Genomic DNA, 112,279 nt, shown 5'->3' with positions numbered 1-112,279 from the left:
GCTGGGCGAACAGGACCGGGCGGGCGTCGTCCAGCATCAGGGGATCGCTGGCCGTCTCCGCCAGGACGGCCAGCCGGGCGGCCGTGCCCGGTGTCATCCGTACCGCGTACGCGTCGGCCACCGCGCGCAGGGCGGCGAGGACGTCGCTGGTGGAACTGCCCATGCCCAGGCCCACCGGTACGTCGCCGGTGAGCCGCAGTTCCCCGCCGCACGGCGGAAGACCCGCCGTGCGCGCGCACTCCCTGACGGCGAGCACCGCCGCCCGCGTGGCCTTGGACCGGCCGGCGGGAGAGACGGTGACGGCATCCGGGGCCGTACCTGGCCGCGGGACGAATGCGGCGCGGCTGCCGGGACCGGCCATCGGGAGGGTCACGAGACCGGGCCGCGGGACGCCGCCGTCGAGGAAGACGCCCTGCAGGACCTCGCCGTGGTGACAAGGAGCGAACCCGGTGCCGGCACGGAGGGCGCCGGCACCGGGCGCGGCGCGGCGGAAGGCGGAGATCACGCGCCGCCCACCCCTCGGTAGCGGTACAGAACCGTCTCCTCGGCGCTGAACTGGGAGAAGGGGAAGGGTTCCGCGGACAGGGCGGCCACGCCCGAGCCGAGGAACGCCCGGGCGACGGCGCTGCCGGACTGGGCGTAGACGATCAGGGGGATGTCCCGGGCCCGGCAGCGCTCCAGGATGGTGTCGAACGACCCGTTGCCCAGGGTCATTCCGGTGGCCACGACGGCCTGCGCCCGGGAGAGCACCTCGTGCATGTCGTCGGTGACGGGATCGCCCCACTGGGTGGACCTGAGGTTGAGGTCACAGGGGAGGGGTTCGCCCCCGCGGTCGCGTATCGCCGCCACCAGCGGGTTGACGACGCCGATGAGCGCGACCTTCGCGCCCTGCTCGATGTCCAGGAGACCGGCGATGGCCGCGTCGCGTGCAGCGGCCCGCAGTTCGGGTGTGCCGCTCGGGAGGACGACCGGCTCGGCCTCCCCCTCGCGGGCGGCGAGCCGGTGCGGGCGGAGCCGGGAGAGATAGGCGTCGAGCGCGGCCATGCGCAGCGGGCGGGGTGCCTCGCGCAGCAGGACGTCGAGCGGGCTGCCGGAGGCGTCGCGGCAGATCGCGGGGTCGACCTCGCCGGCCTCGAAGGCGCAGCCGCCGAAGGAGTCGCCGAGGCGGACCAGGACGTACTGGTTGAGGTACGTGGTGTCGCCGCCGGCCAGACGGGTGCCGTGGTGCATCCAGAAGACGCTGGTCGCGACCAGTTCGTGGGGTGCCGGGCCGCCGAGCTCGCCGGCCAGGGCGGCGGTGACGAGTCCGTCGACGGAGGTGAGGACGGGAGCGGCGGGCCAGGAGGGCAGGGGAGGGATGGGGGAGTCGGGATGCTGGGGGTGCACGTGATGGTCCTTTCAGTGGGTGGGTGGCCGGGTTACGGCGCGGGCGCGCCGAGGGGGCCGCGGTAGGCGATCTGGGCGTGGCCCAGGGAGTCGGTGGACAGTTCCGCGTCGACGCCGAAGACCGCGGCGAGCCGCCCGGCGGTCAGGACGGCGGCCGGCGGGCCGGCGGCGACGAGCCGGCCGTGGTGGAGCAACAGCAGCCGGTCGCAGTAGCGGGCGGCGAGCGACAGGTCGTGCAGCGCGACGAGCACCGTCTGTCCGGTGCCTGACAGCAGTTCCATGAGCTCCAGTTGGTGCTTGACGTCCAGGTGGTTGCAGGGCTCGTCGAGCAGGAGCCCGTACGCCTGTTGAGCGAGCGCCCGGGCGATGTGGACGCGCTGGCGCTCGCCGCCCGAGAGCGTCTTCCACGGGCGGCCGGCGAGCGCCGTGAGCCCGACGCGTTCCAGGGCGGCGGCCACGACCGCCCGGTCCGTGGAGCCGGGCCCCCGCCAGCGGTCCCGGAACGCGGTGCGCCCGAGCCCCACGACATCGGCGACCCGCAGGTCGCTGTCGGCGCCCGAGTGCTGCTCGACGAAGGCGAGGCGGCGGGCGATCCGGCGCGGACTCCAGCCGGCGACGGGCACGCCGTCAAAGCGGACCGTGCCCGCGTCGGGGACCCGCAGCCCGGCCAGACAGCGCAGCAGCGAGGACTTGCCCGAGCCGTTCGGCCCGATGAGCCCGACCGTCTCGCCGGGAGCGACGTCCACGCTCACCCCGCGGACGACCGGTACCCCCGCCACCGACCAGCTCAGCGACTCGGCGGTGATCCTCACAGCTCACCCCTCCGGTGCAGGACCAGGAGGAACAGCGGCACGCCGAGCAGGGCGGTGATCACACCCACCGGTACCTCGCGGGGAGCGAAGGCGATCCGCGCCAGCGCGTCGGTCCACACCAGGAACACCGCTCCCGCGAGCGCCGCGTGGGGGAGCAGTACCCGGTGCAGCGGGCCGACGACGAACCGCACCCCGTGCGGGACGATCAGCCCGACGAAGCCGATGGCCCCGACCGTGGCGACCGCCACCGCCGTCAGCGCCGCCGTGACCACCAGGGCGAGGGTCCGCGCCTGCCGGACGCCGATGCCGAGCGAGGCGGCCGTGTCCGTACCGAAGGCGAGCCCGTCGAGGGCGTTGGCGTACGTCCAGGCGAGGACCAGGCCCACCGGGGTGACGAGGGCGCACACCGCGACGCTGCCCCAGCGGGCCGGTGCCATCGAGCCGAGGAGCCAGTGCGTGACGGCCCGTGTGGTGTCCGCGTCCGCCGACGCCATCAGGACGAGGGAGGTCAGTGCGGTGAACAGCTGGCCGACGATCACACCGGTCAGGACGATGCGTGTCGAGTCGAGGCCGCCGCGCCGCAGGAGCAGCATCAGCAGCCCGAAGGAGATCAGGGCACCCGCGAGCGCTCCGCCGGTGACCCCGAGGGAGTTCGCCCCCACGCCCAGGACCACGACGAGGACGGCCCCGGCCGACGCCCCCGAGGACACGCCGAGCAGGTACGGGTCGGCCAGCGCGTTGCGGGTGACCGCCTGGAGCACCGTGCCGCACACGGCCAGCGCGGCACCGACGAGGGCGGCCATCAGCACGCGGGGCAGCCGCAGGTCCCAGACCAGGGAGTCGATCAGCGGGGGCAGCGGCTCGACGGGGAGGCCGAGCCGGGAGCCCAGTACCCGGGCGAGTTCACTCCAGCTCACGTCGGCGGTGCCGACGCCTACGGCCGCCGCCACGGAGACCGCGAGCACGACGGCACCGAGCACGGAGCCGACCGCCCGGACGGATGCGCCGGTGCGGAGCGGGCCCGGTCCGGTGGACGGCACACCGGTGGCGCCGGCCCTCGGCTCCCGGCCGCGAGCAGCGGGCAGCAGGAGGTCGGGGCCTTCGAGGACGGCCGGTTCAGCGGGCATGGCCGAGGCCCTTCATGCCCTCGGAGAGCAGCCCGAGAGCGTGAACCGAGCGCACCGAGGGGTCCAGTTCGATGCCGGGCACTTCGAGGATCCTGTCGCCCGCGACGGCGGCCAGCCGGGAGATCACGGGATGCCGGGTCATGGCGGCGCGCTTCTCCGCGGCGCTGTCGCCGGGGCGGCCGCGTTCGGAGAGGTCGCCGACGACGATGAAGTCCGGGTCGCGCCGGGCGACTTCCTCCCAGCTCACCTCGGGCCAGTCCTCGTCGATGTCGTCGAAGGCGTTCCGCGCGCCGACGATCCGGCTCATCTCGCTGGGCAGGCCCGTGCCGCCCGCCACGTACGGCATGCCGTTGAACACGGAGTAGAGGTAGACGACGGTCGGCTGCCTGGCACCTCGGGGGACCTTCGCGGCATCCGCCCCTGCCTTGGCGACGGCGGACCGCTGGCGGGTGGCGAGGGCGTGGGCCCGCTCCTCGACGCCGAAGATCCTGCCGAGGTTCTCGTAGTCGGAGAAGAGCAGTTCGAACGGTGTGGTGCCCGCCGGGTTCTCCCGCGGGCAGTCCACCGCGCTCACGAAGGTGGGGACCTTGAGCGCGGCGAGTTCTCCGCGGGTTCCGGCCCGGTCCGCGGTGAACAGGTCGGCGGACGCGGCGACGACGAAGTCCGGCGCGGCAGCACGCAGTTGCTCGCCAGTGGCGATCTTCGGCGCGATGACCGGGACCTCGGCGTACGCGGCGGCGTAGGCGGCGGGGATCTTCGTCTTGAGGTTGGCGGTACCCGCCATCCGCCCGTGCAGCCCGAGTTCGAGCAGCGTCTCGGTCGAGGTCTGGTCCAGGGCGACGGCCCGCTCCGGGGGACGGGTGAACACGGTGGGGCGGCCGCAGTTGGTGACCGAGACGGGCGTGCCGGACGTGGTGTGCGCCTGGTTGCGGTGGTCGGCCGCCGCGGAGCAGCCGGCGGTGGCGAGGGCGAGGGTCAGAGCGATGCCGAGGCGGGCGGGACGGCGCATGGGTCCTCCGGTCGGGAAGAGGGCGTGGGCAGGGATGTGCACATGGCGGGAGTGCCGCGTTCGAAGGGTACTGTAATGGAAATCATTTCCATTAACGCGGCCGGGGCCCCCTCTCGCCCGGTCGACAGTCCCCGAGGAGACCTCGCACCCGTGACCACCACACCCGCCTCCGCGACGTCCAAGTCAGTCGCCCCACCTAAGCGTTCGGCCCTGCGCGACCCCGCGTTCCTGCGCCTGTGGGCCGGCACCACGGCCTCCGGACTCGCGACCTGGGCCCTGCCCTTCGTCCTGGGACTGGCCGTCCTCCACCGCGACCTCGACGCCGCCGGACTCGGACTGGTCCTCGCCGCCCGCACGGCCGGATTCCTTCTCGCCGTCGCCGTCGGCGGCGTGCTCGCCGACCGGCACTCACGCCGCGCCGTCGTCCTCTGGTCCGGCCTTGCCGCGGCCGTCGCCGCCCCCGCCCTCGCCGCCGGCCTCGGCCGCTCCCTCACCCTGATGACCCTGGCGGCCGCGCTCGCCGGTGCCGGACAGGGCGCCTGCCGACCCGCGTTCCAGGCCCTCACCGCCGAAACCGTCGCACCCGCACACCGCCGGCAGGCCAACGCCGCGATGACGATGGCCGTACGGTCCGCCACCCTTGCCGGCCCCGCCCTGACCGCCCTGCTCGCCGCCTTCCTCGACGTCCCGGCGCTGCTGCTCGGGATCGGCCTGCTGTGGCTGGTCGCCGCACTCGCGCCGGCCCGGGGCACCGTCGTAACGGATCACCCGGCGGAGCCGCCGGCCCCGCGCCACGGATTCCGCGCCGAGTTCCTCGACGGCATACGCGAGGCGCGACGCCACCCCTGGTTCCTCGCCGGGCTGGCCGCCCTCGTGGCCGTGATCGCCCTCGGCTACTCCGCCACCAGCGTCGCCCTGCCCCTGGTCAGCCGGGACCGCTACGGCACGGAGTGGGTGCTGGCCGCGTCCATGACCGCCTACACCGTGGGCGCCCTCGGCGGAGCGCTGCTCATCGCGCGCCTGCGCCCCCGCTCACAGGGGTGGGCGGCCCTCGCCGCTCTCGGCGCGTACGGCGTCGCCCCGCTGAGCCTGGTCTTCCCCGTGCATCCGGTGGTCGTCGTCGCCGCGTACGCCGTCGCCGGCGTCGGGATCGAGCTGTTCAACGTCCCCTGGTTCACCGCCACCCAGCGCGAGGTCGCCCCCGACAAGCTGGCCCGCGTCTCCTCGCTCGACTTCCTCGTCTCCTACGGCCTCGCGCCGATCGGCCTCGCACTGATCGCCCCCGCCATCGCGCACTTCGGTGTCACAGCCGTCCTCGCCGCCTGCGCCGCCGCCTGCTTCCTGGTACCGGCGGCGGCGGCCCTCGTCCCCACGACGCGGCACTTCTCCCGCACCGGGGCGGCGACAGCGGACTGACCGAGGGCCGACGGCGCCGGCGGGGCGGCGACAGCGGACCCATCGCAGGGATCGCCGGCGTCGGTGGGGCGGTGACAGCGGACCCATCGCAGGGATCGCCGGCGTCGGTGGGGCGGTGACTGGGACCGGACCGCTCGGCGGACGGCGCCGGCACGGTCGCGGCCCGTACCGACCACCATCGTCCGCCGCTCCACCGAAGCGCACGGGCGCCCGTGACACGGGCGCCGGTCGCGCCCTATCGTCGTCAGCCGCCCGCACCTCCCGCGCCGCCCGATCCGGAAGGCCGCCATGCCGATTCGCCCCGCCGCCGCCCACGACACGGACCTCCTCCGGCAGGTCCTGCTGGAGGCGTACAACTGGGACGGCGACCGGAGGTTCACCGCCGAGCAGCTCGCCGCCGACCCGCACGCCACGCGATATCTCGAGGGCTGGCCCCAGGACGGCGACTTCGGGGTCGTCGCGGAGACCGGGGCCGGTGAGCCGGTCGGCGCGGCCTGGGCGCGGTGCCTGCCCGAGGACCGGCCCGGCTACGGCTACGTGGCGCCGGGCGTGCCCGAACTGACCCTCGGCGTGCTGCCGGGACACCGCGGCCGTGGGCACGGCCGGGCGCTGATGCGGGCGCTGATCCAGGCGGCTTCCGGCCGGCCGGTCCCGGTGCCCCGACTCAGCCTGAGCGTCGAGGACGGCAACCCCGCCGTGCGGCTCTACACCTCGCTGGGCTTCGTCCCGGTCGGCCGGAACGGAGGCTCGGACACGATGGTGCTGGATGTGCCGAGCCGGATGTCCTGAGCGGCGGGGTCGTCACGGGAGCCGGCCGTAGCGGTGGGGAAGGTCCCCGCACGCCGGTGCGGGGACCCTCTCGATCCGCGTGATTCTAGGCGCGCGGCGGGCAGGGATCGCAGCAGGCCGGTGCCGGTTCGACGCACAAGCTCACCGAGTCGGCGTTGTCGGACGGGTCCGGGTCCTTCTCCACGGCGGTGACGGATGCTGTGTTCGTGACCCGGCCGGTCCTGGTCGCCTTCGCCCGCAGGGTGAGCGCCGCGCGGGCGCCTACGGCGAGTTCGCCGACGGTCCACCGTCCGGTCCCGGCGTCGTAGGCGCCCTGGGAGGCGTCGGCGGCGAGGAACCCGAGGCCGTCCGGGAGCCGGTCGGCGACGGTGACCCCGGTCGCCGGGCTGGGACCGGCGTTGTGGACGGTCACGCGATAGGTGACCGTCTGCCCGACGCTCACGGTGGTGGCGTCGGCCGCCTTCACCACCTCCAGGTCCGCGGCCGGCCGGACCTCGGTGACGGCCTCGTCGGACGTGGCCGTCAGCGACTCCGGGGTGGGACCGAGCCGGTTCTCGTAGGCGGCGGTCGCCGTGTTGGTGACGCGCGTCCCCGCCGTCTCCAGCCCGAGGACGACCCGGTACTCGACGGTCGTACCACCCGGCAGGGCAGCGGTGTTGGCCAGGCTGCCGCCCTGTGTGGCGGAGGCGTCGGTGCCCAGCCGGAAGACGACCGCGCGGGCGGCGGCGTCGTAGGAGGCCTGGTCGTCCCCGGCCCCGTCGGTCTTCACACCGCTGTTCGGACCGCCGATCACCCGCAGGGAACCGGGCACGTACGTGGTTCCGGCGGGCAGCACGTCGGTGAGGGTGAGTCGCTCGGCGGCGCCACCGCCCTCGTTCGTCGCGGTGATCCGGTACGTGACGACGTCACCGACGTCCAACGGGCCCGCCGGGACGGCGGTCTTGGTGAGGACCACGAGCGGTGCGGTGCCGAAGAAGATCCCGTCGAGGAAGTTGCCGATCCCGCGGTTGCCCCCGGCGGCCGAGACCGAGCGGAAGGCGAAGCGCGTGACGGTCTGCCCGGCCGGGACGGTGTAGGTGCCGGTGTAGTAGCCCCACGCCGTGTTGCCGTCGGTGAAGGTGCGCTGCTCGACCACGCTGCCCGGGGCGCCGATGTCGAGCGCCATGGTGTCCTGTCCCTGCCGGCCGCGGTGGTAGAGGCGCCAGTACAGCTTGGTGCCCGGGGTGGTCGGCAGGTCCTGGTAGAGGGTCGAGACCTGGTTGGCGTTGAGCTCGGCGAACTGCTCGCCCTCCGCCGACGGCACGCCGTTGAATCCGGAGTGCCATAACTCGATCATGTGGTCGGTCGCGGTGGTGAGCCAGCCCGGGACGCTGCGCGGGGCCTGCGTCTGGGAGGCGTCCGGCAGGAACGCCATGTCGGTGACGGAGGGCTGCTCGAAGCTGCCGTTGACGAGGGCGACCCGCAACGGGGCATGGGGAGGTGTGCTCATGCTGACGTCTCCGGTCTGTCGGTGGTGTACCAGGGCCCCGCGCCCGCGCCGCCCAGGCCGGGGGCGGTACGGGAGGTCGTCGGGACCACGATCGCTCCGTAGCTCACCGCCCGCCCCGGGGTCACGTACAGGCGCGCCGAAGGGGTCCCGGCCACCGCGGACGTGGAGGTTTGCGCGCGCCGACACCCTGGGTCACAGCGCTGCCGTCCGCTCCCGCGCCCCCCGGCGCGCCGCTTCCCTCACTCCCGGCACAGCACCCCCTCGCACACCGCCCGTGCTGACCGGATGCCACCGCGGGTTGACGAGCCTGCGCCACCTGGAGGGGTGAAATGCGATGTGTGAGGTTGACGTTCGTGCGTTCGAGGAGGACTGCCCGGAAGACGAGTGGACCGCCAGGACCACTCGCCGCCGGTTCACGCCGTGCCGTGGGGTGCCGCCGCACCGCCGGTTCACGCCGTGCCGCCGTGCCGCCGGTTCACGGCGTGCTGCCGGTTCCCGCCGTGCCGACGGTTCCCGCACGGACGTTCACTCCGTGTCGCGCAGCCGGATCAGGTACTGCGCGGTCAGCGACACGGCACGGTCCTCGTCGTGCGACAGCTCCTCCAGCGCGCGTGACGCGGTCGGCCCCGGGATGCCGGCCAGCGCCTGGGTGAGTCGTCCGCGTGCGGGTGCACCCGCGGACGGGTGGGCGAGGTGGTCGACGAGGCCGGTGGCGATCCGATCCGCGGTCGTGGCGTCGTTCGCCAGCGCGCTCAACGCGTCGGCCGCGTCGGTGTCGTTGGCTCCTTCCACGATCATGTCGACGAGTGTGGGGATCGCGTCGGCGCCGCCGCGTGTCCCGAGTGCCAGAGCCGCGTACCGGCGGACGGCGGTGTCGGAGTGGGCGAGGGCGTCCCGGAGCTGACGGGTCGCCTGATCGCCGGGCAGTTCGGCGAGGGCCTGGACGGCGCGCTTCCGCACCGTGGCCTGCGGCGAGCCGAGGGCCTGCGCCAGGAGCGCCGGCCCGCTGTCGGAGCCGGACCGTGCCAAGGCCCATCGAAGCGCTCCGGCGACGATCGGGTCGGCCTCGCCGAGCGCGGCGTCGACCAGGGCCTCGACCGGGACCGGCAGCGCGTCGGCCGAGGTCAGTGCGGCGCGTTGACGGGTGTCGGCGTTCGCGGAGGCCAGCGCGTGCAGGAGCGCGACGATCTTGAGGACGTCCTGCCAGTCGGTGGGCTCCGCGGCGTCGATCCGGTTCAGCCGGTCGAGCAGTTCGGTCTCCGCGGCGATACGGTCGCGCGTCCGGCCGACCAGGTCCCTGACCAGCGTCGCCGGCGTGAAGCCGGGGTCGTCGAGCGCGAGCCCGATCTCGCGCAGCGACAGGCCCAGCGACCGCAGGCTCTCGATGTGGAAGATCCGGCGGATGTCCTCCCCGGCGTACTCCCGGTAGCCCGAGCCCGTCCGCCCCGACGGGCGGACCAGGCCGAGCTTCTCGTAATGCCTGAGCATGCGGGCACTGACCCCGGACCGTCGCGCCACCTCACCGATCAACACGCCTTATTGTCCCGCCTGACCGGCGGGGCCGAGAGCCACGACGCGCTTCGCCTCCTCGATCGCGAACCCGAAGCCGGTGTCCGGGTCGCGGAGCAGCCGCTCCGTGGCGATTGCGTGCGCCCGTACGAGAGGCTCGGCTCCGGCCGTCGCGGCGCGCACGGCCGGGACCATCACCTCGCCCAGTGCGACCAGCGCACGGCTGAGACTCAACTGCGTCTCCCGGTCTCCGCGTCCGAGCTGCGTCGCGAGCACCACGGCCAGCGCGGACTCCGCATCCTCCGGTACCAGCAGGACCGCGGCCCGCCAGGCGCTGCGCGCCACCTCGTCGTCGGCGTCGGTCAGCAGCGCCCGGGTGATCGCCGGCCAGGCCTGCCGGTCACCGATCTTGGACAGGGTGTGCAGCGCCTGACTGCGCGCCTGCGCGTGCGGCGAGCGGACGGCCTGCAGCAGCCGGGGGAGCGTGCGGGACACCGGGTGGCGCGTGAGGGCCCAGGTCAGCATGTCGCGGACGAAGAACTCTGGCTCGACCGCGCATCGCTCGACGAGCTTGTCGACGAAGCGCGGGTCCGGTGTGCTGCCGACCGTCAGCGCGGCCCGCAGCCGCACGGACGAGCGGCTGTCCTCCAGCGCCTGAAGGGCCCGCGCCGCGGCGGCTTCCTGTGTCGTGATCGTCATGGGACCACCTCCTTGGCATGCAGTGAAGGGCTTGTCACCGTGTCAAGGTCAAGCCGCACTGGCCGCGCTGGCTGCACCGGACGCTCCGGCTGCACCGGACGCACTGGCTGCACTGGCCGCGCTGGTTGCACTGGCCGCGCTGGCCGCACCGGTTGCACCGGCTGCACTGGCTGCACTGGCTGCACCGGCCGCACCGACCGCACCGCCCGCACCGACCGGACGGCGCCGCGGCGGTGCAGCGCCCGCCCCCGCGACCCGCCGCCTCGACGTTCGGGCCGGAGACGGCCGAACGGCGTCACCACCAGGGGTGATGACGCCGTTCGCACGGGGTAGGTCAGGGTCTACGTCACTTGCCGTACCACGCGTGGTGGACGGTCAGCGTCGACGTGTTGCCCTGCTTGTCGGTGACCTTGGCGGAGAGGGAGATCGCCGCGTCCTTCGCCGGGTTCTTCACGGCGATCCGGCCGCTCAGGACCGGCACCGGCTGCCAGGTCTTCCCGTCGTCGTAGCTCACGGACACGGTGAGCGACTTGAGGTTCTGCCCGGCCGCCGAGCCCTGCACGGTCACCGGGACCAGCGCCGGGGCGAGCGCCGGGGCCCGGGAGGCCAGGTCGACGGGGGCCGCGAAGCGGACCGTGGACACCGGCAGCGCCGTCGTGGCCGAGACCTGCCGCGAACGGAACGTGAAGCCGGCGTCGATCCGGGTGGAGGCCGCGGCGAGGCTCGCCGGGCGCTCCACGGAGGTCGTCAGCCGGTACTCCGCGTCCTCCGCGCCGACCGGGAAGGGCTTCGCGCCGGTCAGCGGGTCGTCGGTCGCGCCGATCCTGACTCCGTCGCGGTAGAGCGTCGTGGTGGCGGAGCCGTACGGGGTGAGACCCGCGTGACCCTTGCCATCGGCGAACAGGGGCAGGGAGCCTATGATCTGCTGCTCGCCCGTCGCCGGGTCGGGAGCCGTGCGGAAGACACCCATGTTCTCGTCCAGGAGGGGGCCGACGACACCCGTGTTAAAGGTCTCCTGGTACGTCCGGCCGGCCTCGTAGCGCTTCGGCCGGATCATCTCGTAGCTGCCCTCGAAGGCCGGGTAGCCCCACTCGTCGGGCGGCCCCGCCTGCGTGAACTTGGTGACCCAGGAGACGCCGTCGGAGGTGGAGACGTAGAAGGTGCGCGTGCCCGGCGCCGTCTGCGGCGCGGAGAACCCGTTGCCCTCGGGCGCGCCCGGCAGGTGCGCGAACGGCGAGGCGAGAGCGGTCTTCCCGGGGGCGGAGGCGCCGAGACCGACCTTCAGCGTGGCCAGTTCGCCGGCCTTCACGTGCTTGGTGTAGCCGGTCGCGACCGTGCTCGCCGGGCCGCCGTAGGCGACCGAGTACTGGCTGGTGGCGTCCTTGAGGAAGTGCGCGTCCCAGGTCTGCAGGAGGGTGCCGTCGGTGACGGCCGGACCCAGGTGGGCGGTGCGGAAGCCGGTGAAGCCCCGGAGGACCCAGCCGTTGCCGACGCGGCCGATGTCGGTCGCGCGCTCGTAGTACGTGCCGGCGTAGTCCGCCCGGTCGATGCCCGGCACGGTGAGGTCCACCGGCCTGGTGGTGCGGGCGTCGGCGGTGAGCGTCATGTCGCCGGTGACGTCCAGCTTGGGCTGCGCGATCCAGTCGGTGCCCTTGGTGTAGTCCGACGGGTCCTCGTAGACGGCCGTGTTGAACGTGTAGGAGCCCTTGGGCACACGGATCGTGTGGCTGCCCGGCTCGTTGTCGATGCGGTTCCCGAAGCCCGCGGCGGGACCGGAGACGCCGACCAGCGTGCTGGAGAAGTTCTGGGCGTCGGCGCCGTCGCGGCCGACGGTACGGAGCGTGACGTCGTACGACTCCGCCTCCCGTACGGCCACCGCGGCCGTGCGCACCGACTGGCCCGCGGCGGTGGCGGTGACGTAGCCCGAGTAGGTGCCGTCGGCGGTACCGGTCCTGGTGTCGGCGACGAGATCGACCTCGGCCGTGCCGCCGGCCGGCACGGTGAGCTTCGACGCGCCGAGCGAGAAGAAGCCGGCCGGGGCGGCCCCGCCCTCCGGGTCCAGGGTGGACACCGACAGGTCGAGGGTGACGTCGCCGGTCCCGAGGTTGCGGTAGGCGATCTTCTTGGTGAGCGGCCGGTCGTCGTCGTGCGGCCACTGCGCCGTGCCGAAGTTCAGCGAGACGGGTTCGGCGACGACGCTCTGGGACAGCGCCCGGTCGACCTGGACGCGGCCCGCACCCTGCTGGAACGCGGTCAGGTTCGCGCCGCCCTGGGCGGACGCGACCAGCGCACCCTTGAGTTCGGCGGACGTCCAGTCGGGGTGCCGCTGCTTCAGGATCGCGGCGGCGCCCGCTACGTGCGGGGTCGCCATCGAGGTGCCGTCGATCTGCAGGTACCCCGGAGCGGGATGCGGTGTCCCGGGGGCGGTGTCGATGGCGCTGCCGGGTGCGGCCGCCGCGGCGATGGCGACGCCGGGGGCGGTCACGTCGGGCTTGACGGCGCCGTCGCCGACCCGCGGGCCGGTGCTGGAGAAGGGAGCCAGCCGGTCGTCCCTGTCGACGGCCCCCACGGTCAGCGCCGCGTCCGCGCTGCCCGGGGAGCCCACCGTCGACGCACCGGCCTCGCCCTCGTTGCCGGCCGCGACGGCGAAGAGGATCCCCTTCTCGGCGGAGAGCCGGTCGATCGTTGCCTCCAGCGGGTCGACGCCCGGGCTGTCGCTGTGGCCCAGGCTGAGGTTGACGACGTCCGCGCCCTCTGCGGCGGCCCACTCCATGCCCGCGATGACGGCGGAGTCGTCCCCGTAGCCCTCGTCGTCGAGGACCTTCCCGCTGATCAACTCGGCCCCGGGGGCGACGCCCTTGAAACGGCCGCCGGACCTGGCCCCCGTGCCGGCGGCGATCGACGCGACGTGGGTGCCGTGCCCGACGCGGTCCACGGCGTCGGCCGAGGGCGAGAAGTTCTTCTCGCCGACGACCTGGGTCCTGAGGTCCTCGTGGGTTTTGTCGACGCCCGTGTCGAGGACGGCGATCCTGACGCCCTTGCCGTCGTATCCGGACTCCCACGCCCGGTCCGCGCCGATCTGCTTCACGCTGCGGTCCAGGCTCGCGCGGCTCACTCCGTCCAGCCACACCTTCCCGATGCCGGCGGCGGCGGCGCGGGCGCCGGTGCGCTGCCGGTCGGTCAGCGCCTCCCACAGCCGTGCCACGTCGTCCGGGGAGGTGCGGATGGCGTCGGCGTCGATCGTCGGGAACGTGCGCCGCAGGTCGGTGTCGCCGGCCGTACGCACCTCGGTCCGTGCGGCGGTGGCACCCCCTTCGTACTGCACGATCAGCTTGAGCCCGTCGCGGTGGCTCTTGCGCAGCCGCGGATCGGTGAGGACGCCGAGGTCGAACAGGCGCTGGTCCAGCCTGCCCGTGGCGATCAGGCGCTGCGCGTCACTCGGGACCACCAGGGTGTGGTCGCCGGTGCGCTGCACCTGTACGGGTATGTGCTCGCGGCCCGGGGCGGACTCGAAGCCCACCATCCGGCCCTGGGCGTTCACCACGACGCGGTCACCGGTGACGAGCGGGATCCGCTCGTCACCGCCGAGGCGTGGGATGTCCGGTCCGGCCGTCGCGTGCGCGGCGATCGCCGTCGCGGGGCCGGTCATGCCTGCCATCAGGGCCACGGATGTGGCCGCTGCGATACCGAGGACGCGTGCTCTCTGCACGTGTGCGCGCAAGTCTCCCCCAGGAGCTTGGGATGAGGTCGAGTGAGTGGTTCCAGCCGTGGGGCGTCATGGCGCCCGCCGCTGGTCAGCGCAGTATGTGAGGCGAGTTGGGGGCGATCAACGCCGCTGGGGGAGTGCGGGGTCGAGACGCGGGGTTTCCGGCCAACGTGAAGGCCGCGTGTGCGATCGGATCACGACGGGGGTGTGACCGACGTGTGACAGCCGCGCGATCCTTGCGCGACAGCGGTGCACGGCGGCGGCTTCCGATCCCGTTCCGGGGCAGGTCGCGCTGCCTTGTCGGGGGCCCGGGCCCGCTCGGCCGGAAGGCACGCCTCCCAATGGCCGGTTCCGCTCCGGAGATGAACCGCTCCCCGTTCGCGTGCGCGTGATCGAACAAGAGAGCCGGGCCCAGGCGCTGTCGGCGGGATCGCGCGGGTGGTCCGGTCGGCACCGCGCGTCCGCGGGCGCCCATGTCGGCAGCCCTGAGGTATCGAACTCGCATGCGAATGCGGCTATGATCAACCGCAGCAAGGCCGTAGCGCAGAGGTCGTCGCGCCCACGCATCGAGCTGGAGGACGTCGGTTCGAATCCGACCGGTCTTGCGTCTACTTGACGTCGACGATGTCCCTGACCTCCCGACGACGTGAAAGCCGAAGCGGAACGCCGGTCCCCGGCGACAGACCGGTGGAGTGGTGATGACGCAGCCGACAACGCCCGTACGCTGCCCGGCGATCGAGCACCCCGATCTGCCCCTGGCCGACCCCGCGCGGCTCGCCCCGCTGCTCGACCGGCTCGCGGACGAACGGGCCGTCACCGGCGACGAGACCTTCCCCCTCGGCACCCTGCGCGCCGACGGCCGCGTCGACCTGTGCAAGCAGGGCCTCGGCCCCGGCGGCGCCGCCCGTCTCGCCCCCGCCGCCCTCGCCTCCCCGCACGCCACCCATCTGCTGCTCGGTACCAACTCCCTCGGTGACGAGGGCCTGCGCCCCCTCGCCGAGGCGCTCACCGCCACGCGCCACGCCGGTACCGGCCACCCGGTGCACACCCTCTACCTCGGCTGCAACCGGATCGGCCCGGCCGGCGTCACCACCCTCGCCGAGGCGCTCGCCGACGACGTCACCGTCCGCGCCCTCTGGCTCAAGCGGAACCCCGTCGGCGAGGCCGGCGCCCGTTCTCTCGCCGGCCTGCTGCGTCGCAACACCACCCTGCGCACCCTCGACCTGGTCAACTCCGGCATCGGAGCCGAGGGCGTACGGGCCGTCCTCGACGCGCTCCTGGACCGCGAAGCCCCGCTCGAGCGCCTCTTCCTCGGCGGCAACGGCCTGACCGCCGCCGACGCTCCGCTGCTCGCCGCACTCGTCCGCGACGCCGGAGTCCGAGAGCTGTACGTCCCGGCCAACCACCTCGGCGACACCGGCGTCACGGTCCTGGCCGCCGCCACCGACGCCGCCCGCCCCGTCCGGCTCGGCCTCGGCGGCAACGGCATCGGCCCGTCCGGCGCCGCGGCCCTCGCGGACGCGCTCGACGGCATCGACACCCTCGACCTCGGCCGCACCATGTCGGAACGCAGCCTCGGCGCCCCCGGCAACACCACCGGGGACACCGGCGCCCACGCCCTCGCCGCGGCCCTGCCCGGCAGCCCGCTGCGCCGTCTCGAACTGCGCCACACCGGCATCACCGGCCGCGGCGCGAAGACGCTGCTCGCCTCCCTGGACGCCGGACACCACCTCGAATACGTGGGCCTCGGCCCCGGCCTGCCCCGCCGGGTCAAGCGCTCGTTCACCGAGCGGCTCCGCCCGGCCCGCCCCACCCACCCCGACCTCCGCGCGATCGGCAGCCTCTACCGATGAGCCGGCCCACCACACCGCCCGCGGCCCTCTCGCCCGCCGACGCCGCCGCCTGGACCCGTATCCGTCGCTTCGCCGTGCCCGGCTGGATGATCGAGCGCGCCGCCGAGGCCCGGCTCGCGGGCGACTGGCGCGCGGCCTGCGCCGCGGCCGCAGTCGACGTCCCGGACGACCTCGACCCCGAACGCGTCGCCGACCGGTACGGCCCCGAGGTCGCCGCCCGACTGGCCGACGACCTACGTCACTTCGCCCCCGACCTGCTGCGCTGGCACCTGCCGCGTACCCTCGGCGGCCACACCACCCTCGCGCCCTGTCGACGCACCGTCCTCGCGGTCTACGGCGCCGCCGGACCCGTCCTGTCCGTCACCAACCTGCCGATGCTGGAAGGGCCCCAGCGGCTGCGCCTGCACCTCGCCCCCGCCCGCCCCGCGGGCGCGAGCGACAGCCTCCACGGCGTGGCGTACGCCACCGAGGACTGGACCTGCGCCCGCCGCTTCTGGGACGCCCGCCGCACCGCCGAACTGCGCCTCAGCGCCGGCCCCGCCGCCACCGGCCGACTGCCCTTCCTGCGCCCGGACGGCACCCCGCTCACCCCGGACGAACTGCCCGACACGGACCCGGGGTCCGCCGACCCGGCCGCCCACGCCGAATGGATCGCCGTGCTGCAGGCCCGCGGCGCGCACGTCGAGGCCTACGCCGCCGCCGGACTCGACCTCGACCTCACACCCCCGCCCCCGCCGCAGAACCGCTACGCCTTCCGAGAGCTCGACGTCGCCGAACTCGTCACGCAGGGCACCGTCGACCTCACCCGCCTCGCCCCCGAGCTCCACCTCCTGGCGGACGCGGGACGCGGAACGAGCTTCCGCCTACCCCTGCACTGGCGCCGCCACCTGCGAGTCACCCTCGACCTCGCGAAGGCAGACGAGCCGGTCGTACGGGTCGCGGCCCGCGACCGCGGACAGGACGAGGGCGTCCCCCTCCTGCCGTCGTACGCCTGGCAGCCCCTCCCCGACGTCGCCCTGCTGCGCGCGGGACGGATCAGGCCCGAGCGGCTCCATCCGCTGGTGGCCGCAGCGCTGTTCCCCGGCACGGTCGACGCCACCGGGCCGGCCGGCCCGCGGGCGGCCGCGCCGGTACGCGTCCGCTGCGGCGGCGCCTGGCACGAGGTCGTCTCCAGGAACGGCGTCCTGGACGTCCCCCACACGCAGCAGGAGCAGCAGCGCGAACAGGCCCTGCGCGCCTTCGGCGGCACCATCTCCGGCTGCTTCGCCACCCAGCTCGCGTGGACGACGGGTGAGGGCCGGCTGCCCCGGGACCTGCAGGCCCAGCGGCGCGAGCTGTTCACGTACGTCCAGCACGGCGACACGCCCGCCGTCACCGCGCTCCTCGACGCGGGCTGGGACCCGCACGTCCGCGACCGCAAGGGGCGCAGCCTGCTGCACCTCCTGCACCTGCTCGACCACCGGGAGCTGCTGCCCCGGCTGCTCGCTTCCGGACTGGACGTGGAGGCGCAGGACAAGGCGCACCACACCCCCCTGCAGCTGGCCGTCGCCCACGGCGGGTCACCCGAGCTGGTGCGGGACCTCCTCGACGCCGGCGCCCGCATCGACGTCATCGACGAGATGGAGCTCTCCCTCGCGCAGGTGATCCGCCGCTACCAGCGGACCGACCTCGCCTTCCTGCTCCACCGCGTCCAGAAGGAGCACCCGGGGATCGGCTCCGAGTGGTACGACGAGTACCTGGAGGAGCGGAACGAACCCGACGGGGACGAGGATCCGGGCTGGGACGACGTGCCCGAGCCGGACCCGCTCGACGGACCCCGTTCCTCCGGCGCAGCCGACCCGCTCGGCGAGAGCGACCCCTTCGACCCGGCCCGGCCCGCCACGCCGGCCGACGACGCCACCGCGGCCCAGGACGAGGACACCCCCGCATGACGAACGCCTCCACCGCGCCAGGCGCCGGCAGTCTCCCCGCGCCCCTCGCGGCCGCCGACGCGCTCAACGCCCGCCTCCGCGCCACCAGGACCGAAGCCTCCGGCAACCCGCAACTGGAGGCCCTCGCACTGGCCGTGACGGCGAACCAGCCCGTCCTGCTCTGGGGCGAGCCCGGCATCGGCAAGTCCGCCGGAATGCTCCAGCTCGCCGACGCCCTGGGCGTCGAGCTGGAGACCGTGGTCGCCAGCGTCCACGAACCCTCCGACTTCGCCGGCCTGCCGATCGTCGGCGACGACCCGGCCGCCACCGGCGTGCCGATGGCCCCGCCGGACTGGGCCGTCCGGCTCGCCCGTACCGGCCACGGCCTGCTGTTCTTCGACGAGCTGTCCTCGGCCCCGCCCGCCGTGCAGGCCGCCCTGCTGCGCGTCGTGCTCGAACGCCGCGTCGGCAGCCTCACCCTCCCCGAGTCGGTCCGGATCGTCGCCGCCGCCAACCCGCCCTCCAGCGCCGCCGACGGCTGGCACCTGAGCCCGCCGCTCGCCAACCGCTTCGTCCACCTCGACTGGACCCACGACCCGCGCACCGTCGCCCGTGGCATGGCCGGCACCTGGCCCGAGACCGCCCTCCCGACGGTCGACCCCGCCCGCGTCTCCTCCGCCGTCGCCCGCGCCCGCGGCGTCGTCTCCGGCTTCCTGACCGCCCGCCCCGGCCTCGTCCACCACCTGCCGAAGGAGGCCGAGGGCCGCGGGCGCGCCTGGCCCTCGCCACGCTCCTGGGAGGCCGCGCTGCGGCTCCTCGCCACGGGTTACGCCTCCGGCGCCAGGCAGCAGGCGACGGCGGCCGCCGTCATCGGCGCCGTGGGCGAGGCCGCCGGCATCGAGCTCCTGTCGTACCTGGAGAACCTCGACCTGCCCGACCCCGACCGGGTGCTCGCCGACCCGTCGGCCTTCGCCCTGCCCGAACGCGGCGACCGCCAGCTGGCGTTCCTCATCGCCGTCGTCGCCGCCGTGCAGAGCGAGCCCACCCGCCCGCGCTGGGAGGCCGGCTGGGAGGTCCTCGCCAAGGCCGTCGACGCCGGAGTCCCCGACGTCGCCGCCCGCGCCGCCCGGGACCTCGCCGTCATGCGCGAGCCCGACTGGCCCATCCCGTCCGGCATCGACGCCTTCCTGGAACTCCTCCAGCTCGCCGGCGCCCTGCCCGGCGCACGCTGACCGGGCCCGGCGCCGTGACCGCCACCCACCCGACCCCCGGAGGCGGACCCGCACAGGAGCTGGACCGGGCCAAGCTGCTCGCCGCGCGCTACAAGGCGGCCGAGGCACGCCCGTACCTCGCCTCCGCCCTCTACGCCCTGACGGTCGTGCCCTCCCACCAGGTACGCACCATGGCCGTCGACCGCCACTGGCGCTGCTACGTCGCACCCGACTTCGTCGCGGCCACCGGGATCGAGGAACTGGCCGGCGTGTGGATCCACGAGGCGGCCCACCTCCTGCGCGACCACCACGGCCGGGCCGAGCACCTGCCCGCCGCCGACCAACGCGACCGGGTGCGGATCAACATCGCCCAGGACTGCGAGATCAACGACGACCTGCTCGCCGACGGACTGCGCCTGCCCGAAGGGCGCATGGTGCCGGGCCTGTTCGGGCTGTCCGACGGCGCACTCTTCGAGGAGTACCTGCCCGGTATCCCGGCCACCCCGTCGCACGCGCTCGACTGCGGATCGGGCGCCCACGGCGTCCCGGCCCCGTGGGACCTCGGCCAGGCCGGCCCCGACACCACCGGCGGCGTCAGTCCCGTCGAAGCCGAGGCCCTGCGCCGCCGGACCGCCGAGGCCATCCGCTCCCACCAGCGTTCCCGCGGCTCGATCCCCGGCGGCTGGCGCCGCTGGGCCGAACAGACCCTCGAACCCGTCGTCGACTGGCGCAAGGCCCTCACCGGCGCCGTCCGGGAGGCGGCCGCCTGGGCCGGCGGCGCCGTCGACTACACCTACCGACGCCCCTCGCGCCGTACCCCCGCCCTCGGCGGCCGGGTCGTGCTGCCCAGCCTGCGCCGGCCGTTGCCGCGAGTGGCCGTCGTCGTCGACACCTCCGGCTCGATGGGCGACGACGACCTCGCCGCGGCCCTCGCCGAGATCTCCGGAGTGCTGCGCGAGGTCGGCATCGGCGGTAACCGGGTCGCCGTCCTCGCCTGCGACGCCGACGTCCAGGCCGTCGCCCGGGTCACCGCCGTCGACCAGGTCGAACTCGCCGGTGGCGGCGGCACGGACATGACCGTCGGCATCCGGGCCGCGCTCGCCGCGCCCGAACCCCCGCAGATCGTCGTCGTCCTCACCGACGGCCACACGCCCTGGCCCCCCGAACCCGTGACCTGCCGCCTGATCGTCGCCCTGATCGGAGCGGACGCGCCACAGCCCCCGCCCTGGGCGGAGACCGTGCGGATCACACCGACCTGACCACCGCACGGTCCGTACCCGACGAGCCGGAGGCGGCGCGCTCGGGGATCTCCTGCGGCGTACCGTCGACAAGGACCGGTGACCAGCAGGGGCGTTCCGCACGCGATACACCGGGCACGCGGTCGCACCGCCGACGCTCCCCCCACAACAGGTAGCCTCGGGGGAGAACGGCAGATCAACGGCACCTCCGCACGAACAGGTTCTTCCCGTGGCCCTGACCCGACGCGCCTCGCTCGCCGCACTGTCCACCGTCGCACTCGCCCCGTTGCTCGGCTGCACCACGGAGACCGCCGACACCGCGGCCAAGCCCTCCGCCGCACCGACGGACGACGTCTTCGCCCGGCTGGAGCGGAAGTTCGACGCCCGGCTCGGCGTCTACGCACTCGACACCGGCGACGGGAGCGTCCTCGCGCACCGCGCGGACGAGCGCTTCGCGTACGCCTCCACCTACAAGGCGCTTGCCGCGGGGGCCGTGCTGAAGACGAGCGCTCCGGCGGCACTCGAACGGGTCGTCCACTACACCCGGGACGACCTCGTCACCCACGCCCCGATCACCGAACAGCACGTGGACACCGGCATGACGTTGCGCGCGCTGTGCGACGCGGCGGTGCGCTACAGCGACAACACCGCCGGCAACCTGCTGTTCCGCGCCCTCGGCGGCCCCAAGGGCTTCCAGGCCGCCCTCGCCGGCCTGGGCGACCGCACCACCCGGGCAGACCGCTACGAAACCGCTCTCAATGAAGCCACCCCCGGTGACCCGCGCGACACGAGCACGCCCCGCGCCCTCGCCACCGACCTGCGCGCGTACGCACTCGGCGACGCCCTCGACCCCGAAGGGAAGGCGCTGCTCGTCGACTGGCTCCGGCGCAACACCACCGGCGACGACGTCATCCGCGCCGGCGTGCCCGCCGGCTGGCAGGTCGGCGACAAGACCGGCACCGCCGACTACGGCACCCGCAACGACATCGGCGTCCTGTGGCACCCCGATCGCGCCCCGATCGTCCTCGCCGTACTCTCCAGCCGCGCCGCCCGGGACGCCGAACACGACGACCGCCTCCTCGCGCAGGCCACCGAAGCCGTCGTCACCGCCCTGACGCGGCGGAGCGAGCGGCACGAGCCGTAGGCCCCGTCGAGGCCCGCCGCCGCTCAGGTGCGCGACGGCCCCGTCGCCGCCGCAAGGGCCCCTGTTAGTCTGATTGTCATGATCACGAGGGGGTCGAGGAAGCGGGAGTCCGGTACGGACTCCGGTCCGCAGAGGGCTCTGATCGGCGCCAGCTTCGTCAGCAGGGTCGGCAACGGCCTCTTCAACACCGCCGCCGTCCTCTACTTCACGCTCGTGGTGCACCTGCCCGCCGCGCAGGTGGGAGCGGGCCTGACGATCGCCGGACTCGTCGGCCTGGCGGCCGGCGTACCGGCGGGGAACCTGGCCGACCGGTACGGGCCGCGCGGGGTCTGGCTGACGAGCCTCGCCCTGCAGACCGTCACCATGGCGGCCTTCGTCCTCATCGACGGCTGGCTCGCGTTCACGGTCGTCGCCACCCTGGACCGGCTGGCCGCCGCCGCCGGCGGCGCCGCGGGCGGCGCCCTCGTCGCGAGAGTGGGCGGTGAACGCCCCGCCGCCTTCCGGGCCAGACTCCGCACCTTCGTGAATCTCGGCGTCGTCGTGGGCACCCTGGGCGCGGCCTTCGCCATCCAGATCGACACCCGCCCCGCCTATACCGCGTTGATCCTCGCCAACGCGGCCAGCTTCGCCTGCGCCGGACTGATCGCGCTCCTGGGCGTCCCGGACTACCGCCCGCTGCCCCAGCCCGAGGAGCACCGCCAGTGGTCCGTCCTGGCGGACCGGCCGTACGTGTCCTTCGTCGCGCTCTACAGCGCCATGGGACTGCAGTACCAGACCGTCTCCCTCCTGCTGCCGATCTGGCTCACCGCCCACACCGACGCACCGCACTGGACCGTGGCGGCGGTCTACGCGATCAACAGCGGCGTCTGCGTGCTGCTCCAGAGCCGGCTCGGCTCCAGGGTGGAAACCCCGCGGCAGGGCGGCCGCGCCTTCCGTCTCGCCGGGCTCCTGTTCCTCGTCAGCTGCCCGCTGATGGCGCTGACGGCCGACGTTCCCCCATGGGTCGCCCCGGCGCTCGCCGTCCTCGCCGTGTGCATCCACAGCGTCGGGGAGGTCTGGGAGTCGTCGGGTGGCTACGCGCTCGGCTTCGGTCTCGCCCCCGATCACGCCCAGGGGCAGTATCAGGGCCTCTTCGGCATCGGCTTCGACGCCGGTCAGGCCCTCGCCCCCCTGATCCTGACCGGGGCGGTCCTCGCGCTCGGACACACGGGATGGCTCCTCCTCGGCCTGCTCTTCGCGGGCCTGGGCGCGGCGGGACCTCCGGTCGCCGCGTGGGCCGAGCGCACCCGCCCCACGCAACCCGGTACGGAAGCCGCCTCGTCACGCGGGCAGGGCGGATCCCCACTGCTGGAGGCCGAGCGCTAGGGGATGCCCGGGCCGCCGCGCTACTCCGACAGCGACCAAGGGGCGGCCAGCAGTTCGGCGACGCTGCGTCGGTCACGGCCCTCCGGTCGCTGCTCGGCCGCCCTTCCCAGGGCGATCATGGAGACGATCGCCCAGCCCGGGGCCGGGCCCAGTTCCTTGGTGAGGCCCTCCAGGTCGAAGGCCCGGAACTGGTGGGCGGCCAGCCCCATCGCCTGCGCCTGTACGGTCATGTGGGCGATGGCCTGGCCCAGGTCGTAGTCCGCGAACTCGGAGTAGAGCAGCTCCGTGTCGCCGACATGGCGGCGCGCCAGCGTGACGACGAGCAGACCCGCGTCCGTCGCCCAGCGGGCCGAGCTGGGCGCGAGGTGAGGCAGCACCCGCTCGTGCTCCGGCTCGCCGGGCCGGCCCGTGAAGAAGCCCCAGGGCTGGGAGTTGCCGGCGGACGGCGCCCACCGCGCCGCCTCCAGCAGCAGGCGCAGGGAGCGGTCGTCCACGGCGGCCGACGGGTCGAACCGGTAGGGGCTGAACCGTCCCGCGAGCAGGGGGTGGATGCCGTCGGCCGGCTCGGGATCACGTCGCATGTCCCGCTGCAACCGCCCGTCGCACAGGCGTATTCCGTCCGCGGCGGCGGTCGACCGGCCGACTGTCCCGGTCCCAGCGCGGCTTGACCCGCGGCGTGGCCGTCGGCCGGCCGGCCGGCCGGGCGACGGGACCGCCGCCCGCCGCCCGCCGCCGCCCGACGCCTGCGGGCGGGTCAGGCCAGCATGCCCTCGATGAGGTCGGCGGCCCGCCGGGTGCCGCCCTCGGCCCGTGCCCCGGCGCGCAGCGCGGCCGAACGGCGGGCGACCTCCGGGTCGTTGACCAGGTCGGTCAGGGCCGTCCGCAGGCTCCGGGCGGTGGCTTCAGCCGTGTCGATACGGCGCGCCACGCCCAGCTCCACGAGCCGGTCGGCGTTCATGAACTGCTCGGCGCCCTGCGGTACGGCGATCATCGGCACGCCCGCCAGGAGCCCCTCGCCGCAGCCGCCCATACCGGCATGGGTGACGAAGGCGTCCGCCCGCTCCAGGATCGCCCGCTGCGGGACCCAGGAGTGCACCTCGACGTTGCGCGGGATGTCGCCGAGTTCGCGCGGATCGGTGTGCTTGCCGATCTGGAGCACGACGTGCCACCCGGGCAGGTCGCCGAAGGCCGCCAGGCACTGGCGGTAGAACTCCGGTTGACGGGTGTACGCCGAACCCAGGGACACCAGCAGCACCCTTTCCGCGTCCGCAGGGCGGGCCCAGGCGTCGGCGTCCGCCGCCGCGTCGAAGCAGGGTCCGACGAAGGTCACCGTGTCGCCGTCCACCCGGTCGGCGTGCGGCTGCATCGCCCGGGTGATCAGGGCCAGGGCCCGCGACGGCGGCCCGGAGAAGGCGTCCACGTCGGTGGTGGTCGCGCCGCAGTCGGCGAGCCAGCGCGAGAACTTCGACCGGTAGGCGTCTGCGCCCGGCAGCTGCCGCAGCTGGGCCGCGACCTCCTGCTCGTAGCCGTCCCAGCCCACGAACGTCGGGGACAGCTGCATCAGGGGCCGCCCCTGCGCCTCGGCGAGAGCGCGTGCGGCGTAGGCGCCGATGTCGTACAGGTACAGGTCCGCGGGGTCGTGCTCGTAGGCGGCGCGCAGTCGAGGCAGCGCCTGGACGGCATCGTCGAGGAAGAGGCTCATTGCCGCGATGGGGTCGTCGGGCCAGTTGTTGTCGGCCACCGGCAGCACCGAGTCGCACGGGACCAGCTCGGCGCCGGTGGCCGTGATCAGATCGGCGACCGCAGGGTCGTTGGCGTAGGTCACCCGGTGGCCGCGAGCCACCAGCTCGCGGATGATCTCAAGGCTGGGCAGGACGTGGCCGACGGCGGGGATGCCGACCATCGCGATATGGGCACGGCGACGGGACATGGACGATCACTCACTTCAGGTCTGTGGCGGAAGGGACACGACAGGCCCGTGCGCCGGTGATCCGAGGGCCTCGGATGCGGGCGCACGGGGCATGCGGGAGGCGGGGCGGGGGCGCCGCCCGACCCGTGTCAGCCGTAGATCTGAAGAAACGAGTGCATGCCGGCGACCCTAGCGGCCCTCGGGCCTGACGGCATCTCGATTTCCACCGGCCGCACCGCCCTCGCTCCGCCCTCGCCCCGCCCGCGTGGCGCGCGGCGGGGTGGGGGCGGAGGCCCGCCGCGGGTTCACCGGGCGAGCGGGGTGGTGCCGGTCGCCGCGAGGGACAGTTCCCAGAGCCGTGCGGCGGCGTCGGGGGAGATGGCGTAGGAGCGGACGCCGCCGTCGTCCATGCTCCGCTCGGGGCCGGAGACGCGTGCGACGTCGCAGTCCTCCAGGTAGAGCCCGCCGAGGCCGTCGAGGAGGGGCGACGTGGCTGCCCACAGCCCGGTGGCGGCGCCCCGGGCGGGGGTCTTGAAGCCGGAGCCGATCACGTTGCCGTGCTCGTCCACCCACCCGCGGTCCAGCTGCTCCCGGAGGCTCATCTCCCGCTGGAGACCGGTGATGATCTTGCCGGGATGGAGGGCGAACGAGCGGACGCCGTCGCCGCGTCCGAGGGCGTCGAGATGGACGGCGAACAAGGCGTTGGCGGTCTTGGCCTGACCGTAGGCCAGCCACTTGTCGTAGCCGGTACGGAAGTGCGGGTCGTGCCAGCGGATGTCGGTCAGGACGTGTCCTGCGGAGCTGTTGACCACGACACGCGCGCCGTCCGCCGCGGCCAGGAGCGGGTAGAGCTCGCCGGTGAGTGCGAAGTGCCCGAAGTGGTTGGCGGCGAACTGGCCTTCCCAGCCCGGCCCCACGCGTCGCTCCGGGGTGGCCATGATGCCCGCGACGGCCATCAGCAGGTCGAGCCGTCCGAGCCGGTCGCGGATCCGTGCGGCGGCGGCGCGCACGCTGTCGAGGTCGGCCAGGTCCATGGCGATGACCTCGCAGCCCTTCACATCCTGGAGGACGGTGCGGGCGGTGTCGGGACGGCGTGCCGGAACGACGACGTGGGCCCCGGCGGCGGCCAGGGCCCGGGTGGTCTCCAGCCCGAGTCCCGAGTAACCCCCCGTCACCACGGCGGTGGTGCCGGAGAGGTCCAGGCCGTCCATGACCTCCTCGGCGGAGGTGGCGGCGGAGAAGGGCGAGCCGATCGGCTTCTGGTCGGTCGTGGTCATGCCGCTGACGCTACGATCTAGAGCAAGGTCTAGATCAAGTCCTAGACTCGGGGGCATGACGACGGCCGAGACCCCTGCGGAGCCCCTGAGCATCGGCGAGGTGGCGGAGCGGACCGGACTCAGCGTGCACGCCCTGCGCTTCTACGAGCGCGAGGGCCTTCTGGTCGGACCGGTCCACCGCACGGCGGGCGGCCGACGCCGGTACACCCCCTCCGACGTGGACTGGCTGCTGATCTGCGTCAGACTCCGGGAATCCGGCATGCCCCTCTCCGACCTCAAGCGGTTCGCCGAACTGGTGCGGCAGGGTCCCGGCAACGAGGAGGAACGCCTGGGCCTGCTCGACGCCCACCGACTGCGTGTCGACGCACAGATCCGGGCGCTGGAGGAGTGCCGTTCCGTCATCGCCTGGAAGGTCGGCGTCTACGCCGAACACCTCGCCCGCGGCGAGACGGACGGACTGTGGGACCCCACCGTCTGAGGCAGAACGGTCGGGCCCTCGCCCGTCAGGCGCGTCGACGCTCCGGCGGATCCACGCATCCGGCCGCAGCGCCCCGGGCGCTGCTACGAAGCGTTCCGCCGTAGCCGCGTGGCCGGCGGTCGGCTGCTCGGGGTCCGGTACGGCCGTGCACTGAGCGGCTACGACCTGAGGCCGGGGGCGCCGCGGCGCGGAGGCGTTTTCTCCCGGGCCGCCGCGGCGCGGAGGGTTTCCCGCCCGGCCGCGGCGGGTGCAACCGTACGGCGGGTCAGGGGCGGACCGGGCGCACCGGGAGTGCGTCGACGCTGTTGCCGATGAAGCTGCGCTGGTGGGGCAGTTCCGCCTCCGGGACGGCGAGGTCGAGGGCCGGGAAGCGGGTGAAGAGCTGCTCCAGGGCGATCGTGGCCTCGAGGCGGGCGAGCGGGGCGCCCACGCAGTAGTGCGCGCCCTGGCCGAAGGAGAGGTGCCGGGCCGCGCCGGGCCGCGTGACGTCGAAGCGGTCGGCGTCCGGCCCGTGGAAGGCCTCGTCGCGGCCGGCGGCGGTGTAGCCGGCGAGGACGGGGGTGCCCTGCGGGATCACCGTGCCGCCGAGAGTCAGGTCGCGGGTGGGGTAGCGGAAGGGGAACCAGCTGACCGGCCCGTCCCAGCGCAGCGTCTCGTCCACGACGTCCGACCAGGTGGCCTTGCCCTCCAGGACGAGCGCCAGCTGGTCCCGGTGGGTGCACAGGGCCCGTACGGCGTTGCTGATCAGGTTGAGAGTGGTCTCGTGCCCGGCGACCAGCATCAGGCGCATGGTGCCGATGAGTTCGGCCTCGCTGAGCCGGTCGCCGTCGTCCTCGCGCGCGGAGATGAGGGCGCTGGTGAGGTCGTCGCCGGGGGCGGCCCGACGGGCGGCCGCGATCGTGCCGAGCAGCTCGACGAGCTCGCGTACGGCAGCCATCACCTCCGCCGGGGTGGTGTCGGTGGCGATGACCACGGTGTAGGTGAGTTCGTGCAACCGTGCGTGGTGCTCGGGGTCCACGCCGAGCAGTTCGCAGATGACGCTCATCGGGAGCGGCAGCGCGAAGTGGGTGCGCAGGTCCGCGATGCCGTCCGGGTCCTCGGCGGCGGCCCGGCCGAGGTCGTCGAGGAGGTCGGCGGTCAGCGCCTCGATGCGCGGCCGCAGGCGCTCCACCTGGCGGGCGGTGAAGGCGTTGCCGACGAGGGAGCGGAGCCGGCGGTGGTCGGCCCCGTCGGCGGTGTGTATGCCCTGGGCGTTGGCGAAGACCCGCAGCGGCCAGTCCGCGGGGATCGTCCCGTCGTGCAGGGCCGGGCAGTGGCGGGCGTCCTTGGCCACGTCCGGGTGGGAGAGGAACTCCTTGAGCGCGTCGTGCCCCAGGACGACCGCCGCGGACACTCCGCCGGGCAGGACGATGTCCGCCACGGGCCCCCGGGCCCGCAGCTCGGCGTTGAGGGCGTGCGGGCACCCGCCGGCGGGGTCGACGACGTGGGCGGGAGCGGGGGTGGGGGAGGACAATCCGGGACTCCTGACCGTATGAACGAATACCGGCCAACAGTGCGGGGTGGAGGGCCGGTTGCACAAGCCCGTTCCCCCGTTGCCCTCGCCCTTCCGGATGCGGACGCCGACGCCGACCCGCCCCCGGCCGCGGCCCCGTCGGCGGTGCCGCCGTCGATCCCGGACCGCGGGACGCCGTACGGCAGTTGGCGCGCGGTGCGCGAAATCGGCCGAAAGTGGCGTGGGTTGGGGTGAACCGGTGGCTACGTGCTGGTAACTTACGCGAGTTGATCAAGGTCGAGGCCCCGTTCGGAGCCTCGGCCCGAGCCACCCCCCCAAGCAAGGATCCGAACCACATTGGTACGCACCATCCGCACGATGGCCCTGCCTCTCGCGCTCTCCACCCTTCTGCTGTCCGCCGCTCCCGCGCTCGCCGACGCACCCACCCCGCACCTGGACGCCGTCGAACGGTCCCTGCGCCAGGTGTCCCCGGGCCTGGAGGGCTCCGTCTGGGAGCGCACGTCCGGGAACCGGCTCGGCGCCTCCACCCCCGGCGGTTCCGACTGGCTGCTGCAGACCCCCGGCTGCTGGGGTGACCCGACCTGCGCCGACCGCTCCGGCTCCCGGCGCCTCCTGGAGAAGGTGCGCGAGGACATCGCGAACGCCCGGCAGAGCGTGGACATATCCACGCTGGCCCCGTTTCCCGACGGCGGCTTCCAGGACGCGATCGTGGCCGGCCTGAAGGAGGCGGCGCAGAAGGGCAACCGGCTCCAGGTCCGCATCCTGGTGGGCGCCGCGCCCGTGTACCACGCGAACGTGATCCCGTCCTCCTACCGCGACGAGCTGGTGAAGAGGCTCGGTCCGGCGGCCGCCGACGTCACCCTCAACGTGGCCTCGATGACGACCTCGAAGACCGGCTTCTCCTGGAACCACTCCAAGCTCGTCGTGGTGGACGGCGATGCGGTGATCACCGGCGGCATCAACAGCTGGAAGGGGGACTACCTCGACACCGCCCACCCGGTGAACGACGTCGACCTCGCGCTGTCCGGCCCGGCCGCCGGCTCAGCCGGCCGCTACCTCGACACCCTCTGGGACTGGACCTGCCGCAACAAGAGCAGCTGGACCACCGTCTGGTTCGCCTCCTCCAACGGCGCCGGCTGTCTGCCCACCCTGCCCCGGCCGGCGGCCCCGCACGCCGACGGCGACGTCCCCGCCCTCGCGGTGGGCGGCCTCGGCGTCGGGATCCGCCAGAGCGACCCGTCCTCGTCATTCCGCCCCCTCCTGCCGACGGCCTCCGACACCACCTGCGGATTCGGCGTGCACGACTACACCAACGCCGACCGCGACTACGACACGGTCAACCCGGAAGAGAGCGCCCTGCGCGCCCTGGTCGCCAGCGCGAGCGACCACATCGAGATCTCGCAGCAGGACATGAACGCGACCTGCCCGCCGCTGCCCCGTTACGACATCCGGCTCTACGACACCCTCGCCGCGAAGCTCGCCGCCGGGGTGAAGGTGCGCATCGTGGTCAGCGACCCGGCCAACCGCGGCACCATCGGCAGCGGCGGCTACTCGCAGATCACGTCGCTGTCCGAGGTGAGCGACGCCCTGCGCGGCCGCCTCAAGGCCCTGACCGGCGACGAGCCGAAGGCACGGGCCGCGATGTGCCGGAACCTGCAGCTCGCGACCTTCCGCGCCTCGGACAGGCCCACCTGGGCGGACGGCAAGCCCTACGCCCAGCACCACAAGCTGGTCTCGGTGGACGACGCCGCCTTCTACATCGGCTCGAAGAACCTCTACCCCTCCTGGCTCCAGGACTTCGGCTATGTGATCGAAAGCCCCACCGCCGCGCGACAGCTGGCGGACGGACTGCTCGCCCCGCAGTGGAAGTACTCGCAGGCAACCGCCACGTACGACTACACCCGCGGCGTCTGCCAGGGCTGACGCCCGTCCCGCGCCTCGGGTCGGTGCACGCGCCCGACCCCGGGCGCGTGCCGGGGCCCAGGCCCGGGCCGGCAGGCAGGCAGCCGGGGGGCGATGGGGCGGACAGCGCGGGTCACGCGGGCCGGCTCGCCCCGCCCGGTTCTCAGGGTTCGACGTAGGCGACCAGTTGCATCATGCCGAGTTCCTCGTGGTGGAGCTGGTGGCAGTGGGCGATGGCGTGGCCCGTGAAGTCCTCGTACTTGACCAGGAAGGTGACGGAGTCGCCGGGGGAGCCGCCGGCCAGTCCGATGGTGTCGTGCCAGACCGGCGGGTCGAGCCTCTCGCCGTTCCTGTGGGTGACCAGCATCTGGTTGGTGTGCAGGTGGAAGGGGTGATTGGACGCCGTTCTGGTCTCGTCGTTGCAAACGGTCCACCGTTCGACCCTGCCGAGTTCCAGGGTGTGGTTGACGTAGCCGGGGTCGAACAGCCCGTAGGCCGGGTCGCGGGTGAGGTCGCCGTCGGGGTTCGCCGCCGGGGTCGGGTGGCTTCCCAGCATGCGGAAGGCGGTCGGGAACGCTCCCGCGAAGACGCCCGGGTCGGCATGGAGGACGACCTCGCGGTCGGCCTCTGGGTTGGCGATGTCGCGCTCGTCGAGGAACTGCTTGCCCGCGGGCAGGGCGGTGGGCAGGGGCATCGGCGGTTCGACGGGCGCTCCCGTCACCTCGATCGTCATCAGCGGCCCGCTCACGCCGTCGGCCCGCAGCTCGTACGTCCCGGCCGCGCCGCCACGGACCAGGACGTCGGCGCGGTTGCCCATGGTGAGGGGCATCATGTCGCGGGCGACCGGCGCGGAGAGGGTGACGCCGTCCTGTGCGATCTGGTGCATCGTCAGGTCGCCGCCGGCTCCAGTGACCTTGAGCGGGAGCGCCGTGAACGCGGTGGCGGCCACCAGCCGCCAGCGCTGGACCTCGCCCGGGCGGAGGGGCAGGGTGGGGTTGACCGTGCCGTTGACCGTGAAGACGGAAGGGATGCCGGTCACCCAGTTGCCCGCGGTGAAGGCGGGGATCTTGCCGTCCTTGACCTTGAGTTCGTTGATGCACACGACGATGTCGGCGGCCGCCTTGATCTCCGGCACCTCGTCGACGTCGCCTTCGACGACGATCACACCGGTCATGCCCCCGATGACCTGCTCGGCCGTGGCGCCGTGGAGATGCGGGTGGTACCAGTAGGTGCCGGCCGGGTGGTCCGCCGGTACGTCGATGGTGGTCACGTACCGCGGTTCCGGGGCACCTGCGGAGACCTCGTCGGCGGTGCGCGGCGCGAACGCGCGCAGGACGTTGTCGGCGTGCCCGGACGGGGAGACGTGCATCCCGTGGGTGTGCAGGTTGAAGCTGTTGGCGTCGTGCGGCCTGTTGTGATCGCCTTCGTGGGGCTCGTTGGGCGGCAGGCCGTTGATGTGCGTCAGCTGCAACGTGTCCCCGGCGCGCAGCCGCAGCGTCGGCCCGGGGACCGCTCCGTTGTAGGCGCGCGTGGTGACCTGGCCGTAGCCGGGAATCAGCACGTCCGTGAAACGGACGTCGAGCGTCTGGGCGAGCACCCCGGGCACCGGGCCGAACGCCCGTCTCGTGGTCGACACGACCGGCTGCGGGAAGGCCGCCGGGGCCGCGGCGGTCAGGCCCCGTGCGAGAGTCCCGTCCGACGCAGCCACGAGCAGACCGACGGGGATGGCCTTCAGCACCGACCGGCGACTGATTCCGCTACGTGATCCCATAAGCGCGCAATCTAGAACAATTCGACCATGGCGTGCAGACGGCACACCGCAGTCCCACGGGGCGCCCCCGGCGCCGATCGCAGGCGGGACGGCTGCTCGGCCACGCTGTCCGGCTCCCCGCTCCTCCAGATCTGACACGGCCTGGTAGCCGTGCGACCGTGGATGCAGGACCGCGGCCCCGAGCACGCGGGTCGCTGCCCTATGGGCGGTCCCGCGAGACCGGGGTGATCAGCCCCTGGAGGATGCGTCATGCGGGCGAGGGACAGTGCATCGGGCGGACCTCGGCACGAACGCGCGACACGGCCGGGCGACACGGGAGTCCGGGGGCGGAGCGGCCGGAGGGCGGCTGAGCGGGGTGCCCGGCGGGCCCGGACGGCGACCGAGTGGGGCAGGGCGAAGTACGCGGGGTCGTGGGCCGAGTACCTGTGGCGACGGCTGGACGCGTTCGACTTCCTGAACCAGGCCGTCCTGCTGGCGGCCACGCTGCTGCTGTGCGCGGTCCCCTTCATGCTCGTCACCTCCGCCCTGGCCGGGCGGTCGGCGGTGTCGGGGCTGACGCGGCGGCTGGGGCTGAGCAAGGAGGCCGCGGCCGACATGGGTGACCTGTTCGCCTCCACGGCGGCGACGTCGGCGGCGGTCACGGGCCTGTCGTGGGTGTTCTTCGTGCTGGGTGGCCTCGCCGCCGCCGGCTCGCTCCAGAAGCTGTACCAGCAGATGTTCCAGGTCCGGCCGCGAGGGCTCCGGGACGGGGCGCGGGCACTCGTCTGGCTGGCCGTGGTCGTGGGCTGCGCCGCACTCGGCACCCTGGTGGGGCACGGGTTCTACGACAGGGCGCCGGTGCTGTGGTGGATCATCAACGTCCCCGTGTTCGTCGCGTTCTGGTGGTTCGCGATGTGGTTCCTGCTGGCGGGGCGCATCGCGTGGCGCAGGCTGGTGCCGTGCGCGGTGGCCACCGGCGTGCTCTGGATGGGCATGCTGGTCGTCTTCCACTTCATCTTCTCCGGCATGGTCACCGGCTACGACGAGAAGTACGGGCCGATCGGCGTGGTCTTCGCCCTCATGTCGTTCTTCATCGCGATCGGGGTGGTGATCATCCTGGGCGCGGCCACGGGCATGATGTGGCAGGACCGCAGGATGTCCTTCCGGGCCGCCGTCACAAAGCTGAGGCGGTCGTCGTGAGCCCGGGCAGGGACGCGGTGCCCCAGGGGCACCTCGCACCCTCGGTCCGAAGGATCGTCTGGACCGCGGTTCGCGTGGTCGTCTCGGTCGCGGCCCTGGTGACCCTCTACTACCTCCTGCCGCTGGACCACTCCTCCACGACGGCCACCCTCACCATGCTCCTCATCGGGCTGGCGGGCTTCGTCGCCCTGGTCTCCGTCCAGGTCCGTTCGATCCTGCACGCCCGGCACCCGGGTCTGCGGGCCGTCGAGGCGATGGCCATCAGCATCCCCTTCTTCCTGCTGCTCTTCTCCGCGAGCTACGTCGCGCTGTCCGTGCTGTCGCCCGGAAGCTTCCGGGGGCCGCTGTCGCACACCGAAGCGCTCTACTTCACCGTCACGGTCTTCTCCACCGTCGGCTTCGGCGACATCACGGCCCAGGACGACACGGCGCGGCTGGTGGTCACCGTCCAGATGCTCGCCGACCTGGTGGTCCTCGGTCTCGCCGTCAAGATCGTCGTGGGCGCGGTCCGCCGCGGCCGAGAGCGCAAGGCCGGCTCGAACGGCAGCAAGGACGGAGGCGAAGGGCGATGACGACGGGCGGACGCGGCGGACAGCGGTCGCCGACACCCGGACAGCGCGGCGACGGGCCCACCGACGCCCCGTGGACCTTCGTCGACCACATCCGCCAGGACGGCGCCGTGGTCCGGTGGGAATCGCGCCTCCACCGCAAGCACCAGCGGCCCGCCGCGGGCTCGACCTGGTGGGCGCCGACCGCCCGCGGCTGGTGGATCGCGGTGCTGTTCGCCGTCGGGTCGCTGCTGTTCGCCGTCGGCTCGGTGCCGGGCTACGCCGAAGCCGTCGGGGCACGCGGGGACACGGTCACCTACTTCGTCGGATCCCTGTTCTTCACCGCGGCGGCGTATCTCTCCTACCGCGAGGCGGTCGACGCCGCCCCACCGGAGCTCGATCCCACGCATCGGCGGGTCCTCGTCTGCCGGCCGCGGCGGATCGACTGGTGGGCCACCGCGATCCAACTGGTCGGCACCCTGTACTTCAACGTCAGCACCGGCGTCGCCATGGTGAGCAGCCTGTCCGCGACCACCGCCCACCAGCACGTCTGGCGCCCCGACGCGATCGGCTCCGTCTGTTTCCTCGTCGCCGGCCTCCTCGCCTGGTACGAGACCTGTCACGGCTGGGCCGCCTGGCGACCGCGGTCCTGGGCCTGGTGGATCACCCTGGCCAACCTCGTCGGGTCGGTCGCCTTCGGCATCTCCGCCGTTGCCGGCTACATCAACCCGGTCACCGGCGAGGTGCACAACGCGACGGGAGCCGACACGACGACCCTCGTCGGCGCGCTCTGCTTCCTCATCGGTTCGGTACTGCTCCTGCCCGAACGCACCGAGGCGTCCCGAGCCGAGCCGTCCTCACCGGCGGGCGACGACGGGGCGGTTCCCTAGACCTCACGGCCGCGGAGCCCGGCCAGAGGGCGCACGCGCCCGCGGGCCGCGGGCGGGGGGAGGCAGCCCGTGGACGGGATGCACGCCGTGCCTCTCCGCACGGCAACCCCATAAGCCCACGAATTCTTGATCCGTCCCCGAGAGGCCCGGGTCCGCTTTTGAGTCGATTCCGAGCGTCCGGCGGCGATTTGTTGACGCTTGAATGTCCGTGGCGGGGTGCAGCTCAGATGCCTGATCGTGAATCGCGGTGGCATGTCAGGTCACGTTCCGTGGCAGGTTGGCGACGTGGCGGAATCGAGCTCTTTACCGATGGCCTGCCAGGAGGAAAGCTTTAGGGCGGAAGCACCGAGCGGTTGCGTTCACGCGGCATCGACCGTGTTCGTGTGGAATGCATCGCTCGAACGGGAAACCGGGGGAATGGTGTTGGGGGAATCGAGTGCGCACTGATCTCCGTCGTGAATGACGGTCGTTATGGGAAGCTCCTCCGTGAATCCGGGGAGACTTCGTCCCTGTTTTTCGCCTCGATTTCCTATCTGCCGGGCCTGCGGGAAATCGGGACGGAGTGAATCCAGATCAGTCCCTTCTCTGTAGTCACATCCGTTACGGGTCGAGAGGGCGCGCGGAGGGATTTTCGCGGCCAACGCTCCCGCGCGCTTCCTTTCTGCGCCGGTGAGCAACGTTCGGCGTCGTAACGACACCGTGCGCTCGCCGGACAACGTGTTGTCCGTCGGGCCCCGGGCTATACGTTCTCCTTACCGAAGGCATATTCCAACCAGCGGTCCTCGCCGTTGAGAGGGACGGGCATGACGAGCCACGCAACCGAAGTCGACCTCGAAGATCTGCTCCGCCGGGCGCTGGACGCCACCGGTGCCGGCGCGCGTTGGACCACCGACGCGGACGAGATGTGGTGCCGCCTCACCCCCCTGTCCGCGACCCGGCGCAAGCAGGGCTGGAAGCTGCACGTGTCGGCGACGACCGCCTCCGCGCCGGCCGTGCTGGCGAAGGCCCTGGACGTACTGCTGCGGGAAGAGGCGGCGTTCAAGTTCGCCCGGTCGCTGGAGAAGGTGAGCGCGCTCAACTCCCGTGCCACGCCGCGAGGAAGCTCGGGCAAGTTCATCACCGTCTATCCGGGCTCCGACGCCGACGCGGCCCGGATCGCGCTGGACCTGCACCAGGCCACGGCGGGGCTCACCGGCCCCCGGATCCTCTCGGACCAGCCCTACGCGGCGAACAGCCTGGTGCACTACCGCTACGGCGCCTTCGTCGGCCGGCGGCGGCTGTCGGACGAAGGCCTGCTGGTGTGGTTCATCGAAGACCCCGACGGCAATCCCGTGGAGGACCGGCGCACCGGCCGGTACGAGCCCCCGCCCTGGGCGGTCAGCCCCTTCCCCGCCTCGGTACCGGCCCCGCCGCGTCCCGAGAAGGCGGCGAACTCCCCGGTTCTGCTCGGTGGCCGCTTCTCGGTGAGGGAGGCCATCCGCCACACGAACAAGGGCGGCGTCTACCGGGGGACGGACGTCACCACGGGCGCACCCGTCGTCATCAAGGAGGCCCGGCCCCACGTGGAGGCCGACGCGTCCGGCAGCGACGTACGCGACTGGCTGCGCGCCGAGGCCCGGACGCTGGAGAACCTCAGGGGGACGGGGCTGGCGCCGGAGCCCCTCGCGATGTTCGAGCACGGCGGGCACCTGTTCCTGGCACAGGAGGAGGTTCCCGGCATTCCCCTGCGCAACTGGGTCGCCGAGCGGTTCCGTGACGTCGGCAGCGAGCGCTACGCCACCGAGGCCCTCTCCCTGACCGGACGCCTGGTGAACCTCGTCGCCGCGGCCCACGCCCGCGGCTGCGTCCTGCGGGACTTCACACCCGGCAACATCATGGTCGGCCCGGACGGTGAACTGCGCCTGATCGACCTGGAACTCGCCGTCCTCGAGGCCGACGACGCCCTTCCGACCACGGTGGGGACCCCCGGCTTCAGCGCCCCCGAGCGGCTGGCCGGCGCCCCCGTCTCACCGACGGCCGACTACTACAGCCTCGGCGCCACCTTATGCTTCACCCTCACCGGGAAGGTGCCCAACCTGCTGCCCGAAGAGCCCCCCGCGCGCCCCGCGGAGCAGCGGCTCGCCGACTGGCTGGCAGCCTGCGAGGGCACGCTCCACCTGCCGCACGGCCTCCCCGGGACGATCCTCGGGCTGATGAAGGACGCTCCGGCCGACCGCTGGGACCCGGCCAGGGCGCGTACGGCCCTCCTCGCGACCGAGCGGGAGCGCGCGGACCACCGTGACGCCCGCCCCGTCCCGAAGGACCCGGGGCGCGACGCGACACCGATCGCGGTCGCCGGGATCGTGGACCACCTCGTCGATTCGATGACCCCGCAGGACGAGCAGCGACTGTGGCCCGTGTCCACCACGGCGGGGGAGACCGACCCCTGTACCGTCCAGCAGGGCGCGGCCGGTGTCCTGGCGGTCCTGACCCGCTACTTCGAGCTCACCGGCGACCCGCGCCTGCCGGAGCGGATCGCCACCGCGGGTCACTGGATCGCGGCCCGCACGGACACCCGGTCCACCCGCCCCGGCCTGCACTTCGGCGGCAGGGGGATCGCCTGGGCGCTGTACGACGCCGGACGCGCCGTCGCCGACCGCACCCTCATGGACCACGCGTTGTCCCTGGCCCTGGCCCCGCAGGAGTCGACACCCCACCACGACATCACCCACGGCGTCGCGGGCAGCGGACTGGCCGCCGCCCACCTCTGGCACCGTACCGGTGACCCGCGGCTCGCCGAACTCGTCGTCGCCGCGGCCGACCGACTGGCCGCCGCCGCACGGCCCGGGCCGTCCGGAGTGAGCTGGCCGGTCCCCGCGGAAGCCGTCGCCAAGGAAGCGGGCAAACGCTATCTCGGCTTCGCGCACGGAACGTCCGGCATCGGGTGCTTCCTCCTCGCCGCCGCGGCCGTCGCGAACCGCCAGGAGTACCTGGACCTGGCCGTGGCGGCCGGCGAAGAACTGGTGGCCGACGCCGTCATCGTCGGCGAGGCGGCCCAGTGGCCGGCGCAGTCCGGCGACGTACCCACGGCCCCGTACTGGTGCCACGGCTCGGCCGGCATCGGTACCTTCCTGCTCCGGCTCTGGCAGACCACCGGGGACGACCGGTACGCCGATCTCGCCCGCCGCGCCGGACAGGCCGTCGTGGAGCGCGCCTCCCGCGCCGCCCTCACCCAGTGCCACGGACTCGCGGGCAACGGCGACTTCCTCCTCGACCTGGCCGCGGCCACGGGGGATCCCGCCTACCGCGCGATGGCCGAGGACCTGGCCCGTCTCATCGTCTCCGAACGGGCCCACCGCCACAGCCACGTCGTCTTCCCCAACGAATACGGGGACGTCTCGACGAGCTGGAGCGACGGGTCCGCAGGAATCCTCGCGTTCCTCCTGCGGACCCACCACACAGACCCCCGGCTCTGGTTGACCGAGCAGCCGGGTTGAGCGGCAGGGAACCTGCCGCCATCTCACAGAGAAGGAGAAAGCCATGGAGAACCGCGACCTCGAACTGCTGGCTCACCTGCACGCCCTTCCGGAGACCGACCCGGTCGGCGCCGACGGAGCGGCGTTCGCCGCGACCTGCGAGTGCGTCGGCCTGCTGACGCTGCTCAACACCGTCTGTATCGGCGTCAGCTGCGCCTAGCCGGACGGCAAGCCCCTTCGCCGGTGCTCAGCGGACCGAAGACGACCAGTTCGTCGACAGGACGCCGAGCACCGGCCCCCGGAGGGGAGGAACGCTTCGGTGCCTCCTCCTCGACACCCGGCGGGGTACGTCGAAGGGGCTCCTCCTCCGGCCGGCGACCGCCCTCAGGGCGGCCGCCGGCCGGAACGGAGGCCCACCACCCACTGCTTTTCGCCGGTCACCGGCCGAAGGGAGGCGCGCCGGCCTCCGCCTTTCGCCGGCCGTCGGCCGGAACGGAGGCCCGCCAGCCTCCGCCCTCCGCCCTTCGCCCGGCACCGGCCGCAGCGGAGGTCCGCCTGACACAGCGCCACAGCCGTCCGGCCGCCTCGGTACTCCGAGCCACGCAGTTCGCCCCGCTCCGGTGCACGCCGTGCCCGCGGGCGACCAACCGCAGACGAGGAACCGCCCATGCAGCCACCCGCTGGTGACGACGCCCCCGCTCCGTCCGCCCTCCTGACGGCGGCCACCGCGAGCCCGGACACCACGCCTGCCGCCGGGCTGGCGTACGCCATCAGCACCCGTGGCCTGGTCAAGAGCTACCCCGGCCCCGACGGGACCGCCGTCCACGCCCTCCGCGGACTTGACCTGGACGTGCTGCAGGGCGAGACCTTCGCCTTCCTCGGGCCCAACGGCGCAGGGAAGTCCACCACCATCGCCCTCCTGTGCGCCCTCGCCCGACCCACCGCCGGAAGGGCCACCGTTGCGGGCGCCGACGTGCTCAGCCGACCGGACCAGGTACGCCGGCAGGTCGGAATGCTCTTCCAGCACAGCGCCCTGGACCCGGACCTGACGGCCGAACAGAACCTGCACATCCACGCACGCCTCTACGGCCTGAGCCGCCGCGACGCCCGCCGACGCGCCACCGAGACGCTCGGCGCCGTCGGGCTGAGCGACCGGCGCCGCTCCCCGGTACGCACCCTGTCCGGCGGCATGCGACGTCGCCTGGAGCTCGCCCGCGGTCTGCTGCACGCACCGCGGATCCTGTTCCTCGACGAGCCGACCACCGGACTCGACCCCCACGCCCGCGCCCAGGTCTGGGAGCATCTGCGCGCGCTGCGCGACCGGCAGGGCACCACCCTCTTCCTCACCACCCACTATCTGGAGGAGGCGGAGAACTGCGATCGCCTCGCCATCATCGACGGCGGCCGCCTGGTGGCCCAGGGCACCCCCTTCGCCCTGAAGGCCGCGATCGGGGACGACCTGGTGGTCCTGCGCACGGGCGACGACCCGGCCGCGCACCACGTCGTACGCCGGACGGTGCCGCCGGGCACCGTCACGGCGCTGGACACGGAGGGGATCCGCCTGCGCGTGCCCGACGGCAGCTCCTGGATCCCCCGTCTGTGCGCGGCCCTGGAAGCGCATGGCATCCCCGTTCGGGCGGCCTCCGCGACCCCGCCGACGCTCGACGACGTCTTCTTCCACCACACCGGCCGCAGCATCCACACCGCACGCACCGACCCGACGCCGGGCGCGGCAGACGCGAGCGGCACCTCCGCGCCGACCGAGGGGGGCCTGTGACCACACCCGCTCCCACGACCTCAGGAGCCTCGGACACCCCGGGCGCCCCTGACGCGTCGGACCCCACGCCGCCGGGCCGCCTGCGCCGTGAACTGCGCGCGATCCACGCGCTGGTCCACCGGGATCTGCTGCGCCTGTCGTCCCAGCCCACCCATACCGCACTGATGCTGATCCAGCCGGTGCTCTACCTCTTCGTCCTCGGAGGTGGTCTGGCCGCCCTGATCCCCACCTCCGCGCTGGGCGTCGGCTACCAGACCTATCTGTTCCCCGGCATGCTGATGATGACCGTCCAGACGCCCGCCATCATGGTCGGCATCCGCCTGATCACCGACCGGCAGAGCGGCTACCTGCGCGAACTCCTGATGGCGCCGGTGCACCGCTCCACCCTGCTCCTGGGCAGCTGCGCCGGAGGCACCGTGGTCGCCGCCGTCCAGGGCGCCGTGCTGCTCGCGCTCGCCGGAGCGGTCGGTCTGCCGTACGACCCGCTCCTGCTGGCGCTGTTGCTGGCCGGCATGATCCTGGCCTCCTTCACCATCACGGCTCTGTCGCTCGCGCTGGCCGTGAGCCTCGGCCGCGCCGAGCTCTTCCACATGCTGCTCGGCCTGGTGATGATGCCGCTGCTGTTCCTCTCGGGCGGCTTCTTCCCGCTCGAGGGCCTGCCCGGCTGGGCCCGTTCGCTGGCCGCGTGCAATCCGCTCGCCTACGGCGTGGACCTGCTGCGCCGCTCCATCGCGCTCCGGGTCCCCGAGCAGGCGCCCGTGGCAGGCATCGAGTGGTTCGGCCGGCAGCCTCCGCTGCCCCTCGAAGCCGCCGTCCTCCTGACGACCGGGGTCGCTGCCCTGCTCTGGGCCGCCCACCGCTTCAACCGCCCCGAGTGACCTCCGGCCCCGGACTCGGCACGCGCGCGGCACCGCCCGGACCGGCTCCCGCCGCGCGCGGAGGTGCTGACGCGCCGCCCGGCGGCCGCCGGTGACGGCACGCCCCCGCGTCAGGCCTGGACGGCGCGGACGTGGTCGGCCGAGAGGTGCAGCTCGTAGGCAAGGCAGCAGTCGGAACTGAGGGTCGCGACGAGGGCTCCGCAGGCGCACAGCTGGTTCATGCCACCGTACGGGGTCGCCCCGCAGCAGGCGGGAGAGGCGTGGCGCAGCTCCAGGCCGCGGGCGTCGTCGGGGCAGATGACGATGTTGCCCCGGGGGCCCTGCGACGCCAGCGGCTTGCCGTCCACGTTCCGCATCTCTCCGTGGCGCGGCATCACGGGCCCGGGTTCCTGGGCGACGGCCAGCGGCGCACCGTACGGTTCCGTCTCGATCGCGTAGTGCCCTGACGGCACGGTCGTGGGTGACGGACCCGGCTCATCGGCGTCCCACCAGGCGTGGTTCGGGGCCTCGGGGACGGCGGGCAGCCGCGCGAGAGCCCCCGTCAGCGCGGCTCCACATGTCGCGCACACGAACACCACGGTCCGGTCCTCGGCGGCCCCCGCGGCGGTGCGCTGCTTCCGCTCCGGCTGATCGTTCATGTACCGACGGTACGCGGCGTGCAGCAGGCCCGGGTGTCACTTTCCGCCGGAGCCTGGGTTGCGGAACGCGCCACGGGGGCAGGTTTGGAGCGTCGCTCTGGGGGGCATTTCCGGCCGTCCATGGCGTGGCGCGGGTACCGTCTGCCCTTGCGTCGAACCGGCAGTCGACTCGGAGGGGACGGAAGAGTCGCGGCCCGCCCTGTACTTCGAGGGAGATGGAGTGACCATGACCACGCATGCCGTCGAGCTCCCAGAACTCTGGATGCCTCATCCTTTGCGGGTGAATCCGCACCTGCCGGGTCTGCGCGCGGAGAGCGAGAGCTGGGCGCGTGAAATGGGCATGGTGAACGGCGACGAAGAGCGGCCGTCGGGCCAGGCGATATGGACCCGGCGTCAGTTTCAGGCCATGACGGTCGACCAGCTCACCGCGTGGACGCTTCCCGACGCATCCGCGGCCGATCTCCGGCTCAATCACCGCTTCAACATCTGGGCTCTGGCGTGGGACGACTACTTCGCCTCGGCCTTCAAACGGACCGGCGACCTCCGGGGTGCGCTGGAATTCACCGCCCGGCTCCACGCCTTCCTGCATCCGGAAGGCGGCGCACCCCTCCCGGAACCGGTGAACGCCGTCGAACGCGGCATCGCCGATCTCCAGCAGCAGTTGTTTCCTCCGCGACTGGCGCACTGGCGCCACGAGTTCAACCGGGCGGTGGCGAGGTACATCGACGCGGGCGTCGAGGAGCTGGCCAACAGCCGTTCCGGTCGCGTTCCCCACCTGATCGACTACGCGCCCTTCCGGCGCGAGAGTTTCGCCGCTCATACCGCCCCCTATTCCGTCGAACTCTCCACCGGGGCACGAATACCCGAGCGAATCCGGGGCGGCCGCGCGATGCGCGGATTACTGGCCGCATTCATGGACGTCATGGGGCTGGCGAACGACATCGCCTCCTACGAAAGGGAGGTGAACGAGGAGCGGGACGTCAACAACCTCGTCGTGGTGATAGCGACGTCGCTGGGCATCTCCCTCCGGGAGGCCGTACCCGCCGCGGTCCATCTGGTGAACACGCGCATGCGTGACTTCGAACAGCTCCGGCGGGACGAGACCCGCCTGTCGGACCGACGGTCCCGCTTGCGGCCCGAGGAGCGGGCCGAGCTGGAGGCGTGGATCGAGGGCGCCTGCAGTTTCCTGTCGGGCCTCTACGCCTGGTACACCGGCGCCCCGCGGTACGTCTCCGCGGACACGATCCCGGAGCAGGGCCACGGAGGGGGCACCGACACCTTCTCGCCGGTACCCCCCGCGGCCGTGGGCCTGGGCGCGGACGCCCAGCCCTGAGGGAACTACCGCCTGAGCAGGAGCCGTCCCAGGCGCGCCCACCACGAGGGCCGGGCGTCCGGCCGCCGGTGGGACTCGGGTGCGGCCCCCGGCGCGGGCACCGGCGGTGCCGCCGTGGAGAAAGCCGGACCGCTCCGCGGCGGCGGGGCCGGGAGGGGAACCGGGCTCTGCTGGTTCCGCGGGGGACGCGCGGCGAACGTGACGGGGAGGGCCGTGAGATGCCGGGCCCAGGTGGACGAGCGCCAGGTGAGTTCCCCCTCGGGGACGCCCAGGGCGATGTCGGGCAGCCGGGTCAGCAGGATGTCGATGCCGGTGTCGGCGATGATGCGGCCGATGTCCTGGCCGGGACACTCGTGGCTGCCGGCACTGAAGGACAGGTGCGCGCGGTTGTGGTGCACCGGCGTCGAGGGATCCGGGCGGATCGCCTTGTCGACGTTGCCCGCGGCCAGACCCAGCAGCAGCATGTCCCCCTCCCGGATGAGCTGCCCCCCGAGGGTCGTGTCCCCCTTGGCGTAGCGGGACGGGCACACCATCAACGGAGGCTCGTCCCAGAGGACCTGCTCGACGGCCTCGGGGAGGGTCATCTGTCCGCCGGCGAGCGACCCGCGGAACCGGGGGTCGGTGACCACCATCCGCAGGACGTTGGACATGAGGTTGGCGGTGGTCTCGTAGCCGGCGAGCAGGATGAGGCGCAGGTGCTGCACGACCTCCTCGTCCGTGAGACCGGCCGGGTGGGCCAGCAGGGCGGAGGCGATGTCCTGGCCCGGGCGCACGTGCTTCGCCCTGACGAGCTGTTCGAGGCTCTCCACCACGATCTCGTTGCTGGCGAGCGAGGTCTCGGTGGCCTTGAAGAGGTCACGCGCGGCGTGCACGAGCCGGGGGGTCTCCTCGTCGGACATGCCGAGCAGATGCGTCAGGGTGAGCATGGGCAGGTGCTCGGTGAACGTGCCGACGAGCTCGGCCTCGCCGCTCTCGCAGAACGAGTCGATCAACTGGTGGGCGAAGCGGTTGATCTGGCGGCGCAGGCCCCTGTGGTCGAACTGGTCCAGCGAGGCGGTCACCGCACTGCGCAGGCGCTGGTGCTCCTCGCCGTCCGCGCAGACGCAGTCCGGACGCCAGCCGATCATGGGCATGAGCGGCGAGGTGGCCGGGTCGATCTCCCCGCTGCTCCAGCCGTGCCAGACCCGGGGATCGCGGGAGAACTGGGTGGAACGCGTCGCCACGTCGCGGTTCTCCAGGTAGCCGAGGACGAGCCAGGCGCGTACGTCGCCGTCGAGCAGGACGGGCGCCACCGGACCATGGGCGGCGCGCAGGTCCTCGTACAGGCCCATGGGGTCCGTCTCGGCGGCGGGGCCGAAGAGCCGGACCGCTCCGGGCCCGCCGCTCACATGGGCCGGGCAGCCCGGCGGGGGGAGCAGTCCGGAGTTCTCCGTGGCGTGTTCGGGGTGCGGCAGGGTCATACGGTCTCCTGGGCGGCGAGGGTGCACAGGTAGACCATCAGCGAGAGCAGGGTGTCGCGGCAGGACGCCCGGTCCCGTGCGTCACAGGTGACGAGGGGGACGGAGTCGCTGAGGGCCAGAGCCGTGCGCAATTCTTCTACGGAGTACTGCGGTGCCTCGGGGAAGGCGTTGACGGCCACGATGAACGGGACGCGCCGGTCCTCGAGGCGGGTGACGACCTCGAAGCAGACCTCGATCCGGCGGGTGTCGACGAGGACCACCGCGCCGAGCGCGCCTTCGAAGATCCCGTTCCACAGGAACCAGAAGCGCTCCTGTCCCGGGGTCCCGAACAGGTAGAGGATCAGCTCGTGGTTGATGCTGATCCGGCCGAAGTCCATGGCGACGGTTGTGGTGTTCTTGCCCGCGGCGCCGGGATTGTGGTCGATCCCGACGCCGGCCTGGGTCATGGTCTCCTCCGTGGTCAGGGGCGGGATCTCGCTGACCGTTCCGACCATGGTCGTCTTGCCGACTCCGAAACCTCCGACGACGACGACCTTGACGCCCCTGGCTCCAGGGGGCAGCAGTACGTCGGTGTCGCGTGGCCCCGGGCGGAATCCTTCAGAGCTTGCGTAGTCCATGAATCACCGCCTCCAACAGGCCGCGGTCGGGACAGGCCGCGACGGGCACGGGTGCGATCGCCTCGACGCGTTCGTCCTCGACGAGCCGGGACAGCAGCGCCGTGACGACGCTGAACGGCAGGCTGAGATAGGCCGAGAGCTCGGCCACCGACAGCGGGTACTCGCACAGGGAGAGGATGGCCGCCTGCTCCGGCTGCATCGAGGGTTCCGGTTCGGATCTCGTCGCGATCAGGGTGACGAGGTCGAAGGCCTTGGCCGAGGATCCGGTGCCGCCGGTGATGACGTAGAGCGGTACGGGAGTGCCCTCGTCCCAAGGGGACTGGTTCTCCGAGGTCACATCGCCTGCCGGACGTCTTCACGAGGCGGGCTGGTCATGTGCCGGCCGATCCGGACCACCAGGGTGCGCATCCGGTCGCCGAGCAGTCCGGCGTCCACCTCCTGGTCGGCCAGTACGGCGAGGTACGCGCCGGGGCCGGCCGCCATCAGGGAGAAGTATCCGCCGTCGGCCTCGATCCCGACCATGCGCGTCGAACCGTCCCCGTGCGGGAACATCTGCGCGATGGCCCTGGCCAGGCTCTGGATCCCGGAGCACGCGGCGGCGATCGCGTCGGCCGTGTCGGGCGCCGTGTTGGCCTGGCCGATGCAGAGGCCGTCCGAGGACAGGACGACGACGTGTCGTACGTGCGGCACGCCGCCCACGAGCTCGTTGAGCATCCAGTCGATGTTGGGCAGTGGCTGCATGTTAGTCGACCTCATCAGACGGCTCGCTGTACGGAGTGGAAGGTTCGGCACCCGACGTCCTGTCCCCGTTGAACGCCTCCCACATCAGCCCCGGCTGGGACGAGCCGGAGGTGCTCCGGGACACCGGGGCGGCGGAGGGCGTGGGACTCGTGCGGACGACCGGTGGCGGGACGGGCGACTCCCGGCGTCGGCGGGGGAGCCCGTTGAGGGTCTTCGCGACCTCGCCGGAGCGCACCGGGGTGTCGCTCACGACCACCGGGGCCGGCCGCGGGCGGACGGGTCCGCCGAGGCCTCTCCGGGCGGGCTCAGGGGTTCTCACCGCGAGTTGCTCCACCGCGGTGATCAGGCGCCGGGGTACGAGGACGACGGCCCGCACGCCTCCGTAGGCGGACGTCCGCAGGTCCACTTCGCAGCCGTGCTCGCGCGCCAGCCTGCTCACGACCGGCAGGCCGAGCTGCGTCACCTCGCCCAGGCCCGCCAGGAAGCGGCCCGACGACGCGTCCGCCATGACGCGCGCGATGCGCTGGCGGACCTCCTCGGTGAGTCCGACCCCGCGGTCCTCGATCTCGATCGCGATGCCGGAGGGCACCTCGACCGCGCTCACCTCCACGGGGGTGTGCGGGGGTGAGAACGTCGTCGCGTTGTCGAGCAGTTCGGCGAGCAGGTGGATCAGCGGTTCGGCTCCCGGACCGATCACCGCCGCCTCCGTCACGGACTGCAGCTTCACGCGTGGGTAGTCCACGATGCGCGACATGGCGCCCCGCAGGACGTCGTAGAGCGGGATGGCCTTCGACCACTGCCGCCCGGGCCGTGCGTCACCCAGGACCGCGATGCTGGCCGCGAGGCGTCCGATGAGCGCGTTGCGGTGGTCGATGTCCTGCAGGCCGCGGGAGAGCACGAGGTCCGTGCCGTGGATGATCTGCATGGCGCGGAGGTCCTTGGCGAGCTGGTGCACGATCGCCTGGACCCGGCGGGCGACGGCCACGAGGGCCCGCTGGGAGGAGTCCCGCGTGCTCTCCTCCGCCTCCACGGCCTCGAGGAGCGTGCGCAGCGCGTTGCGGAGGGCGTCGGCGAACTCGTCGTCGAGATGCACTCCGAAGGAGACGGACTGCAGGATCTCCGATGCCGGGTCACCCTTCTGCAGACGGGCGACGGCGGCGGGAAGGAGCGACTCGGCCAGCCATACGGTGGTGGTGCGCTGGTCGGCCAGGCGTCCGAGCAGCGCCGCCTCGCGCTCCGCGTGGGCCTCCCGCGCCCGGGCCGCCGCCCTGGTGTGCCGGGCGGCTTCCGCCGAGCGCGACAGGCGTACGGTCACCGCCGAGCCGACGGCCGCGAGGGACACCGCGACAGCGCCCCAGCCTGCCAGCGCTGTTCGTATCTGCGCCGACGAGAAGAGCAACCCCATGGCGAGGGCACAGGCCACGACTCCCGGCGGGATGAGCCACACCGGAGCCGTCGCACGGGGCCGGGCTCTGGAGGTTGAACCTGCACGAACCATCAAGGGTGTCCCTAAACAGTCTGGAATGAACGGACTGAACTGGTGCGGCGCGCCAAAGGAACATCATTTCGATCGAATGCGTAAACGCTCTCGAATGCGACCCGCAAAGAGATCACCTTCATGAACGCTCGCCGTGCGGCGCGGCGCAACACATGTGGGGAGCATAGTCAGTTGAGGTTTCGCGTGTGACCTCGACGAAAGGAAGGTTCCCTTCAATCGGTTCGCGCTCGTGAAGTGACGGGTTTCTGTTCTGAAAATGACATCAAGTGATCGAATGTGATCTCGCGGCCTGAGGTGCGAGCGGACGGCGGGGCGGGCCGCGGCCGGGTCCGAGGGATGCCCCGGCCTCGACCATGGTCCCGGACGCGGCCCCGGCGCGTGGCCTCCACGCTGGGGGTGGGCGGCCACGGCACGGGTTTCGCGTGGCCCGCCTCGCCGTCGGCACCGCCCGCCCGTGGCCGACGTTCGGATGTGTTGCCTTCCCTGGCGACAAATCTGTTCGAATCGTCGTCCGGACGAGGGGGAACATCCCCCGCGTGAGCGGTCCTGGAAGTCCGGCGTTGCCCGAGCCGAGGTCATCGTGCGGGCATTCCGCTTACGCGGCCCATGAATTCACTCGAACGAGAATCGAGGAACGCTTGCGGAATTCGTCGGGATTCTCTAGGCGTCCGAGTTTCCGCCGGTCGACGGGTCGGGGGCGGAAACCCACCCGATCGGCGCTCCGCGCGTTCTCGCTGCGCTCCAGCCTGTCCGGAGCCTGCCGTGCCGTCGCCTCGGAGGCGACGGCACAGCAGGCGTGCCGCGGCCTTCAGCCGGTCGTCACCTTGGGTCGCGACACATGGGCGACGAGGAAGAGCAGGACGCCACAGGCGGTGACCAGGATCCAGCCGGGGCGGGACGCGTGGGCGAGCCCCGCCGGGCCGACGCCCGTGACCAGGCCGCCGGCGAGGGCGATGCCGAGGGCGGCGCCGAGTTGCCGTGCGGTCGAGGTGATCGCCCCCGCCACGCCCGCCCGCGCCGGAGGCAGCCCGTTGACGGCGGTGTTGGTGATCGGGGCGTTGGCGAAGCCGAACCCGATGCCGATGAGCGCGTACGCCGCCAGCAGCAGGAGCACGCTCGTGTCCGGGGTGAGCCGGACCAGGCAGAGCCCGCCGGCCGTGACGAAGGCGCCCGCGAGGAGCAACGGCGGCCGCGGTCCCGTGCGGCCCACCAGGCGGCCGGACCACGGGGCGCAGACGGTCGCTCCGACGGCCAGGGGCAGGGTCGCCACGCCGGCGGCCAGTGGCGTCCACGCCCGAGTGTGCTGCAGGTAGAGGGTGTTGAGCAGCAGCGTCATGTTCAGGGCGACGAACACCGCCACCGCGCCCACGACGGCACCGCCGAACACCGGGCGCCCGAAGAGCCGCAGGTCCATCAGCGGTTCGGCTCGGCGGGACTCGACCCGGACGAACGCGGCGGTCGCCGCGGCAGCGCACGCGTATCCCACCAGCGCCGCGGGCGAGGTCCAGCCGATGCGTGGACCTTCGATCAGGACGCCGACCACCGCTGCGAGGGCCAAGGTCAGCAGGGCCTGACCGGGCAGGTCGAGCCGCCGGGCCCGCTGGGCCCGGGACTCCGGCACGAACACCGCACTGAGCAGCAGGGCGGCCGCGACGACGGGTGCGTTGATCCAGAACAGCGCCCGCCAGTCGAGCCCCGCGAGCAGGGCGCCGCCCGTGACGGGCCCCGCGGCCATGCTCAGTCCGAACACCGAGGCCCAGATGCCGATCGCCTGTGCGCGTTCCTTCGGGTCCGGCATCGCGTTGACCACGATCGCGAGCGCCACGGGGCTGAGCATCGAGGCGCCCACTCCCTGCAGGGCGCGGGCCGTGACGAGCACACCCGCCGACGGGGCGAGCGCACAGAGCAGGGAAGCCGCGCCGAACAGGACGAGACCGCACTGGAACACCCGGCGGCGCCCGAAACGGTCCGCCAGGGCGCCGGAGGAGATCAGCAGGGCTGCCAGAACCACGGTGTAGGCGTCCACGATCCATTCGAGACCGCGCGTGCCGACGTCCAGGCCGCGCCCGATGGCCGGCAGGCCCACGTTGACGATGGTGGTGTCGAGTCCCACCAGGAACATGCTCAGGCAGCAGACGGCCAGTACCGTCCAGCGTCTGCGCGCACTCAGTCGGGGTGGAGCAGGGTGTGTCGTCGTCGTGGTCACGTCTACCTCTGATGTCCGGGAACGGTGCCCGGCAAGGCTCGACCCGGACGAGGGGAGCAGCCCATCGTTTTTGCGAACACTGCAAAAATGGATCCATGAACACAGGATCCGGAGATGCGGAGCTGGAGCAGATCCTCGACGGCATCGGGCCGCGGCTGCGCAGACTGCGCAAGGAACGCGGACTCACGCTGGAGGCGCTCGCGGCCACGACGGGCATTTCCGTCAGCACGCTGTCCCGGGTGGAATCGGGCCGTCGGCGCCCGACGCTGGACCTGCTCATCCCGCTGGCGCGGGCGCACCATGTCGCGCTCGACCAACTGGTGGCGGCGCCGGCCAGCGGTGACCCCCGGGTGCACCTCAGGCCCCTGCGCAAGGAGCGGGGGAGCGTGCTCGTGCCCCTGACGCAATACCCGGGCCGCGTACAGGTCTTCAAGCAGGTGCTGGCGCCCCGCGAGCCCGAACTGGTCACCCACGAGGGCTACGAATGGCTCTACGTCCTCGCCGGCCGGCTGCGCCTGGTCCTCGGGGCACGGGAGTTCACGCTGCGACCGGGCGAAGTGGCCGAGTTCGACACCACCGAGCCCCACTGGTTCGGGCCCGCGGACGCGAGCGCCGTGGAGATCCTGCACCTGTTCGGTCCGCGAGGGGACCAGGCCGTCGTCCGCGCCGGACCGGCCGCGGCAGATCCCGCTCCCAGCACCACCCTGCCGAAGGCCCCGGAGCAGCCGTCGGCGACGACATGACCCGCACTTCCCGCGGCTTTCCGGAGCATGTGCCGTGGAGTCCGCCGTTCCGCACATCTGTTCGCATACGCTGCGATCGCACCACCAAGATCGCCTCAGTGGAGGCGAGTTATCCCGAGGGGGCTTCGGTGAAGCGTTTCATCGTGCGCGTGATGTGCACGCTCGGACTGATGGCGGGCGGCCTCGCCGCCGCGACCGCACCGGCCGGGGCGGCGCCGGCCGCCAACTACACGACGGTCACCAACGTGGCCGGTGGCACGTGCCTGGAGATGCCCGGCTGGACCGGCGAGTGGGGCGCGCAGGCCACGGTCTGGGGCTGCAACGACGGTGACAACCAGACCTGGGTCTTCAACAACAAGGGCGGCGGCTTCTTCGAGATCGTGAACCGTTCCTCCGGCCTCTGCCTGGAGCTGCCGGGCCTGCCCCCGGCCACCGCCAACGGCACCGCTGTCGGCCAGTGGCCGTGCAACGGCGGCCGCAACCAGCTCTGGTGGTTCGACCACTGGCGCAACGTCAACGGCAAGTCCACCGCCGAACTCAAGAGCGCCTACACCGGGTGCCTGGAGATCAACGGCTGGCAGGCCGGCACGTGGGGCACCGGAGCCCAGCTGTGGAGCTGCAACAACGGCGACAACCAGCGCTGGGCCTTCGCGTACGACTTCATCTACGCCCACTGACGACCGCGCCCCGCGCCGCAGGCCGTGCCGGAAGCCCTCCGCGAGGGCGCTCGTACCCTCGCGGCGGGCTTCCGGCACGCACCCCGGAAGCGTCGCTCCGTGATGGGCTCATGACGTCATCACTGGCCCCGGGACCCAGCGGGAACCAGGTCGACCCGACCGGCCGGCCGCCACGGAACGCGCCGCCCGGGTCATCCCGGCCGATACGTCCCCACGCTCCACTCGTGGCCCTCCGGGTCGAGGACCCGTGCCCGGCGGGCGCCCCAGTGGGTGTCCTGGGGCTCGATCACGGAGACTCCCCCCGCCGCGATCGCGCGGAAGTACCACTGGTCGACCGCGGACGGCGTCGGCAGGCACAGGTAGAGGCCGCTGCCCGTACTGACGCCGTGGAGCGCGGGCCTGCTGTACGCGTCGTGGGCGCGGGCGACCATCAGGACGACGTCCCCGAACCGCACCTCCGCGTGCGCGAGCGTGCCGTCCTCCGTGTCCTCGCGACGCACGATCCGGAACCCCGCCGCCGAGAGCCAGGCCAGTCCGGCCCCGGTGTCCCGGTAGCTGAGGTATGCGTGCAGATCGGCGACCTGGTCGCCGACGGTCCCGACGTCCTCGACTGCTCGGACCGTGCTCATGGTTGCCTCCTCGTGCCGCCGGTGGGCCGTCCGGCTCACCAGCCCCAGGTGCCGGGGCCGCCCTTGAACGGTCCCTCGATCCCGCTCGTGATCCATCCGCCGTAGAAGTCGCCCTCCTGGGCCGTCACCACCTCGTCCCCGACCGTGCAGCGCACCAGGGACGGGTAGAACGCCAGCCTTCCCCGCAGGGACGCGTACGCGCCGCGGGGCTCCTCGTAGCTCCAGGCGGCCCGGGGGACCACCAGGTCGCCGACGACGACGTGCCAGTACGACGCCGCCCCCTTCCACTCGCAGTGGGACCGGCCGGCTCCGGGGCGCAGGAACTCCGTGCGCACGTCCTGGAGCGGCAGGTAGAAGGTCGGCGGGTGGCTGGTCTCCAGGACCCGCAGGCTCGCTCGGGTGTCCGCCACGATCTCGGTCCCCACCGTGACCGTCAGCCGGCGGGTGTCACGCTCCACGCGCGGGGGCCGCGGGTAGTCCCAGACGGACTCCCGCGATGCCGCCGTCATGTCGTCCATCGGGCGTCCTTCCCCGTGGGTGTGTCGTCCTTCCCCTTGCTTCCGTGGCGGGCCGGTCGGCGGATGCGGGCCGCGTGCATCCGTTGCGGTCCGTCCGGGAGAAGAACGGGCGTCGGAGGCTCGTCCGGAGCCCCGCCGGGCAGGAAGCCGGAGGTCGCTGAAGTGATCATCGTGGAGCGGACCGTCGTCGTCGCCGCACCCCTCGACGGCCTGGTGGCCTATCTGGAGGACTTCTCCCACGCGGAGGAGTGGGACCCGGGAACGGTGCGGTGCGTCCGCGTCGGCGACGGGCCCGTCGGGGTGGGGGCCCGCTGGAGGAACACCTCGCGGTTCCGCGGCCGCGAGACCGAGCTCGTCTACCGGCTGGCGTCCCGTGAGCGCGACCGGCTGGTCTTCGAAGGGGAGAACAAGACCGCCGCCACCACCGACGACATGGCCTTCGTGGCCATGTCGGACGCCGTCACCCGCCTCACCTACCGGGCGAGCCTGCGCTTCAAGGGCCTGGCGCGCCTCGCCTCGCCGTTCCTGCGCGCGGAATTCGACCGGCTCGCGGACGAGACCGCGACGCGCCTGCCGATGGCCGTCTCCGCGCGCTTTCCGTAAGCGGTGGCCTGCCTGGCGCGCCGGTCACCCGAACAACCTCAGGGCTCCGGTGAGGGAGGCCGCCTCCACGATGCGGCGCTGCCTCGCCGACTCCTGCTCCTCGTTCGCGCCACTTCGAGCCCACGGTGCACTTCGCCCCGGGCGCCGGGAGCGGCGGCGTCGACCGCCATACCGCCCGCGGACCCTCGGCGCCGACAGCAGTCGGTCTGTCGGTGGAGGCGCCCTGGCCGCGCCGCCCGGGAGGGCACCGGCTCCTCGTCCGGTGTCCGTCCCTGGAGCGGGACGTGCGAACGGGGCCCTCCGGCGGATCCGCCGGAAGGCCCCTTCCCCGTACCCCGCCGGGGTCCTGTTCCCGACAGGCGGCGCGCTGTCCGCCGTCAGGCCGTGTGCAGCCGCAGGCCGTACCGGCCGAGGATCTCGTTGACCGGCTGGAACCACGTCTGACCGCCGGAGGAGCAGTTGCCCCAGCCGCCGGAGGTGACGCCCTGCGCCTGGTCGCCGCTGAGGAACGAGCCGCCGGAGTCACCGCCCTCGGCGCACACGCTGGTCTTGGTCATCTGGTACACCGCGCCCTGGCTGTAGTTGACCGTCTCGTTCTTGGCCAGGACGGTGCCGCAGTGCCAGTGCGTGGTGGAGCCCGAGCGGCAGATCGACGCGCCCACCGGGGCCTCGGCCGAGCCCCGTACCAGCTGGTCGGGGACGGTGCCCCACCCGAGCACCACGGGCACGGTCCACCAGCCGCTGTGGATCGAGACGTACGCGTAGTCGTCGCCGGGGAACGTCGAGCCCTGGAACGTGCCCATCGCGGACCCGTCCCAGCCGCGCACCGCCGCTCCGGCCTGCGCGCAGTGACCGGCCGTCACGAAGCCGCCGTACACGGAGAAGCCGATCGAACAGCGGACGTTGCCGGTGTAGTACGGGTCTCCGCCGACGGTGCCGGCGGCGTAGGTGCGGGGTGCCTCGGCCGTCTCGGCGACGGTGACGAGGCCGCCGGCCCGGGCCCGGTCGACGAAGGACCGTACGGCAGGGGTCTGCCGCTGGGCACGGACGACATCGACCACGACGCTGTTGCTCCTGGGGTCCACGTGCCAGCCGGCCACTCCGGCGGGCGCGTGGAGCGTGTCCAGGCGGGCCTTGGCGCGGTCCAGCGCGGCGGCGCTGTGCCGGACCAGTCGGGTGTCGGCGCCCAGCGCCCGCACCCCGGCCTCCGCGGCGCGGTCGGTCACGGCGACGACGAGCCGGCCGGTCGCCGGATCGAACCACGAGCCGCCGTACGCGGCGCCCGTGCGCTGCCGGGCGGTCTTCTCTACCTCGACGGCGGACTTCTCGGCGCGCAGCCGCTCCTCGGCCTGCGCCGCGGTGAGCCCGAGGTCCTGCCGCATGGCGTCGAGCAGTCCGGCCGACGCGGACGGGCGCGCGGGTTCCGGAAGCGGAGCGGCGCTCGCCACGCCGGCGTGGGCGGCGCCCAGACCGACCGTCAGAAGCAGGGCGGCGACGGCGGCGCGCAGGGCGGTGGTGCGTTTCACGGGGCCTCCTGGTGTGGGGGAGCCAAACGCTGAGAGCGCTCTCAGCGAGCGTCGGCGTCACGTTATCGGGCGCATACTTGTCAGGTCCATACCAGATTTCGGCCGTCGGGCGGCGGGCCCCGCCCGTCCGTTCCCGGGCACGGCGAAGCCCCCGGAGCACGGGCCGGCCGCTCTCCGGGCTCCCGCGGTCGCTACCGCGCGGCTCCGGGCTTCGTCCTACGCCTGCTCGGACGCGTGCAGCGCGGCCACCTCCTCGGAGGAAAGCGCCTTGTCGACGGCGTGCGACCTGGTCGATCGAGCCCTTCCGGAAGTCGACGTTCCCGCCACCCACTGCGCGCGGCCGACCGCGAGCGGACCGGTGTTCACGTCCGCCGGCCCCGGGTCCGCCACCGCGACCAGGACGCCGTCGACGTACCTTCCGCCCCCCCCGGGGTGTGACGGGTGGTCACCCGGCCCCCGGAGTGTGACGGGTGGTCACCCTTTCACGGTGTCGGCACGGGATGGGTGCAGCGTGTCCATGTCTGCCTGCACGGAACATGCCAAGCTCGGTGACCCGAAAGCCCGAACCACCCGCCGGTGCAGGCCTGTCGGGCGCCGAGCGATGCCGTACGCCCGTGCCTGCCGAGAGGGAGAGGACACCCCCCACATCATGTCCGCTCACCGCAAACGCCGCCGTTGGCGGCAGCCCGCCCTGGCCCTGGCCGCCGTCGCCACGCTCGCCGTCCCCGGAGCCGCCTTCGCCTCGGGCGGCCCGCAGTCGGCCGGGCCGTCCGACCCGCCGGGCCGGGCTGTCGCGCCGCTGGACGACGCGTACTGGGACGGAGCGCTCGGCAAGTCCGGCGCCGAGCTCAGGTCCGCCGTGCACACGATCATCAGCGACCAGACCGTACTGTCGTACGACGCGGTCTGGGACGCGCTGAAGACCACGGACGAGGACCCGGAGAACCCGGCGAACGTCATCCTGCTCTACTCGGGCCGCTCCCAGGCGAAGGGGTCCAACGGCGGCGGTGCCGACGACTGGAACAGGGAGCACGTCTGGGCGAAGTCCCACGGCGACTTCGGCACGGCGAACGGCCCGGGAACCGACCTCCACCACCTGCGGCCCGAGGACGTGTCCGTCAACGCGGCCCGCGGCAACCTCGACTTCGACGAGGGCGGCGACCCCGTCGACGAGGCCCCGGGCAGCTCGGCCGACGCCGACTCGTTCGAGCCCCGTGACGCGGTGAAGGGCGACGTCGCCCGGATGATCCTGTACATGGGCGTCCGCTACGACGGTGGCGACGGCTTCCCCGACCTCGAACCGAACGACCGGGTCGGCAACGGCTCCGCACCGTCCCTGGGCCGTCTGACGGTGCTGAAGCGGTGGCACGAACAGGACCCGCCGGACGCGTTCGAGAAGGCGCGCAACGACCGGATCCACGGCATCCAGAAGAACCGCAACCCCTTCGTGGACCACCCGGAATGGGTGAACGAGATCTGGCCGTAGCCGTTCCGCACTCGTCCCTCGCCCCGTGCCCCCGGTCCGCTCGGTACGGGCCGGGGGCACGCCCTGAACTCCGGGGCGGTCAGTATCTGGGCCGGCCCGGAGCGCGCCCGAGGAGGGCCTCGGAGACGAGGCGCACACCTCGGGAGAGCCGGCCGAGCTGTTCGAGTTCCATGGCGTACATCCGGATGCTGTTCTCTATGAGCGTCTCGGACACACCGATCGCCGGAAGCTCGACGCGACTGGTCTGCAGGGCCGCGCGCACCGCGCGCATCTCGTGCTGCAGCTGGAGCTGCACATGGCGGACGAGGAGCGCGGGATGACGCGTGAGCGTCACGTAGCTGCCGTAGCGCGCCGGGAGCAAGTCCCTCAGCCACCGTTTGGCGCTGCGTTCCCAGTCGTGCGTGCCGGGGGGCTTGACCTGGAGGGGCCAGTCGGGACTGCGCGTGAGGGCGGCGGTCTGGGGCATGCTCGTCACTTCCGAGGGGTGGAGAAGCTCTGATCGAAGTCGGGGCGCGGCGGCCTCGGTGAAGGGGGTGACCGAGGCCGCCGCGGCGTCCGGGCGATTCGAGAACCGTGCCCATCACCCGGGTGCGCCGAGGAGGAGTGGCGCACCGGGTGGCTGTTCGAAGAGGACGTGGGGTTGCCCTCCTGGCATCTGAGGCCGGAACGCCGCCGTCAGTAAACATATATACCGTCGAGTAAGCAAGGGTATGAAAAATTTCATACAAGCCTCGCCCTTGAATAACTTTCTTCAGCGGCTGGGTTCGAGCGGCCCGCCGGAGCAGGCTAGAAGAAGAATCCGTGCTGGTCAGCGGCCTGCTCGTACTGTTCGAGGCGCGCCTGGGTCCGCTCGGGATCCGCGTCGGCCATGGCCTGGATCAAGGCGGCGGAGAGCATGCCGGGGGCGGTGTACGAGTCGAACACGAGCCGAGCCCCCGTGCCGGCCGTCAGCACCACGTCGGCGTCCTCGGTCACGGGACCGACAGAGGGGTCGGTGATCAGCAGCACGCGCAGACCGGCGCTCCGGGCGGCTCGCAGCGCTCCAAGGGTCTCGTGGGCGTGCCGGGGCATCGCGAAGGCCAGGACCCAAGTGCCCCCTGCCGCCCGGGCCTGGAGCAGGGCGTCGTACGCCACGCTGCCTCCATGGCTCACCACGCGCACGTCGGGATGGATGCGGCGGGCGGCGTACGCGAAGTACTCGGCCAGGGAGCCGGAGATGCGCAGGCCCAGGACGGTCAGTGGGACCGAGTGGGCCAGGTCGTGACCGATGCCCGAGATCAGGTCGGTGTCGGCGAGGAGTCGGCGCACGCTCTGCAGGTTGGCGATCTCGGCGTCGACCGCGCCTTGGAGCTCGTTGTGCCGCTTCTGCGTGCGGACCTCGGGCGCGACCGCGCCCGCGACCGCGCTCAGGGCGATCGGCTGGAGCGCCTCTCTGAGGGCGGGATAGCCGGTGAATCCGAGAGAAACGGAGAAACGCGTCACCGACGGGCGGCTGACGCCCACCCGATCGGCCAGCTCCGTGATGGAGAGGAACGCCGCCTCGGTCAGGTGGTCGACCAGGTACTGGGCGATCCGTCGTTGCCCGGGCGAGAGCCGCCGTCCGTCGAAGAGGGCGAGCAATCGCTCCGCCGGCGTCGCCTGTGGCTCCGGCGGGCCTTCTGTCCGCACGATCGCGGCCGCCTTCGCGCGTGCCTGCCGCCCCGATGGCACCGAGGGACCTCCGTCTCACGTCACTGGCGCCCAACATAGCTCACGTTCCGTAGGCGGATGATCGACGTTCCGGCGACGGGTGACCGGTGGAGGGTCCCGGGGGCGAGGCCGTGGCCAGTGTGAGAGCCGAGCCCGAACACGCCGCCCGCGACGGCCACTTCGGTGACCGCCGCGGGAGGGAGAGCAGCTGCAGTGAGTGTGCGAGTGTGCGGGTGGGCGAGTGGTGCGGGGCAGCTGCAGCGAGTGTGCGCGTGGGCGAGTGGTGCGGGCGGAGGCGGTAGCGGGTCGAAGCGGGAGGCGGGGTCCGGTCAGCCGACCGTCCACTTCTGGTTCGCGCCGCCGCCGCAGGTCCACAGCTGGAGCCGCGTACCGTTGGCCGAGCTGTTGCCCGTCGCGTCCAGGCACTTGTTCGCCTGGATGTTCACGATGTCCCGGGCTCCGCTGACGGCCCACCGCTGGGCGCCGGTCCCGTTGCAGTCCCACAGCTGTACGAGGGTGCCGTCCGCCGTGCCTCCGGACGCCGCGTCGAGGCACTTGCCGAGGGCGCGGATCGTGCCGTCCGAGCCGACCGTCCACTGCTGGGCGGCGGTTCCGTTGCAGTCGTAGAGCTGGATCGGCGTGCCGTTGGCCGTGTTCGCCGCGGCGACGTCCACGCACTTCCCCCCGATGCCCGTGATCCGGCCGCCTGAGCCGGGGTCGGCCCCGGTGGTGACGCGGACGTGGTCCACGACGAGTTGCTGCGGGAAGGCGGTCGAGCCGTCCGGGTCGCCGGGCCAGTAGCCGCCGACGGCCAGGTTGAGGATCAGGAAGAACGGCTTGTTGAACACCCAGCTGCGGCCGCCCAGATCGGCGGGCGTACGGGTCTGGTAGACGGCGCCGTCCACGGACCAGGTGATCCGGTCGGGCGCCCAGTCGACGGCGAAGGTGTGGAACGCGTCGGCGAACGCCTGCCCGCCGGGCAGCGTGTAGCCGGCACCGATGCCACCGGAACCCGAGTAGCCGGGGCCGTGCAGGGTGCCGTGGACCGTGGACGGCTCGAAGCCCACGTTCTCCATGACGTCGATCTCGCCCGAGTTGGGCCATCCGACCTGGCCGATGTCGTTGCCGAGCATCCAGAACGCCGGCCACATGCCCTGGCCGCGCGGCACCTTCATCCGCGCCTCGACCCGGCCGTACTGTGCGGTGAACTTGCCGGAGGTGTTCAGGCGGGCCGAGGTGTACTCGCAACGCCCGTACCAGCACTGGTAGTTGCCGGGATTCTCGCGGCGCGCCGTGATGACCAGGTGGCCCTGGCCGTCGAGGGCGGCGTTGGCGGCTCCGGCGGTGTAGTACTGCCGCTCGTGGTTGTTGACGTTGTCGCCCGTCTCGATCTGCCAGCGGCCGGCGTTGACGGCGGAGCCGGCGGGGCCGTCGAAGTCCTCGTTGAAGGTGACCGCGGCGGCCTGGGCCGCGGGGGCGACGCGGGTGTCGACCGCGTCGGCCGGTCCGGGCGCGATGGCGGCCATGCCGAGCAGCAGGGCGGCGCCGGCGAAGGCGGAGAGGGCCTTGCGGAGCCGGCGGCGGGGTGGGCGGGAGGAGTGCATGCTCTCTCTTCCGTCGGGGTGTGGGGGAGGGGGGCCTTTCCCGGAGTCCGGGCCAATCGGTCATGCCCATGACATTTCAAGCGGGACGGGGAAGGCCCGACTGATTTATTGCCTTCATGATTTAAGAAGTAAGTTAAGGGTCCGTCAAGGGTCGGCGAGCACGCGTCCTGCCCGGGCGGGAATGCTGCCCGGGCAAGGACCCCCGGCCCGCCTCGGGGGAGGGGGCCGGGGGTGCGGGACTCACCGCCCGGGGCACTCCTTCCATGCGAGGTGGTAGATCGTGCTGATGTCGCCGTCGGTGGAGTCCATGGTCATGTAGCTGGTCTGGGCCGGGTTCGAGGTGCCGGCGTTGACGCGCAGCTCGGTGTTGATGTTGAAGTTCCGCTGCACTCCGCACGGGGCCCAGACGAGCTGAGCCCAGTCGGTCTCGTCGGTGGTCTGCCAGTTGTCCTCGTGGGGGCCGCGGAAGGCGTGCGTCCGTGAGGCGGTGCTCGGCGAGCCCTGGAAGTAGTACGACGCCTTCTCGGTGCTGCTCGCGCCGGGCCGGAGCGAGGCGTACCCGCGGTAGTCGGCGCTGGCCACGGCGTAGGTGAAGCCCTGGGGAACGTGCACCACGAGACTGAGCTGACAGTTCTTGCGGGCGGCCGTGGGCGCGGAGTTGCCGCCCACCTGCGCCAGGTACTCGCTGTAGGTGACGGTGAAGGCGGTGTTGTCCTCGGAGACGGCGATGGCGGCGGTGCCCTGGGGGCAGCCGGAGCCGTTCACGGTGGCGATGTCGATGACGATCCGGTCAGGGGGCGGGTCGACGATCGACGACGGGCCCGCGTGCGCGGGCAGGGCCGAGGCGAACAGCGCAGCGGTCGCTGCGCCGACCAGCAGGGGGACTCTCATGTTCTTTCTCCCATCCAGAGCTTCGATGCCGGGCGGGGCGCGGGCGCACGGTGGCGCCCGGTGGAGAGACGGTCTGCCTGCCGCCGGTGCGGGCGCCTCTCACGGAACCTGATGCGGCGGATCACGGCAGGGACGGATCGCTGTGCCGGCGGACCGCGGGGCTGACGGATCGCGGTACGAACCGCTCGTTGTGCTGGGATCGCGGTGCCGGTCTTGCAGAAGGGTCGGGCGGAAGGGTGGTGCAGCCGGCAACAGTTGAAGCATCATGGGCATGCCAAGCCTTGTGCCGACGTGCCCCCGCCAGTGCGGGCGGGGGTGCTGGAATGCTAGGAGCCTGGACGCCGCAGGGCAGGGTGGTGCCCGGCCAACAATCGCCTCGTGGGAAGCCCCGTTCTGGCTCGGATGCAACGGGTGGCGCCTCCGGCGCCCCGCCTCCACCACACGCCTCGCCCGTCACGGCAAGGGACGCCGCTCCCGGGCCGGACGCGGCCGGACCGGTTCCTCTGCCGCGCCCTCAGAGGACGTCGTACGTCAGGTGCGTCACGGTCGATGTCGCGATCACGCTCCGCTGCGCCAGCGTCCGGGGCGCTCCACTCGTGAACAGCGGTGTCCCGGAGCCCAGCACGACGGGGGCAAGATGCAGCGTCAGCACGTCGACGAGCCCGGCCGCCAGGGCGGAGCCGATCGTGGCGCCACCCCCCATGAGGACGACGTCGAGCTCCCTGGCCGAGGCCGCCGACGCCGCCTCGGCGCGCTCGCGCGCGACGGCCACGGCGTCCCTCAGGCCGGTGGTGACGAAGGTCCAGTCCAGCTCGGTCAGACGAATCGTCTCCGGCGGCGTCCTCGTCACGACCACGAACGCGGGTCTGCCGACTTCTCCGGCCCCGTAACCGGTCGTGTCGTCCCAGCCGTTCGGCCCGTCGACCACGTCGAAGAGACGGCGCCCGAGGACGACGGCGCCGGAGCGGGCGGTCCCCTCCGCCAGGAGCCGCCGGTCGTCGGGGTCGTCGGAGAACGCCCAGGTGTGCAGGGCGTCCCCGCCGGTGCCCAGGCCGGTCTCGGGCCCTGGATCGGGCCCGGTGACGAATCCGTCCAGGGAGATCGAGATGTCGGCGACGACGCGCGTCATGCGGTCACCGCCCCGCCCCGACGCCCGGGGCCTTCACCCCGCTCGTCGCCGTCCGCCGGCACCGGCGGCTCGCCTGTCGGCCGTCGGTGCGGGCGCGGGGTACAGGTGTGCATCGGGAGGGATGAGTCCATGCCCTCACAACGACAGCCGGGCCGCGGGGACACCGCGCCCCCTGATCCTCGGAGGCGCGAGCCGGGCGCCCGGCCGTGCGACGGCGAGCCCCCGAGTCCCGGGCATTGGAGTGGTCCGTGGGCGGGTGAGCGGCGTGGTCCGCGTCACGGCCGGTGCCGTTTCCTATGGTCGGCGGAGGCGCGGCGGCGGGCCGGCCGGTCCGATGCGGTGGGTGAGTCATGGAACGTACGACAATCGGTCTTCGCGCGGCGACCTCACCGCCCCCCGGAGGGTCGGCGGTACGCCGATGGGCCCGTCGGCTGGCCGCGGCGGCAGGCCTCGTGGCCCTGTGCGCGCTGCCGGTCGGGGCGGCGGGCGCGACGGACGCAGAGCCCGGACGGCCGCAGGCCACCGCGCCCCTCTATGTGTCCGACTACGGCAACAACCGGGTGGTCGTGCTGCCCACGGGTGACGGCGACCAGGCCACGGTGCCCTTCGAAGGACTCGTACGGCCGACCGGCATGGCGTGGGACGCGGACGGGCGCCTCTATGTCTCGGACACGGGCAACAACCGGGTCGTGGTCCTGGCCGCGGACGGCGGGAGCCAGTCCACCGTCCCCACCGACGGGCTCTCGCGCCCCCTGGGACTCGCCGTCGGCCGGGGCGGGGACCTGTTCGTCGCCGACAGCTTCAACGACAGGGTCGTGAGGATCTCCGCCGCCGGCGGGCAGGCGACGGTCCCCACCACGGGGCTGCTGCACCCGTGGGGACTCGCCCTCGACGTCGCCGGGAACCTCTACGTCTCCGATTTCGTGAACGACCGGGTGGTCAGAGTGGCCGCCGACGGGAGCGGTCAGTCCACCGTGCCCACCGTCGGTCTCTCCCAGCCCACGGGCCTCGCCCTGAACACCGCCGGTGACCTGTACATCGCCGACAGCGGCAACAACCGCGTGGTCAAGGTGGCCGCTGACGGAGGGCGTCAGACGACGGTGCCCACCGACGACCTCTCCGATCCGCTGGGTCTCGCGCTCGACGGCTGCGGCAGCCTTTACATCGCCGACGGCTTCCACAACCGGGTGGTACGGGTCCGGGAGACGGGCGGCGGCCAGACCGTCGTGCCGTCGACCGGCCTCAACACCCCGACGGGTCTCGCGTTCCCCCCGGTACGGCGGTAAGCCGGACCTCCCGAGGCCTGCGGGCGGGGTAGGAGCCGATGCCCCTGCGGGGAGAGCGGCGGAGGGGCCCACACCCTGGTGGGTGTGGGCCCCTCCACATGCCGCCGCACTCGCGGTCGGGGGAGGCCACGAGGCGGGCGGGGTGAGCGGTCCCAGTCGCTCATCGCCCACCTGCCCCCGATTCCACCGGCTACACCACGCAAATCTTTCTACACTTATGTCTGAGATGACTGTTTTATCCGACTGAAGAGGCCCCACCCCTCCAGGTGGGGCACGGCCCCGACCACCCACCGCAGAGGTGGCCACGGCCGTTCCCGCCCTGCGCCTATCCGGGTCACTTCAGGACGTCGCTCGAGCGAGAGGCACCCGGTGAGGGTAGGCCGCCTGGAACAAGGTGCCCCTGGGATCCATGAGGAGATCAACCGTGTACGCAGTGATTCGGCGATACGAAGGGGTGACCGACGCTGCCGAGGCCGGACGCCTGGTGGACGAGGGATTCGTTCCCCTCCTCCGCAAGGTCCCCGGCTTCGTGGCGTACTACTGGGTCGACGCAGGGGACGGCGTGATGCTCTCCACCAGCGTCTTCGAGGACCAGGCCGGGGCCGAGGAATCCGTCAGGCAGGCCGCGGACTTCGTACGGGACAACCTGGCGGCGCTGCTCCCGAACCGTCCTCAGGTCACGGCCGGGAAGGTCGTGGCCGCGGGATAGCGGCCGGCGGAGCACCGCCGGAGCGCCCCTGGTCGCCGTCCCAACGCGGCGGCGGCCCGGCCCTGCACGCCCGCCGCCGACACAGGTGACCGAGGGCGGAGTGCCCGGTTCGGCGGCGGCGTCGGACGTGCCGCGGTCGGCAGGGTGCATGCCACCAGCGCCGCGCCGCGTGATCGCTGCGCGGCGCGCAGTTGACTTGGAGTGCGCTCCAACACCTAGCGTCCTGGGCATGATCGCGAGCTCAGGAGGCAGCAGCATGACCGACCTTCCCACCCGCCACCTCGGCGACCTGACGGTCTCCGCGCAGGGCCTCGGATGCATGGGGATGAGCCACGGCTACGGAGCCACGGACGACGCCCAGTCCGTGGCGACCCTGCGCCACGCGCTCGACCTCGGAGTAACCCTTTTGGACACCGCCGACTTCTACGGCGGCGGGCACAACGAGGAGCTGATCGGCCGGGCCGTCGCCGGGCGTCGCGACGAGGTGGTGCTGGCCACGAAGTTCGGCTTCGCGAACCGTCTGGGGGAGCCCACACGGGTGCGGGGGGACGCCGCCTACGTACGGGAGGCATGTGAGGCCTCGCTGCGCCGGCTGGGGGTCGACCACATCGACCTGTACTACCAGCACCGGGTCGATCCGCAGGTGCCGATCGAGGAGACCGTGGGCGCCATGGCCGAGCTCGTGCAGGCCGGGAAGGTCCGCCACCTCGGGCTCTCCGAGGCCGGCGCGGGCACCGTCCGGCGGGCGCACGCGGTGCACCCGATCGCCGCGCTGCAGAGCGAGTGGTCGCTGTGGACGCGGGACCTCGAGGCGGACATCGCGCCGGTCTGCCGCGAACTCGGCATCGGCCTGGTCCCGTTCTCCCCGCTCGGGCGCGGCTTCCTGACCGGCCGGTACAGCTCGGTCGAAGGGCTGGCCGCGACCGATGTGCGGCGCAGCCAGCCGCGTTTCGCCGACGGCAACCTCGAACGGAACCTGGCGATCGTCGCGAAGCTGACCGAGCTCGCCGAGGCGAAGGGGGTCACCACCGGCCAGCTCGCCCTGGCATGGGTACAGCATCGGGGCGATGACGTGGTGCCGATCCCCGGCACCCGCCGTCAGCGCTACCTGGAGGAGAACCTCGCCGCCCTGACCGTCGAGCTGTCCGCCGACGACCTGGCCGCCATCGAGACCGCTGCCCCGCCCGAGCTGATCGCGGGAACCCGCTACGACGCGATCAGCCTGACCTTCGTCAACAGCTGAACCCACCACGGCCCACAGCCCCGTTCGCCTCCTCCGGCGGGCACGCCTACGCGCCCCGAGGAGTGTTCGCCTGTTCAGGTGGACGTAGACCGCTTCGTCCTGCCTGCGGGTCCCAGGTCCGCGTCCATCGCGCGCTCGGCCTTCTGCGGACTGACGCCATTCCGCAGGGGTCCGCCCGAGCGAGCCGGCTCCCTCGCGTCGGTGGCGCCCTTTGCGGAGGCCGGGGGGCTGCGGGGGAGCGGTCATGCTTCGCCTCCGGACGTCGCGGCCGACACACGGCCCGCTGTGCGTGCCGGGGAGGCGCGTTGCGGATAGCGTCGGCCGAGGCTACGGAGGCCGTTCCCCACGCAACGAAAGAAGGCGGCCGCAGTGTCCCGCAATCGCCGCTTGATCCTGAGCCCGCCGTCCCGAGTGTGGGGCCTGTTGTCCGACGGTCACCGCTATGGCGAGTGGGTTTCGGGTACGCAGCAGGTCATCGCCGTCGACCCGCAGTGGCCTGAGGTGGGCGCCCGGCTTCGGGTCCGGGTGGGCGCCGGCCCGCTCACGCTCGACGACACCTGTGTCGTCCGTATCTGCGAGCCAGAGCGCCGTCTGGAGTTGGAGGCGAAGGCCGAGCCCTTCGGTGCTGCCCGCATCGCCATGAACCTGGTTCCCTGGGGCGGGCACACGCTCTTCCTGCTCGAATGGCACCCCCTGCGGGGGCCCGGTACCCGCATGCACGGGCTCCCCGTCGACTACCTGGTGTCCATCCGCAACGGCATGATGCTGACCAAGCTCGCACGGATTGCCGTACGCGAGCAGCACGTCGGTGCTGCCGGAGTCCCGTCAGGGGCCGCCCAAGGGTGATCCGTGGCGGCGCACGTCGGGGATCCTTTGCCGGGGCCGGGGGCCGATGTCCAGGGCCGAGGTCCCAGAGCCCAGGGCGCAGAACCCAGGTCCCAGAACCCAGGGCACGGGGTGGGCTCCGCGTCGTCAGCGAAGGAGGCCGGACCGTTTGGCGCGGCGGCGGAACAGTCGGAACTCGTCGCGTGGGGCTCGGCCGGGACCCCAGGGCCTGCGGCCGACCACGTGGGTGCGTGCTGGTGGCCGGCAGCTGTGACCGGGGCCGGCAGAGGGGCCCGAGCCCGGCTGCGTGCCCGCCGGGGCGCTGTGTCAGATGACGGCGAGCCGGTCCACCAGCAGCTCCACCCTCCGCTCGGTGTCCTCCGGCGGGAGGCGCCGCGTCCGGGTCAGGGTGGCCAGTCCGTGCAGGGCCGCCCAGAACATCTCGGTGAAGAGGCCCGGGTGGACGCCTTCGCCCGCGACCTCGGCGAGGTTCTCCAGCAGAGCGGCGAAGGCGTTCTTCAGCGGCTCGGGGGTGTCCTCCTGTGCGAACGCCAGGCCGCCGTCGAGCTGGAACATCGCGTCGTAGACCGCCGGGTTGCGCTCGGCGAAGTCGAGGTAGGCGCGGGCAAGGGCGGTGACCCGGGCGCGGGGGCCGTCCGCCGAGGAGGCCGCGGCCCGCACCGTTACGGCCAGCTCGGTGGCGCCCTCCAGGGCGACCGCGCCGATGATCTCGCGCTTGCCGCGGAAGTGGCTGTAGAGGACGGGTTGGCTGTACTCGATGCGTTCGGCCAACCGGCGGGTGGTGACCGCGTCCCAGCCCTGCTGCTCCGCGAGTTCGCGGGCCGTCGCCACGATGAGGCGCTCGCGGTCCGCCCGTTCGCGCTGCTTGCGTTCCTGTACCGACATGGATCGATTCTAGCACCGCTAGACAATCGAGCGGCAGCAGTACTAGCGTTGCCTCATCAGCTAGCGCCGCTAGATGTCAGGAGGGGTTGTCATGCTCAACGCACTCGAGGTGTTCACCACCGTGGTCGTCGGCCTGATGGTGGGGGTGGAGTTCTCCGTCGCCTTCGTCATGAACCGGATCTTCGGCGCGCTCCCCGAGGACGCCGACCAACTCGCCCGCTCCCACGGGGGCCGGATGCTCGGCGCCGTGATGCCGGTCTGGTACATCGGCTCGCTCGTCCTCAGCGCCGTCTGGGCCGTCGCCGCATGGCACCACCCCGGCACCGGACTCGTCGTCACCGCCGCCGTACTGCTGATCGTCAGCGTGATCATGTCGCTCCTGCTGCTCGTCCCGATCAACAACCGCGGCAAGACCTGGACCCCCGAGAACCGGCCCGAGGACTGGAAGGAGCAGATGAACCGCTGGGACCGCTACCACTACGTCCGCGTCGCCGTCATCATCGCCGCCTTCACCCTGCTGGTCGCCGCCCTCGTCTGAGCCCCGGGCCGGCACTACGCCAGTGGCGCACAATCCCACTCCCGACCTGGCCCGTTCTCCGTGCTGACGGGCTGGCGGCCTGACGGGCTGACGGGTTGGCGGGGGATGCCGACGGGACGGCCTGCCGGTCGCGCCCGCGAGCCCCCTCGCCGGGCGACGTGGAGCGCCTGCGGGACCGAGGTCCGCGCGGACGGCTCCACGAGGCCGATCTCGTCGTAGTGATGGAGCGTGCGCACGCTCACGCCGGCCCACTCGGCCACGCGCCCCACGGTCAGGTGTTCTTCCACGCCACTGACGATGCGGCATGACGCCACGTGAGGGTCAAGCGCATGGCCTCGACGGCCGGTCGGACAACCCTCCGTCGTGCTGACGGTGTGACGGGTTGTCCGCCTGGGCGGGCGGCGCGGGTGCGCCGTCGAAGCCGGCCTCGTCCCCTGCGGCAACCGGAACTTGGCGCTTCTGTGTTGGGGGTCGGCTTGCTGGTCAGGGCTTGCTTGCGTGGAGCTTCTTGATGGTGCCGCCGACAGGGATGAGTCCGTCGCCGTCGGGCTTCATCTCCTCCGGACTGACGGGCAGAGTCTTGGTGACGGCCCCGGTGTCGACCGGGAGGGCCGAGGCGACGTTGCCGATGCCCGAGGCGTGCGCGGGAGCCGCGACGGCCACGCCGGTGAGGGTGAGCATCGCGACTGTGATGATCTTCTTCATGCCTGGAGGAACGAGAGGGGCCGCGCCCGGGTCACGCGTCGGCAGGGGCCTCCGTGCGTGTGCGGCGGAGGTGCACCTTCAGCGCCTCTCTGCGGACGCGGGTTCACCGCATGCCCTCCGCGTCTCCTCCGTCAGGCATCGAGACCGCGCCCCGCCGTCCATGACCTCGGCTTCCCCGTCCTGTGCTGGGCCTGGGGCGCTCTCCTCAAGGCCGGGCAGCACGGACACCCTGACCGCTGATCGCCGGCACGGAGGTCGGACAAGGCGGAGTCGGGTACGAATCGCCGCCGCGCAGACGTCCGGCTCCGCGCTCGGAGCAGCTGTGACAGGAGCCGATAGCGAGCCTGCCGACGACAACCGGGCTTGCCGCGGGTCATTCGTCCGAGTGAACGGCCCATCCGGAAGCAGGTCCGCTGCGAATCCAGGTCGTGAGCACGCGCCAGGGCCCCCTGGCGACGCCCCCGACCAGGGTCTGCCAGCAGGCCCGCCAAGGAGACAGCACCATGAGCACCCTCCGCGTCCGTCGTTCCGTCGCCGCCGTCGCCGCGGTGGCCGTCCTGCCGTTCGCATTGGCCGCCTGTTCCGACTCGGGCAACGATTCGGCGTCCGGCTCCGAGTCGACCTCGCAGGCGCCGGCGGCGCCGGACTCGCCTTCCGCGGACTCCAGCGCGGACACGGCCATGTCCGGCCCCTTCGGACCGGCCTGCGCCTCCGTACCCAAGGAAGGCTCCGGCTCGTTCGACGGCATGGCCAAGGACCCGGTGGCCACCGCCGCCTCGAACAACCCGGCCCTGTCCACCCTGGTCGCCGCCGTGAAGAAGGCGGGCCTGGTCGACACGCTCAACAACGCGGAGAACATCACCGTCTTCGCCCCCACCAACGACGCCTTCGCCAAGATTCCCCAGGCCGATCTCGACAAGGTCCTCAACGACAAAACCACCCTCACCAAGATCCTCACGTACCACGTCGTGGGTCAGAAGCTCACCCCGAAGCAGCTGGAGAACGGCACCTTCGAGACCCTGGAGAAGAGCACCCTCACGACGAAGGGCTCCGGCGAGAGCTACACCGTGAACGACACCTCCAAGGTGGTCTGCGGCAACGTGCCCACCGCGAACGCGACCGTCTACATCGTCGACACCGTCCTGATGCCGAAGTGACGCACCTTCCGGGGGTGTCGTGACGAGGAGCCGTGCGGCCCGGGGGCCCCTGGGCCGCACGGCCGTTCCGACCTGTGCCACGCTCCACGGCCAACGAGCCGTCCGGCCCTGCGTCCTACGCTGCCGGGAAGGCGACGAGGGCCAGGGGCGTGGGCTCGGATGACCCGCCGACCGCATCGCGCCCCGGTCGTCGAACCACAGTTGGTAGATCTTGCCCGGCGGCGGGCGGGACAGACCGGTCGCCGTGAACACCGCCTGATCGCGGCTCTCGGACACCACGACGGTCCCCGACGCGCCGCCCGGCAGACGGGTCGCCGCGAGCCGGGCTCGGGCGCCGCGAGGACGGCGGAGACCTCGTTCGCCACCTGCTCGGTACGCGCTGTGTCCTGCCGGGCCTCCTCCGCTGCCCGGCACTGCACGATCGCCGTACCGGCCAGGGCGACCACTCCGGCCACGCTCGCCGCCGGCGCGAGCCCGTCCGGGAGTACCCCGACGGATGGGGCCTGGCCTTCGACCCGAAGGACATGGACGTCTCACAGCAGCACCTCAACGGGGACCATGGGATCGACTGGCTCGCCGGCGACTGCCCGGCCCTGATCGTGCGCGGCAGCCGCAGCGCCGTGCTCGGCGCCGAGCACGCGAAGGCGATGGCGTTGCGGCGTCCCCGTGCCCGGCTTGTCGAACTCCCCGCCGGTCACACCGTGCACGAGACCGTCCCGGTGGAGTTCGCCGCAGCTGTCAGGGAGTTCCTCGGTTCGCTGTGCACGCGCCCGGCCTATTGCTCGCGGGCGAAGGGTCCGTCCAGGGCGGCCCATTGCAGGAGCATGATGGTCTTGCCGTCGGTGATGCGTCCGTCGCGGGTCATGGCGAGGGCCTCGGTGAAGGGCAGTTCGAGGACCTCGATGTCCTCGCCCTCCTCCTCGAGTCCGCCACCCGTGCCCGTCCGGTCGGCCGGGGTGTAGGGGGCGGCGAAGAAGTGGAGGCGCTCGGTGACGGAGCCGGGGCTCATGTAGGCGTCGAGGACGTGCGTGAGCGGGCCGAGGTCGACGCCGAGTTCCTCCGCGCTCTCGCGCCGGATCGCGGTGGTCGGGTCGTCGGCGTCGAGCAGTCCCGCCGCCGCCTCGACGAGCATGCCGTCCGGGTGGTCGTTGACGTAGGCCGGGTAGCGGAACTGGCGGGTGAGCAGGACGCGGCCGCGCCCGGGGTCGTACGGCAGGACGACGGCGCCGTTGCCACGGTCGTAGGTCTCGCGCTGCTGGGACTCCCACCGCCCGTCGCGGCGGCGGTAGTCGAAGGTGGTGCGGCGCAGGACGTGCCAGCCCTGCGAGGTGAGTTCGACGTCGCGGACCCGGACGTCGGGGTTGCGGTCCAGGTCGCGTCCCGCCCGGTCGAGACCGGTGCGTCCGCGGTGGTCGGGAGCCTCGATTCCTGGGCGGCCGGTCATACGGTCTCCTGCTCGGTGCGGCGCGGGATCTCGGCCACGTCATGGTAGACGGGCAGGCCACGGCGGCGGGCGGTGGCGACGTCCTGGTCGGCACCGGCGGATTCCCCGGGCAGGCGCAGGACGGCGTCGCAGCGGGCGAGCAGGCGGTCGGCGGTCGGATAGAGCACCTGGTCGGCGAGCGGGTCGGCGGGGCCCGCGCCGGCGGAGCGCAGCACCGGCAGGGAGATCCACTCCCCGATCACCGGGAGATGGCCGGCCGCGAAAACGGGCCAGGCAGCGGATTCGAGACGGGCCAGGTTGGCCGCCATGGCCTGTGGGTCGCCGTCGGTGCCGGAGCGGTAGGGGCCCGCGATCAGGATGAGCATGGAGTTGTCGGTCATGGGCGCTAACATACATGCAGAACCGTGCAAGAACAGGAAGGAACGCGAATGCTGGCCGCTGAACGGCGCGACCACCTGCTCCGTCTGCTCGCTGAAGAAGGAAAGATCGTCGCCAAGGACGTCGCTGTCGAGCTGGGCATCTCCGAGGACAGCGTGCGCCGCGACCTGCGCGATCTCGCGGCCGAGGGGTTGTGCCAGCGGGTCTACGGCGGCGCCCTGCCCGTGTCCCCCGCGGTGGTCGCCTACGACGCCCGGCGGACCGTGGCCCCCGACGGCAAGCGCAAGGTCGCTTCGACGGCCGCCGGACTGGTCCCGCCGGGTGGTGCGCTGATCCTCGACGGCGGCACCACCGCCCTCGCGGTCGCCCGCGCGCTGCCGAAGGATCTCGCCTGCACCGTGATCACCCACAGCCCGACGATCGCCGCCGCACTGCTCGACCATCCCCGGGCGGAGCTCTTTCTGCTGGGCGGCCGCGTCTTCAAGCACTCGGCGGTCACGTGCGGCGCCGCCGCGGTCGAGGCCGCGCAGAACGTCTCCGCGGACCTCTGTCTGCTCGGGGTCACCGGCGTCCACCCCGACGCGGGACTGACCACAGGGGACGCCGAGGAGGCGGCGATGAAGCGTGCCCTGTCCGCGCGGGCCGCGGACACGTACGTCCTCGCCTCGTCCGAGAAGATCGGCACGGCTTCGCGGTACCGCGTCCTGCCCTGGGCGAAGATCACCGGCCTGATCACCGACGCCGATCCCCACGACCCGGTCGTCGAGCGGCTCACGGCGCTCGGCGTGCCGGTTCTGGCAGCCGGCTGACCCCGGTGCGCGGAGGCTCTCAGGACGTCCGGCGAGGCGCGTGCGTGTCGACCAGGGCCGGGTCGACCACGCTCGGGCGTTCCTGCCAGTACGCCGGTGCCCGCAGGCGCCACACGAGCATGAGGATCACCCCGGCGAGGCTGATGCCGATGCCGATCACGAGCGGGGGTCCGAGGCCGAACCACGAGGTGCCGCTGTAGGAGTTCTCGGGATCGGACATGTCGGCGACCGACCGCACCAGGAGCCACGTGAGCAGACCGGCGCCGACCAGCGGACCGAGCCCGATGAGCAGGAAGTTGTGGACGCTCTGGAACAGGTGGCGGCGGTAGTAGACCACGCAGGCGAGGCCGGTCAGCGCGTAGTAGAAGGAGATCAGCAGCGAGAGGGCGGTGAGCGAGTCGAAGAGGGCGTTGGAGCTGATCCGGCTCACCACGAGGTACCAGGCGATGGCGATGGCGGCGACCCACCACGTGCTGACGTCAGGGGTGCGGAAGCGGCGGCTGATGTGGCCGTACTGGGCGGGCAGCGCCCGGCGGCGGGCCATGGACAGCGCGGTGCGCGAGGCCGGGATGATCGTCGTCTGGGTGGAGGCGATCGCCGAGGTGGAGACGGCGAGCAGCAGGATCCAGTCCCAGCCGCCCATGATGTCCGTGGCGAGCTGGGCGAAGATGAACTCCTCCTCGTCCGCATTGTCGGCCAGGTAGGCCGGGCCGGCGTACGCCACCACGGCGAAGCCGACGGACACGTACGTCACCAGCAGGATGACGGTCGACCAGATCCCCGCCTTGCCCGGGGCGGTCGCGGAGTCCTCGACCTCTTCGGTGAGATTGACCGCCGACTCCCAGCCCCAGTAGATGAAGACACCGAGCAGCAGCCCCCCGGTGAGCGCCGCGCCACCGGCGCCGAACGGGTTGAGCCAACTGAAGGACGGCTCGACCGCGTCGTACTTGCTGGTGCCGCCGTAGACACTGTGGAGCGCCACGCCGACGAAGATCAGCAGGCAGGCCACCTGGGCCAGGATGAGGACGTTCTGCACCTTGGCCGACAGCTCGGTGCCGATGACGCACACGGCCGTCATGACGAGGATGAGCAGCACGGTGAGCAGCTGGCGGACGAAGGTGTTGTCCACCCAGCTGTCGAGGCCGAAGGCGAGCAGGGCGAAGCTGACGGCGACGTCGGCGAGCGAGCCGACGACCAGGACGCCGGTCATCGTGATGGCCCATCCGCCGAGCCAGCCGGCCCACGGACCCATGGCGCGGGTGACCCAGGAGAAGGTGGTGCCGCAGTCCTGGTCGACCTTGTTCAGGTAGTAGAACGCCGAGGCGATGCACAGCATCGGGACGAACGACGCGACCATGACGCCGGGTGCGTAGATCCCGACGAGCGCGACGACGGGGCCGATCACGGCCGCCAGAGAATACGCGGGTGACGTGGCGTTGAGTCCGATGACGAGTGCGTCGACGAACCCGATCGCGTTGGCCTTCAGACCCACGGGTCGCCCGGCAGGCGCGGCATCCTCGGCGGCCATGTTTCCTCGTTCCCGTTGAGCCGGCCAGCACAGCGAAATCCAGATCTTCATCGTAGGAAGGCTTGGTGGGGCCTGCACGCGCAGGAGCGCGCGGGCGGCGCGATGTCGTCGACGCGCTCCTGCGCATAAGGGCGAGGCGGTCCGCCGCCTCCCATGCGGCCGTTCGGGCGAGCTGCTCGTCGGCCGGCTTCACGCCGCACTCCTCGTACGGGCCGAGCCGGCACGTGGTGCCCGGCGGGGGGACGACCGGCCGCCGAGGCGGCGGGAGCGGCGACGCCAGGTGCGGGCCCTCGCCGTGAACAGGCCGGGCCGGGCGCAGGCCCGTTCGGACCGGCCCGGAGACGCCGGTCCCTCCGCTCACCCCCCGCCCTGCACCGAACGGGACGCCCACCCGGGCAACGACGAGCCGTCCGGGAGCCTTCCGGCGAGCCGGAGGGGTGCGCCTCCCTCCGCGCGTACGGCGAGCAGCCGTCCCTTCGCACCCGCGTGCACGGCTCCTTCGGCGGCGATGCCCACGACCCGTCGGCTGCCCGCCGCAAGGACGTAGCGCGATCCGCCGGGCGCCGACCACGTGGTCCCGGCGAGGACGTCCTGACCGAACCGCCCGCAGGCGGCGGTGTCGTGCACGGTCGTGACGGGGACGGTCCGTCCCCCGGGCACTTCCAGGGTGACGTCCGCCTGTCCCCGCCCGTCCCAGGTGTCGGCCCGCGAGCAGATCCAGAGCGCGCGTCCCGCGTGCTCGGGGAGCGACTGAGCGGCGAACTCCCAGCGGTTCACGGAGCGGACACCGCTGTCCCGGAGGCGTCCGAGGGAACACGCCGAGTGCGTCCACGCCGCGAGTCCGAGGGGTCCCGTGGCTTCGCGTGGCCGACGCGCCGGATCCCCCGGGGTGGGCAGGGGCGTCCAGGTCAGGTGAGCCGGGACGAGCCCGCCCAGATCGGCGACGAGGAAGGCGTGGTCCTCCACGATCCTCGTGGACGAGCGGAGCTGCAGTACGGTCACGCCGCCGCAGGGCGCGGGGGCGGTGTACGGCTCCGGGTCCGTCACGGGTTCGGTGATTCCGTCCGCGGCCACGTGGAGGGAGCGCAGGGGGGAGCCGGGAGCGCGCAGATCCCGTCGTCCGGCCCCGGCCACCCAGGGCGCGAGGAGATAGCGCGTCCGGTCGCCCGTACGGGAGAGAACGACGGCCGCCGCCGTCGTCACGTCGCTGCTGTCGGCCCGCGCCCTCACCAGTGACGGCCGGCCGGCCCTGCCCCCGGCATCCGTGTAGCGGACGAGCCCGCGGCCGGTGTGCAGCAGGACGACGGCCGCCCCGTCCACGGTGCCCGCGTACAGCAGCGAGGGCGGCTCGGCCCCGGCAGGGAGGGGCGTGCCTCCGGTCCACGCCGCCAACGCCCGCCGGATCAGTACCCGGTCGCCGGTCCGGTCTCCGCGAGCGGGCCAGGCGGTGAAGTCGACGCGTGAGGAGTCGGCCCACCGTTCGGCCGGGACGCTGACCGGCGCCACCGCTGCGGGCACCTCGGAGACCGCCGAACGCGGGGGAGGCGAAGGTGACCGGCCCACGACGCCGGCGGCGGCCCCGGCGAGAAGGGCGACGCCGCATGCCAGGGCGGCCAACCGGACGCGCCTGCCACGGCCCAGCAGATCGGTCGGCCGCAGATGGACCGTGCAGGGATCGAACTCGGGTCGCCCCAGCAACTCGGCCACGTCGGGGGAGCACAGTGCGCGGAGCCGCTCGGCCTCCTCCACGGCCTGTTCCGGCTCGGCCGCACCCGCCCCGCGGAGCAGGGAGACGACGGACGGGGGAGCGAGGCCCTCGAGCGCGGCGAGGGCGAGGGCCGCGCGCGTCGTGGGCTCGGCCGCCGCGAGCGCGCGGTCGAGGGCGAGTTCGTCCGTCCCGCCGGCCCGGGGGAAGACACGCAGGCCGAAGGCCTGGGGCAGGGCGGCCCCGCGCGACACCCGGAGCGGCGGCCGCAGGGCGTCGCGGACGACGCGGGCGCGGAGCCAGTCGTGGGCGGACCGGTCGACCGTCCCGCCCGTGCGGGCGGTGGGGATCCGCGAGGTGCCGCCTGCGGACCCGGCGCCTCCCGCGCTCGTTCCGATACGCGTCCCGCCACCGGCCCGGCCGAGGCTGCGCTGGACCAGGGCGTGGGCCGCGAGCACCCGGCGGTGGCGGCCGAGGCCCGGGGGCAGGATCAGATGCGCCAGCCGTACGAGCGCGGGATAGTGCTCGACGAGCGCGGCCTCGGCCGCGTGACGGGACGGCGGCCGCGGCGCGGGTATCGAGGCGGTGCGGTCGCGGCGGCCGTTCGTCTGAAGGAATTGCATACCGAGGAAACGACCCTGCGGGGGTGACGTCACCTCAGACCTGTGTCCGGTCGCGCCGCCGCAGTGGCTCGCCGAGCAGAGTGGTGAGCTGCCCTTCGACGGCGGCGAGCAGGTCTTCGCCCCAGACGCAGAGGGTGTGCTCCCAGGGATGCCCGAACGTGCCGAAACGCAGCTCGGGGTGCACGTTGAGGTAGTAGTCCCCGTCCGGACAGGCGGCGCCCGGCCATGGCGGCCTGCCGGGCCCGCCCACCCGGTGGGGGTCGAAGAGGTAGCCCGTGTGCTGCCAGTCGAGGAAGCCCAGGAGACCGCCGGGCGGGGCGAGGTCTCTCAGAGCACCCCTGATGACCGCTTCGAGGGCTTCCAGGCGATCTCCGTCCCCCGCACCGTCAGGCGTGTCGAGAGCGTCGAGTGACCAGGTGAAGGAGGGGACGGGTTCGTCGATTCCGGGAAACGTGCTCGTGCTGGGGCGGAAGCCGAACTCCCCGTACAGCCGGTCCCACAGGCCGTCCCCGATCTCCCCGTCACGGATCTCCCGGACCGGCCGGGTCCGGGCAGGATCGCCGGCCGGGGCCCACCGGTAGGTACGCACCGTCGTGAGCTCGACGAATCCCGCCTTCGCCAACGCGCTCCGGAGTTCCCCCGCCGCCTCGGCCACGCAGTACGGGGCGTCGTGCCCCATCAGGTAGGCCTTCTTCGCCAGAGAGGCGAAGCCTGACACGAGTTCGGGGTAAGGCCCGCTCAGTCCGCCGATCACGACGAAGTCCGAGTCCGCCGCCCGCCCGGCCCAGCCCACAGCGAGCGACCTGCCCCGGTCGGAGAGGATCACGGTCTCCCCTCGACCCCCCTGGCCATAGGCGGCCCAGCCGTCGGCCTCGACCTCGGCCAGTGGTCTCGCGTGCGGGCCGCCGGAAGCGGCCAGTTCGCGTACCCGCGCATCCGGGACGCCGGACCGAATCCGGCCCTGCTTCCGTTCCCGCGGCATCGCCGCGAACTTTGCCACCAGCAAGGACTGCTGAGCATCAGGGGTGAACCCGGCCACCTCCAACTCCTCGGCCAGGCACGGAGGATCGGCCCCGTACACCTTCCACCGGACCGGCTCGCCGCGCCCGGCGAAGGCCTTCTGCTGCCGCCGGACCAGCTCCGCGAGTTCACGGCGCCCTGTAGTGGCGAGCGGCCGGTGTTCGACTGTGCCGTGCGTGCCGTAATGGGTCCGTACGAGCGGTCCGTCCGACTCGACCACCGCGCCCGTCGGGGGGTACGTGGTGGCCCGCCCGCGCTCCTGCGTCACGTACGCGCCCCACACCCTGGCCTGTTCCGAAGGGTCCATGATCGTGAGCCTACGCGGGCGACGGCGACCCGCCGCCGTCCAGCCCCCGAGGAGAACGGATGCGGGAGGTGCGGCCGGAGACCGACCGGAGCAGGGTCACTCGATGGGGCGAATGGCGGAACGAGCGGTAGACCAGCGGCACTTGCCTCCGTAGCGTGCCTGCTCTGTCGAACGTCGCGGTCGAGCAGAGGCGGCGTGCCGGGATGGGGGGACGTATGGAATCCACGTGGATGTCGTCGGGGCTGTGCCGGACGGCGCGAGCGGACGACCTGTTCGTCGAAGGAGCGGCTCAGAACCGCGCGAAGGCCCTGTGCACCGGCTGTCCGGTGAAGGCCGAGTGCCTCGCGTACGCACTCGATCAACGGGTCGATCACGGCGTGTGGGGCGGGATGACGGAGCGCGAGCGCCGGGCCCTGCTGAAGCGCCGTCCGACGGTGCGGTCCTGGGCCCGGCTGCTGGACGCGGCCCGACGGGAGTTCGACGCCGGCGCTCCGGCTTCCCGGCGGCGGCTCGCCTAGCGCCTGGCGCCGGACGAGGACGGGGCCGAACCGCCCAACGGCGTGCGACCACGTCCCCGTGGTCCTGCCCTGCTCACCTGCCAGGGGGCGGGCTCTGGCCGTGGGCGGCCCTTGGGGCCCTGTTCCCTCGTATCGCCGCCTCCCTCGTACCGGCGGCTCCCGGGCCACGAAGGCGTACGCCGTCCTCGCGGCCGTCACCCGCTTACTTGTGCCCGCGCAGCCGTCCGAGCAGTCGGCGTGCCTGGTCGCGCTTGCGCGGGTCGGCGGCGGCGCGACGGACCGTCTCCACGGCGCGCTGTCCCTGCGGGGTGCGCGTGTACTCCTTGAGGCGAGTGATCAATCCGGCCATGTCGTCCTCCTCTGGGCGTGCGTAGGGACCGCTTACCCGGCGAAGGGGCAACGATGCCCGCCTCGCGCGAGATGAGCGGTGCGGTGCGGAGCGGCCGGTCCGGCGCCAGGGCCATGACGGGCAGCGGCTGCTGCCCGAGGGCGTACGTTGCGGCTCGGCGGCGGGTGTGTCTCGTCTGCCGGCCCGCTGGTACGCGTGGACCGCCGACCGCCGACCGCCGACCGCCGACCGCCGACCGCCGACCGCCGACCGCCGACCGCCGACCGCCGACCGCCGACCGCCGACCGCCGACCGCCCCGACCGCCGACCGCCCCGACCGCCGACCGCCCCGACCGCCGACCGCCGGCCTGCCGACCTGCCGGCGCCCCCGTGGTCCGCGTCGACCGAGGGGCGCGTTCGCCCCGGGCCCGCCTCCGGCCGGTCCGCGACCGAGCCGGGAGATCGCGACGTCACGCCCCACGTAACCTCTTCCTGTGTCAGCCTCCCGCCTCCATCGCGTAGCCGTTCTCGTCCTCGACGGTGCGAAGCCGCTCGATGTCGGCATTCCCGCGCAGGTGTTCACGACCCGCGCGAGCATGCCGTACGAGGTGCGGGTGTGCGGGGCGACACCCGGTCTCGTGACCGGCGGTGACGGACTCGCGTACTACGTCGCCCACGGCCTCGAAGCGCTCGCGTGGGCCGACATCGTCTTCGTCCCCGGTTACCGGTTCCCCGACCGTGACGACCCGCCGCAGGCCGTCGTCGACGCCCTGATCGCCGCCCACGACCGGGGCGCACGGCTCGCCGCCATTTCGACGGGTGCCTTCGCGCTCGCCGCCACCGGCCTGCTCGACGGCAGGCGCGCCACGACGCACTGGCACTACACCCGGGCGCTCATGGCCCGCCATCCGCTCGTCCAGGTCGACGAGAACGTGCTGTTCGTCGACGAGGGAAGTGTTCTCACCTCGGCCGGCGCCGCCTCCGGCATCGACCTGTGTCTGCACATCCTGCGCGGCGACCTCGGGGTGGCGGCGTCGAACCACGCCGCCCGGCGCCTCGTCGCAGCCCCTTACCGGAGCGGCGGCCAGGCCCAGTACGTGCCGCGCAGCGTCCCCGAGCCGCTGGGCGAGCGGTTCGCCACCACGCGCGAGTGGGCGCTGCACCGGCTCGGCGAACACCTCACCCTCGACACGCTGGCGCGCCAGGCCGGAGTCTCGCCGCGCACGTTCTCCCGGCGCTTCGTCGAAGAGACCGGCTACACGCCGATGCAGTGGGTGATGCGCGCGCGCATCGACCTGGCGCGCGAACTCCTCGAGCGTTCGGAGCGCGGCGTCGAGCAGATCGCCGCGGACGTCGGGCTCGGCACCGGCGCGAACCTGCGCCTGCACTTCCAGCGCATCCTCGGCACCACCCCGACCGAGTACCGGCGCACCTTCACCCGCGGCGAGTGAACGGCCGGCGCCGCGGGCGCGGCGGTGGCGGGGTCGTGGCCGGATCCTTTCGTGGCGGGATCCTTTTGAACCGTGGCGATCACGCCACTGTCAGCGGCGCCCACGGCGAGCGAGCCTGGTGGCCAAGGGAAAGGGACACCACTCATGACTCGCATCGCCATCAACGGATTCGGCCGCATCGGACGCAATGTGCTGCGCGCCCTGCTCGAACGCGACAGCGCCCTCGAGATCGTCGCCGTCAACGACCTGACGGAGCCCGCCACGCTCGCCCGCCTGCTCGCGTACGACAGCACGGCCGGCCGGCTCGGGCGCCCGGTGACCGTCGACGGTGACACCCTCGTCGTCGACGGCCGTCGGATCAAGGTGCTCGCCGAGCGTGAGCCGGCGCAGCTGCCGTGGGCCGAGTTCGGCGTCGACATCGTCCTGGAAGCCACCGGTCGCTTCACCTCGGCCAAGGCCGCCCGCGCCCACCTCGACGCGGGTGCGAAGAAGGTGCTCGTCAGCGCGCCGTCGGACGGTGCCGACGTCACCCTCGCGTTCGGGGTCAACAACGACGCCTACGACCCGGACGTGCACACGATCGTCTCGAACGCGTCCTGCACCACCAACGCCCTCGCGCCGCTGGCCGCGGTCCTCGACGAGCTCGCCGGTATCGAGCACGGGTTCATGACGACGGTGCACGCGTACACGCAGGAGCAGAACCTGCAGGACGGTCCGCACCGCGACGCCCGTCGCGCCCGGGCCGCCGGTGTCAACATCGTGCCGACCACGACCGGCGCCGCCAAGGCGATCGGCCTGGTGCTGCCGAACCTGGACGGCAAGCTGTCGGGTGACTCGATCCGCGTGCCGGTCCCGGTCGGCTCGATCGTCGAGCTCAACACCACCGTCGCCCGCGACGTGACCCGCGAGGACGTGCTGGCGGCCTACCGCGCCGCGGCCGAAGGCCCGCTCGCCGGCGTCCTGGAGTACTCCGACGACCCGCTGGTGTCGTCCGACATCACGGGCAACCCCGCCTCCTCCATCTTCGACTCGGCCCTCACCCGGGTCGAGGGCCGCCACATCAAGGTCGTCGCCTGGTACGACAACGAGTGGGGCTTCTCGAACCGTGTGATCGACACGCTCGAGTTCCTCGCCACCCGCTGACCGGACGCCGGGCGGTGCGCCGCTTGCGGCGACCGCTCCGGCCGGCCCTTCCTTGAGGGCGCTCCAGCCGACCGTACGGGCCGGTCGGAGCGCCTGGGCAGGGAGAAGTAGCGCGGTGCTGCGAAAGAGCGCGTGCCGGTTGTCGGCGGACGCTCCGGGGTAGCGGGAGGAGAAGAGGGCACCGGATCATCCGGAACAAGAGGAAGCGCAGGGAGGCGCCGTGACGGAACTCGACCCCTTCACCGACGTCCTCGACGGCCCGATGTACGTGGTCACGGCAGCGTCCGGCAGCGCGCGGGCGGGCTGTCTGGTGGGTTTCGTGTCGCAGTGCTCCATCGACCCGCCGAGGTTCGCCGTCTGGCTGTCGGTCGCCAACCACACGTACCGCGTCGCATGCGAAGCCGAGTACCTCACCGTGCACCTGCTCCACCACGGCGACCGGGCGCTGGCGGAGCTCTTTGGGGGCGAGACGGGCGACCGGGTGGACAAGTTCGCCAGGGTCGCGTGGCGTCCCGGAACAGAGGGCAGCCCCGTCCTGGAGCAGCCTTCCGTGTGGTTCACCGGCCGGATCGAAGGCCGCATGGAGGGCGGTGACCATGTGTGCTTCCTCCTGGCACCCGTAGCGGTGTGCCCGCCGTACGAGGGGAAGCCGCCCCCGCTGCTCCGGCTCCGAGAACTGACGGACCTCGACCCAGGCCACCCCGCCTGAGGCGGCGCGCCTCGGATGCCGTCGTCGGCCGTGCGACAGGGCGCATGGGGAGGGGCGATCCGGGTACGCGCACGCCGAGCGACTCCGCAGCCGTTTCCACGCGCGGGCTGCCCGCAAGGGCGCTGCCCCCGGGCGGGACGGGGCCCGGAGCGCGGGCCAGGTCACCGAACCCCGGGAGGGCCCCGATGAACAGGGCCGCACTCTTCGACGTCGACGGCACCCTCGCAGATACCAACCACCTTCACGTGACGTGCTGGTGGGAGGCCTTCCGGCAGGCCGGACACGAGGTCGCCATGCACGACATCCACCGCGCGATCGGACTGCCCGGCGAGGACCTTCTCGCGCATCTGCTGGGCGAGGACCGGGACACGGACGAAGACGGCACGCTGACCGCGGCGCACGACGCCCTTTACGGCACCTACTTCGGCCGGCTGCCGCCTCTGGACTCGGCAGCCGACCTGCTGCGGGAGCTGAACGGGCGCGGCTGGGGCGTGGTCCTCGTCACCTCCGCCCGACAGGCCGAACTGAACGCGTTGCTGCGCGCCCTCGACGCCGACGAGGCCATCACCGCGACGGCCAGCGCCGACGACGTGGAAGAGGGCAAACCCGCGCCCGATCCCGTGCACCGTGCCCTCGGTCTCGTCGATGCGCCCGCGCAAGGATCGGTGTTCGTCGGCGACACGGTCTGGGACATGCAGGCGGGCAGCCGCGCCGATGTGGCCTGCGTGGGGCTCCTGAGCGGCGGAATACCTCAGGGAGACCTGGAGAGCGCCGGGGCCCGGGCCGTGTACCGGCACCCCGCTGATCTCCTCGCTCACCTCGACGCCAGCCCGTTCGCCGACACCGCGGGCCTCCGGCTTCCGGGCCGGTAGAGCCGCTGGTCGCCCGACCGAGTAGGGCGCCGGACCCACCTGGCCTGGAGGGGAACCGGCGCGCCCCCGACGGCCTTGTCCCGGAGGGAGGGCCCATGGGCGTCGCACCTCACGATGTCGGGGCGCAGGAGCCCGCGCCCGTGGCGCCGGGCAGCCGGCCCGCGACCGCGGCCGGAGGCGGGGCGCGGTGGCTGCCCTCGGCGGACTGACCTGGGGGGAGGCGTCATCTATGCTTCAAGGCGGCCACGAGGCGATGGCTTGTTCCTGGGGGCGGCACACCTGCGCAGCAGCTGGTCAGGCCGGTCAAGGGTGACGGCCTGCGTCGGGTCTCGGGCCCGGGCGGGGGACGACGTGACACCGATCATGAAGATCCTGGGGAATCGACCGACCGCCGCCACGCGTCCCAGTGGTGGGGACGGCCCAGCCCTCACCCGCGAACAGAAGCCCCCAGGGAGAAGTGAGGTATGTCGGTGATCTGCGTCGGAGGCATGATCGGGATCGGCAAGACGAGTGTGGCCGAGCTGCTCGCCAAGGAGCTCGGCAGCGACGTCTTCTACGAAAGCGTGGACGACAACCCGATCCTGCCGCTCTTCTACACGGCGAGCCCCGAGGAGATCCAGGCGAAGCGCTACCCCTTCCTGCTCCAGCTCTACTTCCTGCAGACGCGGTTCGCCTCCATCAAGGAGGCGTACAAGCAGGGCGACAACGTCCTCGACCGGTCCATCTACGAGGACTGGTACTTCGCCAAGGTCAACCACGACCTGGGCCGCATCAGCTCCCTCGAGATGCAGGTGTACGAGGGGCTGCTGAACGAGATGATGCGTGAGATCGACAGCCTGCCCTACCGCAAGGCGCCCGACCTCATGGTCTACCTCAAGGCGGACTTCGAGACGGTGCTCAAGCGCATCGGGCTGCGCGGCCGCGACTTCGAGCAGGACGAGGCCCTCGTCGAGTACTACCGGACGCTCTGGTCCGGTTACGACGACTGGGTGCACAAGCACTACTCGGCCAGCGACGTCCTCGTCATCGACATGAACCGTACCGACGTCGTGAACAACCCCGACGACGCGGCCCGCGTGGCACAGGAGGTCAAGGACGCCCTGACCGCCGCCAGGCGCGGCGCCTGAAGCCGGCGGAGGTGACGACGGCCATGACCGCCGACTGGTACGTCCACATCGAGGAGGACACGCGTATCACCCAACGGGCCGAGGGCGTGGAGCTGAAGTTGCACCGATGGATGCTCGTGGGCACGCACCTCATCGGCCAGGACGAGGCCGAGGCGGTCGCGGCGGCCGAGGACGCGGCGCTGCACTACGTGCCGCGCGTACTGGCCCGGCACGCCAAGCCGGGGGACGAGCCGGCCCGGCACGCCCTGCTCGCTCAGGACGGGGCATGGGTCGTGATCGTGAGGCAGCGTCAACGTGAGTGCCACATACGCGTGACCACCGCCCGGCTGATGCATACCCGGGAAGAGAAGGAAGCGCCGCCGAAGAGCCTGAAGGAGAAGTTCCGGAGCGCCGTGGAGGGCCCGCCGCTTCCCGCGGAGCCCTGGACCTGGACGCCACGGGGCAAGGCCGACCGGGTCTGACCCGCGCCCTCGCAGCGCCAGGAGCCCTGCCGTGCTCCTGGAGTGCCGGGGGCGTCGGACTCTGCGTGACAGGTGTCGGCGGCGGTGCCCGCCAGCAGTTCCGACGGACGAGCGGTGGACCGCGGTCCGTCGTCACCGCCGCCGTGGTCACGTCACCGGTTCCGGCCCGGGGCCCGGAGCGGGAAGTGGTCCCGGTTGCGGAAACGGATCCGGGCGCGGGCCGGGGGTGGGCGGGTCCGGCTCGGGCTGCGGTGGCGCCGGCGGAACGGGATCGGGGCCGCCGGGCCCGGGGACCGGCCCGGGCAGCGGCCCCGGCGTGGGCCCAGGCCCCGGCGCCGGGGTGGGGTTCGGCGGGACCGGGTCATTCGGTGGCGTACTCATATCCGGCGCGTACCCCCGTAGTGACATGGCAGTCGTACGCCGTCCTGGAAACCGGCCGGCGAGCCATGCGGCGACCGGCCGTCGAGTCGCCGTCGAGCCACCCGTCGGGTCGGGGCGGGTGTCGAGTCGGCCGACCCTCGAGCGAGGGGTGCACACTGGAGAGGTGGTCTGGCCCCCGTCGCGCATCGGCGAGCTACGAGAGCGGGCCGGTGAGGCTCTGCTGCACCGGGTCGCCGGTCCCACCGCGCACGCGAAGCGGGCTCGCATCCACGGGACGCCGGGTCCGCGCTGGTTCGGCCCCGACCGTCCCGTGAGGCTCGTGCACGCGGACGCTGCGATGTACGTCGGCGGCCTCGCCGCGCTGCTGCTCCAGTCACTGCACCCCGTGGCGATGGCGGCCGTCGCCGCGCATTCGGGATTCGAGAGTGACCCGTGGGGGCGGCTCCAGCGCACCAGCACCTTTCTGGCGGTCACGACGTTCGGTACGGCGCAGGACGCGGAACGCTCGGTGGACCGGGTGCGCCGCGTACACGACTCGGTGCAGGGGCGGACTCCGGAAGGGGTACCGTACCGAGCCTCCGATCCGCACCTCCTCGCCTGGGTCCACGCCGCCGAGACGGCCTGCTTCCTGAGGGCCCATCAGCGGTATGGACGGCGCCCGCTGGCTCCGGAGGCGGCGGACGGCTACGTCGCCGACATGGCGACCGTCGCGCGCCGGCTCGGGGTGATCGACCCGCCGGAGAGCACCGCCGAACTGGCGGCGCGCCTCGCGGAGTACCGCCCGGAGCTGCGCGCCACCGCGCAGTCGCGTGCGGCGGCGCGTTACTTGCTGTCCCGTCCTCCGCTGCCGTGGCCCGCGCGCCTGCCCTACGCGTTCCTGGCGGCAGCGGCGGTCGAGCTGCTCCCGGCCTGGGCCCGGGCCCGCCTCGACCTGCCGTATGCCACGCGCCTGCTGCTGCCGCTGGCCCGTCCTGGCGGGCACGCGGTCGTCGCGGCGATCGGCTGGATCATCCCCGCGGCGACACGGCGGAAGCGAGGACCGAGAGAGGGATTTCCCCAGCCCGAGCTGCGCCCCTCCTGAACTCCTTCGAATGGGTGCGCCGCCGACGGGGTGAAAGGGACCATCGCGCGACATCGTCGCCCCCGAGCAGACGGTCGCGCTCACCGCGACGCCTGCCAGGGGTGCGGTTCCCACGGCTGGCGACTCCTCGCCAGTTCTCCCGCATTCCTGCCGATGTGCCGCGCGCATCCGTAGGTTCCCTGTGGTGACAGTCAGTGCTCATCACAAGGTAGGAGTGCCCATGCATGTCCGTCAGCGCGTCGCGGGAACCGTTGCTGCCCTGGCGCTCGCGGCGAGTGGCCTGCTGGCCGTCGCGCCCGCGGCATCCGCGTCCGTGTCGTCCCCGTCCGCCCTCACCTGTTCCTCGCGTCTGATCACCGGAAGCGGTGGACACCGAGGGGCCGAGATCCGGTGCACCGGTTCCTCCTTCACCGGGGTCATCGACTGCAGGCGCGTCGACAACGGCTACGTGTACCGGCACTTCGGCAACCGCGTGGCGTCGGGTGGCACGTCGACCGTCTGGTGCGACCTGAACGCCACCGTGGTCCAGGCCTACGGGACCCCCAGCTGATCTCGGAGCCCTGACGGCAGCGGGGCCGGCATCGAAGCGCGGCTCGCCGGGCGACATGTCGCACGTCGTCCGGCGGTTCCCGCCGCGTTCGCATCCCGCAGGCGGCCCGGACCGGTATCGGCATGGACAGACGACTGGAGGGGAGGTGACCCCGTACGGTCGGGGCCGGACCATGACGGGGCGTCACGCATTTCCTGCCCCCGTCCGGGACCGACCGGTCTCGTCCGCTGATGCCGCCGGAACAGGGAGCACCCATGCGCCTCTACGCCCAGACCCGAGCACGTCGTTGGCGTCAGGTACTGGCCGATCTGACGGCTGTCCTGCTGGTGATCGTCGCCGTGCGGTTCGCCCTGGCCGTCCGGAGCGCCATCCTGGTGCTGGCCGAGCCGGGGAAGAAGGTGGAGGACGCCGGGGGAAGCCTTGCGTCCGGTCTCGGCGACGCGGGGGACGCGGCATCGCGCGTCCCGTTGATCGGGGGCGTCCTGAAGAAGCCGCTGCGGTCCGCGGCCGATGCCAGCGTGGGGCTCTCGGACGCCGGGCAGTCGATGCAGGACCTGGTGGGCCGGGTGGCCAACCTGACGGCGTTCGCCCTCATCCTCTTCTCGGTGGCATTCGTCCTGGTGCTCTGGCTTCCCCCGCGCGTGCGATGGATCCGGCGCAGTGCCCGGATCCGCGAACTGCTGGACGCTCCCGGTGGCGCCGATCTGATGGCCCTACGGGCGTTGACCGGACCGCTGAAGGATCTGGCCACGGTCCCGGTTCCGCCGGGTGGGCTCGCCGACGCGTGGCGGCGTGGCGACGAGAAGGTCATCGGCGACCTGTGCGGGACGGCACTCCGGCGGGCCGGCCTGAGCGTCTGAGCCAGGAGTGAAGGACCATGCGATGCGGCGGAGCGTCGCCCTGCCGTTACGGCTCGTCCTGCCGCTACGGCGGAGGGTCGGCGGACGGGGGGCCGGTGGCCGGAGGACCCCCGTCCGGGGACCGGGCGTCCTGCGGCGGTGCGGCAGGGGAAGATGCGGGGGGAGAGGGTGCGGACGACGGCGCGGGGGCCGGTCCGCCGGCGGCAGCGGTGCGGCGGAGTCGGCCGACCACCGTCTTCAGCACCGCGACCAGAGGTACGGCGACCACCGCGCCGCCGATCCCCGCGACGGTTCCGCCCGCCGCCACGGCGAGGACCACGCCCAAGGGGTGTACCCGGACCGCCCGGCCCAGGATGAACGGCTGGAGTACGTGGCCCTCGATCTGCTGGACGATCAGGACGACCATCAGCACCATCGCGGCGGCGAACAGTCCCTCGGTGACGAGCGCGACGAGCACCGCCAGGGCGCCCGAGACCACGGCGCCCACCAGGGGGATGAAGGCGAAGAGGAAGATGAAGACGGCGAGGGGCACCGCCAGCGGCACCCCCAGGAAGTAGACGCCGAGCCCGATGAACACCGCGTCGACCAGGGCCACGATCACGGTTCCGCGAACGTAGCCGGTCAGGGTCGCCCAGGCGGCGGGGCCGCAGTCGGCCACGGCGGGCCGGGCGGCGGCCGGTACCCCGATGAGCGTCCAGCGCCAGATGCGCGGGCCGTCGTACAGCAGGAACAGGGTGGAGAAGAGGGCCAGCAGGATGCCGGTGATCACTTCCACGAGGACGGTGACGCCCTGCAGCCCCGTCGACGCGATGCCGCCCGAGGTGAGGCTCTTGCCGAGATTGTCCGTGACGGAGTCGATCTGCTTCTCCGTCACGTGAAGCGGACTGCTCAGCAGCCACCGCTTCAGCTCCCCGAACCCCTCGCGGACCCGATCGGTGAGGACGTCCGAGTTGTCCATCACCTGCCAGACCACGAACCAGCCCGCCAGCCCCAGGAGTACGAAGCCGCACAGGGCGGTGAGGGCGGTCGCCGGGCCGCGGGGGACGCCGTGCCGGTGCAGGCGGGCCACGGTGGGCTGGAGGAGCGCGGTGACCAGCAGGGCCACGACGAAGGCGAGGACCACGATGCGCAGCGCCGACACCACGCGGAGCATCACCCACAGGCCGCCCGCGATGACCAGGAGCCGCCAGGCCGCCTCGGCGGCCACCCTCAGCCCCCAGGGAATGGCCTCCGCCGGCGGCGGACGTGGTGGCGGTGGGCCGGCGGCCTCGCCCTGGGAGGGCATGGCGTCGGACTCCTGGTCAGCGGCTCGCAGACGCGCCCGCACGGAGGTGGCGGTGGGGCCTAGCCGCCTCCGCCACCAGCCGGTTGCGGGATTCATCACTGCCGGGCCGGAGCCGGTCAGTAGTAGTGGTTGCGGCCGGCGACCGCGTGGCCCATGGCTCCCATGATCCAGAGGACGGCGCCGATCACCAGCAGGATGATGCCGATCGTCCAGAGAACCGAGATACCCAGCGCGAAGCCGAGCACCAGCAGAATGATGCCGAGAATGATCATGGCTGCTCTCCACTCCGGGGCGGCGGCGGCACCGGACTGGTACCCGGCCGTGGCGCGGCCCCTCTTGCAGAGCCGCAGCTACCCGTTTCCGCACGGGCTATGCGGGACCGAGAGGAAATCTGCCGGGAGTGGACGGGGCCGCGCGGCGGGGCGCCGGGGGCCGGGCCGTGGGGCACTGCAGTGCGCACACCGGCTTCGAGATCCAGGCGCACTTCACCCACGGCCACCCACTTCACCCACGACCACCCGGGTTCCGGCGCACAGGACGGACGGGTGGTCAGCGCCGCCGTGCGCGTCTGCGCCGTATCCACACTCCCGCGGCGGCGCCGACGAGAGAGGCGGCCGCGAGCCCCAGGATGGTCAGGCCGGGGGCCCAGCTCTCCGTGCCCTGCTCGGCGGGCGTGGAGGCCGACGCGGACGGGGCCCGGGAGCCGGGAGCCGGCGACGTCTGCCGCAGCCCGGTGGGCTTGGGCGTGGACGCGGTCCCGCCCGGAAGCGACGAGGTACCCGGCGACGCGGACACCGCGGCAACCGTCAACTGCCGCTCGGCGTGCCCGAGCGAGGGTTGCCCGGCCTCGACGGTGACCTTCCAGACGCCGGCCGGCAGGGCTTCGGCGGTGGTCCAGTCGGTCGGGCGGGCGCCGCGGACGAGCTTCCAGGGGCCGGCCGTACGGCGGCCGTCCGTGCTGACCGCGCTGACCAGCGCGGCGACCTGCTCGTCGACAGGGTCCCCGTCGTTCTCCCAGGTCACCTCGGTGAGGACGTGGCCCTCCCGGTGGCCGGTGATGACCACCTCAAGGGTGTCTCCGTGTGCGGCGGCGGGCTGCGGCAGGGCGAGGCCGAGGGCGAGCGCTGTCGTGAGGACGAGTGCGGGTCGGGTGACGTTGTGCATGGCGGTGCTCCGGTCCGGCGGTGGAGGGAATGCGTGGCTGCGGGGGCGGGCCGCCGGTCGGCGGCCCGCCCGATGGGTGACGCGGAACGGCTCTGCGGGTGGGCTCAGCCGGCCCGGCGGGCCGTCCAGATCTGCGCCGGTCGTCCGTCGACACGCTGGAGGTCGAGCAGCCAGGACCCGTAGTACGGACGGCTGCTGACGGTCAGGGCGTAGGCCCCGCTCCGGTCGGTGAGCGTGACGGTGCCGTTGGCGACCGTCATCCGCCACTGCTGGGCCGAGGAGCCGGGGGCGCAGGGCTGCTGGGCCACCCACATGCCGGGGGCAGGGGTGCCGCCGGGCTGCAGGCACTTCGCGGAGGCCGCGGACCGGACGCGTACGAGACCGCTGCCCGCGTCGTCGAAGTACCACTGCTGCTGCTCGTACCCGTTGCTCTGCGCGCCGACAAGGACCGTGCCGTCGGCGCTGCGGCCGCCCCACAGCTGGGCGCTGAGCCCGGTGCTGCCGTTGGAGAGCAGGTATCGGGTGTCGGGGGAGGTGGTGCCACCCGACCCGGCGGTACGGAAGCTCGTCGCGCGGCCCGGCCCGCTGTCGCGTCCCTGGCCGTCACGGACGGAGACCGCGACGGTGTGCGAGGAGCCCGGCCGCAGGTTGTAGATGCGCAGCGCGGTGCCCTGGACCCAGGTCAGGTGCCTGCCGTCGAAGAGCACCTGGTACCAGGAGGCACCGTTGACCCGCGGCCAGCTCACCACGACGGAGTCCGCCTGGACCTGGCCGACCGTCACGTCCGGTCCGGCGCCGGGCCGCGGACCGGTCGGGGTGGGCGTCGGGGTCGGTGTCGTCGTGCGCGTGGGGGTGGGCGTGGGGCTCGGGGTCGGGTCCGGTCCGGTGCCGCCGCCCTCGGCGCGCATGAGGAACTGGTTGTCGGCGATGTTCCAGTGCGTGGCGAGATAGCTGCCCGGGCGGGGGCTGGTGTGGAAGTAGTCGTCGTGGTTGCAGTCGAGGATGTTCTCGGAGGCGCGGTTGGTACAGACGTTGCGCATCTGCGGGTAGTACGGGCTGTCCGAGTAGCACATCACGTCCCACTCGTCCGTACAGTGGGCGCCTCGGCTGGTGTTGGGCGCGCTGTTGTTGACCGCGCCCAAGTTGTGGCCGAGTTCGTGGGCCGCGGTGTGCCCGCCCCAGCAGCCGCTGTCCGTACGCCCGTACGAGGGGCCGAAGTTGCTCAGGTTGGACTGGCTCGGCCGCTCGTCCCCGGCGAAGGTGCCGATGCCGCAGTACACCTGCGCCTCGGCGAAGATCATGTACTTGCGGTCGCGCCGGTCGAGGCCCTTGGCGGCGAGCGCCCGGTTGGTGGCGCTGAACTCGGCCAGGGCGGAGTCGGGGAGCTCGATGTTCAGGACGGTGGGCGTGCAGTCCGCGGCCGTCACGTACCGGATGTGGCGGACGCCGCCGGTCTCCTGGGCGCTGGCCGAGTAGATGAGGTCGGCGTCGGCGGCCCACTTGCGGAAGGAGGCGAGGTACTGGGAGTACCGGTCGCTTCCGGGGCCGTGGACGTAGACGACCTGGACCCGGTTGCCGGTGCTGCCGTCGCTGTCGCACTGGACGGTCTGCCCGGCGGGGCCGGCGGCGGCGGTCGTCGTGGAGCCGGTGGCGGCCGGCGCGGTGGTCGCGGTGGCGCTCGGCGACGCGGCGGCCGCGGTACGCGGCGCCTGTGCGTCGACGGCGGGCGCGTCCTGCGAAGGCCCCTGGCTCTTGCGCGGGGCGGGCTGCGGAGCCGCAGGCTTGGCGGGATCGGCCGCCGGTGCCACGGACTTGACCGCGGGCGGCGTGTCCTTCTTGATGTCGACGCCCTTGGGCGGGGCGTCGGGGCCGTGGGTGCACAGGCCGGTGGCGGTGGCGTAGACGCCTGCGCAGCGGTCGCCCTGGGGGGCCACCTTGAGCCCGTCGTACACCATGCCCCGGGCCGGCTCGTTGGACGGCTTCTTCTGGATCGGCTCCGGCTCCGCGTCCCTGGCCGGTGCGGCGGCGGGGACGGCGATGTCGGTGACGGGGGTCTCGAGGCGGGCGAGCGGCGTCGCGCTCGAGTCCGCACGCCCCGCCTCGTAGGCGATGCCCCCGGCTATCAGCGCCGCGACGGCCATGGCGGTGGTGACACCTATGAGGGGTCTGCGAGGACGTGCCTCGCGTGCCTGGCTCGCCTTCGGCTTCCTATGTCTAGACATGCACACCTCAACTCTTTGGTCAGAAGACTGGGTGCGCGGAAGCCTGTCAGAACCTCCCGGTGAAGAATTCGGACAAAGGGGAGAGGGTGCAAAGAATCCATTCCGTTACCTACGCCACCGTATCTGATGAACACTCAATTGCCTTAAAAATAAAGGCAGTTACGCGCGTCGCGGAGTCTTGGTCCAGGCCTTTCCGGTGATGCCGTTATGTAATTGAAATAAACGGTGATGGCTATTGACGTGAATTCAGTAAAGGATTCACCTAATTTCTCACGTCGTGAATCCCCCCGATCACCACCCGTGATCGGCCGTCAACTCACGCGGCCGGCCATGTGCTTCGAGCCCACCGGACGGTGACCGCCGACAGGGGGAACGCGCCCCGGAACCCGCCGCGTTCGACCCGTGCCCCCGTCATGACCTCCGCAACCCCGCGCCCCGACCGCCACCGGTCGGGGCGCGTTCGGGCGGACCGTCGGCCAGGGTGGGATGATCCTTCCCTCTCCCGTGCGCGTGGCGACGCCACGTGGCCCGGGTCGCCGCTGACCGACGAGGAAGACGAAGGAACGATGACGCTGAACGTGGGCCAACGGGTGCGGCTGGCGACGGACCTCCGGCTGGCCGGAACGGTGACCCCGGCCGGGGAGCCCCCCGAGGAGAAGGGTGCCTTCGCCGCCTCGCTGGCCCTGGCGGCGGGCGTCGAGGGCACCGTCGAGCGCGTGGACGAGCATCAGCGGCAGCAGGGCCACGAGGTCCGTGAGTACCTGCGCCTCAAGTCGCTCCTCGACGATTTCGGACACCAGATGCCGCCGGCGAGCAGAACGCAACTGGAGGAGCAGGTTGCGGCCCTGGAAGAGCACTGGGTCGCCTACCGGCGACGGATGCTCCACGTCACGGTCCGCGTCCGGCTCGACAACGGATTCGTCCTCGACGAGGCGCCCCAGGAGGCCTTCACCACCGCCTGACCGGGTGCCGGGGCGCTCGCTCCTCGCTCGCCGGGCCTCCGTCAGTCGACCAGGACACCCGGGTTGAGGATGTGGTGCGGGTCCAGGCTGTTCTTGGCGGCTCGGAGCGCCAGCGCGAAGGGCTCCGGACGCTGGCGGTCGTAGGCGGGGCGGTGGTCGCGGCCCACGGCGTGATGATGGGTGATCGTGGCACGGTGGCGGTGCAGGACGTCGGTCGCGGCGGCCTTGATGTCGTCCCAGACCTGGACCTCGTCGCCGGGGCGGCCCGCCACGGCCACGGTGAAGTACGGTGCGGCGCCGTCGGGGTAGACGTGGGTCAGGCGGCAGTTGACCGTCGCCTCGTGCCCGGTGGCCTTGCGGGCCGCGGCGCCGACCTCGGCGCGAACGGCGTCGATGAGCGCGGGGACACGGTCCCAGGTGGCGGCGGTCTCGAAGGTGTCGACGACCGCGCCCATGCGGGCCAGGCCGTCCCGCAGGTACGGCATGCGAAGGAACGCCGAGCGCCATGCGCCGACGGCCGCGTCGGCCCCCGCGCCGCGGTCGCCCGTCGGAGCCCCGCCGCGGCCGCCGTGGGCTCGGGCCAGGTCGAGGGCGGTCTCCAGTCGGTCGTCCACCCGGACGGTGGCGGATTCGAAGCCCAGAACGAGGACGCTCGAGCCGTCGTGCGAAGCTCCGGACAGCAGCGCCTCGCCGGGGTCGAGCAGTCGGCAGTTGGCCGGGGCGAGGTCCGACTGGGCGATGGCTCGCACCGCCTCCAGTGCGCGGCGGAAGTCGGCGAAGGCCACGGACGCGGAGGCCTTGTGCAGCGGGCGTTCCTGCACGCGCATCCAGGCCTCGGTGATGACGCCGAGCGAGCCCTCGGAGCCGAGGAACAGCCGGTCGGGCGACGGGCCCGCGCCGGACGCGGGAAGCCGCCACGAGGCGCTCGTACCGGCCGGGGTGACGACGCGGAGGGACTGCACGAAGTCGTCGATGTGCGTGCGGACGGTGGCGTAGTGCCCGCCGGCCCGGGTGGCGAGCCAGCCGCCGAGGGTGGAGAACTCGAAGCTCTGCGGGAAGTGACGCAGAGTCAGTCCGTGGGGTCGAAGCTGCCGTTCCAGTACGGGGCCGAGGGCACCGGCCTGGATCAGGGCGGAGCGGCCGGTGACGTCGATCTCCAGCACCCGGTCCATCGCGGTCAGGTCGAGGGACAGTACGGCGCGGTGGGTGTCGCCGCGGTACTCCACGCCGCCGACCACGGAGGAACCGCCGCCGAAGGGAACGACGGCCACGGCGTGCTCGCCGGCCCAGTCGAGCAGGTCCGCCACATCCTGGTCGCCGGCCGGGCGGGCGACCAGGTCGGGGATGCGGCCGGGCCGCCCGCGCAGGGCGCGGATGACGTCGCGGTAGGCCTTGCCCATGGCGTGGGCGGCACGCTCTTCGGGGTCGGCGGTGACCAGGTGGGCCAGGGAGGACGGGGGTTTCGCGCCCGGCCGTCCGATGGGGAGGTCGGCGACGCGGGGGAGTGGCAGCGGGCGGGACAGGGTGCCCGGCAGCAGGGCGCCCAGCGCGAGGCATTCGGCGTCGTCGGGGTGGGCGTCGGCGTGTCCCCAGCCCCACCAGGAGCGGGGGCGGGAGGGGCGGGGGTCGGTCACGGTGGCAGGCATGAGGATGCTCCCGGTGGGATCCTTGAATTTACCCTTCGGTAAATTACCGTAGGGTAAGATCAGGGGTATGACAACACCTCCCTCCAAGGCGGGCACCAAGGGCGTGCCGAGGGCCGAACGCGAACGGCAGGTCCTGGCCGCCGCCACCGAGGAGTTCGGCCGGAACGGCTACGAGGCCACCACCATGGCCGCCGTCGCCGCGCGTGTCGGCGTCACCAAGCCGCTGCTGCACCAGTACTTCGGCGGGAAGCAGGACCTCTACCTCGCCTGCCTGGACCCCGTCGGCGACCGCCTGCTCGGAGCCGTGCGTACGGCGATGGCCGCACCGTACGCCGAGGCGCCGCCCACGCCCCTGCGGGTACTGGACGCCCTGTTCCACGCCCTCGACGGGCAGCGCGAGGCATGGTTCGTCCTCTACGACCCCACCCTGCCGCCGGACAGTGACGCCGCCCGCCGTGCGGCGCACTACCGGGGCGCCATCGACGACCTGGCCGCGACGGGCACCGCCGATCTCCTGCACACGGCCGGATCCGGCGACCCGCTCGACGCCGACGCCCTCAAGTACGCGTGGCGCGGCCTGTGTACGGCCCTGGTCCGCTGGTGGATCGGTCACCCCGAGCAGTCGCCCGACGCCATGACCCGGCGCTGCGGACGCATCCTCGCCGCGGCGCGGGCCGTCGGGGGAGCGGTGCGCCTCGACGGCGAGGAGCCCTGAGGGGGCAGGGCCGGGTGCGGGCGCGGCGCATGGATGAGCGAGGGTCGCCGCGCTCCTCTCACCGGACGGCGCCGCGAGCCAGGTTGTCGAACCGCCGAGCGCCGCGACGCGCCTCCGGAAGGCGCACCCTCCCTTCTTGCTCGCCCGAGGGAGGTGCACCCTCCCTTCTTGCTCGCCCGAGGGGGGACATGCCGCCTCCGGCCAGGCATACTTACCGGTCAGTAGGAACTTGTCCTCCGTGTGCCGCTCCCTGCGCACCCCCGTCCTGAGGAATCCGATGCCCTCGACCGAACGATCCGCTCTGCTGCTCGCCGGCCTGCTCGCCTCTGCGGGTGCCGCCCATTTCGTGGCGCCGAAGCAGTTCGACGCCCTCGTGCCGCGTGCCCTGCCGGGCAGCCGCCGGAGCTGGACCCTTGCCAGTGGCGGCGTGGAACTCGCCCTTGCTGCCGGCCTCGCCTGCCCGGCCACGCGCCGGACGAGCGCCCGCGCCGCGGCGCTGTTCTTCGCGGCGGTCTTCCCGGCCAACGTGCAGATGGCGCACGACTGGCGCCACCGGTCCACGCCGGCCAAGACCCTCGCGTACGCGAGACTCCCTCTGCAGGTTCCCCTGATCCTGTGGGCCCGCCACGCCGCTCGCGCCGGCGAGTAGGAAAAGGCCAGGCAGGGGGAGCCCCTCACGGACCCGTCCACCTCCACCGTCCACCGTCCACCCGTCCACCTGCTCGCGCGTGCGCAGGGTGCGCTTGGTGTCGGTGCATCGTTGACCGGGGCCAGGGCTCGTCCGGGGGATCATGGGTCGGGTCGGGTCGGGTCGGATCGGGGGCGGTCCGGGGCGAGGTGAGGTGACGGCCGGCCAGTGCCCTATTTGTGTTGACCGCCACCGGCAGGCGGTGCTGGAGTCGGCACGTGGACAGCATCCCCGCCAACCGGCGGCTCTGGAACCGGATCAGCAGCACCTACCAGCACGAGCACGACCCGCAGATCGGCGCCGCACCCCGGCTGTGGGGCATGTACTCCATCCCCGACGCGCACCTGCATGCGCTGGGCGACGTCACCGGCAAGCGCGTCCTCGAACTCGGCTGCGGCGCCGGCCAGTGGTCCAGGGCGCTCGCCGTCGAGGGCGCCACCGTGGTCGGGTTCGACCTGTCCGAAGCCCAACTCGCCGCAGCGGCACGCGCGATGGGAGGGGCCCGGTACCCGCTGGTGCAGGGCGCCGCCGAACAACTCCCCTTCGCTGACGCCAGCTTCGACCTGGTGTTCTGCGACTTCGGTGGGCTCAGCTGGGCGCCCCCGCACCTGGCCGTCCCGCAGGCCGCACGCGTCTTGGGCCGAGGCGGGCGCCTGGTGTTCAACGTTGCCAGCCCATGGTTCGAAGCGTGCTACGACGAAGCCGCCGGCCGCGTGACCACGACCCTGCAGCAGGACTACTTCGGGCTGAACACCATCGCCGAAGGCGACGGCGCGACCAGCTATCAGCTCACCTACGGCGACTGGGTCAGGGTCCTGCGCGGCGCGGGTCTCGTCATCGACGACCTCATCGAGCCGCGGCCCGAACGCGGAACGCCCAACGGCTACAACGAAACCGACCCACCCGACTGGGCACACCGCTGGCCGGCGGAACTACTCTGGGTAACCCGCAAACCCTAGGTGCCGGTCGCGCCGGGACACGAAGGTATCCCGTCGCCGGACAGGCGCCAGGGGCCCACGGTCTGCGACGTCGCCGAGGGCGCCCTGACTCAGGGGCGAGGACCACGACGGACTCGCGTTCCTGGGGACGCTGGTCCTGTTCCCCGCCACTGGGGTCCGCCCCACCCTGCTCCGGGGGGCTTGTCGGAGTGCCTGAGTCCGGCAGCGCATGATCCTCTGTGCGTACGGCATTCGCGCGACGGAAGGTGGGCGGGTGAGAATCCGGATCGGATACTCGGCATGGATCGTGGGCGTGATCCAGTTCTTCGTCATCCACTGGATCGCCGAGTCGGCCTGGGCCGGACCGTACAGTTGGGCGCGCAACAACATCAGCGACCTGGGCAACGCTCGCTGCGCCCTGCAGCAAGAGCCTGAGCCGCGGTACGTCTGTTCCCCCGAGCACGGTCTGATGAACGTCTCGTTCGTCGCCCTGGGAGTCCTGCTCGTCGTCGGGGTCGTCCTGACCGCTGGTGTCCTGTGGCGCGGAGGCCGGGCCGCAGCCACGGCCCGCGTTCTGCTCGCCGGTGCGGGCGCGGGATTCGTGCTGGCCGGGCTGGCGCCGGCCGATGTCGACGAGAACCGGCACGTCGTGGGTGCCCTCCTCATCATGGCAGCGGGCAACATCGGTCTCGTAGTGGCGGGGTTCGGCCTGGCGGACCACATACCGGCCTCCTTGCGGTGGGGCACCGGTCTGCTGGGCGTGACAGCGATCGCTGCCCTCGGGCTGTTCCTCTCCCGGCACTACCTCGGCCTCGGCATGGGAGGTATGGAGCGCGTCGCCGCTCTTCCGCTCCTGTTCTGGGCGCTGGCTGTCGGTGCGCATGGCGTCGTCCGTAGGCCCCGTACGGCGCGCGAGGCGGAGAGCCTCGAGGGGGCTTGGAGAGGAACTCCTGCCGGTCCCGTGCGAGATCGACCTGTCCGGCCACGCGCCGGACGGGTCGGCGGTCGGGGCGAACGGGCCTGACTGCCGCGCTGCAGCTGCGGAACGGTGCGCTGTCGACCGAACGGCGGAGCCGCGGACGGGAGGCGACGTCCGGAACGCGAAGAGGCGGCATGGACCCGGTCAAGCAGTGTCCGGATACTGGCCGTTGACCCTCAGCCTCGACACGCCTGGAGACGACGTGCGTACTCGCCTTGCTGTCGCCCTTGGTTCCGCCGCCCTGACGTGCGGCGCCCTGCTGACCGCCCCACCGGCCGGTGCTGCCGACTACCCGGTCAGCAGCTTCGACGTCACCTACGGGCAGACGTACACGCGGGGCACCATCACCTGGTACGGGCGGTCCGTGGTGGTGGCTGGTGAGCACAAGTCGGTGGACGTGAACAGTTGCCGTGGCACTACCGCGTTCACGCTCGACTCGCAGAGCCATCAGATGGGAGTGGGCCTGTCCGGCAACGTGTGCGGGGCGAGTGACACGTTCTCCTTCCTCGTGCCGGCGGATGCTCCGGGTGGAGCGGCGGTGGTGCGGGTGTGCCTGGACAACGGGGCGGACGGCCCGCAGGTCGTGTACCTGAAGTGTGTGAGGTACGGCCACCCCTGACCCGCGGCCTGGTGGGCGAGGCCCCGCGCATCGGAATCGCCGTGTGCCCGGGCCTCGCTCTGCACCCGTGCTCAGGAACCGGCCATGGCACGTAGTTCGCGGAGCGGGGCCGCCGGGCCCCGCTCCGCGCGGTGGGTCACCACAGATGGCGGACTCCGTAGGCGATGGCGCCGGCGAGACCGAGTCCGCTGCCATAAGCGAGGCCGCGGAGAAAGTGTCCGAACGCGGCGTGGCATTGGAGCCGGAGATACCGTCCGAGGCGGCCGTAGTGAGGCTCGCGGTAGTGGGCGCCGGTACGACGCCAGGTGTTGAGGACCCGGCAGTAGAGGATCAGGCCCCCGTACCCGTACCCGTACCCGTAGACGGGAGCGGGCGGGAGGAGAACGCGCAGAGCGGCCGGTGTGCTGGGGGCGGTTTCGGGTGTTCGGGTGTCGGGAGCGACGCGGACATGGCTGAGTATGGCTCCGGGCGCGACGTCCGCGCCCGTCCCTTCCGGGGCGGCCGGTGTGGCGGTGGTCAGTATCGGACTGCCGGCAACAGTGCTCATGCCGTGGTCAACCGGCCACGGGGGCCGGGTGGCACTGGTGACGCACTTGCTTCACCCCTGATGGGGGCCGCTTTCCCCGGCAGGAGGGAAATTCCTCATCCATCCGGGGTGAAATGCATCCGGGATCGAAGCCATGCGCTGGAATGCATCGGGGTCGAACCCACCCGAGGCGGAATGCATCCGCCGCTCGCAACTGCCCCACCGCGTTCGACGGCCAGTCAGCGATCAACGGCGTCAAACGCTCGCGGTCGGTGCCCTGGACCAGATGGCCTCTACGCCAGGGCTGGTGATCGCCGCGTTCCCCGGGCCGGCGCGTCGACGGCTCGTGAGCGGCGTCCGAGCGAAGTCCGCGGTGCTGCCCACCACTTGATGCATTGACAGGTCCGGCTCACCTTCACCATTCTTGAGAGCGCTCTCACGAGCTCACTTCCCCCGTACGGAGTCCCCACCTCCGAGGAGCCCTCCATGTCCCCACGGCATAGGCGCAAGCACATCCGGCTGATCCCGCTGGCCGCGGCCGCGCTGATCGGCACCACAGCCATCGTCGTCGGAGTCGGCGACCCCGACCCGGCCTCCGCCACCGTCCCCGCGACGATCCCGCTCACCTTCACGAACAACTCGGCACGTGGTGAGCAGGTCTACGTATACAACCTCGGTACCGAGCTCTCCACGGGCCGACAGGGATGGGCGGACGCGAACGGCACCTTCCATCCCTGGCCGGCCGGGGGCTCGACGCCCGTTCCCGCGCCCGACGCCTCCATCACCGGCCCGGCCAACGGCGGGTCGATGACCATCCGGCTGCCGAAGTTCTCGGGCCGGATCTACTTCAGCTACGGACAGAAACTGGTCTTCAAGCTCGCGACGGGCGGCCTCGTGCAACCCGCGGTGCAGAACCCCAGCGATCCCAACAGGAACATCCTGTTCAACTGGTCGGAGTACACCCTCAACGACTCGGGCCTGTGGATCAACAGCACCCAGGTCGACATGGTCTCGGCCCCGTACGCCGTCGGCGTGAAGCGTCCCGACGGCACCGTCGCGAACACCGGGCGCCTCAAGCCCGGCGGCTACCGGGGGTTCTACGACGCCCTGCGCGGACAGCCCGGCGGCTGGGCCAACCTGATCCAGACCCGGGCCGACGGCACGGTGCTGCGCGCGCTGGCGCCGGGCCACGGCATCGAGGCCGGTGCGCTTCCCTCGGGAGTGATGAACGACTACATCAACCGCGTCTGGACCAAATACGCCACCTCCACCCTGACCGTGACCCCCTTCGCAAACCAGCCCTCGGTGAAGTACTACGGCCGGGTCTCGGGCAACGTCATGAACTTCACCAACAGCGCCGGGGCCGTCGTCACGTCCTTCCAGAAGCCGGACTCCGACAGCGTCTTCGGTTGCTACAAGCTCCTCGACGCCCCGAACGACCAGGTACGCGGCCCCATTTCCCGCACGCTCTGCGCGGGTTACAACCGCTCCACTCTGCTCACCAACCCCAACCAGCCCGACACCTCGTCGTCCGGCTTCTACAAGGACACGGTGACCAACCACTACTCCCGCAAGATCCATGCCCAGATGGCCGACGGCAAGGCGTACGGCTTCGCCTTCGACGACGTCGGCGCCCACGAGTCGCTGGTTCACGACGGCGACCCGCGGCAGGCGTACGTCACGCTCGACCCGTTCGACTAGGACCCCGGGGGCGAGCCGACCAGGGGCGGGAACGCGGTGGTCGGTCGGACGCGGAGGGGGAGCGGTTGCAGCCGTTTCCCCTCCGCGAGCGAAGGCTGTGCAGCAGGTCCCGTCGATCGCCGACCGGTGGTCGACGGGATCCCGCCCCGGGCCCGGCCGGCCGTGGCGGCTCTTCACCCCAAGATCCGGCAGCCGGCCCCGACCTCCAGAAGGCCGGGGCCCGTTCCCGTTCGACGTGGAACGCCTCGCAGTTGGCGTGCTGGGCGGTCTTAATCGAGTGTGAGAGGCCCGGTCCGGGTGATACAAGCTCTGCGTGACTGAGCATCCCTACTTCCCCACCCTGCTGCGGATGATCGACGAGCGGTCCGCCGCCTTCCGCGCCGCCGTCGCCGCGGCCCCCAGCCTCGACGCCGACGTCCCCTCCTGCCCGGGCTGGACGCTGTACGACCTGGCGAACCACCTCAGTGAGGGGGACCGCTTCTGGGCCTACATCGTGCTGAACACGGCGCCGGGCGACGAGCGGCCGAGCAAGGACGGACTGCCGGCGCCCAGGGAGCGCGAGGCCCTCATAACCTGGCTGGCCGACTCGACGGAGCAGCTGCTCACTGCTCTGCGCGAGGCCGGCCCGGACCGGGGCTGCTGGGCCTGGTGGGAGCCGCTGGCCTCACCGCACACGGTGGCCGCCGTGGCCCGCCGCCGCGTCCCGGAATCGCTGATCCACACCTACGACGCCCAGCTGGCCTGCGGTACCCCGCAGGAGCTGCCGACGACCGAGGCGGTCGACGCCATCGAGGAGTTCCTCGCCACCGTCTGCACCGGCACGGTCCCGTGGCCGGGCGAGCCCGCCACCATGGACTACCACGCAGCCGAGGCCGGCTCCTGGCGCCAGACGGTGGACGCCGCCGGTTCCCGCTTCACCCGCCTCACCGCGGCGGAGGCCGCCGAGAGCAAGCCCACCGCCGCCGTCTACGGCACGGCGAGTGAGATGGCCCTGCTCATGTACATGCGCATCCCGGCCGGCTCGCTGCGGATGGAGGGCGACGCCGGCCTGCTCCAGCAGCTGCAGGACTGGGGCTGAGACCGACCGGCAAATGGGTCACTTGAGGAGTCGGGTGGTGGGGCGGCCGTCGCCCAGCGGTAGCGCGGGGTCGGCGCGGCGGATGAGCGTACGCAGCGTGACGATCGCTGCGGACAGATAGAGACAGAAGTCCACGAGCAGTAGTTGACGCGGCGTCTGCTCGTACGGTTGGAGCAGCCCGGAGCGCCTATGCGCTCGGTGGGATCGAGCGGTCGAGCCTTGGTGGCTCAGGCTTCGATCTGTATCCAGGTATCGCCGGCGCGGAGCCAGAGGACACCGTCGCGACCCTGGGCGCAGCGCATGACTACCGGCCCCGGTAGTCGCAGCTTCTCCTGGGCGGTGATCACCCAGGCATCGTCGACGAGCTCCGCGCGGCTCAGCTCGACACCGGGACGGTTGTGGAACCGGTGGGTGAGGAGCATCCGGGTGCCGCGGACGGCGATGCCGTCGGTGTCTCTCAGGGGGTTGCGATAGCTCGTGATGTCGCCGGTGGCGGGATCGACTCGGGACAGGAAGGCACCCTCGTGGCTGTACCAGGCGAGCCAGGCCATGGCCTCTTCGGTGGCGCCCGCGCTTCCGCCGAGGGGCCATACGGGGAGCCGTCCCTGAGGGCTCCATGTGTGGGTACCGTCGGTGTCCCAGCGGGCCAGGCCGGCACTGGTCTCCGGGTGGTCTCCGTAGATGCCCTCGTCACCGTACGAGGTCCAGATGCCGCCGTCGCGGTCGGTGACGATGTAGTCGATGTCGTCGCCGATACAGAAATGACTTACCGGGTGTCCCCCGGGGGAGTACACGACCGCGTTCCTCTCCCAGATCCCGTTCTGGGCCCGGCGCATACGGCCTGACGCCAGCAGAAACCGTGACCAGGAGAGCAGGGCCAGGTGGCTGGTCCCCGGGGTTATGCCGGTTACGGCGGTGCGGTGTTCCACACCGCCCGAGATCACGACCAATACGCCGTCACACGGAGCCGCCACGCTCCATCCGACCCATCCCTTGATGTACGGGGAACGGCGCAGGTTCCGTTCATGGATCAGCATCACCGCGAGTTCATTGCCCGGGCCAACGCTCCACCACAAGGCCCGCCATCCAGCTCGGGCATCCTCAGGGGGCAAGCTCCACACGACAGGCAGTTCGCCAAGCGTCATCGGCATTCACCTTTTGGACTCCAGGCCCCAACGGCGCCTGAAGGGATGTACGTTACCGGGCGGCGGCCGCCGCGTTTCGACCGGCCCCCTGCCCGATGCGCCCAGCACGCCAGCGCGCCACCTGCGGATGGCCCGGCTTGATATCCCGCGGCAGCAACGGCTCAAGCCGGGCCCACTGGCCATTCGTCAGATCCCCACGTCCCACAGGACGTGATCACCGACGAACAAGATCCACTTTCCCAACAGACCCTAGGCGACGCCGGCCGCGGCGGATACCGACACCGGATGGCCGGCGCCGAGGCGACATCGGCCGTGACGGACGACAGCGCGCCCGCATTCCTGCCTGTGGTTCTGCCTGGAGACCGGTACGGACCGCTGCTTGGCTGTTCGGTGTGGGCGGGAGCCCGGGCGTCGCCGGCAAAGGTCCGGTGGCGCCCCGCTCCAGCGAGGTCGCCGTGTGTGCGACGCGTCGTCCGGCCCGGCCGGACGACGGCGGCCGCCGCGATCCGGGGAGGTGCGGCGGCCTGTTCGCGCCTGTCGCAGCCCCGGAGTCATATCCCCTGAGTGGAGCGCATTTTGAGCTTGGTGTTGACGACCTCCTCCGTGCCGGACCGGGACAAGGTGGCGTACTGGAACGATGTGGTGAGCAGGACGCTGGTACCGATGACGGTCACCCCTCGGGGCGACGGGCCGTTCGACGGCCGGATCGCCAGCGACCGTCTCGGCTATCTCCAGGTCTGCACCATGGAGGCCGACGCGGAGCGGGTCAGCCGCACGCCCGCGCTGATATCCAGGTCGCCCGAGGCGCTGGTGGCGGTCGGTGTCCAGGTGTCCGGCACGGCCACCTTCGTCCAGGACGGCAGGCGGGCCGAGGTGGGGGAGGGGGACCTGGTCGTGTGCGACACGACCCGGCCGTATTCCTTCGACTATCCGCAGCGGTTCGCGACGCACGTCTTCCAGCTGCCGCGCCGCACGCTGGGCGTGTCGGAAAGCGACATCCGGCAGGTCACCGGCAAAGCCATCGGCACCGGGGACGGTTTCGGCGCGATGCTGCTCCCGTTCCTGGCCACCCTGGCCTCGTCCACCGCCGGAGGCTACCCGCACGCCGTCGCGAACCGGCTGGCCGGCAACGTCGTCGACCTGCTTTCCACGCTGATCGCGGAACGTGCCCACCGGGGCGGCACGGAAGCGGCGGAACGCAGCCATCTGATGCTGCGTGTCCTCGACCACATCAACCGGAACCTGGGCGACCCGGACCTGTCACCGGAGCGCATCGCCCGCGAGAACAGGATCTCCGTCCGGTACCTGCACCGGCTGTTCGAGGGCGAGGGGACCACGGTCGGTCGTTTCGTCCGGCAGCGGCGCCTGGAGGAGTGCAAGCGCGAACTGGCCCGTCGCGGCGGAACGGCCCCGACCGTGTCCGCCGTGTCCCAGAGGTGGGGTTTCGTCTACCCCGCTCACTTCAGCCGGGCCTTCCGCGCCGCCTACGGCATCTCCCCACGTGAATGGCGGGCCCTGCGCACCGCCCAGGACGACCGCGGGCGGACTCCGGTGGCCCGCCCGTCCGCCGGGGCCGTCCCCCAGGACGCCACCGCCGGCCGAGGGGTCGACGCCCGAGGGGCTGACCTCCCGCCTTCCAGGGGGTAGGGCCCCGCTCGGAACCGCGCCGCCGACCATCCTGTGGCCGCGTCGGCGACCCCGGCCCCACGAGTGCCGGACCGCGTTCCGTACACCCGACCGCGTACGGGTGCTCGGAACGCCCCTCGCTTCAGTCCAGTCCCTTTCGGCAGGAGACCGTGTGTCCGACTTCGTCGTTTCGTCAGCTCGGCACCCGGTGCTGGACCCTACGACCCGAGTGTTCGTGGACCGGCACAGCCGCCCGCCATCGGTGCGCGCCCCCGACCTGGCAGCGGCTCGACGGAATCTCGCGCGTCTCCAGGGGGAGGGCGCGGTCGACCCTCCGGACGAGGAAGCCATCTCCGCGGAGTGGTTCATGCTGCCGGTCGGGCCGACCGGTCGCGTACGGGTGCAAGTGGTCAGGCCGGCCGGCACCGTCGGCGACAGTCCCGTCGTCCTGTTCCTGCACGGGCTGGGCTGGGCCCTGGGCGACCCCGGCACCTACCGGCGTGTCGTGCGCGCCTTCGCTCTCGGCGCGGACGCGGCCGTGGTGTTCGTCGACTACGAGCGCGCCCCGGAGGCGCGGTATCCGATCGCCGTCGAGCAGTGTTACGCGGTCGCGCGGTGGATCTGCGAACGGGGTGGCGAGATCGGCCTGGACGGGAGCCGCATGGCCGCGGTGGGCGCTTCGGCGGGCGGCAACCTCGTCGCGGCGCTGACCCTGCTGGCCAAGGAGCGCGGTGGGGTGCGACTGCTGCAGCAAGTGCTGCTCTGCCCCGTCACCGACGCCGGCTTCGACAGCCCCTCGTATCAGGAGTTCGCCCACGGCTACCTGCTGGACCGCGAGACCATGCGCTGGTTCTGGGACCAGTACCTGCCCGACGTAGGGCAGCGGAGCCAGGCCACCGCTTCACCACTGAGGGCCACGCTCGAACAGCTCACCGGGCTGCCCCCGGCCCTGGTGGTCACCGGCGAGGCCGACGTGGTGCGCGACGAGGGTGAGGCGTACGCGGGAAAGCTCCGGTCGGCCGGGGTACCGGTGGTCTCCCTGCGTTACCACGGGACGATCCACGGCTTCATGGTCCTCGACCAGCTGCGCGAGACGGCCTCCGCCCGCGCCGCTCTCATCCAGGCCCTCGACACCGTCCACGTCGCCCTGCACCAGCACCGCGACTGAGCCCCGCGCGGGAACGGCGTGCCGCGTCCCGTCGCTCCCTGCCCACCGGGGCGGACGCGAGCCCGGCGCGGACGGGCCCGGCGCGACCGAGCCCGGCGTGACCGGACCCGCGCGAGCGAGCCCGGCGCGGACGGCCCCGGCGTGACCGGACCCGCGCAACCGGCCCGGCGCGAACGGGTCCGGCGTTCCGCCGCCCGGGGCGTGTCAGGGTGGACGGCCTCACGTGGCGGGGAGCGTGTCCAGGAGCCTCTGCGCAGCCTTCGACTCCTTGTCGAGGGCCGCGTCACCGAAGGCGAGGACCTGGCGCAGACAGGAGCGGGCTTCCGCGGTCTCGCCCAGTTGGATCAGGGCCTCCCCCAGATCCAGAAGCTGTTCGGCCTCCCTGTGGGGCATGCCGATGCGACGCGACTGGGCCTGGGCACGGCGATGGTGGTCGACCGCCTCCCGCCACCTCCCCAGGGCGGCGTAGTCGAGACCGAGCACCTGGTACGTGTGAGCCCGGAAGACATCGGTGACGAGCCCGCTCAACGGACAGTCGGCGGCGTCGAGGAAGTCGGCGACGCGCTGGTGCTGGGCCAGCGCCTCCTCGGCGTGGCCGAGCAGGCGCAGGGCGGTTCCGTAGAGGCGGACGGCCTGGGGCCACACCTCGTGGAGATCCGCGTCTTCGGACAGCTCGACGGCGGAGAAGGCCTTGTCCGCGACGGACCTGGCGTCGCCGAGCTGTTGGTGCGCGCTCGCCGCGAGTATCAGGGCGGAGGCCTGCTGGTGCGGGTCCTGCGCGCGGCGGGCGTGTTCCAGCGCCTCGTCGGCTCGTTCGATGGCCTCACGGTAGCGCTGCTCACAGGTGGTCAGCGCCCACGAATGGCAGTTGAGGTGGAAGGCCCGCATATAGGGGTCGTCGAGCGCGGCAGCGGCCTCGACGGCCAGACCGAAGACTTCGGGCCAGTGTCCCCAGTGCACCCACAGATCGCAGAACCATTCCATGGCATGCGCGGTCTCGACGACCCTCGTGTGATCGTTCCTTCGAGCGGCGTCGCGCAGCGCCGCGAGCCAGGCGGGCGCCTCGTTCCGGAGCCAGGCACGCGCCTGCTCGGCACTCTCCGGCGCGGCGAGACCCTGCCCGGAGGAGGGAGCTGCCCCGTGCGTGGGCTGGTACCAGCGCCCGGCGACCACGGCCGTCTCCAGCAGCCACACGCGCAGCCGCTCGTCCGCCGCCTCCCGCTCGCCGGGTTCCTCCTCGCCGGACAGCCGGGTGCGGGCGAACAGCCGCAGCAGGTCGTGCAGTTGGTAGCGGCCGGTGAACGTGGCCTGCAGCAGGCCCGCCTCGACGAGTTCCTCCATCACGTCCTCGGCCTGGGGGACGCCGGTCCCGGCGAGAGCGGCGCCGTAGGCGGCGGTCATGTCCGGACCCGGCACCAGGCTCAGCAGCCGCAGCATGCGCGCGGCCTGGGCGGTCAGCTGGCGGTAGGACAGTTCGAAGGCCGGCTCCACACGGACGTCGCCCGCGGCGAGCGCGCCCAGCCGGCGTTCCTCGTCGGCCAGGCGCCGTACCAGGCGGTCGACGGTCCATCCGGAACGGACCGTCAGCCAGTTCGCCGCCACACGCAAGGCCAACGGCAGTCGCCCGCACAGCTCCGCCACCCGCCCCACGGCCTCGGCCTCCGCCTCCGCACGCTCCTCGCCCAGGATCCGGCGCAGCAGAGCGACCGCCTCGTCCTGCGTCATCTCCGACAGCGCCAGACGCTGGACGTCCGGCAGTCCGGTCAGGGACCGCCGGCTGGTGATCAGCACCAGGCCGCGACCGCCCGTGGGCAGCAGCGTCCGCACCTGCTCCTCATCGCGGGCGTTGTCCAGGACCACCAGGCACCGGCGGCCGCCCAGCAGCGCTCTCAGCAGCCCGGCACGGCCCTGTGGATCCTCGTGCGCCAGTCGGCGGTCCGGCACGCCCAGGGCTTTCAGCAGCCTCAGCGTTGCCTCGCCCGTGTCCACGGGGCCGTCCACGCCGTGAAGGTCCACCACGAAGCACCCGTCGGGGAACTTCTCCCTCAGGTCCGCCGCCGCCTTCAGCGCCAGCGTCGTCTTCCCACACCCCGGAGGACCCGAGACGACCCACACCGCAGCCTTCCCGTCGGCCGGCGCCCGTCCCGCGGCCTCCCGCAACAGCGTCAGCTCCGGTTCCCGGCCCGTGAAGTCCCCGACCGACCGGGGCGGCACGACCGTCCCCGCCACCACCACGCTGCGCGTCGGACGCGCCGCACGCACCGAGGCCAGCAGCGCTTCCCGCTCCGCGTCCGCGAGCCCGAGGCCGTCGGCCAGGGCCACCACGGTACGTCGCTGCGGTACGCGGCTGCGTCCACGTTCCATGTCGCCGATGGCCCGGACGCTCACACCCGACGCCTCGGCCAGTTCTTCCCTCGTCAGACGGCGCTGCTGCCGCAGACCGAGCAGAACGGCCCCGAACGCCTTCTCCCCGAACACGAGTCCTCTTCCTCCCCGCCCCGAGGAAAGAATACGGTGCGTCGTTCACGGCGAAGCCGCAGGCCAGCGGCGTCAGGCAGGGTGCCGGGCTCACCTTGAGGGGTGAGCCCGGCAGGGACCCGAGCCGTGCTCGGAGTTTCGCGGGCGGTGGGCCCGGCCCCGTCCTGGACACGCGGCAGCCACCTCGCCCCAGGCGTTCGGTCCTGTGCCGCTCCATGCCGCTCACCCCGCAGGCAACGCCTCCAGCCGCTTCCGCGCCTCGCTCACGACCGCGGCGTCGGCCGCGTCGCCGAGTTCCAGAACTCCGCGAAGGCAGCTGCGGGCCTCGTCCGGCTCTCCCAGTTCGATCAGGGCCTCACCCGTACCCAGCAGTGCGCTCGCCTGCATGTGCGTCATGCCGAGGTCCCGGAACCGGTCCAGCGCCTCGCGATGACGGTCCAGCGCCTCGCTCCACCGGCCCAGGACGGCGAGGTCGAGACCGAGCGCGTACGTCGTGTGGGCACGGACCATGGCGGCCAGGTGCCCGCCGACCTCCTGGTCCGGCGAGTCGAGGAATTCGATGATGCGCAGGTTCTGCGCGTGTGCCTCGCTCGTCAGCCCCAGGAACCGCAGGGAGGACCCCAGGTTGACCACCGCCCCGAGCCAGCCCTCGCGATCGCCGATCCCCTCGTACAGCTCCACCGAGGCGCGGGCCTTGTCGACGGCCTCCTGGGCTTCTCCCAGCTTCCGGTAGGCGACCGCCGCATGGGACAGTGCGGACGCCTGCTGCGGGACGTTGCCCGCGAGGCGGGCGCAGCGCAGACCTGTCTCGGCCTGGTCGATGGCCTCCCGGTACCGGTGGTCGCATGCGATGAGGGCCCATGCGTGCATGTTGTGACTGAAGGCGCGCATGCCGGGGTCGTCGAGCGCCGCGGCTGCGTGACCGGCGAGCTCGTAGAGCTCCGACCAGTGGCCCCAGAAGACCCACAGGTTGCAGAACCACTCCATGGCGTCGCCCATCTCCACGACGCGCAGGTGCTCGTCGCGCTGCGCGGCGCTGCGCAGCGCCGCGAGCCAGGCAGGGGCTTCGCCCTGCAGCCAGGCCCGGGCGTCCTCGGTGCTCGCCAGCGGGACGATCCCCCGCCAGGAGGCCGGGGGCGCACCGTACTTGGGTTTGTACCAACGGCCGGCGACCACGGCCGTGTCGAGCAACCAGGCGCGCAGCCGGTCGTCCGCCGCGCGCCGCTCCACGGGTGGTTCTTCGCGGGCAAGGCGGCCACGGGCGAACAGCCTCAGCAGGTCGTGAAGTTGGTAGCGCCCGCTGACGGTGGCCTGGAGCAGGCCCGCCTCGACCAGTTCCTCCATCACGTCCTCGGCCTCGAAGACGTCGACCTCGGCCAGGCAGGCACCGTACGCGGCGGTCATGTCCGGTCCTGGAACCAGGCTCAGCAGACGCATCATCCGAGCGGCAGCGTCCGTCAGCTCGCGGTAGGACAACTCGAACGCCGCTTCCACCCTCACGTCGTCAGCCGTCAGGGCGCTCAGGCGTCGTTCCTCGTCGGCCAGACGGCGTGCCAGGTGCTCGACGGTCCAGGCCGCGTTGATCGCGAGGCGATTGCCGGCCACGCGAAGGGCCAGCGGCAGGCGCCCGCACATCTCCGCCACCCTCGCCACGGCGTCAGGCTCCGCGTCCGCGCGTTCTTCGCCCAGGATCCGGCAGAGCAGCGCGACCGCCTCGTCCTGCGTCATCTCCTCCAACGCCAGCCGGTCGACGTCCTCGAGCCCTGTCAAGGGTCGTCGGCTGGTCACGAGGACCAGGCTGCGGCCGCCCGACGGAAGCAAGGGGCGCACCTGGCCCTCGTCGCGCGCGTTGTCCAGCACCACGAGACACCGACGCTCGCCCAGCAGGGCCCGCAGCAGCCCCGCGTGCCCGGCCGCGCCCTCCTGGCTCAGCCGACGGTCCGACACCCCGAGGGCCTTCAGGAGCTTCAGCAGCGCCTCGCCCGGGTCCACGGCGCCGTCGACGCCGTGGAGGTCCACCATGAAGCAGCCTCCCGGGAAGTCCTCCGCCAGATCCGAGGCCGCTCGGAGCGCCAGGGTCGTCTTCCCACACCCCGGCGGGCCGGAGATCACCGCCACGGACACACCGTCACCGGTGGCGGACCGCTCGGCCATGTCCTTCAACCGGGCCAGTTGGGGGCCACGGCCGGTGAAATCCCGCACCGATCGCGGCGGCACCGCCGTGCCCGCGACGGCGACCGCGCGTGCGGGACGGTCGGCCCGGCTCGCCGCCAGGAGGCCGTCCCGCTGCGTCTCGCCAAGCCCCAGCCCGTCGGCCAGGGCCACCACGGTGCGCCGCTGCGGTACGCGGCTGCGTCCCCGCTCCATGTCGCCGATGGCCCGGACGCTGACACCCGACGCCTCGGACAACTGCTCCATCGTCAGGCGGGCCTGCTGACGCAGTGCGCGCAGGACGGCCCCGTAAGTCTTCTCTCCGGACATGACTCCCCTTGTTCTCCTGGGATCCGAGGGTATGTCGTGCCCTGTCCGGCCGAACCCGCAGGCAGCGGGCACGAGGGCGGGGTGCGGGACCCCTCGTGATCGGCGTTGCCGGCCGGCACGTCTGAGGGTCGCGCTCGCAGGGTCCGGGAGGGCTCAGCACCGGACTTCCGGCCGGAGCCGAGGGTCCGGCCGGGCCGACGGACGTCGTCGGACGCTCCGCGGGCCTCGCCGGGACATGGCCGACGAGGCGGCTCCCGGCGGGCGGCCGACGCCTGACCGGCGTGACCACCCTCCTCGGGATTCCGGCCTGTACGGGACCGTCCTGGAGCCCCGCCCCGGGCTGAGGAAGCTGCGCCGCGCCGGAACGGAAAGACTGAGGTTCCCCCGCACCTGGAGGGCGAGAATGGAGAGCGCGGCGGGTGTGGATGTCGAGAAGGTGCCGCCGGCTCCGTCCCAGGGACATCAGCGGGCGACACCGACCGCACGAGGAATGAGGGAGACACCACCATGGCGATTCAGCGGATGGACAACGTCGGTATCGTCGTCGAGGACCTGGATGCCGCCATCGCGTTCTTCGTGGAACTGGGCATGGAGCTGGAGGGCAGGGCGGAGGTCCAGGGCCCCTTCGCCGACCAGTGCACCGGACTCGACGGCGTCCGCTGTGACATCGCGATGCTCCGGACCCCGGACGGTCACAGTCGGCTCGAGTTGGCGAAGTACCGCAACCCCGCGGTGATCAGCGACGGGCCACGCAACCGACCGCACAACGTCCTGGGCACACACCGCGTGATGTTCGCCGTCGACGACATCGAGGACACCGTCGCCCGGCTCCGCCCCTACGGCGCCGAACTCGTCGGCGAGATCGCGCGGTTCGAGGACGTCTACCTGCTCTGCTACCTCCGCGGCCCGGACGGCATCATCGTCGGGCTGGCCGAGCAACTGGGCTGAGAAGGAGAGACCGAATCGCCCGGCCGCACGAAGCAGCGCGGTCTGCCCTGCGTGCTCCGCCAGGATCCGACGCCGTGACGCCACCTCGCCTGGCCATCGCGCCCAAGGACGGAACCCGCGCACCCGTGGGTACCAGGGGAGCGGCCGGCCTCAGTGGGGGGTGGCGGCCGGGCAGTCCGGAGCCGAACGGGCGCATCCCGTTGCGTCGTGGGGGCATGGCTGCACGGCGGGGAGCCGAGTGCGCCTCAGGCCAGGCTGTCGAACTCGCCGAGGAAGGCGCCGACCACCGCGGCGACGGCGCCGCCGACGAAGAGAAGGCCGACGGTGACGACGACGAGGGCCAGGGAGGCGTCCAGGATTCGCCGGCTCCGCGGCCGCAGCGGAACCACGCGGCCGGGATCGCGCACGTCGTACGCCGCTTCGATGCTCCACGTCGGGATGGAGTGCCGCACGGTGCGGACCAAGCCGCCCGGATCCGTGTACGCGTAGAGGCCGTGCTGGTCCTGCAGCCTGACGGCGGCCGTCCGGACGCCGTGCTTCCGGAGGTGACGTTCCTCGACCGGGGCGTACGCGAGGAAGGCGCCGAGCGCGAGCACCAGTATCCCGAAGAAGCTGAACGGGATGATGACGATCATGGCGGCCGGGCTTCCCTGGACGCCCACGAGCACGCACAGGCCGACAGCCACCAGGGTCGCGACGAGGGCGCCGCGCTTCATCCCGCGGAGCCAGTTCCGGTAACTGGGCTGGTACAGGCGCTCGCCCGAGACCAGGTCCGCGCCGTCGACCGCCGCCAGCTCCTCGGTCCGCTCCGGCACGACCGCGTTCACGGCCTCGGCGAAGGCGACGGCGGCGGCCTCGTCCGCCACGTCCCAGACCCGGTGGACGTGCGTCTTCTCCGTCGTCGGCGCGGCGATCAGCTCGATCGTGACGTGCCGCTCCTCGGCGAGCACACGGCTGATGGCCTTCAGGGGGATGTGCGTCTGCTCGTGCGGGCGGCGCACGACCAGCGCCTCGTTCTCGACGAGGGCGAGGGTTTCCTTGCCGGCGTGGAGAACGGGTATGGGAGTGATCGACATGGATGTGATCGTAGGGGTGCAGGAAGAAGCCGTGGTGGGTAATCGTGCATCGACGGGCAGGGGGCAACCGAACACGGCGTGGAAGTGGGTCGACGATGTCCACTGCGGAGGGATACCCGCTGCGGGCCGCCGCCCAGGCGCGCACGCTGGCGGAGATGGACGCGCTCCTCGTGGAGTGCCGGGCCTGCCCGCGGCTGGTGGAGTGGCGTGAGGAGACGGCCCGCGAGAAACGTGCGGCGTTCCGGGACTGGGAGTACTGGGGCCGGCCCGTGCCCGGGTTCGGACCGGCGGATGCCTCCCTCCTGATCACCGGCCTCGCGCCGGCGGCGCACGGCGCGAACCGGACCGGGCGGATGTTCACCGGCGACCGGTCCGGTGATCTGCTGTTCGCGACGCTGTACGAGCTGGGGCTGGCCTCCCGGGCTCTCGCCACCCGTTCCGATGACGGGCTGGAGCTCTTCGGGGTGCGCGTCACCGCCCCGGTGCACTGCGCTCCGCCGGACAACCGCCCGACGCCCGGCGAGCGTGACACGTGTCGTCCCTGGCTGACCCGCGAGGCGCAACTGCTGCGCCCGACCCTGCGCGCGGTCGTCGCCCTGGGGGCCTTCGGCTGGCAGGCCGCGCTGGCGGCGCTGGGCGAGGCGGGGTGGAGCGTGCCGCGGCCGCGGCCGGTGTTCGGTCACGGCGTGCAGGCGCCGCTGACCCACGTGGGAGGGACGGGCGACCCGCTCACGGTCTTCGGCTGCTATCACGTCAGCCAGCGGAACGTGTTCACCGGCCGGCTGACGCCTGACATGCTGCGCCGGGTCCTCGCCGACGCAGCGCACGCCGCAGGCCTGCGGGTGGAGGATCCGCCACGCCAAGGGTGACCTCCGTCCATCGTGATCCGACCCCCCTCGGGTGCGTCAACGCGGCCACGGCGAGCCGAACGCCCCTGCGCCCGGGACTGATCGGTCACACAGGGGACCTGCGAGCCGGGCGTACCGGGCCCGTCGTTGACAGGTGTCGGCCCTGATCGGTCTAATGCGGACGCGTAGCACTCGGGCGGGCCTGTCCGGCCCGGTCATCAGGGAGGGGCGGAGCCGTGGGCGGGCACAGCGGAGTGCCGGACGACGCACCGGCCGGGATCGCGGAGCTGTACGAGCGGGACCGTACGTGCAGGAGCCTGGGCATCGCGCTCGAGGAGGTCGCGCCGGGCAGGGCGCTGATGCGCATGCGGGTGAGCGAGGACATGGTCAACGGCCATGGCATGGCGCACGGTGGATTCGTGTTCCTCTTTGCCGACGCGGCGTTCGCCTTCGCCTGCAACGGCTACGGGCCCGTCACCGTGGCGCAGTCCGCGCAGGTCAGCTTCCTGCTGCCGGCCGCCGTGGACGACGAGCTGGTCGCCGAGGCCGTGGAGCGGACGCGCTCGGGCCGCAACGGCATCTACGACGTGACGGTGCGACGGGTGGACGGAACGGTCGTCGCGGAGTTCCGTGGACAGAGCGTGATGCTGTCCGGCAGAGCGCAGCCGCAGAAGGACTGAAGCCCCGGAGGGACCGGGCGCGCCCGGCGTCCGCCGGCCGGGCCGGCAGGCAGACGCCGGGCGCGCCCCGGTCCCTCCGGGCGAGGTGGCAGGGAGCCGGTCGGATCGCGTGCCCTGGCGCCCGTCCCGCGCGTCGGCCGGCCATGGCGCGCGCCCGTCCCGCGCGTCGGCAGGCCATGGCGCGCGGCCCGTCCCGCGCGTCGGCCGGCCCTGGCGCTCGGCCCGTCCCGCCCGTCGGCCGGCAGTGCCCCGCGCGCCCTCCTGCCCGTCGGCGGGCCGTGCCCCGCGCGCCCTCCCGCCGGGGGGCCCGCCCCGCCCGGCCCCCCGCCCCCCCCCCCCCCCCCGGGCCCGCCCCCCGCCCCCCGCCCGCCCCCGGGGCGGGGGCCCCCCCCCGTGGGTGGTGGGCCGGCGCGG

General features: G+C 72.6%; 99 protein-coding genes and 4 pseudogenes (1 of these 103 only partly in view). 53 read left to right on the top strand and 50 right to left on the bottom strand.

Features of this window, described 5'->3' with window-relative positions; translation table 11 throughout:
* The 5 genes from ACIRQF_RS01645 to ACIRQF_RS01625 all read right to left on the bottom strand — a co-directional run.
* Positions 1–505, bottom strand: partial view of a GHMP kinase gene (locus ACIRQF_RS01645; protein ID WP_404087933.1) — the start only. The gene continues 545 nt to the left of window position 1, outside the view; the window shows 505 of its 1,050 coding nt (coding positions 1–505); the start codon lies at positions 503–505; its stop codon lies off the left edge, out of view.
* On the bottom strand, positions 502–1,290 hold the full coding sequence (locus ACIRQF_RS01640; protein ID WP_404089476.1) for a Rossmann-like domain-containing protein: 789 nt from the start codon (positions 1,288–1,290) through the stop codon (positions 502–504). Before ACIRQF_RS01640 ends, ACIRQF_RS01645 begins: the two co-directional genes overlap by 4 nt.
* A 128-nt stretch (positions 1,291–1,418) precedes the next feature.
* Entirely contained in the window at positions 1,419–2,198 is a 780-nt protein-coding gene (locus ACIRQF_RS01635; protein ID WP_382477895.1) for an ABC transporter ATP-binding protein, read from the bottom strand.
* Positions 2,195–3,325 (bottom strand): FecCD family ABC transporter permease, encoded by a 1,131-nt coding sequence (locus ACIRQF_RS01630; RefSeq protein WP_404087930.1) that lies wholly within the window; start codon positions 3,323–3,325, stop codon positions 2,195–2,197. The genes ACIRQF_RS01635 and ACIRQF_RS01630 overlap by 4 nt, the downstream gene beginning before the upstream one ends.
* On the bottom strand, positions 3,315–4,334 hold the full coding sequence (locus ACIRQF_RS01625) for an ABC transporter substrate-binding protein (protein ID WP_404087928.1): 1,020 nt from the start codon (positions 4,332–4,334) through the stop codon (positions 3,315–3,317). Before ACIRQF_RS01625 ends, ACIRQF_RS01630 begins: the two co-directional genes overlap by 11 nt.
* Positions 4,335–4,484: 150 nt before the next feature.
* Here ACIRQF_RS01625 and ACIRQF_RS01620 point away from each other — a divergent pair, with 150 nt between their 5' ends.
* Together ACIRQF_RS01620 and ACIRQF_RS01615 are read left to right on the top strand one after the other, a co-directional pair.
* Entirely contained in the window at positions 4,485–5,750 is a 1,266-nt protein-coding gene (locus tag ACIRQF_RS01620) for an MFS transporter (RefSeq protein ID WP_404087925.1), read from the top strand.
* A gap of 288 nt (positions 5,751–6,038) precedes the next feature.
* Entirely contained in the window at positions 6,039–6,539 is a 501-nt protein-coding gene (locus ACIRQF_RS01615; protein WP_404087923.1) for a GNAT family N-acetyltransferase, read from the top strand.
* Positions 6,540–6,624: 85 nt separating this feature from the next.
* Here ACIRQF_RS01615 and ACIRQF_RS01610 read toward each other — a convergent pair whose 3' ends face one another.
* The 4 genes from ACIRQF_RS01610 to ACIRQF_RS01595 form a co-directional block, all read right to left on the bottom strand.
* Positions 6,625–8,028: a hypothetical protein gene (locus ACIRQF_RS01610; protein ID WP_404087921.1), complete on the bottom strand. Its 1,404-nt coding sequence runs from the start codon at positions 8,026–8,028 to the stop codon at positions 6,625–6,627.
* Between the two features lie 525 nt (positions 8,029–8,553).
* Positions 8,554–9,561 (bottom strand): HEAT repeat domain-containing protein, encoded by a 1,008-nt coding sequence (locus ACIRQF_RS01605; RefSeq protein WP_404087919.1) that lies wholly within the window; start codon positions 9,559–9,561, stop codon positions 8,554–8,556.
* A 3-nt stretch (positions 9,562–9,564) separates the two neighbouring features.
* Positions 9,565–10,236 carry a HEAT repeat domain-containing protein gene (locus ACIRQF_RS01600; protein ID WP_389755540.1) on the bottom strand — a complete coding sequence of 224 codons (672 nt, stop codon included), beginning with the start codon at positions 10,234–10,236 and terminating at the stop codon, positions 9,565–9,567.
* Positions 10,237–10,582: 346 nt separating this feature from the next.
* A complete protein-coding gene (locus ACIRQF_RS01595) occupies positions 10,583–13,885 on the bottom strand; it encodes a S8 family peptidase (RefSeq protein ID WP_404087916.1) in 3,303 nt (1,100 codons plus the stop codon).
* Between the two features lie 589 nt (positions 13,886–14,474).
* Here ACIRQF_RS01595 and ACIRQF_RS01590 point away from each other — a divergent pair.
* From ACIRQF_RS01590 to ACIRQF_RS01560, 7 genes and pseudogenes are all read left to right on the top strand, one after another.
* A pseudogene (locus ACIRQF_RS01590) lies at positions 14,475–14,547 on the top strand.
* Between the two features lie 93 nt (positions 14,548–14,640).
* A complete protein-coding gene (locus ACIRQF_RS01585; protein ID WP_404087914.1) occupies positions 14,641–15,795 on the top strand; it encodes a gala protein in 1,155 nt (384 codons plus the stop codon).
* Positions 15,792–17,726, top strand: a complete 1,935-nt coding sequence (locus tag ACIRQF_RS01580) for an ankyrin repeat domain-containing protein (RefSeq protein WP_404087912.1) — start codon at positions 15,792–15,794, stop codon at positions 17,724–17,726. The genes ACIRQF_RS01585 and ACIRQF_RS01580 overlap by 4 nt, the downstream gene beginning before the upstream one ends.
* On the top strand, positions 17,723–18,937 hold the full coding sequence (locus ACIRQF_RS01575) for an AAA family ATPase (RefSeq protein ID WP_404087910.1): 1,215 nt from the start codon (positions 17,723–17,725) through the stop codon (positions 18,935–18,937). Before ACIRQF_RS01580 ends, ACIRQF_RS01575 begins: the two co-directional genes overlap by 4 nt.
* 14 nt (positions 18,938–18,951) lie before the next feature.
* Complete coding sequence (locus ACIRQF_RS01570; RefSeq protein ID WP_404087908.1) at positions 18,952–20,175, top strand: VWA-like domain-containing protein; 1,224 nt, start codon at positions 18,952–18,954, stop codon at positions 20,173–20,175.
* 208 nt (positions 20,176–20,383) lie between these two features.
* Positions 20,384–21,298, top strand: coding sequence for a class A beta-lactamase (bla, locus tag ACIRQF_RS01565; RefSeq protein WP_404087906.1), 915 nt, complete (start codon positions 20,384–20,386; stop codon positions 21,296–21,298).
* Between the two features lie 78 nt (positions 21,299–21,376).
* On the top strand, positions 21,377–22,663 hold the full coding sequence (locus ACIRQF_RS01560; RefSeq protein ID WP_404087904.1) for an MFS transporter: 1,287 nt from the start codon (positions 21,377–21,379) through the stop codon (positions 22,661–22,663).
* Positions 22,664–22,683: 20 nt separating this feature from the next.
* Here the strand turns inward: ACIRQF_RS01560 and ACIRQF_RS01555 are convergent, their stop codons facing one another.
* From ACIRQF_RS01555 to ACIRQF_RS01545, 3 genes are all read right to left on the bottom strand, one after another.
* Positions 22,684–23,244, bottom strand: a complete 561-nt coding sequence (locus tag ACIRQF_RS01555) for a nitroreductase family protein (protein ID WP_404087902.1) — start codon at positions 23,242–23,244, stop codon at positions 22,684–22,686.
* Between the two features lie 173 nt (positions 23,245–23,417).
* Complete coding sequence (locus ACIRQF_RS01550) at positions 23,418–24,593, bottom strand: macrolide family glycosyltransferase (RefSeq protein ID WP_404087900.1); 1,176 nt, start codon at positions 24,591–24,593, stop codon at positions 23,418–23,420.
* Positions 24,594–24,877: 284 nt separating this feature from the next.
* The gene (locus ACIRQF_RS01545; protein WP_404087898.1) at positions 24,878–25,849 is read right to left on the bottom strand and encodes an oxidoreductase; all 972 of its coding nucleotides are present in this window, start codon (positions 25,847–25,849) and stop codon (positions 24,878–24,880) included.
* A 55-nt stretch (positions 25,850–25,904) separates the two neighbouring features.
* On the opposite strand from ACIRQF_RS01545, the gene ACIRQF_RS01540 reads away from it, so the two are divergent.
* The gene (locus ACIRQF_RS01540; protein WP_404087896.1) at positions 25,905–26,327 is read left to right on the top strand and encodes a MerR family transcriptional regulator; all 423 of its coding nucleotides are present in this window, start codon (positions 25,905–25,907) and stop codon (positions 26,325–26,327) included.
* A 265-nt stretch (positions 26,328–26,592) separates the two neighbouring features.
* Here the strand turns inward: ACIRQF_RS01540 and ACIRQF_RS01535 are convergent, their stop codons facing one another.
* Positions 26,593–27,840 (bottom strand): cytochrome P450, encoded by a 1,248-nt coding sequence (locus ACIRQF_RS01535; protein WP_404087895.1) that lies wholly within the window; start codon positions 27,838–27,840, stop codon positions 26,593–26,595.
* Between the two features lie 357 nt (positions 27,841–28,197).
* On the opposite strand from ACIRQF_RS01535, the gene ACIRQF_RS01530 reads away from it, so the two are divergent.
* A complete protein-coding gene (locus tag ACIRQF_RS01530) occupies positions 28,198–29,763 on the top strand; it encodes a phospholipase D-like domain-containing protein (RefSeq protein ID WP_404087893.1) in 1,566 nt (521 codons plus the stop codon).
* Positions 29,764–29,905: 142 nt separating this feature from the next.
* Here the strand turns inward: ACIRQF_RS01530 and ACIRQF_RS01525 are convergent, their stop codons facing one another.
* The gene (locus ACIRQF_RS01525; RefSeq protein WP_404087891.1) at positions 29,906–31,513 is read right to left on the bottom strand and encodes a multicopper oxidase family protein; all 1,608 of its coding nucleotides are present in this window, start codon (positions 31,511–31,513) and stop codon (positions 29,906–29,908) included.
* Positions 31,514–31,762: 249 nt separating this feature from the next.
* Here ACIRQF_RS01525 and ACIRQF_RS01520 point away from each other — a divergent pair, with 249 nt between their 5' ends.
* From ACIRQF_RS01520 to ACIRQF_RS01490, 7 genes are all read left to right on the top strand, one after another.
* Positions 31,763–32,692, top strand: a complete 930-nt coding sequence (locus ACIRQF_RS01520; protein ID WP_404087890.1) for a YhjD/YihY/BrkB family envelope integrity protein — start codon at positions 31,763–31,765, stop codon at positions 32,690–32,692.
* The gene (locus ACIRQF_RS01515) at positions 32,689–33,264 is read left to right on the top strand and encodes a potassium channel family protein (protein ID WP_404087888.1); all 576 of its coding nucleotides are present in this window, start codon (positions 32,689–32,691) and stop codon (positions 33,262–33,264) included. The genes ACIRQF_RS01520 and ACIRQF_RS01515 overlap by 4 nt, the downstream gene beginning before the upstream one ends.
* The gene (locus ACIRQF_RS01510) at positions 33,261–34,130 is read left to right on the top strand and encodes a hypothetical protein (protein WP_404087886.1); all 870 of its coding nucleotides are present in this window, start codon (positions 33,261–33,263) and stop codon (positions 34,128–34,130) included. Before ACIRQF_RS01515 ends, ACIRQF_RS01510 begins: the two co-directional genes overlap by 4 nt.
* Positions 34,131–34,933: 803 nt before the next feature.
* Positions 34,934–37,606: a class IV lanthionine synthetase LanL gene (gene lanL, locus ACIRQF_RS01505; protein ID WP_404087884.1), complete on the top strand. Its 2,673-nt coding sequence runs from the start codon at positions 34,934–34,936 to the stop codon at positions 37,604–37,606.
* Positions 37,607–37,649: 43 nt separating this feature from the next.
* On the top strand, positions 37,650–37,805 hold the full coding sequence (locus tag ACIRQF_RS01500) for a VenA family class IV lanthipeptide (protein ID WP_376633781.1): 156 nt from the start codon (positions 37,650–37,652) through the stop codon (positions 37,803–37,805).
* A gap of 447 nt (positions 37,806–38,252) precedes the next feature.
* Positions 38,253–39,362 carry an ATP-binding cassette domain-containing protein gene (locus ACIRQF_RS01495; RefSeq protein WP_404087883.1) on the top strand — a complete coding sequence of 370 codons (1,110 nt, stop codon included), beginning with the start codon at positions 38,253–38,255 and terminating at the stop codon, positions 39,360–39,362.
* Positions 39,359–40,240 (top strand): ABC transporter permease, encoded by an 882-nt coding sequence (locus tag ACIRQF_RS01490; protein WP_404087881.1) that lies wholly within the window; start codon positions 39,359–39,361, stop codon positions 40,238–40,240. The genes ACIRQF_RS01495 and ACIRQF_RS01490 overlap by 4 nt, the downstream gene beginning before the upstream one ends.
* Before the next feature lie 110 nt (positions 40,241–40,350).
* Here the strand turns inward: ACIRQF_RS01490 and ACIRQF_RS01485 are convergent, their stop codons facing one another.
* The gene (locus ACIRQF_RS01485) at positions 40,351–40,878 is read right to left on the bottom strand and encodes a hypothetical protein (protein ID WP_404087879.1); all 528 of its coding nucleotides are present in this window, start codon (positions 40,876–40,878) and stop codon (positions 40,351–40,353) included.
* 226 nt (positions 40,879–41,104) lie between these two features.
* Between ACIRQF_RS01485 and ACIRQF_RS01480 the strand changes: the two genes are divergently transcribed.
* Positions 41,105–42,211: a hypothetical protein gene (locus ACIRQF_RS01480; protein WP_404087878.1), complete on the top strand. Its 1,107-nt coding sequence runs from the start codon at positions 41,105–41,107 to the stop codon at positions 42,209–42,211.
* Between the two features lie 5 nt (positions 42,212–42,216).
* Here the strand turns inward: ACIRQF_RS01480 and ACIRQF_RS01475 are convergent, their stop codons facing one another.
* The 6 genes from ACIRQF_RS01475 to ACIRQF_RS01450 form a co-directional block, all read right to left on the bottom strand.
* On the bottom strand, positions 42,217–43,671 hold the full coding sequence (locus ACIRQF_RS01475) for a cytochrome P450 (RefSeq protein WP_382477959.1): 1,455 nt from the start codon (positions 43,669–43,671) through the stop codon (positions 42,217–42,219).
* On the bottom strand, positions 43,668–44,288 hold the full coding sequence (locus ACIRQF_RS01470) for an ATP/GTP-binding protein (RefSeq protein WP_376633793.1): 621 nt from the start codon (positions 44,286–44,288) through the stop codon (positions 43,668–43,670). The genes ACIRQF_RS01475 and ACIRQF_RS01470 overlap by 4 nt, the downstream gene beginning before the upstream one ends.
* Complete coding sequence (locus ACIRQF_RS01465; RefSeq protein WP_382477961.1) at positions 44,269–44,625, bottom strand: DUF742 domain-containing protein; 357 nt, start codon at positions 44,623–44,625, stop codon at positions 44,269–44,271. Before ACIRQF_RS01465 ends, ACIRQF_RS01470 begins: the two co-directional genes overlap by 20 nt.
* Positions 44,622–45,029, bottom strand: a complete 408-nt coding sequence (locus ACIRQF_RS01460; RefSeq protein ID WP_376633796.1) for a roadblock/LC7 domain-containing protein — start codon at positions 45,027–45,029, stop codon at positions 44,622–44,624. The genes ACIRQF_RS01465 and ACIRQF_RS01460 overlap by 4 nt, the downstream gene beginning before the upstream one ends.
* A 1-nt stretch (position 45,030) precedes the next feature.
* On the bottom strand, positions 45,031–46,452 hold the full coding sequence (locus ACIRQF_RS01455) for a sensor histidine kinase (RefSeq protein ID WP_404087875.1): 1,422 nt from the start codon (positions 46,450–46,452) through the stop codon (positions 45,031–45,033).
* 883 nt (positions 46,453–47,335) lie between these two features.
* Complete coding sequence (locus ACIRQF_RS01450) at positions 47,336–48,649, bottom strand: MFS transporter (protein WP_404087873.1); 1,314 nt, start codon at positions 48,647–48,649, stop codon at positions 47,336–47,338.
* Positions 48,650–48,828: 179 nt separating this feature from the next.
* Here ACIRQF_RS01450 and ACIRQF_RS01445 point away from each other — a divergent pair, with 179 nt between their 5' ends.
* Entirely contained in the window at positions 48,829–49,476 is a 648-nt protein-coding gene (locus tag ACIRQF_RS01445; RefSeq protein ID WP_382477967.1) for a helix-turn-helix domain-containing protein, read from the top strand.
* 128 nt (positions 49,477–49,604) lie between these two features.
* Positions 49,605–50,153: an RICIN domain-containing protein gene (locus ACIRQF_RS01440; protein WP_404087870.1), complete on the top strand. Its 549-nt coding sequence runs from the start codon at positions 49,605–49,607 to the stop codon at positions 50,151–50,153.
* A 191-nt stretch (positions 50,154–50,344) separates the two neighbouring features.
* Here ACIRQF_RS01440 and ACIRQF_RS01435 read toward each other — a convergent pair whose 3' ends face one another.
* Together ACIRQF_RS01435 and ACIRQF_RS01430 are read right to left on the bottom strand one after the other, a co-directional pair.
* Positions 50,345–50,782 (bottom strand): VOC family protein, encoded by a 438-nt coding sequence (locus ACIRQF_RS01435; RefSeq protein ID WP_404087868.1) that lies wholly within the window; start codon positions 50,780–50,782, stop codon positions 50,345–50,347.
* Between the two features lie 35 nt (positions 50,783–50,817).
* On the bottom strand, positions 50,818–51,300 hold the full coding sequence (locus ACIRQF_RS01430) for a DUF427 domain-containing protein (protein WP_404087866.1): 483 nt from the start codon (positions 51,298–51,300) through the stop codon (positions 50,818–50,820).
* Between the two features lie 162 nt (positions 51,301–51,462).
* Between ACIRQF_RS01430 and ACIRQF_RS01425 the strand changes: the two genes are divergently transcribed.
* On the top strand, positions 51,463–51,903 hold the full coding sequence (locus ACIRQF_RS01425) for an SRPBCC family protein (RefSeq protein ID WP_376633810.1): 441 nt from the start codon (positions 51,463–51,465) through the stop codon (positions 51,901–51,903).
* Between the two features lie 377 nt (positions 51,904–52,280).
* Here ACIRQF_RS01425 and ACIRQF_RS01420 read toward each other — a convergent pair whose 3' ends face one another.
* Positions 52,281–53,429, bottom strand: a complete 1,149-nt coding sequence (locus ACIRQF_RS01420; RefSeq protein WP_404087864.1) for a S1 family peptidase — start codon at positions 53,427–53,429, stop codon at positions 52,281–52,283.
* Positions 53,430–54,078: 649 nt separating this feature from the next.
* Here ACIRQF_RS01420 and ACIRQF_RS01415 point away from each other — a divergent pair.
* Positions 54,079–54,915, top strand: coding sequence for an endonuclease I family protein (locus ACIRQF_RS01415; RefSeq protein ID WP_404087862.1), 837 nt, complete (start codon positions 54,079–54,081; stop codon positions 54,913–54,915).
* Positions 54,916–54,994: 79 nt separating this feature from the next.
* Here ACIRQF_RS01415 and ACIRQF_RS01410 read toward each other — a convergent pair whose 3' ends face one another.
* The 5 genes from ACIRQF_RS01410 to ACIRQF_RS01390 form a co-directional block, all read right to left on the bottom strand.
* Entirely contained in the window at positions 54,995–55,381 is a 387-nt protein-coding gene (locus tag ACIRQF_RS01410; protein ID WP_376633815.1) for a hypothetical protein, read from the bottom strand.
* 320 nt (positions 55,382–55,701) lie between these two features.
* Positions 55,702–56,625: a MurR/RpiR family transcriptional regulator gene (locus tag ACIRQF_RS01405; RefSeq protein ID WP_404087860.1), complete on the bottom strand. Its 924-nt coding sequence runs from the start codon at positions 56,623–56,625 to the stop codon at positions 55,702–55,704.
* A gap of 308 nt (positions 56,626–56,933) precedes the next feature.
* Entirely contained in the window at positions 56,934–58,208 is a 1,275-nt protein-coding gene (locus ACIRQF_RS01400) for a ricin-type beta-trefoil lectin domain protein (RefSeq protein ID WP_404087858.1), read from the bottom strand.
* Positions 58,209–58,448: 240 nt separating this feature from the next.
* The gene (locus ACIRQF_RS01395) at positions 58,449–59,099 is read right to left on the bottom strand and encodes a DUF4360 domain-containing protein (protein ID WP_376633820.1); all 651 of its coding nucleotides are present in this window, start codon (positions 59,097–59,099) and stop codon (positions 58,449–58,451) included.
* Between the two features lie 514 nt (positions 59,100–59,613).
* On the bottom strand, positions 59,614–60,228 hold the full coding sequence (locus ACIRQF_RS01390; RefSeq protein ID WP_404087856.1) for a dihydrofolate reductase family protein: 615 nt from the start codon (positions 60,226–60,228) through the stop codon (positions 59,614–59,616).
* 350 nt (positions 60,229–60,578) lie between these two features.
* Here ACIRQF_RS01390 and ACIRQF_RS01385 point away from each other — a divergent pair, with 350 nt between their 5' ends.
* From ACIRQF_RS01385 to ACIRQF_RS01370, 4 genes are all read left to right on the top strand, one after another.
* Positions 60,579–61,514, top strand: coding sequence for a hypothetical protein (locus ACIRQF_RS01385; RefSeq protein WP_404087854.1), 936 nt, complete (start codon positions 60,579–60,581; stop codon positions 61,512–61,514).
* A 424-nt stretch (positions 61,515–61,938) separates the two neighbouring features.
* Positions 61,939–62,223 carry a hypothetical protein gene (locus ACIRQF_RS01380; RefSeq protein WP_404087853.1) on the top strand — a complete coding sequence of 95 codons (285 nt, stop codon included), beginning with the start codon at positions 61,939–61,941 and terminating at the stop codon, positions 62,221–62,223.
* A 256-nt stretch (positions 62,224–62,479) separates the two neighbouring features.
* Positions 62,480–63,466 (top strand): aldo/keto reductase, encoded by a 987-nt coding sequence (locus ACIRQF_RS01375; protein ID WP_404087851.1) that lies wholly within the window; start codon positions 62,480–62,482, stop codon positions 63,464–63,466.
* Positions 63,467–63,835: 369 nt separating this feature from the next.
* Positions 63,836–64,312, top strand: coding sequence for an SRPBCC family protein (locus ACIRQF_RS01370; protein WP_382483820.1), 477 nt, complete (start codon positions 63,836–63,838; stop codon positions 64,310–64,312).
* Positions 64,313–64,618: 306 nt separating this feature from the next.
* On the opposite strand, the gene ACIRQF_RS01365 is transcribed toward ACIRQF_RS01370, so the two are convergent.
* Positions 64,619–65,197 carry a TetR/AcrR family transcriptional regulator gene (locus ACIRQF_RS01365; RefSeq protein ID WP_382483822.1) on the bottom strand — a complete coding sequence of 193 codons (579 nt, stop codon included), beginning with the start codon at positions 65,195–65,197 and terminating at the stop codon, positions 64,619–64,621.
* A gap of 91 nt (positions 65,198–65,288) precedes the next feature.
* Here ACIRQF_RS01365 and ACIRQF_RS01360 point away from each other — a divergent pair, with 91 nt between their 5' ends.
* Positions 65,289–65,735 carry an anthrone oxygenase family protein gene (locus tag ACIRQF_RS01360; RefSeq protein ID WP_404087849.1) on the top strand — a complete coding sequence of 149 codons (447 nt, stop codon included), beginning with the start codon at positions 65,289–65,291 and terminating at the stop codon, positions 65,733–65,735.
* Between the two features lie 179 nt (positions 65,736–65,914).
* Here the strand turns inward: ACIRQF_RS01360 and ACIRQF_RS01355 are convergent.
* Positions 65,915–66,004, bottom strand: a pseudogene (locus ACIRQF_RS01355) (MerR family DNA-binding transcriptional regulator); the annotation flags it as partial.
* A 214-nt stretch (positions 66,005–66,218) separates the two neighbouring features.
* Positions 66,219–66,440 carry a hypothetical protein gene (locus ACIRQF_RS01350; RefSeq protein ID WP_382483826.1) on the bottom strand — a complete coding sequence of 74 codons (222 nt, stop codon included), beginning with the start codon at positions 66,438–66,440 and terminating at the stop codon, positions 66,219–66,221.
* A 503-nt stretch (positions 66,441–66,943) separates the two neighbouring features.
* Between ACIRQF_RS01350 and ACIRQF_RS01345 the strand changes: the two genes are divergently transcribed.
* On the top strand, positions 66,944–67,597 hold the full coding sequence (locus ACIRQF_RS01345) for a fasciclin domain-containing protein (protein ID WP_404087847.1): 654 nt from the start codon (positions 66,944–66,946) through the stop codon (positions 67,595–67,597).
* A 174-nt stretch (positions 67,598–67,771) separates the two neighbouring features.
* On the opposite strand, the pseudogene ACIRQF_RS01340 reads toward ACIRQF_RS01345, so the two are convergent.
* The 3 genes and pseudogenes from ACIRQF_RS01340 to ACIRQF_RS01330 form a co-directional block, all read right to left on the bottom strand.
* A pseudogene (locus tag ACIRQF_RS01340) lies at positions 67,772–68,011 on the bottom strand (anti-sigma factor); the annotation flags it as partial.
* A gap of 361 nt (positions 68,012–68,372) precedes the next feature.
* Positions 68,373–69,041 (bottom strand): NUDIX domain-containing protein, encoded by a 669-nt coding sequence (locus ACIRQF_RS01335; protein ID WP_404087845.1) that lies wholly within the window; start codon positions 69,039–69,041, stop codon positions 68,373–68,375.
* The gene (locus ACIRQF_RS01330) at positions 69,038–69,421 is read right to left on the bottom strand and encodes a DUF4406 domain-containing protein (RefSeq protein WP_404087844.1); all 384 of its coding nucleotides are present in this window, start codon (positions 69,419–69,421) and stop codon (positions 69,038–69,040) included. Before ACIRQF_RS01330 ends, ACIRQF_RS01335 begins: the two co-directional genes overlap by 4 nt.
* 48 nt (positions 69,422–69,469) lie before the next feature.
* Here ACIRQF_RS01330 and ACIRQF_RS01325 point away from each other — a divergent pair, with 48 nt between their 5' ends.
* Positions 69,470–70,228 carry a DeoR/GlpR family DNA-binding transcription regulator gene (locus ACIRQF_RS01325; RefSeq protein ID WP_404087842.1) on the top strand — a complete coding sequence of 253 codons (759 nt, stop codon included), beginning with the start codon at positions 69,470–69,472 and terminating at the stop codon, positions 70,226–70,228.
* A gap of 19 nt (positions 70,229–70,247) precedes the next feature.
* Here the strand turns inward: ACIRQF_RS01325 and ACIRQF_RS01320 are convergent, their stop codons facing one another.
* From ACIRQF_RS01320 to ACIRQF_RS01310, 3 genes are all read right to left on the bottom strand, one after another.
* Entirely contained in the window at positions 70,248–71,756 is a 1,509-nt protein-coding gene (locus tag ACIRQF_RS01320; protein WP_404087840.1) for an APC family permease, read from the bottom strand.
* Positions 71,757–72,113: 357 nt separating this feature from the next.
* Positions 72,114–74,084 (bottom strand): hypothetical protein, encoded by a 1,971-nt coding sequence (locus ACIRQF_RS01315; RefSeq protein ID WP_404087838.1) that lies wholly within the window; start codon positions 74,082–74,084, stop codon positions 72,114–72,116.
* A gap of 34 nt (positions 74,085–74,118) precedes the next feature.
* Complete coding sequence (locus ACIRQF_RS01310; RefSeq protein ID WP_404087836.1) at positions 74,119–75,411, bottom strand: DUF2716 domain-containing protein; 1,293 nt, start codon at positions 75,409–75,411, stop codon at positions 74,119–74,121.
* Positions 75,412–75,626: 215 nt separating this feature from the next.
* On the opposite strand from ACIRQF_RS01310, the gene ACIRQF_RS01305 reads away from it, so the two are divergent.
* Complete coding sequence (locus ACIRQF_RS01305) at positions 75,627–75,929, top strand: WhiB family transcriptional regulator (RefSeq protein ID WP_404087834.1); 303 nt, start codon at positions 75,627–75,629, stop codon at positions 75,927–75,929.
* Between the two features lie 202 nt (positions 75,930–76,131).
* Here the strand turns inward: ACIRQF_RS01305 and ACIRQF_RS01300 are convergent, their stop codons facing one another.
* Complete coding sequence (locus tag ACIRQF_RS01300; protein ID WP_376633852.1) at positions 76,132–76,278, bottom strand: hypothetical protein; 147 nt, start codon at positions 76,276–76,278, stop codon at positions 76,132–76,134.
* 473 nt (positions 76,279–76,751) lie between these two features.
* Here ACIRQF_RS01300 and ACIRQF_RS01295 point away from each other — a divergent pair, with 473 nt between their 5' ends.
* The 9 genes from ACIRQF_RS01295 (at position 76,752) to ACIRQF_RS01255 (ending at position 84,892) form a co-directional block, all read left to right on the top strand.
* On the top strand, positions 76,752–77,708 hold the full coding sequence (locus tag ACIRQF_RS01295) for a GlxA family transcriptional regulator (RefSeq protein WP_376633854.1): 957 nt from the start codon (positions 76,752–76,754) through the stop codon (positions 77,706–77,708).
* 144 nt (positions 77,709–77,852) lie between these two features.
* Positions 77,853–78,851, top strand: coding sequence for a type I glyceraldehyde-3-phosphate dehydrogenase (gene gap / locus ACIRQF_RS01290; protein WP_404087831.1), 999 nt, complete (start codon positions 77,853–77,855; stop codon positions 78,849–78,851).
* A gap of 220 nt (positions 78,852–79,071) precedes the next feature.
* Positions 79,072–79,560 (top strand): flavin reductase family protein, encoded by a 489-nt coding sequence (locus tag ACIRQF_RS01285; RefSeq protein WP_404087829.1) that lies wholly within the window; start codon positions 79,072–79,074, stop codon positions 79,558–79,560.
* A 185-nt stretch (positions 79,561–79,745) separates the two neighbouring features.
* Entirely contained in the window at positions 79,746–80,432 is a 687-nt protein-coding gene (locus ACIRQF_RS01280; protein ID WP_404087827.1) for an HAD family hydrolase, read from the top strand.
* Between the two features lie 464 nt (positions 80,433–80,896).
* Entirely contained in the window at positions 80,897–81,559 is a 663-nt protein-coding gene (locus tag ACIRQF_RS01275; RefSeq protein ID WP_376633861.1) for a deoxynucleoside kinase, read from the top strand.
* 23 nt (positions 81,560–81,582) lie between these two features.
* Positions 81,583–82,020 (top strand): hypothetical protein, encoded by a 438-nt coding sequence (locus ACIRQF_RS01270; protein ID WP_404087824.1) that lies wholly within the window; start codon positions 81,583–81,585, stop codon positions 82,018–82,020.
* Between the two features lie 544 nt (positions 82,021–82,564).
* The gene (locus ACIRQF_RS01265) at positions 82,565–83,482 is read left to right on the top strand and encodes an oxygenase MpaB family protein (protein ID WP_404087822.1); all 918 of its coding nucleotides are present in this window, start codon (positions 82,565–82,567) and stop codon (positions 83,480–83,482) included.
* Between the two features lie 220 nt (positions 83,483–83,702).
* The gene (locus tag ACIRQF_RS01260; RefSeq protein WP_404087820.1) at positions 83,703–84,032 is read left to right on the top strand and encodes a hypothetical protein; all 330 of its coding nucleotides are present in this window, start codon (positions 83,703–83,705) and stop codon (positions 84,030–84,032) included.
* A 254-nt stretch (positions 84,033–84,286) separates the two neighbouring features.
* Positions 84,287–84,892, top strand: coding sequence for a hypothetical protein (locus ACIRQF_RS01255; RefSeq protein WP_404087818.1), 606 nt, complete (start codon positions 84,287–84,289; stop codon positions 84,890–84,892).
* A 64-nt stretch (positions 84,893–84,956) separates the two neighbouring features.
* Here the strand turns inward: ACIRQF_RS01255 and ACIRQF_RS01250 are convergent, their stop codons facing one another.
* From ACIRQF_RS01250 to ACIRQF_RS01235, 4 genes are all read right to left on the bottom strand, one after another.
* Entirely contained in the window at positions 84,957–86,273 is a 1,317-nt protein-coding gene (locus ACIRQF_RS01250) for an AI-2E family transporter (protein WP_404087816.1), read from the bottom strand.
* A gap of 20 nt (positions 86,274–86,293) precedes the next feature.
* The gene (locus ACIRQF_RS01245; protein ID WP_376633870.1) at positions 86,294–86,449 is read right to left on the bottom strand and encodes a DUF6131 family protein; all 156 of its coding nucleotides are present in this window, start codon (positions 86,447–86,449) and stop codon (positions 86,294–86,296) included.
* A gap of 277 nt (positions 86,450–86,726) precedes the next feature.
* Positions 86,727–87,341 carry a hypothetical protein gene (locus ACIRQF_RS01240; protein ID WP_382483858.1) on the bottom strand — a complete coding sequence of 205 codons (615 nt, stop codon included), beginning with the start codon at positions 87,339–87,341 and terminating at the stop codon, positions 86,727–86,729.
* Between the two features lie 104 nt (positions 87,342–87,445).
* Positions 87,446–89,563 (bottom strand): RICIN domain-containing protein, encoded by a 2,118-nt coding sequence (locus ACIRQF_RS01235; RefSeq protein WP_404087814.1) that lies wholly within the window; start codon positions 89,561–89,563, stop codon positions 87,446–87,448.
* A gap of 566 nt (positions 89,564–90,129) precedes the next feature.
* On the opposite strand from ACIRQF_RS01235, the gene ACIRQF_RS01230 reads away from it, so the two are divergent.
* On the top strand, positions 90,130–90,525 hold the full coding sequence (locus ACIRQF_RS01230; protein ID WP_389755962.1) for a hypothetical protein: 396 nt from the start codon (positions 90,130–90,132) through the stop codon (positions 90,523–90,525).
* 41 nt (positions 90,526–90,566) lie between these two features.
* Here the strand turns inward: ACIRQF_RS01230 and ACIRQF_RS01225 are convergent, their stop codons facing one another.
* Complete coding sequence (locus ACIRQF_RS01225; RefSeq protein WP_404087811.1) at positions 90,567–92,171, bottom strand: FAD-binding oxidoreductase; 1,605 nt, start codon at positions 92,169–92,171, stop codon at positions 90,567–90,569.
* A gap of 67 nt (positions 92,172–92,238) precedes the next feature.
* Here ACIRQF_RS01225 and ACIRQF_RS01220 point away from each other — a divergent pair, with 67 nt between their 5' ends.
* The 5 genes from ACIRQF_RS01220 (at position 92,239) to ACIRQF_RS01200 (ending at position 96,110) form a co-directional block, all read left to right on the top strand.
* Positions 92,239–92,886 carry a TetR/AcrR family transcriptional regulator gene (locus ACIRQF_RS01220; protein ID WP_404087809.1) on the top strand — a complete coding sequence of 216 codons (648 nt, stop codon included), beginning with the start codon at positions 92,239–92,241 and terminating at the stop codon, positions 92,884–92,886.
* A 277-nt stretch (positions 92,887–93,163) separates the two neighbouring features.
* Positions 93,164–93,535 carry a hypothetical protein gene (locus ACIRQF_RS01215; protein WP_389755953.1) on the top strand — a complete coding sequence of 124 codons (372 nt, stop codon included), beginning with the start codon at positions 93,164–93,166 and terminating at the stop codon, positions 93,533–93,535.
* 257 nt (positions 93,536–93,792) lie between these two features.
* Positions 93,793–94,533, top strand: coding sequence for a class I SAM-dependent methyltransferase (locus ACIRQF_RS01210; protein ID WP_404087807.1), 741 nt, complete (start codon positions 93,793–93,795; stop codon positions 94,531–94,533).
* Positions 94,534–94,786: 253 nt separating this feature from the next.
* On the top strand, positions 94,787–95,536 hold the full coding sequence (locus ACIRQF_RS01205) for a DUF998 domain-containing protein (RefSeq protein ID WP_404087805.1): 750 nt from the start codon (positions 94,787–94,789) through the stop codon (positions 95,534–95,536).
* Between the two features lie 157 nt (positions 95,537–95,693).
* On the top strand, positions 95,694–96,110 hold the full coding sequence (locus ACIRQF_RS01200) for a hypothetical protein (RefSeq protein ID WP_404087803.1): 417 nt from the start codon (positions 95,694–95,696) through the stop codon (positions 96,108–96,110).
* A gap of 136 nt (positions 96,111–96,246) precedes the next feature.
* Here the strand turns inward: ACIRQF_RS01200 and ACIRQF_RS01195 are convergent, their stop codons facing one another.
* Positions 96,247–96,657 (bottom strand): hypothetical protein, encoded by a 411-nt coding sequence (locus ACIRQF_RS01195; RefSeq protein WP_404087801.1) that lies wholly within the window; start codon positions 96,655–96,657, stop codon positions 96,247–96,249.
* Between the two features lie 465 nt (positions 96,658–97,122).
* Here ACIRQF_RS01195 and ACIRQF_RS01190 point away from each other — a divergent pair, with 465 nt between their 5' ends.
* Together ACIRQF_RS01190 and ACIRQF_RS01185 are read left to right on the top strand one after the other, a co-directional pair.
* Positions 97,123–98,337 carry a glycoside hydrolase family 64 protein gene (locus tag ACIRQF_RS01190; RefSeq protein ID WP_404087799.1) on the top strand — a complete coding sequence of 405 codons (1,215 nt, stop codon included), beginning with the start codon at positions 97,123–97,125 and terminating at the stop codon, positions 98,335–98,337.
* A gap of 313 nt (positions 98,338–98,650) precedes the next feature.
* Positions 98,651–99,415 (top strand): maleylpyruvate isomerase family mycothiol-dependent enzyme, encoded by a 765-nt coding sequence (locus ACIRQF_RS01185; protein WP_404087797.1) that lies wholly within the window; start codon positions 98,651–98,653, stop codon positions 99,413–99,415.
* 18 nt (positions 99,416–99,433) lie between these two features.
* Here ACIRQF_RS01185 and ACIRQF_RS01180 read toward each other — a convergent pair.
* Together ACIRQF_RS01180 and ACIRQF_RS01175 are read right to left on the bottom strand one after the other, a co-directional pair.
* Positions 99,434–99,553 (bottom strand): annotated as a pseudogene (locus ACIRQF_RS01180) (IS5/IS1182 family transposase); the annotation flags it as partial.
* A gap of 89 nt (positions 99,554–99,642) precedes the next feature.
* Positions 99,643–100,209: a hypothetical protein gene (locus tag ACIRQF_RS01175; protein ID WP_404087795.1), complete on the bottom strand. Its 567-nt coding sequence runs from the start codon at positions 100,207–100,209 to the stop codon at positions 99,643–99,645.
* Between the two features lie 927 nt (positions 100,210–101,136).
* Here ACIRQF_RS01175 and ACIRQF_RS01170 point away from each other — a divergent pair.
* Both ACIRQF_RS01170 and ACIRQF_RS01165 read left to right on the top strand, forming a co-directional pair.
* Positions 101,137–102,207, top strand: coding sequence for a helix-turn-helix domain-containing protein (locus ACIRQF_RS01170; RefSeq protein ID WP_404087793.1), 1,071 nt, complete (start codon positions 101,137–101,139; stop codon positions 102,205–102,207).
* Between the two features lie 346 nt (positions 102,208–102,553).
* The gene (locus ACIRQF_RS01165) at positions 102,554–103,354 is read left to right on the top strand and encodes an alpha/beta hydrolase (RefSeq protein WP_404087791.1); all 801 of its coding nucleotides are present in this window, start codon (positions 102,554–102,556) and stop codon (positions 103,352–103,354) included.
* 219 nt (positions 103,355–103,573) lie between these two features.
* Here the strand turns inward: ACIRQF_RS01165 and ACIRQF_RS01160 are convergent, their stop codons facing one another.
* Positions 103,574–105,832 carry an ATP-binding protein gene (locus ACIRQF_RS01160; RefSeq protein ID WP_404087789.1) on the bottom strand — a complete coding sequence of 753 codons (2,259 nt, stop codon included), beginning with the start codon at positions 105,830–105,832 and terminating at the stop codon, positions 103,574–103,576.
* Positions 105,833–106,054: 222 nt separating this feature from the next.
* Positions 106,055–108,313, bottom strand: coding sequence for an ATP-binding protein (locus tag ACIRQF_RS01155; RefSeq protein WP_404087787.1), 2,259 nt, complete (start codon positions 108,311–108,313; stop codon positions 106,055–106,057).
* 507 nt (positions 108,314–108,820) lie between these two features.
* Between ACIRQF_RS01155 and ACIRQF_RS01150 the strand changes: the two genes are divergently transcribed.
* The gene (locus ACIRQF_RS01150) at positions 108,821–109,261 is read left to right on the top strand and encodes a VOC family protein (RefSeq protein WP_404087785.1); all 441 of its coding nucleotides are present in this window, start codon (positions 108,821–108,823) and stop codon (positions 109,259–109,261) included.
* Between the two features lie 245 nt (positions 109,262–109,506).
* Here ACIRQF_RS01150 and ACIRQF_RS01145 read toward each other — a convergent pair whose 3' ends face one another.
* The gene (locus ACIRQF_RS01145) at positions 109,507–110,337 is read right to left on the bottom strand and encodes a hypothetical protein (protein ID WP_404087783.1); all 831 of its coding nucleotides are present in this window, start codon (positions 110,335–110,337) and stop codon (positions 109,507–109,509) included.
* 95 nt (positions 110,338–110,432) lie between these two features.
* Between ACIRQF_RS01145 and ACIRQF_RS01140 the strand changes: the two genes are divergently transcribed.
* On the top strand, positions 110,433–111,206 hold the full coding sequence (locus ACIRQF_RS01140) for a uracil-DNA glycosylase (RefSeq protein WP_404087781.1): 774 nt from the start codon (positions 110,433–110,435) through the stop codon (positions 111,204–111,206).
* Positions 111,207–111,421: 215 nt separating this feature from the next.
* Positions 111,422–111,865 (top strand): hydroxyphenylacetyl-CoA thioesterase PaaI, encoded by a 444-nt coding sequence (gene paaI, locus ACIRQF_RS01135; protein ID WP_376633907.1) that lies wholly within the window; start codon positions 111,422–111,424, stop codon positions 111,863–111,865.
* The last annotated feature ends 414 nt before the right edge of the window (positions 111,866–112,279 follow it).

Origin of the sequence: Streptomyces sp. NPDC101191 (genome assembly GCF_044767915.1) — a bacterium.
In the GTDB taxonomy this organism is placed as follows: domain Bacteria; phylum Actinomycetota; class Actinomycetes; order Streptomycetales; family Streptomycetaceae; genus Streptomyces.
The sequence above is the reverse complement of the archived record's forward strand: the minus strand, read 5'-3'. Positions and strand labels throughout refer to the sequence as shown.

What these genes read in the sequence shown, in the direction of transcription:
- ACIRQF_RS01630 (WP_404087930.1), bottom strand. Translation starts at nt 3,325, where the DNA reads ATGCCCGCTGAACCGGCCGTCCTCGAAGGCCCCGACCTCCTGCTGCCC.
- ACIRQF_RS01625 (WP_404087928.1), bottom strand. Translation starts at nt 4,334, where the DNA reads ATGCGCCGTCCCGCCCGCCTCGGCATCGCTCTGACCCTCGCCCTCGCC.
- ACIRQF_RS01615 (WP_404087923.1), top strand. Translation starts at nt 6,039, where the DNA reads ATGCCGATTCGCCCCGCCGCCGCCCACGACACGGACCTCCTCCGGCAG.
- ACIRQF_RS01610 (WP_404087921.1), bottom strand. Translation starts at nt 8,028, where the DNA reads ATGAGCACACCTCCCCATGCCCCGTTGCGGGTCGCCCTCGTCAACGGC.
- ACIRQF_RS01600 (WP_389755540.1), bottom strand. Translation starts at nt 10,236, where the DNA reads ATGACGATCACGACACAGGAAGCCGCCGCGGCGCGGGCCCTTCAGGCG.
- ACIRQF_RS01595 (WP_404087916.1), bottom strand. Translation starts at nt 13,885, where the DNA reads ATGACCGGCCCCGCGACGGCGATCGCCGCGCACGCGACGGCCGGACCG.
- ACIRQF_RS01585 (WP_404087914.1), top strand. Translation starts at nt 14,641, where the DNA reads ATGACGCAGCCGACAACGCCCGTACGCTGCCCGGCGATCGAGCACCCC.
- ACIRQF_RS01580 (WP_404087912.1), top strand. Translation starts at nt 15,792, where the DNA reads ATGAGCCGGCCCACCACACCGCCCGCGGCCCTCTCGCCCGCCGACGCC.
- ACIRQF_RS01575 (WP_404087910.1), top strand. Translation starts at nt 17,723, where the DNA reads ATGACGAACGCCTCCACCGCGCCAGGCGCCGGCAGTCTCCCCGCGCCC.
- ACIRQF_RS01560 (WP_404087904.1), top strand. Translation starts at nt 21,377, where the DNA reads ATGATCACGAGGGGGTCGAGGAAGCGGGAGTCCGGTACGGACTCCGGT.
- ACIRQF_RS01555 (WP_404087902.1), bottom strand. Translation starts at nt 23,244, where the DNA reads ATGCGACGTGATCCCGAGCCGGCCGACGGCATCCACCCCCTGCTCGCG.
- ACIRQF_RS01550 (WP_404087900.1), bottom strand. Translation starts at nt 24,593, where the DNA reads ATGTCCCGTCGCCGTGCCCATATCGCGATGGTCGGCATCCCCGCCGTC.
- ACIRQF_RS01545 (WP_404087898.1), bottom strand. Translation starts at nt 25,849, where the DNA reads ATGACCACGACCGACCAGAAGCCGATCGGCTCGCCCTTCTCCGCCGCC.
- ACIRQF_RS01540 (WP_404087896.1), top strand. Translation starts at nt 25,905, where the DNA reads ATGACGACGGCCGAGACCCCTGCGGAGCCCCTGAGCATCGGCGAGGTG.
- ACIRQF_RS01530 (WP_404087893.1), top strand. Translation starts at nt 28,198, where the DNA reads ATGGCCCTGCCTCTCGCGCTCTCCACCCTTCTGCTGTCCGCCGCTCCC.
- ACIRQF_RS01525 (WP_404087891.1), bottom strand. Translation starts at nt 31,513, where the DNA reads ATGGGATCACGTAGCGGAATCAGTCGCCGGTCGGTGCTGAAGGCCATC.
- ACIRQF_RS01520 (WP_404087890.1), top strand. Translation starts at nt 31,763, where the DNA reads ATGCGGGCGAGGGACAGTGCATCGGGCGGACCTCGGCACGAACGCGCG.
- ACIRQF_RS01510 (WP_404087886.1), top strand. Translation starts at nt 33,261, where the DNA reads ATGACGACGGGCGGACGCGGCGGACAGCGGTCGCCGACACCCGGACAG.
- lanL (WP_404087884.1), top strand. Translation starts at nt 34,934, where the DNA reads ATGACGAGCCACGCAACCGAAGTCGACCTCGAAGATCTGCTCCGCCGG.
- ACIRQF_RS01500 (WP_376633781.1), top strand. Translation starts at nt 37,650, where the DNA reads ATGGAGAACCGCGACCTCGAACTGCTGGCTCACCTGCACGCCCTTCCG.
- ACIRQF_RS01495 (WP_404087883.1), top strand. Translation starts at nt 38,253, where the DNA reads ATGCAGCCACCCGCTGGTGACGACGCCCCCGCTCCGTCCGCCCTCCTG.
- ACIRQF_RS01485 (WP_404087879.1), bottom strand. Translation starts at nt 40,878, where the DNA reads ATGAACGATCAGCCGGAGCGGAAGCAGCGCACCGCCGCGGGGGCCGCC.
- ACIRQF_RS01480 (WP_404087878.1), top strand. Translation starts at nt 41,105, where the DNA reads ATGACCACGCATGCCGTCGAGCTCCCAGAACTCTGGATGCCTCATCCT.
- ACIRQF_RS01475 (WP_382477959.1), bottom strand. Translation starts at nt 43,671, where the DNA reads ATGACCCTGCCGCACCCCGAACACGCCACGGAGAACTCCGGACTGCTC.
- ACIRQF_RS01470 (WP_376633793.1), bottom strand. Translation starts at nt 44,288, where the DNA reads ATGGACTACGCAAGCTCTGAAGGATTCCGCCCGGGGCCACGCGACACC.
- ACIRQF_RS01460 (WP_376633796.1), bottom strand. Translation starts at nt 45,029, where the DNA reads ATGCAGCCACTGCCCAACATCGACTGGATGCTCAACGAGCTCGTGGGC.
- ACIRQF_RS01450 (WP_404087873.1), bottom strand. Translation starts at nt 48,649, where the DNA reads ATGTTCCTGGTGGGACTCGACACCACCATCGTCAACGTGGGCCTGCCG.
- ACIRQF_RS01445 (WP_382477967.1), top strand. Translation starts at nt 48,829, where the DNA reads ATGAACACAGGATCCGGAGATGCGGAGCTGGAGCAGATCCTCGACGGC.
- ACIRQF_RS01435 (WP_404087868.1), bottom strand. Translation starts at nt 50,782, where the DNA reads ATGAGCACGGTCCGAGCAGTCGAGGACGTCGGGACCGTCGGCGACCAG.
- ACIRQF_RS01430 (WP_404087866.1), bottom strand. Translation starts at nt 51,300, where the DNA reads ATGGACGACATGACGGCGGCATCGCGGGAGTCCGTCTGGGACTACCCG.
- ACIRQF_RS01415 (WP_404087862.1), top strand. Translation starts at nt 54,079, where the DNA reads ATGTCCGCTCACCGCAAACGCCGCCGTTGGCGGCAGCCCGCCCTGGCC.
- ACIRQF_RS01410 (WP_376633815.1), bottom strand. Translation starts at nt 55,381, where the DNA reads ATGCCCCAGACCGCCGCCCTCACGCGCAGTCCCGACTGGCCCCTCCAG.
- ACIRQF_RS01400 (WP_404087858.1), bottom strand. Translation starts at nt 58,208, where the DNA reads ATGCACTCCTCCCGCCCACCCCGCCGCCGGCTCCGCAAGGCCCTCTCC.
- ACIRQF_RS01395 (WP_376633820.1), bottom strand. Translation starts at nt 59,099, where the DNA reads ATGAGAGTCCCCCTGCTGGTCGGCGCAGCGACCGCTGCGCTGTTCGCC.
- ACIRQF_RS01390 (WP_404087856.1), bottom strand. Translation starts at nt 60,228, where the DNA reads ATGACGCGCGTCGTCGCCGACATCTCGATCTCCCTGGACGGATTCGTC.
- ACIRQF_RS01385 (WP_404087854.1), top strand. Translation starts at nt 60,579, where the DNA reads ATGGAACGTACGACAATCGGTCTTCGCGCGGCGACCTCACCGCCCCCC.
- ACIRQF_RS01375 (WP_404087851.1), top strand. Translation starts at nt 62,480, where the DNA reads ATGACCGACCTTCCCACCCGCCACCTCGGCGACCTGACGGTCTCCGCG.
- ACIRQF_RS01365 (WP_382483822.1), bottom strand. Translation starts at nt 65,197, where the DNA reads ATGTCGGTACAGGAACGCAAGCAGCGCGAACGGGCGGACCGCGAGCGC.
- ACIRQF_RS01360 (WP_404087849.1), top strand. Translation starts at nt 65,289, where the DNA reads ATGCTCAACGCACTCGAGGTGTTCACCACCGTGGTCGTCGGCCTGATG.
- ACIRQF_RS01350 (WP_382483826.1), bottom strand. Translation starts at nt 66,440, where the DNA reads ATGAAGAAGATCATCACAGTCGCGATGCTCACCCTCACCGGCGTGGCC.
- ACIRQF_RS01345 (WP_404087847.1), top strand. Translation starts at nt 66,944, where the DNA reads ATGAGCACCCTCCGCGTCCGTCGTTCCGTCGCCGCCGTCGCCGCGGTG.
- ACIRQF_RS01335 (WP_404087845.1), bottom strand. Translation starts at nt 69,041, where the DNA reads ATGACCGGCCGCCCAGGAATCGAGGCTCCCGACCACCGCGGACGCACC.
- ACIRQF_RS01330 (WP_404087844.1), bottom strand. Translation starts at nt 69,421, where the DNA reads ATGACCGACAACTCCATGCTCATCCTGATCGCGGGCCCCTACCGCTCC.
- ACIRQF_RS01325 (WP_404087842.1), top strand. Translation starts at nt 69,470, where the DNA reads ATGCTGGCCGCTGAACGGCGCGACCACCTGCTCCGTCTGCTCGCTGAA.
- ACIRQF_RS01320 (WP_404087840.1), bottom strand. Translation starts at nt 71,756, where the DNA reads ATGGCCGCCGAGGATGCCGCGCCTGCCGGGCGACCCGTGGGTCTGAAG.
- ACIRQF_RS01315 (WP_404087838.1), bottom strand. Translation starts at nt 74,084, where the DNA reads ATGCAATTCCTTCAGACGAACGGCCGCCGCGACCGCACCGCCTCGATA.
- ACIRQF_RS01310 (WP_404087836.1), bottom strand. Translation starts at nt 75,411, where the DNA reads ATGGACCCTTCGGAACAGGCCAGGGTGTGGGGCGCGTACGTGACGCAG.
- ACIRQF_RS01305 (WP_404087834.1), top strand. Translation starts at nt 75,627, where the DNA reads ATGGAATCCACGTGGATGTCGTCGGGGCTGTGCCGGACGGCGCGAGCG.
- ACIRQF_RS01300 (WP_376633852.1), bottom strand. Translation starts at nt 76,278, where the DNA reads ATGGCCGGATTGATCACTCGCCTCAAGGAGTACACGCGCACCCCGCAG.
- gap (WP_404087831.1), top strand. Translation starts at nt 77,853, where the DNA reads ATGACTCGCATCGCCATCAACGGATTCGGCCGCATCGGACGCAATGTG.
- ACIRQF_RS01280 (WP_404087827.1), top strand. Translation starts at nt 79,746, where the DNA reads ATGAACAGGGCCGCACTCTTCGACGTCGACGGCACCCTCGCAGATACC.
- ACIRQF_RS01275 (WP_376633861.1), top strand. Translation starts at nt 80,897, where the DNA reads ATGTCGGTGATCTGCGTCGGAGGCATGATCGGGATCGGCAAGACGAGT.
- ACIRQF_RS01270 (WP_404087824.1), top strand. Translation starts at nt 81,583, where the DNA reads ATGACCGCCGACTGGTACGTCCACATCGAGGAGGACACGCGTATCACC.
- ACIRQF_RS01260 (WP_404087820.1), top strand. Translation starts at nt 83,703, where the DNA reads ATGCATGTCCGTCAGCGCGTCGCGGGAACCGTTGCTGCCCTGGCGCTC.
- ACIRQF_RS01255 (WP_404087818.1), top strand. Translation starts at nt 84,287, where the DNA reads ATGCGCCTCTACGCCCAGACCCGAGCACGTCGTTGGCGTCAGGTACTG.
- ACIRQF_RS01250 (WP_404087816.1), bottom strand. Translation starts at nt 86,273, where the DNA reads ATGAATCCCGCAACCGGCTGGTGGCGGAGGCGGCTAGGCCCCACCGCC.
- ACIRQF_RS01245 (WP_376633870.1), bottom strand. Translation starts at nt 86,449, where the DNA reads ATGATCATTCTCGGCATCATTCTGCTGGTGCTCGGCTTCGCGCTGGGT.
- ACIRQF_RS01240 (WP_382483858.1), bottom strand. Translation starts at nt 87,341, where the DNA reads ATGCACAACGTCACCCGACCCGCACTCGTCCTCACGACAGCGCTCGCC.
- ACIRQF_RS01235 (WP_404087814.1), bottom strand. Translation starts at nt 89,563, where the DNA reads ATGTCTAGACATAGGAAGCCGAAGGCGAGCCAGGCACGCGAGGCACGT.
- ACIRQF_RS01230 (WP_389755962.1), top strand. Translation starts at nt 90,130, where the DNA reads ATGACGCTGAACGTGGGCCAACGGGTGCGGCTGGCGACGGACCTCCGG.
- ACIRQF_RS01225 (WP_404087811.1), bottom strand. Translation starts at nt 92,171, where the DNA reads ATGCCTGCCACCGTGACCGACCCCCGCCCCTCCCGCCCCCGCTCCTGG.
- ACIRQF_RS01220 (WP_404087809.1), top strand. Translation starts at nt 92,239, where the DNA reads ATGACAACACCTCCCTCCAAGGCGGGCACCAAGGGCGTGCCGAGGGCC.
- ACIRQF_RS01215 (WP_389755953.1), top strand. Translation starts at nt 93,164, where the DNA reads ATGCCCTCGACCGAACGATCCGCTCTGCTGCTCGCCGGCCTGCTCGCC.
- ACIRQF_RS01195 (WP_404087801.1), bottom strand. Translation starts at nt 96,657, where the DNA reads ATGAGCACTGTTGCCGGCAGTCCGATACTGACCACCGCCACACCGGCC.
- ACIRQF_RS01190 (WP_404087799.1), top strand. Translation starts at nt 97,123, where the DNA reads ATGTCCCCACGGCATAGGCGCAAGCACATCCGGCTGATCCCGCTGGCC.
- ACIRQF_RS01165 (WP_404087791.1), top strand. Translation starts at nt 102,554, where the DNA reads ATGCTGCCGGTCGGGCCGACCGGTCGCGTACGGGTGCAAGTGGTCAGG.
- ACIRQF_RS01155 (WP_404087787.1), bottom strand. Translation starts at nt 108,313, where the DNA reads ATGTCCGGAGAGAAGACTTACGGGGCCGTCCTGCGCGCACTGCGTCAG.
- ACIRQF_RS01150 (WP_404087785.1), top strand. Translation starts at nt 108,821, where the DNA reads ATGGCGATTCAGCGGATGGACAACGTCGGTATCGTCGTCGAGGACCTG.
- ACIRQF_RS01145 (WP_404087783.1), bottom strand. Translation starts at nt 110,337, where the DNA reads ATGTCGATCACTCCCATACCCGTTCTCCACGCCGGCAAGGAAACCCTC.
- ACIRQF_RS01140 (WP_404087781.1), top strand. Translation starts at nt 110,433, where the DNA reads ATGTCCACTGCGGAGGGATACCCGCTGCGGGCCGCCGCCCAGGCGCGC.